A 110,035-nucleotide genomic window follows, 5' to 3' on the forward strand; every position below is an offset into this window, starting at 1 on the left:
TGCAACAAAATAGGGCCGCGCTCACCCGCAGTCAGGGAATTCTGGTTATCCGGGATCGGTGCACCAGCACTTGTCGTCATAATCGGACGGTCTGCCATGGGAATTTCCTTCCTAAAAATCGTTTGTGATCCTACATTCAGCTTGGATTCTGACCTTGGACAGCCCCGCCGCATCATGCCTACTGGATAATGAACCCAGTTTAGACTAATTCTAAGTATAATCTCCAATTGCTTTTTTTGTTATTATTGATAAGTTTTTCCTATCATGTTTACAGTTCGCCAAATGCGCTACTTCGATGCGCTCGCCAATACGCTGCATTTTCGTAAAGCCGCAGAGCTTGCCCATATTTCGCAACCCGCCCTCTCAGCACAGATTGCTGAAATGGAAGCGGTGGCTGGCGCTTCGCTGTTTGAGCGCTCTCATCGCACAATCATTATGACAAAGCTTGGCCGCGAGTTGCTCCCCGGCATTCGGGCCATTCTCAAAGAACTTCACGCGATGGAGGAAATCTCTGCGCAGAGCAAAGGCCTGCTGCAAACCCAGTTGCGACTGGGGATTATCCCAACCGTTGCTCCATATATTATCCCGCATCTCATCCCACTGCTGGCCGAGCGGCACCCGTCTTTCCGTCTGCAATTGCGCGAAAGCATAACGGCAACGCTTCTTGAGGAGCTTCACTCAGGTGAGACCGACGCTGTCATTGCAGCTTTGCCAATCGTGGATGATCGGCTTACGCATCAGAAACTTTTTGATGATCGTTTTCTGATCGCCACGTCAAGCAATGATCAGACGGTATTGTCTTCGACCATGACGCAGGATGATGCGGCGCTTGATCGCCTGCTGCTGTTGGAAGAAGGCCACTGTATGCGTGATCAGGCGCTGGCGATCTGTTCTCGGCCATCCCAGCGGCAACTGGTAAAATATGGCGCAACCAGCATGACGACACTTTTACAAATGGTCGCCCATGGAATGGGCCTGACGCTTATTCCGGAAATTGCTGTTCATGCGGAAACGCGCAGCAACACTATGCGCATCGTTCCGTTTGATGGGGAGCAGCCCAAACGGGAAATCGCACTTTTTTGGCGCAGGCAAAACAGACGCTTCGATGACTTTCGCGCACTTGCAGATTGCATTGTCGAAAGTGCATCCGGCCTTCTCATTGATGACGATAAAATGAAGGCACTCTCAAAATAAAAGGCGACCTCAATGAGGCCGCCCTGATGAAATGCATGTCCGATATGATATTACATACCGCCCGGATAATTCGGGCTTTCACGGGTGATGGATACGCCATGAGAATGGCTTTCACGCAAGCCCGCATTGGAAATGCGAACAAAGGTTGCCTTGTCGCGGAACTCTTCCAGCGTCTTGGCACCGACATAGCCCATGGAGGCACGCAGTCCACCGGCAAGCTGATGCAGAACAGCTGAAATCGGTCCTTTATAAGCGACCTGACCTTCAATGCCTTCTGGTACAAGCTTCAGCTCATCACGCACTTCCGCCTGAAAATAGCGATCTGCCGAACCGCGCGCCATCGCACCAACCGAGCCCATGCCACGATAGGATTTGAACGAGCGGCCCTGATGCAGATAGACCTCGCCTGGGCTTTCTTCCGTACCCGCCAGCAGCGAGCCAGCCATGGCAGCAACCGCACCAGCGGCCAGCGCCTTGGCAAAATCGCCGGAGAACTTGATACCGCCATCAGCGATAACCGGAATGTTATGCTTGTGCGCGGCTTCAACTGCCGACATGATGGCTGAAAGCTGCGGAACACCAACACCGGCGACAATGCGCGTGGTGCAGATGGAACCCGGCCCGATGCCGACCTTGACGGCATCCGCACCGGCATCGATCAGCGCCTGTGTTCCGCCAGCCGTTGCAACATTGCCGGCCAGAATGGCAACATTGGGATAGGCTTTTTTGATTTTCGCAACGGCATCAAGAACGCGTTGTGAGTGACCGTGAGCGGTATCGACAACCAGAAGATCAACACCCGCATCAATCAGACGTTCGGCACGCTCGTAACCGTCTTCGCCAACGCTTGTGGCAGCAGCGGCGCGCAAACGGCCTTGCGCATCCTTGGCGGCATTCGGGTTAAGTTGCGACTTTTCCATGTCTTTGACGGTTATCAGGCCAACGCAGCGGCCCTTGTCGTCAACGACCAGCAGCTTTTCAATACGATGCGCATGTAACAGTCGCTTCGCCTCGTCTTGGCGCACGTTTTCGCGCACCGTAACCAGGTTTTCGCGCGTCATCAGTTCATAAATCTTCTGCGCTGGATCAGAGGCAAAACGCACATCACGATTTGTCAGGATACCGACCAGACGTCCCGGACCCTTGCCAGCGTTTTCTACAACGGGAATGCCCGAAATTCGGTGTGCTTTCATGAGCGCCTGTGCGTCGGCAAGCGTTGCATCCGGCCCAATCGTGACAGGGTTTACGACCATACCGGATTCGAACTTCTTGACCTGGCGGACTTCTTCGGCCTGACGTTCAGGTGTCAAGTTACGATGAATAACGCCGATACCGCCCGACTGCGCCATAGCAATGGCGAGACGTGATTCTGTGACGGTGTCCATGGCAGCTGAAAGCAGCGGCAGATTAAGCTCAATATCTTTGGCAATACGGGTGCGCAGATCAACCTGCCCCGGCATCACCTCTGAATGGCCCGGCTGCAAAAGAACATCGTCGAATGTGAGAGCAAGAGCTCCGGTGGAAGATTCTACGATTTTAGCCATTGCCAATTCCTTTACCGGGTTTACCGAATGAGAAAAGCCGCCTCTCCGGTAAGAAACCGGGAGCAGCGACTGCGCTTCGTTGCGTATTGAATTGGCACCGGCTGGTAACATGCTTATGACTGATTGGAAAGTCTTTTGCGGACAAGTTTCAGTTACTGATAACGATTTTCATGATAAACCCGCCGCCATATTCTTTAAATTTCGCCCAAAGGGGGCAAAATGCGTAAGGCATATCAACGAATCCATCTCATTCGTCGCTCACGCGCAATGTGGATGTCTCCACGATTGTGGAAGCCCCGCCTCGTTTTCTGGTGTGGCGCGATTGCAATTGGTGTTCTCAGTGTGGCCTTCGCGGAAGCCGCCGACATTGCACAGGGTTGGTTCAAGAGTCTGACCGATGGCCAAACCAGCCCATGGCGGGCCTGGTTGCCACTGTTGATCACGCCCTTCGGCTTTATGCTATGCGCGTGGATTTCAATGAAATTTTTTCCCGGCTCCGGCGGCAGCGGCATACCGCAGGCAATTGCAGCGCGGCACCTCAATGACCCAAAAGACCGAACTTTGCTGCTCTCGATGAAAATCGCTTTCGGCAAAATCTTCCTCACAATCGTCGGGTTGTTTTCTGGTGCTTCGATTGGACGCGAAGGTCCGACTGTGCAGATCGGTGCGTCGATCATGCTGTTATCTGCACGTATTGGCAGCTTGGAACACGCGCGTGGACTTATCCTTGCGGGCTCTGCGGCAGGCATTGCTGCGGCTTTCAATACGCCGCTTGCAGGAATCGTCTTCGCCATTGAGGAAATGGGGCGAGCCTATGCAGCACGAACGAACGGGCTTGTTCTGTCCGCCGTCATTCTTGCAGGTCTTGCCTCGCTCGGCCTTGTTGGAAACTATAACTATTTCGGTCTTACGACCGTAACTGTTGTAAGCCGCTTAGACTGGATTCTGGTCATTCTGTGCGGCGTGATCGGGGGTGCATTTGGCGCAACATTCAGCGCTCTTGCGCTCAATCTGACCAACCGTATCAGGCGTCGTGTACAAAAAGCACCGCTGCGCGACACAGTCATTATAGCAGGCATTTGCGGCCTGCTGATTGCCGTGATTGGTATTGCATCGGGAGGATCAACCTTCGGCACCGGCTATGATCAGGCTCGCAGCGCCATTGAAGGGCTTTCCTTGCCACCACTTTATTTCCTTGAGAAATTCATCGCCGGACTTCTCTCAATGGTTTCGGGCATCCCGGGCGGCATATTTGCCCCATCACTGTCGGTCGGCGCAGGCCTTGGCAGCACGATAGGTTTATTGCTTGGCACCAGCATCAGTCTCGCTGCCGTTCTTGGTATGGCAGGATATTTTGCAGGTGTCGTGCAAGCACCAATGACAGCCTTTGTGATTATTCTGGAGATGACCGGCAATCATAACAATGTTATTCCGCTTATGTGTGCATCAATGCTGAGCTACGGCACAGCAAGACTTATATCGCACGAGCCACTTTATCACGCTCTTTCACGTATATTTGTGGCAGATGTCTTACGTCTGCGCCGGGCACAGAAGAAGAGTGTATTAACTGAGTAATCATCAAATGGGGGGAGAACAGCCTATGGACAGGCGCGCGTTTGCAAAAGGACTTGCAGGGTTTGGAACAATGCCTTTCATTGTCGGCTCAGCGGCAGCAGCACAACGAGGGGAACAGAGCATGCTGGAACTCATGGGGGGGAGCATCACTGATGTTCCGGGACTAAAGCTGGGCCATCATACGCTGACAAAGCGCCCGACCGGCTGCACAGTTCTTCTTTGCGAAGAAGGAGCTACGGCAGGCGTCGATGTCCGCGGCTCGGCACCTGGCACCCGTGAGACTGATCTTCTGGACCCCATCAACCTTGTGCAGAAAGTACAAGCCGTTATGCTTTCGGGCGGCAGCGCCTACGGGCTGAATGCTGCAACTGGGGTCATGCGCTATCTCGAAGAAAACAAACTGGGATTTGCAATCAGCAAAGGCGTGGTTCCAATCGTGCCGGCTGCGGTTTTGATGGATTTAGGCGTCGGCGATTTTTCCATACGTCCTGATGAAGAAGCGGGCTATCTCGCCTGCAAGGCAGCAAAAAGCGAACCCTCCGCCGAAGGCAATATTGGCGCCGGTGCAGGCGCATCCGTCGGCAAAATGTTTGGCATGGACTATGCGATGAAGGGCGGTTTAGGCACCGCAAGCTATAAAGTGCCCGGCACCGACGTTGTGGTGGGGGCGATTGTTGCCGTCAACGCGGTCGGTGATGTCTATGCACCCAATTCGCAGCAGATTCTTGCTGGCGCACGCAATGAAGACGGCAAAGGTTTCCGCAATATCATGGATGCGATCATGCAGGGCCGCAATGTCGTCAAATCGGGTGGCGCCAACACGACAATCGGCGCGATTGCCACCAATGCGCCCTTCAACAAGGCTGAACTCAAGAAAATCGCCGGCATGGCGCATGATGGGTTTGCCCGTTCGATCAATCCCATCCACACAATGTGGGATGGCGATACAATCTTTGCGCTCTCGACAGGCAAGGCAGAAGGGGTGGAAGCTGATGTCACGGCCATTGGTGCGATTGCGGCAACTGTGATGGCACATGCAGTCGCCCGCGCAGTTGTGCAGGCAGAAAGCCTGCCCGATCTCAACCTGCCCGCGCATCGCGACTATGTTTAAAGGCATGTCCCCCAAAAGCGGCTCCTCCTTTTGGGAGACATATTTTAAATTGAAAGCTCTCAATAACCACATGAACATCCAGCAATTGAAACAGTCAGCAATATAAGCGATAGAAAAGGCAGCCTCTATAAGGCCATTATATTAGCAGTAGATTGATTTTTATCTGGAAAACAGGCTCGGACAAGGCATGACAGGCAATTCCCTCAAATTCGGCACAAGCGGCCTTAGAGGTCTCGCAACAGAACTAAACGGATTGCCTGCCTATGCTTATTCGCTGGCATTTGTTCAGATGCTGAAATCCAGAGGGGAGCTGACTGCGGGCGAGCGCGTTTTTGTCGGTCAGGATTTACGCCCATCAAGCCCCGATATTGCGGCCCTCGCCCTGGGCGCAATTGAAGACGCTGGCTTCACGCCCGTTGACTGCGGCGTGTTACCGACCCCCGCATTGAGCTATTTCGCAATAGCACAAAATGCACCCTGCATCATGATTACCGGAAGTCATATCCCAGATGACCGCAACGGCTTGAAATTCTATCGCGCCGATGGCGAAATCGACAAAAATGATGAGACAGCAATCAGCGCTGCCTATGCTGCCCTGCCCGCTGACCTTGCCACAAGAAAAGCGATGAACCTGCCTGTAAGCACTCAGGCAATGGATGCCTATGCCGCGCGCTACATCAAGCTGTTTGGCGTAGACAGTCTCGCGGGATTGAAAGTCGGCGTCTATCAGCATTCCTCTGTGGCACGTGATCTTTTGATTAAAATACTGGATGCTCTTGGTGCTGAAACAATTGCGCTTGGTCGATCCGATATTTTTGTGCCGGTCGACACCGAAGCCCTGCGTACAGAAGACATTGAGCTGCTTTCGCAATGGGCAACTCAGACTTGTTTTGACGCGATCGTTTCAACAGATGGCGATGCAGACCGCCCGCTTATTGCCGATGAGCAAGGGCATTTTGTGCGCGGCGATCTCGTCGGTGCGATCACGTCTGCATGGGCAGGCGCAGACACAATCGTAACGCCTGTCACCTCCAATACAGCGCTTGAGGAATGCGGAAAGTTCGCTCACGTTTTGCGCACACGCGTCGGCTCACCCTATGTGATTGCCGGAATGCAGAAAGCTTTAAGCGACAATGCAAAACGCGTTGTCGGTTTTGAAGCCAATGGCGGCGTGCTGCTCGGCAGCACCATTGAGAAAAACGGCCAGCCATTAACAGCCCTCCCAACCCGCGATGCGCTGCTGCCTATCCTTGCATGTCTGAGTACCATCAAACAGTCGCAAAAGCCGCTCTCCGAAATTGCGAAAAGCTACGGCTTCCGCATCGCATTGAGCGACCGTTTGCAAAACGTCGCACAAGAAAAGACTGCTGCCTTTCTCTCGGTCATTACGCAAGAAGAAGCGCGCCTGCGCTTGTTTCCATTAACGGACGCGGTTATTCGCCTTGAAACAATTGACGGTGTGAAACTGTTTTTTGCATCCGGCAACGCAATCCACTATCGCGCCTCCGGCAACGCGCCAGAACTGCGCTGCTATGTGGAAGCCGCGACCGAAGAACAGGCCGCACAACTTTTGACCATGGGACTTGAGATCGCCCGTAAAGCAACGAAGGATGCCAACAGCAAATGAGCTTTATTCCGGTTATCATCAGTGGCGGTTCTGGTTCCAGACTCTGGCCGCTTTCGCGCGACGCCCACCCAAAGCCTTTCATCGAACTGCCCGATGGCGGCACGTTGATTGGAAAGACCTATGCACGCGCATCGCATCTTGATGATGTCGAACAGATCCTTACGGTTACAAACCGCGATTTCCTGTTTCTGACGCTTGATGCCTATGCGGATGCGGGCGCACGCAAAATCGAAAACACATTTCTGCTTGAGCCGCTTGGCCGCGATACAGCTCCTGCTGTTGCCCTCGCAGCTCTTCAAGCCGCTTCAACCTATGGTGCCGACGCAACTTTGCTCGTTATGCCTGCGGATCATCTCATCGAAGATGAAGCTGCATTTGGCCAAGCCGTTCTCAAGGCACGCAAGCTTGCAGATAAGGGCCGCATCGTCACTTTCGGCATCGTTCCCGATCACCCGGAAACAGGCTTTGGCTATATCGAAATCAATGGCGACAATGTTTTGCGCTTTGTTGAAAAACCGGACGCCTCCACCGCGCAAAGCTACGTCGAAAGCGGCCGGTACTATTGGAATTCCGGCATGTTCTGCTTCAAGGCATCAACGATGATCGACGCCATGCAAAGCCATGCGCCCGATGTGCTTGCGGGTGTAAAGGCAGCCCTTGAGCACGCGCGCCATGGCCTGAACGGCGAAACCAAAACGCTCGAAATCGCCCGCGATGCGTTTGCAGCAACGCCTGCAATTTCCATCGACTACGCCGTCATGGAAAAGGCTGACAATATTGCCTGTGTTCCGGTTTCCTGTGGCTGGTCGGATATTGGGTCCTGGGCGGCGATGGCAGACCTGATTACACCAGATGCGAATGGCAACCGCTTACGCGGTGAAACTGTGCTTGAAGACACGACCGATAGTTTTGTCCTGTCAGAAACCCGGCTTGTAAGCCTCGTCGGTGTTCACGATCTCCTCGTCGTCGATACGCCGGATGCGCTTCTGGTCGCCCATCGCGACAAGGCACAGGACGTTCGCAAAGTGTTCAACAAGTTGCGCGCACAGGGCCATGAAGCAGCCAAGCTGCATCGCACAGCCCACCGTCCATGGGGAACCTATACGGTTCTTGAAGAGGGCGACGGCTTTAAAATCAAGCGTATTGAGGTTAAGCCCGGCAGCCGCCTCAGCCTGCAGGCGCATCACCACCGTTCCGAACACTGGATCGTGGTTTCCGGTACAGCCAAGGTCGTCAATGGTGAACGGGAAATCCTGCTGACCACCAACCAGTCCACCTATATCCCATGCGGTTTCAAACACCGTCTGGAAAATCCCGGCATTCTGCCACTGGTTCTGATCGAAGTGCAGAGCGGCGAATATCTCGGTGAAGACGACATTGTTCGCTTCGACGATATTTATGGGCGGACATGATCAGACTGATGGCGAATTAGCGGTTCTTCGCAAAAGCGAATCCGCTATAGTCACATCATGACAATCCGGCACTTAAGCGAAACCATTATCAACCAGATTGCTGCTGGCGAGGTGATTGAACGCCCCGCAAGCGTAATCAAAGAACTTGTCGAAAACGCCATCGATGCAGGGGCAACCCGCATCGAGGTTGTAACAGCTGGCGGCGGCAAGACACTTTTGCGCGTCACCGATAATGGTTCAGGAATCGCCGTCGATGAACTGCCGCTGGCAGTCTCGCGCCATTGCACCTCGAAGCTTTCCGATGATGTGAACGATATTCGTGCACTGGGCTTTCGTGGCGAGGCATTGCCGTCGATTGGCTCTGTTTCAAAACTCTCGCTGAAATCACGTCCACAGGATGCGGAATCAGGCTTTGAAGTTGCCGTTAACGGCGGACGTCTGGAAGGCCCGCGTCCCGCCGCCCTTAATCGTGGCACCATTGCCGAAGTGCGCGATCTTTTTTATGCAACCCCTGCCCGTCTCAAATTTATGAAGACGGACCGTGCAGAAGCCACCGCGATTACCGACATTGTCAAGCGGATTGCCATCGCCTTTCCGCATGTGCGTTTTTCTCTCGCCGGCACCGATCGCACGCCACTGGACTTGCCAGCAACGGGCAGCGGCGCAGACGCAACGTTAGAACGTATCGGGCAGATTCTCGGCAAAGAATTTTCCGAGAATGCGCTTGCAATTGACGCCGAGCGCGATGGCGTTCGACTTGCTGGCTTTGTTGGCATCCCCTCATTTAACCGCGGCAATGCGCTACACCAGTTTGCCTATGTGAATGGCCGCCCGGTGCGCGACAAACAGATTTTTGGCGCATTGCGCGGTGCTTATTCCGACGTGATTGCACGTGACCGGCATCCGGTTGCAGTGCTTTTTCTCACGCTTGATCCGGCGCTGGTGGACGTAAACGTGCACCCCGCTAAAGCCGATGTGCGTTTCCGCGATCCTGGTTTGGTGCGCGGCCTCATCGTTGGCGCAATCAAGCAGGCACTCGCGCAATCAGGCATTCGACCGGCAACCAGTGGTGCGGAAGCCATGTTGCAGGCATTTCGGGCCGAGGGCTTCCAGCAGCGCCCGGCAGAAAACACTTACGCATCGCAGAACTGGCGCACAACGCCTCCTGCCCCCCGCACCGAGTGGTCGCCGCAAACCGCACACCCTGCCCATAAGCCACTTGATTTTGATCATATCCCCGCATTTCGCGAGGATACACAAGCGATTATTGAGACTTTTTCGCAGCCGGCAGCCGATGCGCGCGCAACAATCGCGCAGGCACCTGTAGAACTGATGCAGAAGCCGCTGGGGGCTGCACGCGCGCAAATCCATGAAAATTACATCGTCGCACAAACAGAAGACAGCCTCGTCATTGTTGACCAGCACGCAGCCCACGAACGGCTTGTCTATGAGGCACTGAAAAATGCCCTGCATGCGCGTCCCATACCCGGACAAATGCTGCTCATTCCTGAAATCGTTGATCTCACGGAAGAGGATGCGGAGCGACTCGCAACCCATTCCGAAACGCTTGCACGATTTGGTCTTGGTATCGAACAGTTCGGACCCGGCGCGATAGCGGTGCGCGAAACGCCTGCCATGCTGGGCGAAATGAATGTGCAGCAACTCATCCGCGATCTCGCCGATGAAGTTGCAGAACATGATACATCCGATGGCCTCAAAGCCATGCTCAACCATGTCGCCGCGACAATGGCCTGCCACGGATCGGTGCGTTCGGGGCGGCGCATGAAGCCCGAAGAAATGAATGCGCTGCTGCGCGATATGGAAGCAACACCCGGTTCAGGCACCTGCAATCACGGACGTCCGACCTATATCGAACTAAAGCTCACCGACATTGAACGATTGTTCGGAAGGCGCTAAAGCATATCGCGCAAAAGTGGAAACCGCCTTTGTGGGCAAATCAGTCCACCAGGCTGATTTCCATTCCCGCTACGATCCGAGAACGCCATGCGTAAAAACAATAAGATAGAGCGAGCCTATTGGGTACCATTAAGCGCGGCACGCTCTAGACGATGACGCTGGCACTTGATAGATTTCCGTATCAAGGAATTACACAATGAACAGATTTGAATCACCCCGCTCTTCTCAAGCCGTTCTGCGCTATCTCGATGGCGATTTTGAAATTGTGCAGCACGGTTCTTATGTCGTCTGTGCGGTGTCTAGCGCGCATATCCCGCTCGACGAGCTGAAATACTGGAGCGTGGCGCGGCAGGAGCCCTATGCGACGGGACTTATTTCTTACGAGCGTGAGCTCGAACTCAATCCGGAATTGCGCAGCCGCAAGAAGGCTTGATAATCAGGCGATTGAGCGGGCTTTGAACCGCTCAACAGCCGTATCGAGAATTTGGCGCAGCGCATCCTTGCGCTCAAATTGCAGATCGACATCAAGCACAGCCAACTGACTGATGAATGCGTGCGGCACACTGCTCATGGTGGCAAGGCGAACATGGTCCTTGGCAGTGGTGATCAGTCCAAGGCCAAGCTTTTTCGCGGTTTCAACCAGCGTGCGGATATCATCCGGCTGATACCCGTAATGGTCCGGGAAGCTTCGCGTTTCCTCCACACTACCGCCTGCCTGCTCTACACTTGCAAAGAACTTGGCAGGATTGCCAATGCCTGCAAAGGCCAGCCAGCATTTGCCTGCAACGTCTGATGAAGAGGATGGCAGCAATTGCGCTTCATAGACAGCTCGTCCGGCACGCGATGCCTGTCGCACCACGAAATCTGCCTCGCGCGCCTTGCCAATGCGCAGCAGCGCATCGGTTTTGCGCATCTGGTCCGTCAAAGATGCCCTTAATGGCCCTGCCGGGATCACCCGCCCATTGCCAATACCACGCGTGGAATCGACCACCAGAAGTGAAAAATCGGCATGAAGGCGTGCGCTCTGAAAACCATCATCCATGATGATAAAATCGCAGCCACGCTCAATCAGTTCCAAAGCCGATTTCAGCCGATCCGGGCAAAGTGCAACCGGCGCGTGGCGCGCCAGTAAAAGCGGTTCATCGCCAACATGACGCGCACTGTCATTGGAGGGGTCGACAATATGCAACCCGGTATAATTGCCGCCGTAACCGCGGGAAACAATGCCGGGGTGCAAGCCGCGCTCCTTTGCGGCCTTGGCAAAGGCAATCGCAGTGGGGGTTTTGCCTGCGCCACCCACTGTGAAATTGCCGATGCAAAGCACAGGCGCTGCGATTTTGGGAGGTTCAGCATGGAGAAGCCTGCGGCCCGCAACAGCGCCATAGCCCCAGGATAGCGGAGCAAGTGCGTATGCCCGCCAGTCAGGCTTTCCCCACCAGAAGGGCGGTGCCTCGCTCACCATGATCAGATGCCGCCGTTGATAAAGATCGCATCATTGCGATTTCCCGGCAACTGCGCTTGCAGCACCAGCGGCTGGATAAAAGGCTCCAGTGAATTTAATGTGCGGTTGAGTGCGCCGCGCATGTCTTTCACGGTATCCGAACCGGCATTGATCATCGTCTGCAAATGCTGCGGATTGTTAAACAGGAAATTGATAGCGCCAGCCAGCATATTGCGGTCTTTCACAACACGCGCACCACCATTTTTGATGAGACGCTGGAAAGAATCGCGGAAATTCTGCACATTCTTGCCGGTCAGTACGGCTGTGCCCATCATCGCTGGTTCAAGCGGATTATGACCGCCTTCCTTGGTCAGTGAATTGCCAATGAATGCAATATCCGTCAGTTGCAGATATAGCCCCATTTCGCCAATCGTATCACCAAGCAAAATATCTGTATCGGCTGCAATCATATCGCCACGGCTGCGCGCTGCGACCTTCAAGCCCTTTTCGCCAAGCATTGCCTCAATGGCGGGAGCACGGTTGGGATGACGCGGTACAATGACCGTCACCAGACGCGGATAGCGAACTTTGAGCATCTGATGCACTTCGGCAGCGATTTCTTCCTCGCCGTCATGTGTCGATATAGCTGCCCAGGTGCGGCGCCCACCAATCTGGTGCTGAAGTGCAGCCAATGCCTGCGGATCAGCAGGAGCAGGCGCGGTATCAACCTTGAGATTGCCGGAAACGCTGACAGGCCGTGCGCCCAACGCGCGGAAACGATCTCCGTCAAGCTCGGACTGCGCAATCACATGCGCGAAATTTTCAAACAAGGCTTCGGCCAGTTCGGGGCGCTTCTGCCATGCTGTAAAAGAGCGGTCAGAAAGACGACCATTCACCAGAACCTGTGGGATATGCCGTGAGCTGAGTGAGAGCACGGTCGCAGGCCATATTTCGGATTCACAGCCAATCGCCAGATCCGGCTTCCAGTGATCAAGGAAATTATTGACCGCCGGTTGCAGATCAAGCGGCGCATATTGATGAATCACCTGACTGCCAAGCAGATCCGCAACAAGTTTGGCAGATGTCACAGTGCCAGTCGTCATTACAATATGGATGCCCGCCGCGGCAATACATTCAATCAGCGGAGCAATCGCAACCGTTTCACCCACACTTGCTGCATGCGCCCAGATAACGGGGCCCTGCGGTCTGGGGATAGCGGTCTTGCCGTAGCGCTCTGCACGCCGCAAACGTTCTTCCTTGCCGCGCGAAGCACGATAGGAAATATATGTCCCGATGAATGGGTAAGCGGCAGAGCCGAGCATACGATAGGCCGACAACATGTTTCGTGCCCAACGTTCACTCATTTCATTGCCTCCAATGCGGCATAGGCTTTGATCGTCGCGTCATTAAGCTGGCGCGTCAATTCCATGCGCTTTTCTTCCAGTTGTGCCTCGTCGGCATTTTCATCCACCCAGACCGGCTCTCCGCAAACAATCATCGAGCGGCCAAATGGCAACGGAATAGTGGTCTTATCCCATGTCTTATGCAAAACATGATTCCGCGAAAAAGCATATGCAAAAGGCATTATTGGCCGACCGGAGAGTTTGGCCAGCAAAATAATCCCCTCGCCTGCTTCTCGCGCCTTGCCATGAGCAATATCGGCAATCATCGATGCCGATTGTCCCTTTTTCAGCGCATTTTTCAATGTCAGAAGTGCACGCGCACCACCTTTTTTCGCCGAATTTCCTTCGCCACGACCACCAGAGCCACGCACAGTTATAAAGCCGAATGTCTCGGCAATACGTGCATTAAGCTCCGCATCCGCACTGCGTGAAAACATTGCCACGACTTGAAGATCGTGCGGGCGAACCACAGGCGCCATAATGTGCTGGCCATGCCAGAAGGTTATGATGGAGGGACTGTGTTCACTCAAAAGACCTTTTATATCCGCAGACCCTTTAAGGGCCGGATTGGTCAGGTGCACGAATTTCAGATAGCCGGAAATCAACTGCACCAGCGCAGATTTGACAAATGCAGAGCGCGCCAGCGGGCCGCGAATGCGGCGCCACACGCGCTTGGCAAAGCCATCCGAGCGGCTGCGCGCATCGGCTTGCGATGCGCGCTCTGTTTCGGCCACCTGATCTTTATGCGGAGTGGACAAAAGCGTTTATTCCGCCTTAAGGTCCACGCCTTCCGGGTCCAGCAAGCGGTGCAGATGGACGATGAAATAACGCATATGCGCATTATCCACGGTCTGCTGCGCCTTCGACTTCCATGCAGTCTTTGCAGTTTCATAATCCGGGTAGATTCCGACAATATCGAGATTGTCGAGATCGCGGAACTGAACCGTTCCAAGCTTGGTCAGCTCACCGCCGAACACCAGATGAAGAAGCTGCTTTTTGTCGCCTTCGGCACTCATATGATCATTCCTTGAAACAAACCCGTTCGCCGCATGATTAGCTCAATGGCCAGTCCGCGACAACACTCAACATTTCCTGCAAAAGGTTTCCACTCGACGCCACCAGCGCGCCATGTTGCAGCGTCTGCCCACCATAAATGAGCGGTCGGGCATCATGGTTCAAGAGCGCACCACCCGACTCACTCAAAATGAGGTCTGCCGCAGCCAAGTCCCAATCATGAGAATTGGGCCGAATGAAGGTACCAGCAATATCCCCACGTGCAACCATCGCGATACGATAGGCCAGTGACGGGACATAGGGATGAAGAACCGCCCTGTCGCGCCAGCTTTCAGGCATAACGTCGACCATTCTCCTGGCGGAAGCGATAGAAATTTTTTCATCAACAGGCGGCAGCCGGGTTTGAATAGGCATACCATTCTGCGATGCGCCAAATCCCTTGCCAGCCTCAATCACCTCATTAAGTGCAGGGCATTGCAACACACCGGCAATCGGCTTTCCGTCTTCGACAATGGCAAGACTGACACACCACTGCGCCTGCCCGTTGATGTAACCGCGCGTTCCATCAATCGGATCAATCACAAAGGCACGGCTTCGCACCGCAGCGGCGCGATCATCAGTCGTCTCTTCCGAAATCCAGCCATAATCGGGGCGCGCTTCGAGCAGCACGTCCTTGAGATAGCGATCAACCGCAAAATCTGCTTCGCTGACGGGAGACTGGCCATCTTTCATCCAGACTTCCGGCGACTGGCCGAAATAGCGCATAGCGATGCGGCCAGCCTCCCGCGCTGCGTGACGCAGGAGTTCCAGCTCGTTCTGAATATCTCTTCGTTTCTCAATTTCCGGCAAGGGTCATGCCTTCAATTACAAGAGTTGGGGCGGTCATACCAAAATTCCGATCAATATCGGAGGCGGGAGTCATGTTGAGGAACATGTCCTTCAGATTGGATGCAATCGTCACTTCGCTGACCGGATAGGCGAGAGTGCCATTTTCAATCCAGAAGCCTGACGCGCCACGGCTATATTGACCGGTGATCATATCGACGCCCTGACCAAACACTTCCGTCACATAAAACCCTGTACCGACCGAGCGGATCAACTCTTCCGGCGATTGGATACCCGGCTCAATGGCAAAATTTGTTGAGGCAGGCGAAATATGTGAACCTGAACGCACGCCACGCCCATTGCCCACAAGGCCCAGTTCACGCCCACTCGAACCGGATAACAGCCAATGGTTCAGCACACCGTTTTCAACCATGGTCAGAGCCTGACCCTCAATGCCCTCACCATCGAATGGACGCGATGAGGCCCCGCGAATACGCAGTGGGTCGTCGGTGACGTTGATTCCTGCTTTTAAAATCTGCTTGCCGAGACTATCGCGCAGAAAACTTGTCTTGCGCGCAACCGAAGCGCCATTGATGGCGCTGGCAAGATGCCCCGCGATACCACGTGCCAGACGCGGATCAAAAACAACGGTCACGGGCCCGGTTTTGGCCTGCCTTGCGCCCAGACGGCGAACAGCACGCTCACCAGCACGTTTGCCGATATTTTCAGGCGTATCGAGATCAGCAAAATGAAGGCGCGAACTAAAATCATAGTCACGCTCCATCTTCGTGCCCTCACCTGCAATTGCAGACACAGAACGACCAAAACGCGTTGCCGCATATTCCCCTGAGAAGCCGGATGAAGTGACGAGTACCAGTCCGCCCATGCTGCGCGATGCCCCCGCACCGCCTGAATTGGTAACACCGGCAACAGCGCGTGCAGCCGCTTCGGTTGCCAACGCATCTTCTGTAAGGCGGGCAGTGTTAATCTCAGTCGTGTCAAACAGATCAAGATCACGTGGTGATTTTACCAGCAGTGCCGGATCGGCCAATTGTTCGAATGGGTCCTCCGGGGCAACGCGTGCCATGGCAACCGCCCGCTCCGCCAATTGCATTGGATCACTTCCAGCATTGGCCGAAACACTGGCGATACGACGGCCGACAAATACGCGCAGAGAAAAATCATCGCTCTCCGACGATTCGGTTCCCTCAACCTTGCCAAGTCGGACAGAAACGCTCACCGAGCGCGCGCGGATCACAACTGCGTCAGCATGATCAGCCCCTGCGCGCTTCGCAGCTTCAACAAGACGGGCTGCGCGATCGACGATTTTTTCCGAAGAATTATTTGAAATCATTACATTATCCAAGTCCACAGGGGCCTAACTTAACCAGACTGGCAACCACGATATATAACCAACCGTAACGGGATTTTGCGAAAATATCGTCAAATCGTTCGACATCAGACTGATTAGAGCCATATCTTGCTTCTATATTGCCGAAATCCGGGGGCTTCAAGGCAAGGCCGCCACATTCTTCAAATTCCAAGAGCATAACATGGTCGCAACTGGCGGAAGTCTCTACTTACAGGCCCTGGTAATTCTGGGTGGCGCGATCATCGCAGCGCCTTTGTTCAAGCGACTTGGCTTGGGCACGGTTCTGGGTTATCTCGCCGCCGGTATTGTTATTGGTCCGATAGCGCGTCTCATCGCGGACGGTGAAGATTTTCTGCATTTTTCCGAACTCGGCGTCGTGTTCCTGCTCTTTATTATCGGGCTTGAACTCAAACCGTCCCGGCTATGGGCATTGCGCCATGCCATTTTTGGCCTCGGCGCCGCGCAGGTGATCCTGACTGGCTCGGCATTGGCAGCGCTTGGCGTTTATCTCGCCGATCTGAACACAGAAGCTGCGATCATCATCGGCTTCGGCCTCGCATTGTCTTCAACAGCCTTCGCCATGCAGGTGCTGGAAGACAGAGCGGAGACCAACCAGAAGCACGGCCAGCGCGCTTTTGCGATCCTGTTGTTTCAGGATCTCGCAATCGTGCCGATCCTTGCGATTATCCCGGCACTCTCTCCCAATGAACCTTCACAAGCAAGCGCTGGCTTTCATCTCATAACGGCCATCGCAGCCATTGCAGCGCTGGTGATTGCCGGTCGCTATCTGATCAATCCGATGTTCCGCATCATTGCCAATACGGGCGCGCGCGAAGTCATGATTGCAGCAGCCCTTTTCGTTGTGCTGGGATCGGCAAGTCTGTTGCAGGCCGCAGGGCTGTCCATGGCGATGGGTGCTTTCATTGCTGGCGTTCTGCTGGCCGAATCCTCCTATCGCCACGAGCTGGAAGCCGATATCGAACCCTTTCGCGGAATATTCCTCGGGCTGTTCTTCGTGGCCGTCGGCCTTTCGCTTAACCTCACCGTTATCCTGCAATATTGGCAGACAATCCTGATCGCGGTTCCGATCTTCATGATCGTCAAAGCGGCCATTATCTATATTCTGTGCCGTATCTTCCGCTCAAACCACAACGATGCGATACGCATCGCATTCCTGTTGCCACAGGGCGGCGAATTCGCTTTCGTGCTGTTTTCGGCTGCGGCTGCGGCTGCCGTCATTTCGAACGCGCTCAGTTCTGAACTGGTGGCCGCCGTCACTGTTTCGATGGCACTAACACCGCTTTCTGTCGCCATAGGCACAAAACTGCTGATCAAAGACAAGACAGAAGACGTCATCGAAGAAAACTTTGAAGGTGCGGGCGCAGATGTGCTGATGATCGGCTTTTCGCGTTACGGACAGATCTCAGCGCAGATCCTGCTTGCAGGCGGCATCGATGTGACGGTGATCGACAATTCACCCAACCGCGTGCGTGCTGCTGGAAAATTCGGCTTCCGTATTTATTTTGGCGATGGCACCCGCAAGGACGTGCTGGAAGCGGCAGGCATTCGCAAAGCGAAAATCGTCGCCGTCTGCACGCATAAGAAGGAAATCACCAACCGCATCGTTAATATGATTCAGTCGGAATATCCCGATGTGCGCCTGTTTGTTCGTTCCTATGACCGTGAACACACGCTGCAACTGCGTGGGCAGGGTGTGGAATATGAACTGCGCGAAACCTTCGAGTCTGGTCTGTTGTTCGGTCAACGAACCCTTGAAGGTCTGGGAATAACGGAAACAATCGCCTATCAAATCCGTGAAGATGTACGCCAGCGCGACGAAGACCGCCTCCATGTGCAGGCATCTGAAGGAATCATGGCAGGCCGGTATCTGCTGTTCAACAAGCCGGTTACGCCAGAACCTCTTGTCAAACCTGCACGCGAAGGCCAGCGCATCGACAAGGCGGGCAGCGATATGGATGTTGTTGCACAGATCGATGAGGGCGCGCCTGCGAACTCGCTCGCAGCTGAATAATTTAAGATGCAGACGCCGCCACTGGCTTTCCACTGAGCACCGTATCAAGTGCGCGCTTCAACTCTTCGCGTATATCGGCGCTTTGTGACAATATCTGCTCGAACTTCAGGAAATCGAGCAGACCTATCCGCTCAACATTCGGGCGAAGGAAGATGTGCGGCGGACGATTGCGGAACTTGTTTTCTATAATCGAGCACATGGTGAGTTGGTTGGCACCCATCACCGCTTCAATGGTCGTCGGCATATAATCGTCTGGGCCCACAGGCGCTCCGACAACATCTATGCCAATCACAATATCAGCCTTATCGAAGAGCAAATCGAACGGAACAGGATTGAGCAATCCACCGTCCACCAGAATTCGACCATCGCGCCGCACCGGCCTGAACACCGGCGGAATGGCGCAGGAAGCAGCAATCGCCGAGCGCAAATCACCGCTTTGAATGTTGATTTCGGTGGCCGCATGAAAATCCGATGCTGTAATACTCATCGGAATTTTCAGATCTTCGACATTTTCCGGCAACGCCGCAGGGAGAAAGACGTCGAGTATTTTTTCAATGTTAAACTGGCTGACGCGAAAACCACCCTTGAGCAGCTCGACCCAGCGTTCAGGGCGCGCCTGCCACATACGACGCGCGACCTCCGAACGGCGATTGAAAATCGCTGCCATATAGTCGTGAATTTCCTTGCCGCTCATGCCATTGGCCATACCAGCACCGACAATCGAGCCGATGGACGAACCGGCAATGGCCACAGGCTTGATGCCAAGCTCGTCAAGAACTTCGATAATGTGGATATGGGTAATTCCACGCGCGCCACCGCCGCCAAAGGCGACGGCGATACGCGGTGTTGATGGCACGGTGGTATCCATGCTGTTCTTTCTGCAGTTAGAGCATTTCCAGCAAAAATGCGAGGCAGTTCTGCATGGGAGAATGCGTGAAAACAAACAGATAGAGCATTTCCTGTTTTGATTGAAACATTGGAAATGATCTAGGACTGTACCAACTTAAGACTGTGCCGGCCCATAAACCAAAATTGCAGGTTCTGCTTCCAGAAGCTTTTTGGCAATAGCTTTTACCTGATCAAGCGTAACCGCATCGATCAGTTCGGCGCGTTTATCAATATAATCCCGATCAAGCTCTGCTTCCTGAAGGCCAACGAGCGTGTCAGCAATCGACACAGACGAGTCCAGATTATTCACCGCATATGAGCCTTTAAGATAGCTCTTGGCAGCGGCAAGTTCTGCCTCCGTCGGGCCTTCATTGGCCATTTTCGCCACCTGCTCGCGAATAATCTTGAGTGCTTCCTGAGACTTGTCAGGGCGCGTGGCCGTCGAAATCGTCAAAGCCGAGACGTGATCACGCAGCGCCATGGACGAGGATACTGAATAGGCAAGCCCACGCTTTTCACGCACTTCTGCATAAAGACGCGAGGTAAAACCACCACCCAGAATATGGTTCATCAGGTAAGAGGCAAAAAACTCGTCGTCCTTGCGCGGCACAGCCGGATAGACAAGGCTGATCGATGTCTGCGGCATATCAAAGCTCAAGCTCGTCGTCGTACCAAGCGCGAGCTTCGCATCCGGCACAGGCACAAGCTCTGCATTTGCGGGCAGATCACCAAACACCTTGTCGAGCATTTCGCCCAGATCCTTCGGGGTGATCGAGCCGACAACACCAATTGTCAGGTGATCCCGTGCAAAATTCTTGCGGTGAAAATTGATAAGGTCATCCCGGGTAATCGATTGCAGCGACTTGACCGTACCATCATCAGGGCGACCGTAAGGATGCTTGCCATAGAGGACTTCAGAAAATTTGCGCGAAGCGATCGTTGAAGGATTGCGCTGTGACGCTTCAAGGCCGGCAACAACCTGCTGGCGAATGCGATCAATCGCATCCTGATCAAAGCGCGGCTTATTAACAGCAAGAGCGAGAAGGTCAGCGACAGCATCGCGGTTTTCAGAAAGCATCCGAATGCTGCCTGCAACAGAATCAAGCGACGCCGAAAAGCTCATCTCCGCGCCGAGATTATCGATGCGTTCCTGAAAGCTATCGGCATCAAGATCGCCAGCACCTTCATCGAAGAGGCCCGTCATCAGGTTGGCAAGACCTTCCTTGCCACCCGGATCCTGCGATGTCCCCCCCTTGAATGAAAACCGCATCGAAACAAGCGGCACGGAATTATCTTGCACCAGCCAGGCTTTGATGCCTTTGGGCGAAACGACTTCCTGTATTTCAATTGCATTGGCCGGAAGGCTCAGAGCGGCCAGCAACAACATCGAGGTTACAACGGCGGCAATGGCATTTTTCGTCCGCAGAATGCTCAAAACAACAACATTACTCACTGGATTGCTCCTTCTGCGCCATTCACTCCTGCATTGCCCGCCGCTGCATTGGAATTTTCACTTGCATTTTCCGGCTCCGTATCGGGCGGCAACAGATAGCTCGTCACCGACTGGTCCTTCACAAGATAACGGCTTGCCGCGTCCCTGATCTGCTCAACCGTTACAGATTTGATCAGGTCTGGCCATTTCTGAATATCTTCAATGTTCTGACCAACAGACAATGCTGAACCGTAAATTCGCGCCATACCAGACTGGCTGTCCCGCGCAAAAATCACGGCCTTGAGAAAACGGTTGCGCGCCTGATCGAGTTCTTCTTGCGTCACACCATCTTTGATAATGCGTGCAACCTGCGCATCAACAGCCTTTTCCACTTCCGCCAATGTCTTGCCAGTTTGTGGAGAGCCGTAAACCGAGAACGTGCCGTCATCCAGCGCATCCCCGTCATAGCTCGCGCCGGTATTGGACGCGATGCCCTGCTTGACGATCAGTTCCTGATAAAGGCGCGAGCGCAGCGATCCGCCCAGAATCTCTCCCAAAAGGTCAAGTGCAGGTGCATCGCCCTTCTTTACATTGGGAAAGCGCTTTTCATTGGCGTAAGATGGTACAAGCCAGGAAATGCGGAACGATGGGGTGCTGACGCGTTCATCATGCAAGGTCACAATCCGCGCCGCATGTTTTACCGGCTCCTGCGGACGGTCACGCGGCAGGACCTCAGCTCGCTTCGGGATTTTTGCCCAGGTTTTCATGACAAGATCACGCACGCGCTCAGGCGTCACATCGCCAGCGATCACCAGCGTGGCGTTGTTTGGCGTGTAATATTGCTGATAAAAATCGATCGCGTCTTTGAGGCTGAGCTTTTCCATTTCCTGCCGCCAGCCGATTACCGGCACGCGATAAGGATGATTATAAAAAAGCGTAGCGTCGGTGTTTTCCATCAACATCGCTGCGGGATTGGAATCCACCCGCATACTGCGTTCTTCGAGGATAACATCGCGTTCTGTCTTAACCGCCTCTTCATTAAGCACCAGATTGGCCATCCGGTCCGATTCATACCCCATCACCATCTCAAGCGCGTCGGGCGTCACTCGCTGGAAATACGCCGTGTAATCATAAGAGGTGAAGGCATTTTCCTGACCACCAATGGCCGCGACTTTTGCCGAAAATTCGCCTGCCGGGTAGGTCTTGGTGCCCTTGAACATCAAATGTTCAAGAAAATGCGCAATCCCGGATTTACCCGCAGCTTCATCAGCCGAACCCACATGATACCAGATCATCTGCGTCACGACAGGCGCGCGGTGATCCGGGATAACGACGACTTGCAACCCGTTTTCAAGGGTGAAGCTGCTGATACCTTCGGATTGCTTTATTTCAGGAAGCTTTTGAGGCGACAGCGACGCTGCGGCCTCGGTCGTTGCAGCCGGAGCTGCCGTTTGCGCCTGTACGGAACCAGATGCCAGCGGCAACACCAGTGCAAAACCAAGTGCCGTAGACAACAATAAGCGCCGGAGTGAGGGGTTATGCACCAAGCGACATCTCCAATCAGTTTACATTTCACCCAGATCCTGAGTGAAATGGCTTAATATAAAATCAAATATTACCCCCGGACCCGGTTTTCCGGTTCCGGTAAGTCATTAGCTTTACTTCAGCTGGATGAGGCGAATGATGGTGCCACCATAATTCCGCTCTTCATGCACGACGAATCGTTCATCCAGTTCAAGCGATGCTTCTGCATCCTCTTCAAGCACGAGAAGTGCGTCAGGATTAAGCCAATTGCCTTCAAGTGCAGACAAAAGTGCTTTTTCACCCATCCGACGTCCATAAGGCGGATCGGCAAAAACCAGATCAAAAGGCTCCATTGTTCCTGCCTCGCCGAGCTTGCAGGCATCACGACGCAAAACTTTGGTCTGCCCCTGAAGTCCAAATGTTTCAATGTTCTGGCGAAGAAGACCGCGTCCTTCTGCCGATTCCTCGACGAAAACCGCATAGCGTGCACCGCGCGACAGCGCTTCAAGACCGAGCGCGCCTGTGCCTGCAAAAAGGTCAAGGACACGCCCGCCGTCCACTTTGTCAGGAAAACTATGCGCGAGAATGTTGAACAGGCTTTCACGTGTGCGATCCGTTGTCGGACGGATCGCATTTGTTGCAGGTATTACGAGCGTGCGCCCGCGGAATTTACCGCCGACGATCCGCACCACTACCCCCTGGCTTGCCACCGCGTGGCTTTCCATCGCCGGACCGGCCATTGCCTGGCTTGCCGCCTGAGCCACCACGATCCGGCCCCTTGCCAAAGCCGCCCGGCCCCTTCGACGGGCCGCGGCCTTCACTGGAGCGCGGACCGCTGCCACGTGGCCCGGATGGCTTACCAAAGCTCCGGCCTTCATAGCCGCCCGATGATCTTTCGCCGCCCTCACCCTTTAGTTCAGCGCGCTCACGCTTGCCGGGACGACGCTCTTGCTTGCGATCGTCGCGTCCTTCGGGCCGTGGTGCACGCGGTTCAAAACGGCCCTCGGCGCGCCGAGGACGCTCTTCACGCCCCTCATCACGGCGTTGTTCACCATCACCAAAGCGTCGTGGACGGGACGGGAAATCTCCCTCCGGGCGCGGACCGCGATGCGCAGGACGTCCTTCCGAACGACCTTCAGGGCGAGAGCCCTGCTTGTCAAAGCGCCCTTCAGAACGGCGCGGATCACCATCGGAGCGGCTTGCGCGCGCACCACGGCTCTCGGCACGAGCGGCCTTGATTGCAGCAGCCTTTTCACCCTGTGGGCGCGCGCCTGACGCCATCCAGACATTGGAATTGCCACGACGGCGCGGCTCAACCCTGTCTTCTTTCGTTTCTTTCTGCTTGCGACGTTCCGGCTGGCTCGAAATCCATTCGCGCTCCCGTGGCGCGCGCCGACGCTCTTCTTCCGGCTCACGCTGTTCCATTTCACGCGCGGTTCGTCCCTGAACAACCGTGTTGGAGAACTCGTTGAGAATGGGGGCATCGAAATCAGCCCCCGATTCCTCGACCAGCTTTTCACCAAGCTGGTCACGCAGAATGCGACCGCGAATTTCGCGCACGCCGCCTTCTTCCAGATCGCCCAGCTGGAATGGACCAAATGAGACGCGGATCAGACGACCAACGGTCAGACCAAGTGCACCAAGAATGTTCTTAACTTCGCGGTTCTTGCCCTCGCGCAAACCGATCGAAATCCAGACATTCGAACCCTGTTCGCGCTCAAGCGTCGCTTCAATGCTGCCATAAAAGACGCCATCAACGGCAATACCGTTTTTCAGCTCATCAAGCTGCGCCTGTGTTACCTTGCCATGGGCGCGCACGCGATAACGGCGCAGCCAGCCGGTGGAAGGCAGTTCAAGAACGCGCGACAGCCCACCATCATTGGTAAGCAGCAGCAGACCTTCCGTATTGATGTCCAGACGTCCGACCGAGAGCACACGCGGCATTTCCGCAGGCAGCGCTTCAAACACGGTCGGGCGACCTTCAGGATCGCGATTGGTCGTCACAAGACCTGCTGGTTTATGGTACAGCCAGAGACGAGTGCGCTCGGCCTGCTTAAGCTGTTTGCCGTCAACGGTGATGACATCGCTGCGCTTCACGTTCACAGCCGGGCTGTCTAGCACCTTACCATTCACAGAAATGCGGCCTGCCGCAATCATCGTCTCGGCTTCGCGGCGCGACGCAATGCCCGCACGTGCCAGACGCTTGGCGATACGCTCGCTGGTATCTTCGCCTTCCTGCGGGGCGCGCGATCCAAACGTGCGCGGCGCACCACGATCGTCTTCGCGACGCGGCCTGTCTTCGCGCGGCTTACCTTCGCGAGGCCGGTCGTTACGCGGACGCTCTCCGCGACCTTCGCCGCGTCCGAATGGAGGACGTCGACCGCCCTTATTGTCGTCTTCAGTGCTCATCTGGTATTGGCCTCTCAGCAGCGTTGCCTTGTCCTCTGTCGCCTTTTTAGGGCCATCCAGAACCATACGGTCAAAAACGCTGTATAAATCCGTTTGCAAATCGGTTTTGATTTCGTGACTTATGCAGTAACAAATCGCTCAATGGCTTGCGAGCAAAATTTCCCGCTCTTTGCCACGAAATGAGGTTGGCTTGAAAAAGGTTGCAGATATTTCACCACCCAAACTAGCAACACCGATGGATATTGCGCTTGAGGAAGCGAAATCTGCGGCCCTTCGCGGCGAGGTGCCGATTGGCGCAGTTGTTGTATATGAAGGAAAAATCATCGCGCGCACGGGCAACCGGACACGGGAATTAAATGATGTGACAGCGCATGCAGAGGTCCTTGCAATACGCATTGCGGGCGAGGCGCTCAAATCTGAGAGGCTGATCGATTGCGATCTTTATGTAACGCTTGAGCCTTGCGCAATGTGCGCGGCTGCAATCTCATTTGCCCGTATCCGCCGCCTTTATTATGGCGCAGCCGACCCTAAGGGCGGCGGCGTGGAATCTGGGCCGCGCTTTTACACGCAGCCCACATGCCATCATGTTCCAGAAATTTACACAGGCTTTTCCGAAGAGAAAGCGCAGAAGATACTCAGGGATTTTTTCCGCGAGAAGCGGTAATCATTTGGCCTCTCGGGCCACACGGCGCCCGGTCATAAGCTCCAATGTGTTATCCCGCATTGCAAAATGATGCACAAACACCATCAGCACATGGCCAACAATGGCCGCCAGGAGTAACCAGCCAAGAAGGCCATGAACTGCAATGGCAGGCGCGGTCAGCAGAGTATTCGGCACTCCCGTGCGTTCAAAAATCTGAATCCCAAGAAACGAGAAGCCACGGCCATTACCATAGCTGCGCAGGACTGCAACCGCAGGCACGACAAACATCAGCCCATAAATAACCAGATGACCAAGACCCGCCAGCTTGCCCAAAACACCAGACTTATGCGGGCGCCTTGATAAATTCAGCAATCCCCACACGCCTCTGATCAAAACCAGCAAAAACAACGCAAAGCCAACCTGAAAATGTGTTGGCCATATCAAATTATAAATTGCTGTGTCTTTAGCAAAAAAGCGAAGGATTGTTGTGATGAATTGCCAAACAAACAGTACAACCATCAACCAGTGCAAAGATCGGCTGACCGCCCCATAACCATCGGAGCCGTCTAAAAAAGGATTGTTTTTGTTCACAATAGATACCTTAATTTAAAAAATAATATAATAACGAATAGCCAATAACTTCACTTTGATTGAAATCACACATTGTTCAAAATAACCAAAATTAAAAATATTTAATATTTTGCAGCGCCCATCAAACGGTATTTATATCTGCTTAAGTCAGACCGGCCTCTGAGGTCTTTGCTTTGAAGCATAATCTTAGAGCACTTTCTGTTTTAATCAAATCATCGAGAATGCTCTATCTATTTGTTTTCACACATTATCTCACGCAAATCCGCTTCGCACTTCTGCTCGACATATGCTAAAGTCATGCGCGCCTAAAAAAATCAGCTGAAAGAATAATCTTTCAGCTGATGAACCATTTAAACATGTATCAGATAATCAATTCCAAGGCAGAATATCGCGCCAACTCTTGCCGCCGCCACTGGCGGCTTTTTTGCGTTCACGCTCTTTCTGGGCCTCATCCTGCCCCAACTCACCGGCGGCAGCTGTTGCCGCAGGCTGGCGATAACCCAAAGGCGGTTCACTCAAATATTTACGCGTTGTAGAAGACCCTTGTGACTGCTGCTCACGCGCTTTTTTCAGCTCGGCAATACGTGCCGGATCTGCTGTTGGCGTGCGCGTTTCGTATTCTTCGCGGCGGCTGTTGCCGCGCGGAAGCATTCTCGCATTGTCCGCAACTGCAACATCCTGATCAATTGGAGAAACAAAGTTCGGGCTGTCGCGATTTGCAGTAATCTCATCACGCAAACGCTTGCGGCGCTCTTCCGGCGATTCCGGCCAGGCAGGATCGCTTGCGCTTGCGACACTTTCCTGCGGTGCAGGCAAAATGCCCTTATCGCCCTGTGCAGGACGTACAAGATCAGGGCGCGGCTTATAATTGATACGCTCTTTATTCTTGCCCTGACCGAAGCTTGCCATGTTCGACATATCGTCAAGCAGCTGCGCACCAGCGGTCTTGTCGGTTCCGTAGGTCGGCGACGACACACAACCGGACAGCGCGAGCCCCGCAACTGCCGTCATCAATACCAGAACTCGTCCTTCAATCTTCATTAGCGCCACTTCTTTTACGCCTGTCGATTTTCTGTTGCCAAAGGCTTCTTTAATACCCTTGCCGCAAGAAACCGGCAACTCCAAGGCAGATTGCAAGTTTATCTCAAGGAGAGCCTTGTACATGAGAGCGTCTCTACGGGCAATCGCGATATTAACCGCTATTTCACCATACGCTCAATTTATAAAGCAACCCCTTGGGCGAAAAAAGCCCGGATGCAACCGCAACCGGGCTTTCATTGGTTGTTATACGGAAAGCTTACCCAAAGCCTTCAATTCATGCAGTGCAGCCGCATCGCGTGCCGAGACGTCCGGGAATTCCGGGTCGGAGCCGACATCGGTGGTGTAACGCCATGACCGGGCACATTTCTCGCCTTGCGCACGAACCGGAACAACAGCAACCCCCTTAACGTCATCAAGCACGAAGGCTTCAGCAGGGGCTACAGCATCGCTAACCTCGATACCACTGGTGATGCAAATCTCAGCAAAATCCAGACCTTCAAGCGAATCGGCAAGGCTCTTATCTGCGATATAGACAACAGGGGCTGCTTCCAGCGAAGAACCGATGCGCTTGTCGGCGCGTTCAAGCTCCAGAGCACCCGTTACAACACGGCGGACATTGCGAACCTTGCGCCACTTTTCTGCCAGCACATCGTCGCGCCATTCAGACGGAATTGCGCGGAACTGTTCAAGATGCACTGAAGCCGCCTGCGGATAGCGATCCAGCCATGCTTCTTCGGTCGTGAAAGGCAGCATGGGTGCAAGCCATGTGGTTACACGATCAAAGATCGCGCGCACCGTCTGGAGCGCCGCCTTGCGGCGGGCGCTCGATGGCGCATCGCAATAAAGCGCATCCTTGCGGATATCGAAATAGAAGGCCGAAAGTTCGACATTCATGAAATCGATCAGCGCGCGAGCAATACGCTTGAAATCAAACGCATCATAGCCCGAACGAACGACTTCATCGAGTTCGGCCAGACGATGCAGCATCAAACGTTCCAGCTCCGGCAGTTCAGCATGCGGCAGCGTTTCGCCTTCATCATGGGCAAGGGTGCCGAGCATCCAGCGGATGGTGTTACGCAGCTTGCGATAAGCGTCGATATTGGTCTGGATGATGTTTTTGCCCAGACGCTGATCTTCCCAGTAGTCCGTAGTCATGACCCAGAGACGCAGAATATCCGCGCCCGAATCCTTGATCACGTCCTGTGGTATCACGGTGTTGCCGAGCGACTTCGACATCTTCTTGCCGTTCTCATCCATGGTGAAACCATGAGTGACAACCGCATTGTAAGGCGCACGGCCACGCGTTCCGCAGCTTTCCAGCAGCGACGAGTGGAACCAGCCACGATGCTGATCCGATCCTTCAAGATAAACATCGGCCGGCCACTTCATATCCGGGCGATCTTCCAGCGTGAACGTGTGCGTCGAGCCCGAATCGAACCAGACGTCGAGAATGTCATGAACCTGCGTCCAGCCTTCATGTGCGCGACTACCCAGGAAGCGTTCACGCGCACCTTCGGCAAACCATGCGTCAGCGCCTTCTTCTTCAAAAGCCTCAAGAATGCGCTTATTGACGGCATCATCCTGCAGAATATTGCCTTCTTCATCCGCAAAAACGCAGATCGGCACGCCCCAGGCGCGCTGACGCGAAAGCACCCAATCCGGGCGGCCTTCGATCATGGCACGCAAACGGGTCTGACCGGCAGCAGGCACAAAGCGCGTTTCTTCAATGGCTTTGAGCGAGCGCGAGCGCAGCGTGGTTCCATCACCAAGGTTCTTGTCCATATAGACGAACCATTGCGGCGTGTTGCGGAAGATAACCGGCTTTTTCGAGCGCCATGAATGCGGATAAGAATGCTTCAGACGGCCACGTGCAAACAGCTTGTCACGCGCAATGAGCTGCTTGATGACGGATTCATTTGCGTCACCCTTCTTGCCGTTATCATCGATAACGCGTGCAGCCCCACCTTCACGATCCGGGCCAAAGCCCGGCGCATCCTTGGTGTAATAACCATCATCGCCGACCGGGAACGGGATACTCGGATCAATGCCGCGTGCTTCAAGTTCACGCGCATTGTCCATCCAGGCTTCAAAGTCTTCGCGACCATGGCTTGGTGCCGTGTGAACGAAGCCCGTACCGGCATCGTCGGTGACGTGATCACCGGAAACCAGCGGAACGACGAATTCATATCCGCCACCAAAGCCTTTGAGAGGATGGGAAAGCACGCTCTTTGCAAGCTCGTCAGCCGAGATGTCGCGCAGACGCTTGAACTCGAGCTTGGCTTTTTTGGCGCATTCTTCAGAAAGCTTATCGGCAAAGATGAGCTTTTCTCCCGGCTGAGGGCCAAAATCATTCTCAGCGGCAATGACTTCATACAGACCGTAAGCAACGCGCGAGGAGTAAGCCACCGCACGGTTTCCCGGAATGGTCCAAGGGGTTGTCGTCCAGATAACAACGGAAGTACCTGCCAGTTCGCCATCACCGGCAACCGGGAATTTCACCCAGATCATATCCGACTCGATATCGTGATATTCGACTTCAGCCTCAGCCAATGCTGTGCGTTCGACAACCGACCACATAACCGGCTTGGAACCACGATAAAGCTGGCCGGACGCTGCAAACTTCAAAAGTTCGCCTGCAATCCGTGCTTCTGCATGGAAGTTCATGGTCGTGTATGGGTTTTCAAAATCACCGCAAATTGCAAGGCGCTTAAACTCTTCCGACTGAACCTTGATCCAGTGGCTTGCAAACTCACGGCATTCCTTGCGGAATTCGTTGATCTCAACCTCGTCTTTATTCTTGCCCTGCGCGCGGTATTTTTCTTCGATCTTCCACTCGATCGGCAGGCCATGGCAATCCCAGCCCGGCACATAATTCGAGTTGAAACCGCGCATCTGGAACGAGCGTGTGATCACATCCTTGAGGATCTTGTTGAGTGAGTGGCCGATATGGATGTTGCCGTTCGCGTATGGAGGACCATCATGCAGCACATAAAGCGGCCGGTCTTTTGCGTCTTCACGCAACTTTTTATAAAGGTTCATTTCCTCCCAGCGCTGCACCAGAAGCGGCTCGCGCGCTGGCAGGCCCGCGCGCATCGGAAACGCGGTCTGCGGAAGGTTGAGGGTTTTGGAATAATCGATCTTGTCGGTCATTTTATCGTTTGCCTGTAATCCCGCACGGCAATATGGCGGGTGAAAATGCTTGAAAACTCTGAAAGCTGCGAGGCATAGCCAGTCATTCCCGGACCTTCCTGCCATGCACTGCGCTTTGCGCAACGCCATCAAGGCTTAGAGGAAGGCCGGGCCAATAATTCGTATGGCCACAATAATATGCCGAAAATCCGTCATCATGGGCATGCTTTTAGCAATGACCTTCACAGGAATAAAGAGGCAGGGCGCAATAAACTTGCAACCCTGCCCCTGAAAAACTTTACAGATTGGCGTTGTTTGCTCAGTCGAGCGAGAAATCGAAGCGGTAAGTCGCTGCAATCCCGACCATAAACTGGTTTGCTGAGCCGTGCTGCTTTACGATGCTCGAATCTTTCGCAGGCCCCTGAAGGCGACTATACTCACCAAACAGGCTCGTATCTATCTTGTCAGTTGCACGCCACGTTATGGCACCACCAACGCCAACAGATTCCCAACCGCCACCTGGACGATATTCCTTAACACCTGATGCAACAGCTTCTTCAGCACTTACACCATAATAGGTCTTGAAGTAGTCCTTGGATGCAAAAGTTGCACGCGGACCAGCCGAAACGCGGACAACAGGCGTCACATCGTAGAAAGCATCTGCGGCAACCTCGGCAACAACGCCCTTATGCGCACGGATCCCCTGACGCACTTCACCACGCAAACGCAGCCAGTCGGTCGGGTAAACGTCAACGAAACCACCGACTTCACCGCCAAACTTGGTTTCCTTGATGCCGTCAATATCGGTATCACGCTTGAACAGAAGCTTGCCCACGCCTCCCGCGCGGAAGCGATCCGTGTCGATCAGCGCAAAGGACACATTGTCATTGCGCGAAGAAAAACGCTCGGCCTCACCCTGGCGCCCAAGCGAGACCAGTGGCTGTGCGGAAAAACGATATTTGTTGGAGCCTTCAAACTTCGGCGCAATCAAACCCGCAGCCCCGACCTTAAGATACCAGTCACCGGACCAGAAATACTTGCGAGCTGGCTTTACGTCCTCACTCACATAAACATCGGTCTGCTGCATATCTGCAGCCATGGCCGACAGAGAACCTATGAACAATGCAGCGCCCGTAACAAAGGCAAGGGAAACAATACGCGTCACTTGAAACTCCGATAAACAGTTCCCAAAAAATTAGGGGTATTTGAGACTGTTTGAACGGAATATGTAAAATTTAAATTAAATCTAAAACAGAATATATAGTAGCTATTTCTAATATAGTAACAAGTTTACTGCAAGAATGACAGAAGACGATCAAGTTGAGACAATGGCTGCGCGCCTGCAAGCACGGCCCGTGCTTCTTCTTCATCATGTTTCATCTGCTTGATCAGCGGATCAAGGCCGTCAAATTTCACTTCGCCGCGCAGATAGGCAAAGAAAGACACTTCAGCCACTTCGCCATACAGATCGCCGGAAAAATCAAAGACAAAGGTCTCCAGCAATGGCTTGCCGTCGCTGGCAACGGTCGGGCGACGGCCAAAACTTGCGACACCATCATGCAATGTTCCATCCGCTCTGCGGAAACGAACTGCATAGATGCCGTGTTTGAGGCTGACATGGTCATCAATTGTCATATTGGCGGTTGGAAAGCCAAGTGTGCGCCCGAGTTTTTGACCGTGAATGACTTCGCCGCTGACCCGGTAGCGATAGCCAAGCAAACCAGCAGCCTCCGCGACTTCTCCTGCACAGAGAAGCGAACGAACGCGTGTTGAAGAAACAAGACAGCCGCCTTCGTCGCTGAAGGCATCAACAAGCGACACGCTGAAGCCTGACGATTCTCCCGCCTGTTGCAGAAATTCCGGCGTGCCGCGCCGACCTTTGCCGAAATGGAAGTCATATCCAGTGACAACACAATTGGCGTATAAACGCTCGACAAGGATATTGCGCACGAAATCTTCTGCAGAAAGCGATGCAAAATCTGCGGTAAAGGGGTGCTCGACCACAGCATCAAAACCCATAAGCCGCAAAATTTCCGCCTTTTCCACCGCATCGGTCAGGCGTTCCACAGGCTCATCTGGCTTGAAGAAGCTGCGCGGATGCGGCTCGAATGTGAGCACCAGTGCGGGCAGAGCATTTTGCTTTGCAAGTTCCAGCGCACGCTCAAGCACGGCCTGGTGGCCGCGATGAACACCGTCAAAATTGCCAATCGCCACCACACAATCACGCAGATGGTGCGGCAGGATATCTGTTCCTGAAAGACGCTGAAAAGCAGGGTTTGTCATGGTCGAAGCAGATTCTCGAAACTGATATCAAACAAGAGCGTAAAGTGACGCAATGGGCGCATGACCATGCTTCTTCAGAAAAGCGTCCATCTTGTCGAAGTCGACAATGCCATCCGCAGCATAATCCGCGGCATGTACCCCACCGGAAATATAAAGAACATCAAGGCCGAAATTTGCAGCACCCTTCACATCGGTCAGCACACCATCGCCGATTCCGAGAATGCGCTTCCTGTCGACTGCCTGTCCGCGAATTTCTTCAACCGCCTTCGCAGCCGCTTCATAAATCGGGCGATGTGGCTTGCCTGCAATCAGTGTGCGCCCGCCAAGCTGGCCGTAATCTCTCGCCAAGGCGCCAGCACACCAGATCAGGCGCGATCCGCGCTCGACCATAATATCGGGATTGGCACAGATAAATGGCAGATTACGCGAACGCAGACGCTGTAAAAGCTCGGCATAATTGTCCGGCGTTTCCGTCTCATCATCATATAGACCCGTACAGACAACACCCGATGCTTCAAACTCTTCTACCAGCTCGACATCAAGTCCATCATAAATAACCAGCTCGCGCTCACTGCCGATATGGAAAATCTTGCGTGGTCCCTCGGTAATGAGATCCCGCGTGACATCGCCAGATGTGACCACGCGATCATAGGCATCTTCCGGAACACCGAGCAGCGTCATTTGCGCAATCACACTTGGAAACGGGCGCGGTGCATTGGTCACCAGAATAACGGTCAGTCCCTTTGCACGTGCACGCTGTAAGGCTGCAACCGCCTGAGGGAAAGCGACTTCGCCATTATGCAGCACACCCCAGACATCACAGAAGATCGCGTCATATCCATCCGTCAGATCATCAAGGCGTTCAGGCAGTTTCATCTTTTTCCTCAATCTTCCTATTGTCCGGTAGGCTCAGAAACCAAATGTCGTCAAAAAAATCCACAGTGGGCTCCCTCTACAAGACACAGCCTGATCTGTCACCCGGCTTGAAGCTCTCTGCGTCCAAATGAACTGACAAATAAATCAATTGCGTTAACCAACCGAGCCGTTTGTTGAAGACAACCCCATAAATGGCGTTATTTTTCGACCTACCTTGTCAAACACCTGTATAGTCCCCACCTGTCGTACAAATCGCGTTCATGCTGTCAGCGCGTAAGAAGCAAAAATTTATTTTTTGCATTGTCAAAAAACGGCAACGATCCTTGACAAACAATAGGGGCGCTTCTATCTCAGTAGCACGTTAGCACTCACACAAGTAGAGTGCTAACAAGCGCGGATCAGCTGATCCGTTAACAGGGTTCAACGTCTATAACACCAAGGGTTATACCATGGCTGATATCAAGTTCCGCCCGCTTCATGACCGCGTCGTCGTTCGTCGCGTTGAATCGGAAGCTAAGACCGCTGGCGGGATCATCATCCCGGACACCGCTAAAGAAAAGCCACAGGAAGGCGAAATCGTCGCTGTTGGCGCTGGCGCTCGTGACGAAGCAGGCAAGCTGATCGCTCTCGAAGTTAAGGCTGGCGACAAGGTTCTGTTTGGCAAGTGGTCAGGCACCGAAGTCAAGATCGGTGGCGAAGACCTGCTGATCATGAAAGAATCCGACATTCTCGGTATTGTTGGCTAACGCCTCAGGCTCGATATCGTTGGCTAATTCAGCCCAGAACGGTTTCGTTCTTACCAGAAATCAATTCACCATAATCTGACCGGGACAATTCCCAGGAGAGTAAAATGGCTGCAAAAGACGTAAAATTCGGTCGCACTGCGCGCGAAAAGATGCTGCGCGGCGTCGATATCCTCGCTGACGCTGTTAAGGTTACGCTCGGCCCTAAGGGTCGTAACGTCGTTATCGACAAGTCCTTCGGCGCTCCACGCATCACCAAGGACGGTGTATCGGTTGCCAAGGAAATCGAACTCGAAGACAAGTTCGAAAACATGGGCGCACAGATGCTGCGCGAAGTGGCTTCGAAGACCAACGACACTGCTGGTGACGGTACAACCACGGCGACCGTTCTCGGTCAGGCTATCGTTCAGGAAGGCGCAAAAGCTGTTGCTGCCGGCATGAACCCAATGGACCTGAAGCGCGGCATCGACCTCGCAGTCACTGAAGTTGTTGCAAACCTTCTCGGCAAGGCCAAGAAGATCAACACTTCGGAAGAAGTTGCTCAGGTTGGCACGATCTCCGCAAACGGCGAAGCCGAAATCGGCAAGATGATCGCTGAAGCGATGCAGAAAGTCGGCAACGAAGGCGTGATCACGGTTGAAGAGGCCAAGACCGCTGAAACCGAACTCGAAGTCGTTGAAGGCATGCAGTTCGACCGCGGCTACCTGTCGCCATACTTCGTCACCAACCCAGATAAGATGGTTGCTGACCTCGAAGACGCATATATCCTTCTGCACGAAAAGAAGCTCTCGAACCTGCAGGCTCTTCTGCCAGTTCTCGAAGCTGTTGTTCAGACCTCGAAGCCACTCGTCATCATCGCTGAAGACGTTGAAGGCGAAGCTCTTGCAACGCTCGTTGTCAACAAGCTGCGTGGCGGCCTGAAGATTGCTGCTGTTAAGGCTCCTGGCTTCGGCGATCGCCGCAAGGCAATGCTCGAAGACATCGCGATCCTCACCGGCGGTCAGGTTATCTCCGAAGACCTCGGCATCAAGCTCGAAACCGTTACGCTCGACATGCTCGGCCGTGCGAAGAAAGTTTCGATCTCGAAGGAAAACACCACGATCGTCGACGGTGCAGGCCAGAAGGCTGAAATCGACGCGCGCGTTTCGCAGATCAAGCAGCAGGTTGAAGAAACCACTTCTGACTACGACCGTGAAAAGCTTCAGGAACGTCTTGCTAAGCTTGCTGGCGGCGTTGCAGTTATCCGTGTTGGCGGTGCAACTGAAATCGAAGTTAAGGAAAAGAAGGACCGCGTTGACGACGCCCTGAATGCAACCCGCGCTGCGGTTGAAGAAGGTATCGTTGCTGGTGGTGGTACTGCTCTGCTCCGCGCTTCGACTCAGATTTCTGCCAAGGGTGCAAACCCTGACCAGGAAGCTGGTATCAACATAGTTCGTCGCGCTCTGCAGGCTCCTGCTCGTCAGATCACGACCAATGCTGGTGAAGAAGCTTCCGTGATCGTTGGCAAGATTCTTGAAAACGGCTCCGACACCTATGGCTACAACACTGCCAATGGTGAATTCGGTGACCTGATCAAGGCTGGCGTTGTTGATCCGGTTAAGGTTGTTCGCACCGCTCTGCAAAACGCAGCATCGGTTGCTGGCCTCCTGATCACCACCGAAGCCATGATTGCTGAACTGCCTAAGAAGGATGCAGCTCCTGCTGGCATGCCTGGCGGTATGGGCGGCATGGGCGGCATGGATTTCTAAGAAATCCATAAAGCACGCCCATGAGTAGAAAAGCCTGCACCGCAAAGCGGTGCGGGGAGCGGCATGGGTTTCTAGGAAATCCATAAAGCACGCCCTTGGTTTAAAGCCTGCGCCGCAGAGTGGCGTGGGCAACAGATCAAAAATAGAAAGCCTCCGGTTTCGACCGGAGGTTTTTTATGCGTATTTAAAGCGGCGATTGTGCTTCACGCATAAAATTTGACGAGCACGAAGACGTCGAAATTAGAAGAAAAGTAATATTAATGCGACTTTGCCACATCATGTAAAACTTTGTGATTTATAGAAAAATTAACTATCCCAAGCTTTAATCCCAAAGCGATAGTTATTTTAGTATTTTCTGATTTACATTCCCCGGTTTTCATGATCAATCCCTTCGGATCCGAGATGGACTTCCTGTTTGCCCCCGCACTTTGGAAGTCCTGTCTCAGGCAACAGGAAAGGCAGGCGCAAGCCTGCCTTTCCACTTAAGTTCGCTCCCCACACACATCCAGCATTAACTTGCCCTTCGATATTAGCGCGCTATCCTTATGCATAAAAAGGAGATGTGCATGCGCAAGGAACTGCCGATAGGCACCGCGCCAAAAGATGGCCGCAAAGTCACTGTGGTCTGGATTGATGATGGCGATCAACGCAATGAATCCGTAGGCCAATACCGTTCGCTCGATAGGCTGAAAGCGAGCGGCGGCGACTGGGACGAGACCGACACCGGATGGTGGATCTTCACAGACAGCAAAACCCAGCAAAAGATTGAGCCGACCGCGTGGATTTCGGAAACCGACGACAGCGATGATGACAACGAGAATAACTAAAATCCGTGCAAGAATTTCATTTGATAAAATTTGACTTTTTTATTCATATTTTATCAAATGATTGAGAGCTAGGGCTTTGCCATAAAAGCATTCCGTAGCCAATAATCTCGCAATGCTGTTATTCTCGATTCTACAGGCGGGCATTTTGCCGCCTGAAACAAGCCGGAGACTGAAAATGACTGCCACGCGCACCGAAACAGATACGTTCGGACCGATTGATGTTGCCGCGGACCGTTATTGGGGTGCGCAAACGCAACGCTCCCTACAAAACTTCAAGATCGGCGGAGAACGTATGCCCCTGCAGTTGGTTCATGCACTGGGTGTGGTCAAGCGTGCGGCAGCTGAAACCAATATCGCGCTTGGCAAACTTGATCCGGTTCTGGGACAGGTCATCGCAGTTGCAGCATCTGAAGTGATTGAAGGTAAGCTTGATGATCATTTCCCGCTCGTCGTCTGGCAAACGGGGTCTGGCACGCAGTCCAACATGAATGCCAATGAAGTCATCTCAAACCGCGCGATCGAAATGCTGGGCGGTGAACTTGGCTCGAAAAAGCCTGTTCATCCCAACGATCATGTTAATATGAGCCAGTCGTCAAACGACAGTTTCCCGACCGCTATCCATATCGCGACCGCTGTTGAAGCCGTAAATCGGCTTTACCCGTCACTCGAACATCTCACCAAGGCTCTCAAAGCCAAGGAAGAAGCCTTCAAAGACATCATCAAGATCGGTCGCACGCACACGCAGGACGCTACCCCCGTCACATTGGGGCAGGAGTTTTCGGGCTATCGTGCCGCTCTTGAATATGCCCGCCATCGCATTGAACAGTCGCTTGCCGATGTCTTCCTGCTGGCACAGGGGGGAACCGCCGTCGGTACGGGCCTGAATGCACCGAAGGGTTTCGACACGGGCTTTGCCGATGCAGTGAGCGAAATTACCGGCCTGAGCTTCAAAACGGCGCCGAACAAATTTGAGGCGCTTGCAAGCCACGGTGCTCTTGCAAATTTCCACGGCAGCTTGAACGCATTGGCCGCAGATCTTTTCAAGATTGCAAATGACATCCGCTTCCTCGGCTCTGGTCCGCGCTCTGGTCTCGGCGAGCTGTCGTTGCCAGAAAATGAGCCCGGCTCATCAATCATGCCCGGCAAGGTCAATCCGACACAGGCAGAAGCGCTAACCATGGTCGCAACACAAGTCTTCGGCAATCAGACCACTGTAACTGTTGCTGCCAGCCAGGGACATTTTGAACTTAACGTCTTCAAGCCGGTCATTGCTTATAACGTCTTGCAGTCGATCCGTATCTTAAGCGATGCCATGGTCTCCTTTGCCGACCATTGTGTGGACGGTATTCAAGCCAATAAAGATCGCATCAAAGACCTGCTGGAACGCTCCCTGATGCTGGTGACGGCACTTGCACCGGCGATTGGCTATGACAATGCGGCAAAAATTGCGAAAACCGCACATAAGAATGGCACTACCCTGCGCGAAGAAGCATTGAAAAGCGGCCATGTATCCGAAGAAGATTATCAAAAGCTGGTTCGTGCAGAACGCATGATTGCGCCGGAATAACTGTCTACGAAAAGCGAACAAACTGTCGAGGAATATCTATCTTTCCTTGACAGTCCGTTGTGGTTATTGATTGCCTAGCTTAAATGGAGATCCCCTATGTCCTCAATCACTCCCCAGAGCAATGGCTTGGCCACGCTCATCGCACGCGTCTTTCTTTCGATCCTGTTCATCCTTGCTGGCTTTAGCAAGCTGACTGCAATTTCCGGAACAGCCGGTTATTTTGCAGGTCTCGGCCTTCCGGTTCCAACGGTGACTGCCGTTGTGGTTGGTCTGGTTGAGTTCCTCGGCGGCCTCGCCATTCTCGTTGGCTTTCAGACCCGCATTGCTGCTGCAATCGTGGCTCTGTTCACCATTGGCGCAACGCTTGTAGCGCACATGAACTTCGCTGAAGGCATGAACGCTCTGATGGCACAGAAGAACCTCGCCATTGCTGGCGGCCTGATCCTTCTCGCACTGCACGGTGCCGGTTCGATTTCGATCGATGCCAAGCGCAGCTGATCAGCCATCAACACCCTGATGTAAAAAGCCGTGCCTCACAGCGCGGCTTTTTAGCATTTTCTGCATCAAGACACAGAACTGTTACTTAAAATCCACGCTGATTGCATGGGACAGTCTTGTAAGATATTGCAACCTCGTATTTTGATTTTGGAAAGACATATCGCCCTCCCAAGGCATGTCTCATAACTTAGCTTGTAGAGAAAAAATGGCCGTTTCCCCCACAACGAACAATCAGCCGCGCGCTGGTGCCCATTCGGGCAATAATTACAGCTTCGCACTTGCCAGCCTCACGATGCTTTTCTTCATGTGGGGCTTCATCACTTGTCTCAATGACATTCTGATCCCGCATCTCAAAAGCGTCTTCCAGCTTAACTACTTCCAGTCGATGCTGATTCAGTTTTGCTTTTTTGGCGCTTATTTCATCGTCTCGCTGCCTGCTGGCGCGCTGGTGAAACGCATTTCCTATAAATGGGGCATCGTCACCGGGCTTGTTGTCGCCGCCGTCGGTTGTGCGCTGTTCATTCCGGCAGCATCCTACCAGGTTTATGCTCTGTTTCTCGGAGCGCTGTTTGTGCTGGCATCGGGCGTCACTATCCTTCAAGTGGCAGCCAATCCATATGTCACGATCCTCGGAAAACCTGAAACAGCAGCCAGCCGCCTTACGCTGACACAGGCTTTTAACTCGCTTGGCACAACTGTCGCGCCATCCTTTGGCGCACTCCTGATCCTATCCGCAGCGACGAGCGATGCTGCAAGCTCTGCGCAGGCAGATGCTGTTCAGTTTCCTTACCTTTTGCTCGCATTGGCCTTCGCTGTCCTTGCAATCGTTTTTGCAATCCTGAAACTGCCTGATGTTCAGGAAGAAGAAACAGCGGTCCTCACAAAGGAAGATGGTTCAGCATGGCAGTATCGCCATCTGGTATTGGGCTCTATCGGTCTGTTTGTGTATGTTGGCGCTGAAGTCAGTGTTGGCAGTTTCCTTGTGAACTTCCTCAATGATCCGAATGTGGCTGGTCTCGCAGAAGCCGAAGCTGCGCACTACGTTTCCTATTTCTGGGGCGGTGCCATGATTGGCCGTTTCATCGGTGCGGCAGCAATGCGTTATGTCGATGATGGCAAGGCGCTGGCTTTCAATGCGGCCATGGCGATTGTTCTACTGCTCATCACAGTCGCAACGACTGGCCATGTTGCCATGTGGTCGGTTCTGGCGATTGGCCTCTTCAACTCGATCATGTTCCCGACGATTTTCAGTCTTGCACTGCATGGTCTTGGCAAGCACACCAGCCAGGGGTCCGGCATTCTGTGTCTGGCAATTGTTGGCGGTGCGATTATTCCGCTTATTCAGGGCGCACTGGCCGATACGGTTGGGATTCATTTGGCATTCCTGATGCCAATTATCTGCTACATCTATATCGCCTATTATGGCCTGATTGGCAGCAAGCCTAAAAACTAAAAACTAAAAAGCCGGTCTGAACTTCAGACCGGCTTTTAAAATTCTATATTATCTTTTTATCCAGCCAGACCCTTTCGGATACGCGAAACGACATCCGCGACATGCGGGTTTTCTTCGCTCCGCCGCGCTGAAACAAGACAGGCCTGCGAGCGCAGGATGACCCCATCCTCAAGCACTTTGAGCTTGTTTGCCGTTAGTGTCGAACCTGTTGATGTAATGTCAACAATCATATCGGCAGAGCCTGCGGCTGGCGCACCTTCGGTGGCACCCAGACTTTCAACAATACGATAAACCTGAATACCGTGCTTCTGCGAAAAGAACTGCTGCGTCAGACGCCAGTATTTGGTTGCAATGCGCAGGCGGCGGCCATGACGCTGACGGAAATCGGCCGCCACATCATCAAGATCAGCCATGGTGGTCACATCGCGCCAGACCTCTGGTACGGCAACCACGACATCGGCATGACCAAAGCCAAGCTCTGCTTCAATGGCCACGCGCTCATCGGCATGCGCCAGCGTTTCCCGAACGAGATCCTCGCCCGTCACGCCAAGATCGACGCTTCCATAACCCAGTTCACGCGCAATTTCAGAGGCGGAGAGGAACAGAATATCGAGATTGTTGTCACCTTCGACGCGTGCGCGATAATTGCGGGAATCTTCCGGCAGAATGACCTTGTATCCAGCCTGTTGGAGAACGGCGAGCGTCTGCTCTTTCAACCGTCCCTTGGATGGCAATGCGAGCGTTACACTCATGATTGTTCTCCTGCCAGCATCTCTAACCGGTCAAGCCATATGGAAAAACCAACCCCCGGAATGTTTTCGGATGCGCCAAGCATGGTCAACAGGCGATCATAGCGACCGCCACCCGCCAGAACCATATCCTTATCGCTACCGGCACGGCGAATTTCATAGACAAGGCCCGTGTAATAATCGAGCGGACGGCCAAACGAAGCGTCATAAACAATGTCTTCGGCAGCAATGCCCGCAGCGATGATCGCATCGGTACGCGCTTCAAATTTTTGCAGCACAGCACTTAGATCAAGCGCATTATCGGCTGCAAAGGCGCGCAGTGTGATGCCTGCCGCTTCCAGCGAAACACGGATTGCAAGAAACCGCTTCAACACATCCAGAGCCGAAGCTGGAAACCGCGTTGCAGCCAGATCTTCTTTTTCGATCAGGCGACGGGCGATTTCCACAGGCGTGCGGCCTGAGCCGGGTGAAATGCCGGCTTCGAGCATTTCTACCTCAATCACACGCGCCAATCCTGCCTCGTCACCTTCAGCAACCAAACCGGCCAGCTGTTCAGGCAGTGGATCGGTGCGCTGTTCGCCTGTCAATTCAGCGAAGGCTGCTTCCATCGTCCGTTCGTCGCCAAACGCACGCAGCAGCTTTTTGCGCCAGCCCTGCGGAAGACCCAGAGCTTTCAGCATACCTGCAAAGACGGCCTGATCACCGAGAACAATTTCAAGCTGCACACGCGCTGCTGATTTAACGCAGGCTATCGCATCGGCAATTGAGCGTGCATCCGATAGGGCCTCATCGGTTGCACCAAGATCTTCAATGCCGGCCTGAAGAAACTCCGCTGCACCATCGCGACGCTGCCGAAAAACTTCACCGAGATAAGCATAACGCTTCGGTGTTGCCGCATTGAGTGCAATATGGTTGCGGCAGACCGGAATGGTGAATTCAGGACGCAGGCAAAGACTGTCGCCATTTTCGTTTTCAGTCAGAAAAATACGACGGCGCAGATCCTCACCTGCCATATCCAGAAACGGATCAGCAGGCTGGATCAGCGGAATATCAACCAGTTCCGCTTCGCTTGCGTTAAGTTGATCGCGAAGCGTCGTGAAAATCGGTGAAGTACGTGATCCAGTCATTGCCCTATCACTTTGCCTGCTGTGCGCGATCACGTGCCTGCGCGTCGAGTATCTCGCGAACGGCGTCAACGATGCCGTCTTCCTTAACCGTGACCTGCGCCGGGCGGCTTTCGCGCCAGGTTGCGTTGTCCTCAATCTCGGCGGAAATACGCTTGCCCTCAATCAGATCCTTGATCTGAACTTCGCCCGCTTCACGTTCCTGCGAACCCTGAATGATGACGCATGGCGCATCGCGGCGGTCTGCATATTTCATCTGCGCCTTCATGCCGGAGCCGCCGACATACATTTCAGCGCGGATGCCAGCCTGACGCAGATCAGAAACCATCTTCTGATAGCGGCCAAGGCTTTGCGCATCCTTGTCCATCACCAGCACAACGACCGGGCCGACCACATTGGTGACATCCAGCTTGCCGAGGTTTTTGAGCGCCGTCATCAGGCGCGAAACGCCGATGGAGAAGCCCGTTGCCGGAACTGGCTCGCCGCGGAAGCGCGAAACCAGGCCATCATAACGACCGCCGCCGCCAACCGAACCGAACACAACCTTCTGGCCATCTTCGTTGGTGACATCAAACAGAAGCTCAGCTTCGAACACCGGACCGGTATAATATTCAAGACCACGTACAACCGATGGATCGATCTTCACGCGCCCTTCATAGCCTCCAGCGTCAAACAGAGCTTCCATATCGGCCAGCTCTTTCACGCCTTCTTCGCCCTTCGCATTACCGGCAACAACGGCTTGCAGATTGGCAATCGTTTCAGCACCGGTTGCGCCACCCGCAGCGGTAAAGGCCAAAACCTTTTCCACGGCCGCATCAGACAGTTCAGCCCCCTTGGTGAAGTCGCCGCTTTCGTCGAGACGCCCCTTGCCCAGTAGAAGACGCACGCCGTCAGGGCCGAATTTGTCGAGCTTATCGATGGCGCGCAACACGTTAAGTCGCTTGCCCGCATTCGCATCACCTTCAAGGCCAATGGCTTCGAGCACGCCGTCAAGAACCTTGCGGTTGTTGACGCGGATCACATAATCGCCGCGCGAAATGCCAAGCCGCTCAACCGTATCGGCCATCATCATGCACATTTCAGCATCAGCCGAAACATTCGGCGCGCCAACCGTGTCGGCATCAAACTGCATAAACTGGCGGAAACGACCCGGCCCCGGCTTTTCATTGCGGAAAACCCAGCCATTGCGATAGCTGCGATAAGGCTTTGGCAGGCTTTCATAGTTTTCAGCCACAAAGCGTGCAAGCGGTGCAGTCAGATCATAACGCAGCGACAGCCACTGCTCATCATCATCCTGAAACGAGAAAACGCCTTCATTCGGGCGATCCTGATCAGGCAGAAACTTTCCAAGCGCGTCGGTATATTCAATGAGCGGCGTTTCCACCGGCTCAAAGCCATAAAGGTCATAAACCTCCCGGATGGTTGCGATCATCTTTTCGGTGGCGCGCAGATCATCCGGCACCCGATCGACAAACCCGCGCGGCAACCGCGCCTTCATCTTGTCCGCTTTATCGGCCATTTTTCCGCCTGCTCATTGATTTTGTTCACGTTGTATCGGCAAAAACCGACAATTCATTGCCGGTTTCCTAACGCATCAAAACGGGTGCGGCAAGTGCAGGAGAGTGTTTAAAAACGCAGATTACCGTGTGGCAATCGCAACGGCTGCACCGGCCATCATTCCGGCACTTGTGCGATTTGCAATTCGCATTGCGCGCGGGCTGCGCAAAAACCGACGCGCCTGTGCCGCAAGCACCACCCATGCGCTATCAACGGCGGCCAGCACGGCAAACATAACAAACAACAATTCAGCCCATCCAACCATGGAAACATGGGTAATATCGATGACAGTTGGCAGGATCGCAATATAGAAAACCATGATTTTTGGATTGCCAAGCGTGACTGCCAAAGCACTGAAGAACAGCTTCTTCGCCTCACCATCCTGCGGGATGGCGTTTTCATCTGCTGTTGTCTCGACAGGGGCAATCCACATTTTCCAAGCCAGATAGATCAGATAAGCGACCCCGAGATATTTAAGCACAAGGAATACGGTGTGAAAGCTGTTTGCGAGCGCCGACAAGCCCCACACAGCAAGCGACAGCCAGATGGCATCACCAAGCCACAGACCGAACATGAATGGAAACACGCCCTTATGACCGCGGCTGATAACGCGCGCAACAAGCGCGCCGACATTTGGCCCCGGCGTACCCGCCGCAACAACCAGAATACCAGCGAAAGCCACAAGTGATGTCAGATCCATTTTTATCTCCTGTGATGTCGTTCTGCCAGAAAACCGAACCCGGTGCAATCAGCCCCTCTTGTTATTGAGGCCGTTTCAATTCCTGCCGGAGTCTTTCAATATTCTGGCGGCAATGGCAGCCCTCAATGTGATCATTGACCAGCCCCATGGCTTGCATGAAAGCATAAACGGTTGTTGGCCCGACAAAAGACCAGCCCCGCTTCTTGAGGTCTTTTGAAATACGGGTTGAAACGGCTGTGGTGGGATTGGCAGTCAAGGTCGGATAATCCACCACCAGCGGACGGTCCGCAACACCCGGTTCAAACGACCAGAAATAAGCCGCAAGCGACCCCTTTTCTTTAACAAGCTCGATTGCTCGCTTTGCGTTGTTGATTGTCGAAACAATTTTACCGCGATGGCGCACTATGCCCTTATCATTCACCAATCGCTCAATCTCGGCATCGCCATAAAGAGCAACACGATAAAAATCAAAGCCATCGAAGGCCGCACGGAAACTCTCCCGCTTGCGCAAAATCGTCAGCCATGACAGGCCGGATTGAAATCCCTCAAGGCAGATTTTCTCAAACAGGCGCTTGTCATCCGTGACCGGCACGCCCCATTCGTGATCGTGATAAGCGATATAATCGGGCAGCTCACCGGGCCAGAAACAGCGCATCTTGCCATCCGCATTGACGATCAACCCGGTCTTTTGCTGCACGCTATCACCCATTTCTGCCCCCTCAACCTTCATCAATTCTTTACCATGTCGCGCAACTTCGCGCTAACCACGACTTTAATTTCAAGAAAACGCCCGCTCCAAAAGCGGCAAAATTTACTTTTATGATTCCTTTGCACGGCACAATGAGCCCATGAAATTCGGGGCTGTTCTCCTGACAGCAAATGTCAGGAGCGCGACGGGCAACCGCGTCGGCGAGAATGCAGGACGCAAAACAGACGGATTTGGCTCATGAAACCACGTCATCTGCTTTTGATAGGATCATTTGCGGCTATTGCCGTTTCAATCGTAACCACCGGCATGGCTTTTGCCAGTGATCGTTACAGCACGCAACCACCGGTTCGCGTTGACAATGAAACATCGCAGCGCTGGGTCGCCCAGCTCAACGGACCAGATGTCCGCGTCATGACGCAGCCTGTTGTTGCACAGCCGCAAAAGCGCACAATAATCCGGCAAAAGCAGCCGCCAAAGGCACATTATCAGAACGCGAGCCAGCAGCGCCCGGCGGCCAATCCGGTAAAGGTTGTGCGTAAGAAGTCACAGCTTGACCCGATGTATCTTCCACAAACCGTCTCTTATTCCGGCGGCGAAAAGCCGGGAACCATTGTGATCGATACCGGTAAGCGCTTTCTTTATCTGGTGCAGAGCAACGGTCAGGCGCGGCGCTATGGCATTGGTGTGGGAAAGCAGGGCTTTGGCTGGAAAGGCACGCAACGTGTAAGCCGTAAAGCCGAATGGCCAACCTGGACACCGCCAAAGGAAATGATCGCCCGTGAGCGCAAAAAGGGACGCATTCTGCCCGCACAGATGAAGGGTGGCATCAACAATCCGCTTGGTGCACGCGCACTGTATCTGGGTTCTACACTCTACCGTATTCACGGCACAAACCAGCCATGGACCATTGGAAAAGCCATGTCATCAGGCTGTTTCCGTATGCGTAACGAAGATGTGAGCGACCTTTACGGACGTGTTCCGGTGGGAACCCGCGTGGTCGTACGCTGATCAATTTTCGTTTAAAACGCCGCAATCAGGCCGCTGTTATCCTTATAACAGCGGCCTTCTTTGTCATTTAGTTGAAACCTTTGGCATCTTTAGTAAGGAAACCGCGCTGATCGCCAAGAAACCCGTCGGAAATGGCTTTCACTTTTCAAACGAACACCCATATGCTGAAAACAGCGAAATCAAAATGTATGTACGTAAGAGGGAAGGACCATAACATGACCGTAACGGCGATAAAGCTCAACGACGGCAATCACATTCCACAGCTGGGTTACGGTGTCTGGCAAGTTGGCAATGATGAAGCCATTGCCGCTGTGAGTGAAGCGTTGAAAGTCGGCTATCGCCATATCGACACCGCTGCAATCTACGGCAATGAAGAAGGCACCGGCAAAGCAATCAGAGAGTCGGGTATCGCACGCGGCGACATTTATCTGACAACCAAACTCTGGAACAGCGATCAGGGTTATGAATCGACGCTCAAGGCTTTTGATACCAGCTTGAAAAAGCTTGGCACCGATTATGTTGATCTGTATCTTATCCATTGGCCGATCCCGGCGAAGGATTTGTTCATGGAAACATGGCGCGCTTTCATCAAGTTGAAGGAAGAAGGCCGTGTAAAATCCATTGGTGTTTCGAACTTTCGCACGGCCGATCTTGAGCGCATTCTCAAGGAAAGCGATGTCACGCCAGTTCTCAACCAGATTGAGCTGCATCCGCAGTTTCAGCAGGACGAGTTGCGTCTGTTCCACAGCAAGCACGACATTGCAACGGAAGCCTGGAGCCCGCTTGGACAGGGCAAGATCCTGGAAAACCCTGTCCTCACAGCAATCGCTAAAGCACACGGTAAATCCGTAGCGCAGATCATCCTGCGCTGGCATATTGAGACCGGCAACATCGTTATTCCGAAGTCGGTAACACCTGCGCGGATCAAGGAAAATTTCGATATTTTCGATTTTAGCCTCAACGGTACAGACCATGATGCCATCACCAAGCTGGATAAAACAGATGGCCGTATCGGACCAAACCCGAATACGTTTTCAGCGGGTTAATCGCGACATTGAAAGCCGGGCAGCAAGCCCGGCTTTTTCTTAGCGCAGAAGCTTCAGACTGCCGGTAAGTGAGCGCACCCACTTTGCCGGACCTGCAAGCCCCAGGCCGTCAATGATTTCTGTCGCAAGCTCCTTTTGCGGCAAAGCCGCTTCATATTCAGCATAGATATGCAGCGGACGGGCAAAGGCTGGAAAAGCAACCACAGCCTGCCGTTGTTCATTAGTTGCCGCCTTCAACAAAATGGCTCGAATTGTGTCTGTATCAGCCTGAAGAATCGGAACAGGCCGATCTGAACTGATATCAATAACGATGCCTGTCTTATCAATCAGTTGCCGGGCTGCGATAAACGGTAACCTGGCACCAAGACCAATAGAGACAGCGCCAACCGTATTGGCCAGCAAGCCCAATGGCAGTTCCGGGTTGATAATGATTGCGATGCGTAAATCTTCTTGCATGAGAACCCCCTGTGGCAGATATTTCTCAACGAGAAATACACCGCATCCACAGGGCAATCCTGTCTATCTATGCTCATGAATTAAAGAATATGGTAGATGCTGTCAGAAAAACGTAAAATTCAGGTAGATTATTATGGCCGTGCTCGACCCTTCCGATGTCAGGATTCTGGATGCATTGCAGGAGGATGGACGCCTGACCAATCAGGCTCTGGCCGATAAGATTGGCATGTCCACCTCTCCGAGCTGGCGAAAAGTGCGCAAGCTGGAAGAGGATGGTGTGATTGCTGGTTATCGTGCAACGCTTGACCGCAAGTCCATCGGCCTTGGCGTGATGGCTTTTGTACGCATCAAGATAGACAGCCACAGCGAAGCGGAAGCTGAACAGTTTGCTGCTGAGCTGATGGGGATTAATGAAGTTATCGCCTGTTACAGTATCGCCGGCGACGCCGATTTTCTGCTACAGGTTGTGTCCCATGATCTCGACACCTATGCCGATTTTGCCATGTCAACGCTACGCCGCCTGCCCCGCATCAAGGAAATGCAGACGACCTTCGTTCTGAAAGAAACCAAGGGGTTTAAAGGCTTCCCGCTGCATTATATCAGCTCAGTGAAATCCAGCACCTGAAAGTGCGGCGGGCTTTGGTCCACCATAGGCCCAATCAAGCAACTCTATTGTATGCACAATCGGCAACTGGCTGCCGGTGGCGATCTGCGTCATGCAGCCAATATTTCCTGTGGCAATCAAATCGGCACCAGTGGCCTCGATATTTTTGACCTTGCGGTCGCGAAGCTTTGTCGCAATTTCCGGCTGCATGATATTGTAAGTGCCTGCCGAACCACAGCAAAGATGTCCCTCCAAAGGCTCGCGCACGGTGAACCCTGCCTTTAACAGCAGATCTTTTGGCTGACGCACCACCTTTTGACCGTGCTGCATTGAGCAGGCCGAATGATAGGCAACGTTCAAATTCGCAAGTTTTGACGGTACTGGCATTTCGATTGAAGCCAGATATTCGGTTACGTCTTTTGCCAGTGCAGAAACCTTTGCCGCCCTGTCCTTGTAGGCAGGATCAAGCCGCAGCATATAGCCATAATCCTTGATGGTTGTGCCGCAACCTGATGTGGTGACAATGATGGCATCAAGGCCACCGGCATCAATTTCACGCGTCCAGACATCGACATTGTGCCGTGCCTGATTAAGGGCCTGTTCCTCACGTCCCATATGATGCACAAGCGAACCACAGCATCCTTCACCTTTTGGTGTGATGACTTCAATACCAAGCCGGTTAAGCAAACGCAGGGTCGCCGCATGAATGCCGGGGTTGAGGACTGGCTGCGCGCAGCCATTGAGGATTGCAACCCGGCCCCGCTTTTCCCCCTTTGCAGCACTCATCGTTTCAATTTTGCGCTTTGCAGGCAAACTTCTGGGGGCGAGTTCCAGCATGGCAGCGATGGGCTTTAACGTATCGCTTTTGCCAAACAGCGAGGCAAAGGGACGCCCCAGCCTTGCAAGCAGCAAAGCCGCACGAAAACGCGCCGGATAAGGCAAAATCTGCGCAAGAATGCCACGCAGAAAGCGATTCATAAATGGCCGCTGATAGGTCTTTTCGATATGCGCACGCGCGTGATCAATCAGATGCATATAATTGACGCCTGAGGGACAGGTTGTCATGCAGGACAAGCAGGAAAGGCAGCGGTCAACATGGCGCACGACTTCTTCGTCAGCCGGACGATTATTCTCCAGCATATCCTTGATCAGATAGATGCGTCCGCGCGGACTATCGAGTTCATTGCCTAACGTCACATAAGTCGGACACGTCGCTGTACAGAACCCGCAATGGACGCATTTACGCAGGATTTTTTCTGCCTCATTGACACCGGGATCAAGCAATTGCTCTGGCGTGAATTGGGTCTGCATGGTTCACACTCCCGCCTGCTCTGGGTAAATACGTCCCGGATTAAGAATATTCTCCGGGTCAAACTGATGTTTCAGCCGCTGTGAAAGTGCTGCAAGTGCAGCAGGTTGCGGCTCGAATACATCGATATTGGTTCGCAGACGTTCCGGCGCACGTACCAGCGTTGCATGCCCTCCGCCATGTCTGGCAATCAGCGCCCGCAAAATCTGAGCCTCCGCTTCCGCTTCCATCCGCAACCAGATCAGCCCACCCTGCCAGTCATAATAAGCATCCGCACCCGCATAACGGCGGAACGCATCCACCATTTTCCAGCCTTGCATCGGTGCCATCGACACACGCCAGACTGCGCGTTGATCGCCATCTTTCACAAAAGGCAACACATCGCGTACCTCGCGCCAAAGCTGACGCGACGGACTATCATCCAGCAAATCGATGGTAATGCCACGCCCCAGCAATGCCTGCAATTGGCTGCAACGGTGTTTTACCGATGGTGCAAAGCCTTCAAGGCGCAAGATTGTTGCAGCTTCCCAGCCGAGCTTGCCATCAAGAAACCGATTGGCGACAGTGGGCGGCAAATGGGCCGCAGATGCCACCTCCTCGCGTGATCCCATTGCCAGAGCCATCACACGGGTTGCAGCTTCATCATCCAGCCCGCGCACGGCAAGCGTTGCCACAGTTTCAGGCGCTGGCAGCACTTTGAAGGTGACTTCGGTCGCAACGCCGAGCGTTCCCCACGAATTGGCCATGCCCTTTGACAAATCATAACCGGTGACATTCTTGACCACGCGTCCGCCGGATTTAAACAACTCTCCGCGCCCTGAAACAACCCGCACGCCCAAGATATGATCGCGTGCGGCTCCCGCCTTCAACCGACGTGGCCCCGACAGATTTGCGGCCAACACACCGCCAATGGTGCCCTGCCCCGCTTGGCCACCAAGCAGGGGGCCATAATCCATCGGCTCAAAGTGAAAGCACTGCTTGTTATCGGCCAAAAGCGTCTCAATCTCGGCTATGGACGTTCCGGCTTTGGCGCTAAGCACCAGTTCGTTGGGTTCATAAAGCGTGACACCGGTTAACCCGGAAACATCCAGCACCGCAGCTGTTGCCATTGGCCGACCGATAGCGCGCTTGCTGCCACGACCAATAATTTCAAGCGAACTGGCCCCTGTCAAAGCCCATTGCACGGCTTCAACGACACCTTTTTCATCCTGTGGTTTGAGTATATTCATGTCATTCATCATCAAAACCACAGTTCAGAAACGGGGAACATCAGGGAAAGCCAGCTCGCCGCGATGCACATGCATACGGCCAAGTTCAGCGCAACGGCGCAATTGCGGGAAGACCTTGCCCGGATTGAGCAAGTGCTTAGCATCAAACGCACATTTGACCCGCATCTGCTGATCAAGATCAATCTCATTGAACATAACCGGCATCAGGTCTCGCTTTTCAATGCCCACACCATGCTCGCCGGTCAACACTCCACCAACCTTCACGCAAAGCCGCAAAATATCCGCACCAAAATCTTCAGCAGCCTGCAATTCACCGGGAACATTGGCATCATAAAGGATCAGCGGATGCAGATTACCGTCCCCCGCATGAAAAACATTGGCGACCCGAAGCCCATATTTTTCCGACAGATCGCGCATACCGGACAGCACACGCGGCAATTCCTTGCGCGGGATCGTCCCATCCATGCACAGATAATCCGGCGAGATGCGCCCGACCGCCGGGAACGCTGCCTTGCGCCCGGCCCAGAAAGCCAGCCGTTGCTCCTCTGATTGCGAAAGCGTGCACGTGGTCGAACCATTTTTAAGTGCAATGCTTTCGACTGCGCCAATCAGATGATTAACCTCGACTGGTGGACCATCCAGTTCGACAATCAGCAACGCCTCAACATCCAGCGGATAGCCAACACGGACAAAATCTTCCGCAGCCTGAATGGCAGGACGATCCATCATTTCCATGCCGCCGGGGATGATGCCAGCGCCAATAATATCGGCCACACATTGACCCGCCTGCTCGCTTGAGGGAAAGCCAATCATCACGGCCCGTGCCGTTTCGGGCTTTTTCAGAATGCGAACGCTGATTTCCGTTACAACACCCAGCAGGCCTTCCGACCCCGTCATAAGGCCCAGTAGATCATAGCCCTCACTATCGAGGTGCTTGCCGCCAAGTCGCAAAACTTCGCCTGTGATCAGCACCATTTCAATGCCGAGCAGATTATTGGCCGTAAGCCCATATTTCAGGCAATGCACACCACCCGCATTTTCCGCGACATTGCCGCCGATAGAACAGGCAATCTGCGACGACGGATCAGGCGCATAATAATACCCCTCATGTTCAACGGCCTTTGTAATACCAAGATTGGTCACGCCCGGCTGCACCACGGCCACACGATTGGGATAATCGATTTCCAGAATACGGTTAAAACGCGACATGACCAGAAGAACCGCATCGGCCAGCGGCATCGAACCACCCGACAGCGATGTGCCAGCACCGCGCGGCACGACGCGAATTTCATTCTCATAGCAATAGCGCAGAATCTGCGATACCTGTTCGACCGCCTCAGGCAGAACCACCACAAGCGGCAAGGTACGATGCGCGGTCAGACCATCGGTCTCAAACACCCGCATAGCATTCGTTGCATCGACAACACCCTCGCCCGGCACGATTCTCCGGAGATCGGCAACAATCTGCTCCCGCCGGCCAAGAACTGCAGCGCTCGGCTTTGGCATAATCAATCCGCTCATGTGATACTCCGCCTCCCCAGTCTTTTTATACTATGCCTTGATGAAGTGGTAATAATATTTTACCAATCAGAAAATAGCGAAACAGTTTTTACGCTGCGGCATAATCGCCTTGCGATCTCTCACGCGCCTCGGCTAGATGAGTCACAAGAATATCTGCCGGGAGGAATTGGAAACTATCATGATGAGCAGTCTGGCCGATATGGAGATTTTCGCACGCGTTGTCGCAACCGGAAGCATGTCGGCAGCCGCACGCGATCTCGGGCTGTCACCAGCGGTTGTTTCCAAACGGCTGGGCCGTCTTGAAGAGCGCCTTGGCACGCGCCTTTTACAAAGAACGACCCGCCAGATTGCATTGACTGAAGCAGGGCACGGTTATCATGAGCGTGTGCTGGCCATTCTGTCCAACATTGAAGAAGCGGAAGCTTTTGTGGCGCGGCGCTCGGCCAATGCGCGCGGCACCTTGAAAATCTCGGCCCCCACCACATTCGGACGCATGCATATTGCCCCCTATCTGGTGCCGTTCATGCGTGCCAATGCAGACCTCACCGTCAATATGCAGCTCTCTGATGAAATGGCGGATATTGTCGGCGATGGCTATGATCTTGCGATTCGTATTGGCGAATTGTCAGATTCGACCCTCGTTGCGCGTCGTCTGGCACCCGTGCGGCGTATATTGGTGGCTTCGCCGCACTATATTGCCGAACGTGGCATGCCCGAAAAAATTGAAGATCTACACGCGCATATCTGCCTCGCTCCGCATAATAATGATCCGTGGCGGCTGGAAGGACCAAAAGGACCGATCACCATTCGCCCGCAAGGCCCGTTACAAACCAATTCGAGCGAATTGGTGCGCGAGGCCGTGCTTGCTGGCCTTGGCATCGCACAGCGTTCAACATGGGACATCGGTCCCGACCTTGCCATGGGTAAGCTGGTGCAAGTGCTGCCGGAATATGCCGCATCGCGCAATGTCGCTGTTCATGCTGTGTACCCCTCCAAGCAATTCCTGCCGGCAAAAGTGAGACTTTTCATCGATTATCTGGCTGACCTTTATGGGCCCGTTCCCTATTGGGAAAGCGGCAGTTCTCCACAAGGCCTCTCTAAATAATAGACGGGACAGGCGTGATTGCTTATGAACGCCGTCGGCTTATAGCCGCATCGGCCAAAAAGTTGATGCCATTCGCCTGAAAATATTAAGGAATGAAAATGAAGACAGCTCCCCGCCTTATTCTTGCACTCGTCGTGGCCGTTATCGTCGGTTGTGGCTTCATGTTTTACGACAAGTCCCGCGGCGCAGAATGGGTCGTCTCCCCCCAGCAGATCGAACAGGCGAAGGCCGAAGGTAAAGCCGGTTTCGAAAGCCGTCCGGGTACCGTAACCGTTCTTCCAATCCGCAGCGAAACGGCCGACGTGCTGCCATTCAAATGGGCAATGTATGGCCTCGTTGCCGGTCTTGTTGTTTTTGTCTCTGGCCGTAAGCGCAAGAAGACCTGATAACAATCCAACCGTTTAAAGACCCCGGAGGCATCATTTCCGGGGCTTTTTTTATAAATTCTATAACCCGTTGCCCGCTCGATGGCTTAAGGATAATTTGTAGCCATGACAGAAGCAGAAAATGGCATGGCCGAGACAGTTTTTTCCCGCATTCAGGCAAGCCGCACGGCAGATGATGTTGTGCATCAAATCGAAAGCTTGATTCTTGAAGGCGTACTTCGCGGTGGCGACCGGCTTCCGGGCGAGCGTGAGCTTGCGCGCCAGCTCGACATTTCGCGCCCTATTCTGCGCGATGCGCTCAAGCGCCTTGAAAATGCGGGGCTTCTGACATCACGGCACGGTGGCGGCACATTTGTGGCCGACGTTATCGGGGTGGTGTTCAGCGCCCCCGTTGCGAAACTTTTCGCTGAGCACCGTAAAGCGACAACCGACTATCTCGAATATCGCCGCGAGATCGAAAGCATTGCAGCCGAATATGCAGCCCTGCGCGCAACATCGGCGGACAAGGCCCTTCTCACCGAAATTCTGAGCGCAATGGAAGCCGCAAACACTGCAAAAGATCTCGAACAGAGCGCGCAGCTTGATGTCGAGTTTCACAATGCAATCGGCGAAGCGGCGCACAATATCGTGCTTCTTCACACATTGCGCTCTTGCTATCAGCTTCTGAAAGATGGCGTTTTTTACAATCGCGGTCTGATTTACAGCTATCCTGGCGTGGCCGACATGCTGCTGTCACAGCATCGCGCCATTTACGACGCCGTGATCGCAAGCAACCCGAAAGCCGCGCGCGATGCGGTTCAAAAACATATCCGCTTCGTCGAACAGGCAACCAATGATCGCGAACTCAATGACGAGCGTGAGCGCGTGTCGCGATTGCGCTATCGTCAGCGGGCTGGAAAAGACGCGAAAGAAAGCAGCGATTTATGAGCGGCGTGACACTCCAAGATGCAAAAGGGCCGGAGGGTGTCCGGCTTTATGCAATCGGCGACATACATGGTCGGCTTGATCTTTTGCAGGACATGCATGGCCTTATCCGCGCCGATCTCGACCACCGTCCAACCCATGACTGGCGCATCGTTCATCTGGGCGACTACATCGACAGGGGGCCAGACTCCAAAGGCGTGCTGGATTTTCTCATCCATGCTTCAACGCATGATCCGCGCATTCTCTCTCTGATCGGAAATCATGATGATGGTTTCCTGCATTATCTTGCAACTGGCGACACGAACGGGATTTTTGCGCTTCATGGCGGCAGCGACACCGCTCGATCCTACGGCGTGGACGTCGACTACACGGACTCTGCGTCGGCTGCGGCAGGCTATATGCAGCTTAGGGACAAAGTTCCCCAAGCCCATATCGACTATATCCGCTCAATGCCATCATCGGTGAGTTTTGGTGATTTCTTTTTCTGTCATGCGGGTGTGAACCCGGTGGTTTCGCTCGATGCTCAGGACCGAGACGATCTGATGTGGATCAGAACGGCGTTTCTGAAGTGGACCGATCCACTGGAAAAAGTCATCATCCACGGGCACACGCCGCAGAACGCTATCGACGTTCAGCCCAACCGGGTCAATCTCGATACCTATGCCTGGAAAAATGGAAAGCTTTCGGCCATCGTCATTGACGGCGTGGAAAAGCGTTTTCTGGAAACAACGGGTAATGATTAGAGCGCCGCGCTAATCCAATCAGATCGAAACGCGCTCTAGCGAGCGCTGGAAATGCCGTAACCGTCCGTGGAGGTCATGCTATTACCGGCATCGACGGTAAAAATGCCAACTGCCATGAACACGATCGCAGAAACCATCAGAACGGTCAGAAGGGCGGCATGCTTAGCGGTCATGATCGAAAACTCTTTCGAGGGTTACCGGGGGATCTGGAAACCGAGTTTCGACAGGGCCAAAGCTTGCACCTTGACCGACCATTTGCCACCCGGAACGAGGCACCAGTTACACCTGAAAAAAGTTACCCGCAACTGAACACCGGAACTACAATTGTCTCTTTCCAATGGAAAAGTCCAAATGAATGGCCGCTGTGGCAAAGTCGCAACGCATTGATCACGTATGTCTCACAAAAGCGGAAACCCGTCGTTAAAACAGACGTAAAAGCTAAAGCTAAAGCGGTCGCGGTTTAGATCAAATCGATCCAAGCCTTTGCCAGAGCAGCGCCGGCTTTATCCGCAGCAATGCCGGAGCGCTGTAAATTTGCAGGCAATTGCGCCGGCCACTCGGGCGCGAAGGCAGTTATTGAATCGCCCAGCGATTCACTCCATTCAACGACGAGTTCACTATTCGCTTCAAAATGAAACTGTGTGCCATAGACAGCACGCCCAATCCGATAGGCCTGATGCACTGTCATATCGCTAACCGCCAAATGAATGGCGCCTTCGGGCAGCGAGAATGTATCGCGGTGCCAGTGAAAAATGGGAAAGGATAATCCAGCTTCCGCAAGCACTGGATCGCTTTTGCCATCGTCAGTAAGCCGGACCTCATGCCAACCAAATTCCATAGGGCGATCCAGAATGTTCTCGCCACCATAGGCGCGTGCGACAAGCTGGCTGCCAAGGCAGATACCAAGCACAGCCTTATCTCTATCGCCAAAGGCACGAATGAGATTGAGCAAATCAGGGAAATACGGACATGCGCCGTCAGCAAGTGCGTTCTGCTCGCCGCCGAGCACGATCATCGCCTGATAATCGCTGTCATCGCGTGGCAGGGCCTCCCCCTGATAGGCGTGGCGCAGATCAATCGAGAACCCCGCCTCGATCAATAGAGGCTCAATCTGGCCAAGACCTGAATCAAGATAATTCTGAATGACCAATACGCTCATTGCCAAGCTCCGCTGCCAATCTTATAAGTCAGTTGCTAACATGAAAAAAGCCCGGACAACAGCCGGGCTTTCTTTCTCGCAATAGGCGTTTTCAGTTAATTACCGAAACGCTGACCGTGCGGCCCGCAACCAGATGAACGTTCTGCGGCACATCCTCAATCTTCACCCGCACGGGCACGCGCTGCGCTAGACGAACCCAGTTGAATGTCGGCGAAACATTGGCAAGCAAACTTGTAGAATCGGTACGCTCACGATCTTCGATACCGCCAGCAATGCCTTCAACCCTGCCCTTAAGCTGCACTTGGCTACCCATCACATCGATCACAACCGGGTCCCCAACCTTGATACGCTCAAGCTTGTTTTCTTCAAAATAACCCGACACATAATATGAGTCCGTGTCGACCAGTGCTGTGACGGCGGAACCGGTGGTGACGTAATCACCCGGCTGGAGCGAAAAATTGGTGATCACGCCATTCACCGGTGCCCGGACAGACGACCGTTCCAGATTGAGAGAAGCAAGATCCCGATCAAGCTCGGCCTGACGATAAGCGGCTTCGGCCTGCTGTGTCGCCGTCTCGATCTGCTCCATCTTTTGCTGCGTGACGGTGGTGTCGTTAAGCTTGCTATACCGGGAGAGATCCCGATTGGCCATATCAAGCGCTGCCTTGCTGCTGGCAAGCTTTGCGTCTGCCAATTGCAGCGCCAGCTTGTAGCGAGCCTGATCAATACGGAAAATCACATCACCCTTTTTGACGTTCTGATTGTCATGCACCAGAACTTCGCTCACAAGACCCGCAACATCGGGCGCAATGCGCACAACATCAGCGCGAATTTTACCGTCGCGGGTCCATGGTGCATTCATGTAATAATCCCAAAGATGCCAGCCAAGCAGCCCTGCTACTGTGACCATGACGAGGGTAAGAAAGACCCGACCGGAATGTGCAAAAAGCTGTTTCATAGCGGTATTCCATTCAGAACAACGGCGCTCACGCCGAGAATGCAGAAGTACATGGCGGCATCAAACAGGGGCCTGTGCCACACAAAACGATAGAAGCGGACGCGCGCCAGCAAGCGCTGCATCAGCGAATTGGCAAAATAGGCGCCCAGTGCCAGAACCGCGAGGCTCGGCAGATAGATGCCATAGATGTCGAATTCCGGTCTCATGACTCTAAAATTTCCATTCTCTGAACATGTCTCATGCAGCATCCGGCAGTTCCAGTTGCGGCTGTGGTGGCAACTGGAAAGGCGGTGCCTTGGGAAAGAGGTTGAAGCGCAGGGCGACCAGCGCCAGACGTGGCCGTTTGGCGATTGCAGGCGATCCATGATCGATGATCACGGCGATAGCGTCGTCGATAGCCGCAAGAAGCCGCTCGTCAATATCGAGACGCGTTTCAGCTTTCCTGTTGCGCAGAAGCGCGCGATAGTGAGCACCGACGCCGTCGAGCACCCTGTCGACCGCTTCACGGCAAGCTTCAGGCATCTTCGCCCGATATTGCTGAAGATCGATCGTATTCATGCCGTTACGCAGATCGCGCAGCAGATCGACCTTGGCAATGTCGGCTGACGGGATCAGTGCAAGCCTTGGCGTCATCATGCCGATGCGATCAATCATTCTGAGCAGCAAGCCGTTCATACGCTGACGGCGATGGCGACCCGGCTTACGTTCAGTTGCAAGAACAAGATCATTCCAGCCTGCCTTGACGAGGCGCTGCACTGTCCATTCAGCCCCTACCGAACGAACAATTGAGGTAACGACCGCTGCAATGACAATACCAACGACCGTTGCCAGGTTTGCGTTGGCAAAGCTTACGAAATCATGCGTGAGACGGCCTTGCAGCATCAGCAGCATCGGCAGATTTATGCACAGCACCATGCCGAGCATGAATTGCGACGGTATTGCCAGAAGCAATCCGGCAGGGATCAGAAATAGGCCCAGCACGAGCATAAGCGGCAAGAAACTATCGACCAATGGCAGCAGTGCGAACTCAAAAACAAAGGCCGCAACAATTACGATCATCAACAATTGGCCAAACTTGCGCATAACCGGGACGGGATCATCCATCGCTGCAAAAATACAGCAGAAGATACCCGCCATCATCGCAGCCGCACTGCCCTGCGACCAACCCGTTGCAATCCAAAATGCGGTTGCAACACAGGTCGAGACGAAAGCACCAAAGCCCGAAAGAAAGGCTATCCCATAATCTCTGTGCTGCGGGCGGGTTTTCAGATGTGCATCATAACGACGCCACCGAAGCGCATGTCGGGAACCGGAAAAAATATCCTGACGCAGTGTAATACAGTCGCTCCATATCTGAACCAGATCTCTCACGCGTGCTGCAACATTAAATGGCAAGAGCTCATTCCATGTGCAGGCGTCCTTACCAAAGCGTTCAATTTCATCGATATAGCCCAACAAAACCGCACGGCGCTGCTCGGTTAAATTCTCTCCGCTTTCAATCCAGCTGCAGGTTTCATCGAGCAATTTCTGCACTGCCGGATGCCAAGGCTTTTGTCCTTCACCAGGCTTGAAAAGCAGCACATCGTGCAAGCTCGAAATGATCGGCAGAACGGCGACCATACGCTGCTGCAGCACATGCAGAAGCCTTGCAACATCGCGGATAGACGATGTGTCATAAGCCACATGCGTGGTCAGATTGCGCAGCTCCAAAGCATCTGCCGCCAACCGCTGACGGTCACGCAGAAATTCGGGACTATCGCCATTGCCCCGCAACGCTGCAACGGCAAGCTTTGAACCATCGCGCAGCCAGTTATCAATACGCGCAACAAGAACCGGGCCGCTATGACGTGGAAACACCAGACGATTGACCACCGCAGCGCATATGATGCCGATGGCAATTTCTTCAACACGGCCCACCGCATAATTGAAAGTGGTTTCAGGGGCCGATACGACGGCAAAGCTTGCAATGGCGACGGTATACCCCGCCAGCATAAACAGATAGCTGCGCGGCGTGCCGTCAAGCAGGCTGATTGCCAGACAAAGCCCCATCCAAAGACCGATGGCTAAAGTGAGGAGTTCTGGAGAATTGACCAGATGCGGGACAAACAGGATGGTAACCGCACCACCGATGATCGTGCCGATCAGGCGATAAAAGCCCTTGGATGTCGTTGCACCTGAAAGCGGATGCGCAACAATATAGACAGCAGCCACCGACCAATAAGGATTTGGCAAATCGGCCAGCAGCGCAATCCACAGCGCGAGCATGGCCGCAGCAAAGGTCTTCAGCGAGAAGACAACGTCCCAAAATCGTGGCAATGTTTCAGCGGGCTTGATCATCAGTTTTACAAATGCTTGTTCATTAAGTTTGCTCAGGATGGCTGGCTCTGGAATTTATCGTGAAGCTTGCGCAGCACATCCAACGCAACATCCACGGCATCGGGGTCGAGATCACCAAGAAATGCCGTGCGCAATCTCGTTGCCGCTTTTTCAACCTTTGCAGCAAGTGCTCGGCCTTCATCCGTCAACTCAATGAGCTTGACGCGGCGGTCATTCTCATCGGCAATACGACGGATAAGATTTTCTTTTTCCAACTCATCGACAACACGAACGATTGTGGCGCCTTCAATGCCGACACGCTCGGCAAGCACGCCTTGCGGAACGCAATCGCCATGGCGCAGGAGCGTCATAAGCGGGATGGCTTTTGCATCCGACAGACCGTGCTCTGACATCGCCCCGTCAAAAGCTTTTCGCCATGCGCGCGCATTTGCTGACAGCAACGGTGCGAATTCGACCCAGGCCTGTTTCATAACTTACATTCCATTCAAATCGATAGGTTCATATCTATATGGATGCAATCTTATTCAATTCCAATGGTTTTTTGTTAGGATCAACTCATTGTGTACGCAACTGTTGCCCGTGCTGTGCGGCAACCAAATCGCTTGACCATTGCCCCTGCCCTCTGTCATCGATGCGATCATGCGCGCGAATTATAAAATGCAAAGACTTTATCTCGAAGCCAGCCTTGGCGATGGTGCTCACGTGGAAGCTCCAACGCAGGCCGCCCATTATCTGACTCATGTTTTGCGATTAAAGGACGGCGACGAAATTCTCGCCTTTAACGGGCAGGACGGCGAGTGGAAAATGCGCCTGCGCCCAGAAGGCAAGAAGCGGTTGTTTCTTGAAGCGGTCGAGCAGACTCGCCCACAGCCCGCGCCTTGTGACCTCGTTTATTGTTTCGCACCGCTGAAACAAGGGCGGCTCGACTATATGGTGCAGAAGGCCGTGGAGATGGGAGCAGGCGTTTTGCAGCCTGTGATTACACAGCATACGCAGGTGCCTAAGCTGGGCACGGACCGCATCAGGGCCAATGCCATTGAGGCTGCCGAACAGTGCGGCGTTCTCGCGATACCCGAATGCCGCGATGCGATCCGCTTTGACCGCTTGCTTGAGCAGTGGGATGCATCGCGCCGCCTTATCTTTTGCGATGAAGGCTATGAAACGGACGACCCTCTGACCATTCTAAGCAGTCTTGAGCCAGCCGCCTATGCGGTGCTGATCGGGCCTGAAGGGGGATTTTCGGAAAGTGAACGTCAGCAATTGCGCAGCCTGCCTTTTGTGACAGCGATACCATTGGGACCGCGCATTTTGCGTGCCGATACAGCGGCTGTCGCAGCGCTTACCCTTGTGCAGGCAGTGCTGGGTGACTGGAAAACATGAATATGAATGCAAGAAAATCCAATCATCAATGAAATTGACTTGCGCGATTTGACAAATTTGTCCAATCACGCTGACAAAGAAAAATTCGTCTAGGGATAATATGAATGGCGCGCGACACGACCGATGAAACAGCACTAACCGGTGTTGAAGAACTCGCAGCCTATCTTGCTGAGGGAGCCAAGCCCAAGGATGCATGGCGCATCGGCACCGAGCACGAGAAATTTCCTTTCTACGTCGCGAACAACAGCCCCGTTCCTTATGAAGGGCCAAGTGGCATTAAAGCCATTCTCGAAGGCATGAAAGCCAAGCTTGGCTGGGAGCCGATTATCGACGAAGGCAATATTATCGGTCTCGTTGAGCCAACGGGACAGGGTGCTATTTCGCTCGAACCGGGTGGCCAATTTGAACTGTCTGGCGCGCCGCTTTCCTCTATCCACCAGACGTGCCGTGAAGTGAATGCTCATCTTTCGCAGGTGCGCGAGATTGCGGAACCACTTGGCATTCGATTCCTTGGCCTCGGCGGCAGCCCAAAATGGACATTGGCCGAAACGCCTGTCATGCCAAAGTCACGTTATAACATCATGACCAACTACATGCCGAAGGTCGGCCATGAAGGGCTGGACATGATGTATCGCACGTCGACCATTCAGGTGAATCTCGATTTCAGTTCCGAGTCCGACATGCGTCGCAAGATGCAGGTTTCGATGAAGCTCCAATCGATTGCAACGGCCCTGTTTGCAAGCTCGCCCTTCACGGAAGGCAAGCCAAATGGCCTTCTGTCGTGGCGCTCCAACATCTGGCGCGATACCGACAATCAGCGCTCGGGCGTGTTGCCGTTTGTCTTCTCCCAAAACTTCGGTTTCATCGACTATGTCGAATGGGCGCTCGATATCCCGATGTATTTTATCCTGCGTGATGGCCATTATCACGACTGCACGCACGTCACCTTCCGCCAGTTCATGAATGGTGCATTAAAGGGTGAAGTCAGCGATCCGGTGCCGAATATGGGCGACTGGACCAACCATCTCTCGACCCTGTTCCCGGAAGTGCGTCTGAAACGCTTCCTCGAAATGCGCGGAGCCGATGGTGGCCCATGGCGCCGTATCTGCGCCCTGCCCGCTTATTGGGTTGGTCTGCTTTATGATGAGGAAGCGCTCAGTGCCGCAGAAGATCTGACCAAAGACTGGACCTATGAAGAGGTGCTGGCGCTGCGCAATGATGTACCTGCAAGGGCACTCAATGCTTCGTTCCGCGGCAAGCCTGTTGCGCAGATTGCACGCAAGACGCTGGAAATATCGCGCCTTGGCCTGCTCAACCGCAAGCAGCTTAATGGCGATGGCTTTGATGAGACGCATTTCCTCGCACCACTCGAAGAAATCGTTGCCGCAGGCATCACCGATGCGGAGCGGATGCTCAAAGCCTATAACAGTGTCTGGGCAGGATCGGTCGAGCCGATCTTCCTCGAATACGCTTATTAAACGCTAAAGACGCTCGCGCTTATCTTCGACCGTAGCCAGCGGTGCGCCGGGTCACTTTCCCGGCGCTTATGCCATATCTGCACAAACGGTATCGGTGGCAACGCCACGGGCACAGGCAGGACGGCCAGATTGCTATCCTTCGGAAGATTCTTCAACCCGCCACGCGCAATGGTCAAAATGAGGTCTGTACCGGAAATCAGCTGTGGCGCAACGCCCCAATGCGGAACAACCACTGCGACATGCCGCGTATATCCGGCACTTTTCAAGCTTTCCTCAATTTCCGTCGGCGCATCACCGCGCACCGCAACAAGCGCATGCGGTCGCTCCAAATATGTTTCAACATCCAATACCCGCCCCTCGATGCTTCGGCGGTCAAGCAAACAGACATATTCGTCCTGCATGATGACATCTGCCGCAATCTGAGCCGGCAAATGTGGGAACACACCAAACCCCAGATCAATCTCACCATCCAGAATGCGCGCGACCATGCTTTCACGGCTAAACTGGCTGACCACCAGATCAACCCCCGATGCTGTCCGGCGTAAATCCCTCACCAGTTCAGGCAGCAAAATGCTACCGCCATAATCGGACATGGCTAGATGAAAACGATGCTGCGTGGTTATAGGATCAAAACCCTGCGGACCAAGAACACTGCGTATCCCTGACAGAACCTGCGCAAGCGGCTTCGTTATCTCCATTGCCTTGATGGTCGGAGAAAAACCTGCCCCCTGGCGAATGAGAAGCGGATCATCGAACAGCTCTCGCAAACGGGCCAGCGCATGGCTGACGGCTGGCTGACTCATATTCAACCGTACCGCTGCGCGCGAGACATGGCGCTCTGTCAGAAGTGCATCCAGAACCACAAGCAGGTTCAAATCGACACCGCGCAGATTATTCATCTTGTGCATAATAAACTCTGCAATCTGAATTTCAAATTCAGTTCGTTTATATCTAGATTTGAGCCAGATGAATACAGAAAAGGCTATCTTCATGCAGGCTCAGGGATCACTCACATTTTTAATCGCCGCCCTTATCGCAGGTGCGGTTGTACCGTTTCAGGCAGGTGCCAACGCAGCTTTAGGACGTGCGCTCGGTCATCCGCTTTGGGCAACGATTGTTTCATTGATTGTCAGCATCATCTGTGTGTTGCCCGTCTTACTGGCGATGAAAGTGTCACTCCCCACTTTCAGTGGTCTCGTAGGACAACCGAAGTGGATATGGATCGGCGGCATTGCCGGTGTGCTCTACATTACCGCCGCCATTCTATTTGCCCCAAAACTTGGTGCAGCCGGTTTCATGACTGCAGTTATCGCCGGACAACTCATCGCCTCTGTGCTGATCGATTATTTCGGCATCATGGGATTTGTATCAAGAGAAATCACGCCATCCCGTCTGATCGGCGTCCTACTCGTCGCCATTGGTGTCATCGTCATGCAGGCGCCATCCCTATGGCGCGGAATGCAGGCACTGACCGCATCCGGACAGAACTAAAACCAAAGGAACGCAAAATGAATACTCAATCCACCCAACAATCACTCACTCTTGGCGAAGGGGCTACCCCTGTTCAAGTTCGCTTTGCCCGGCCAACGGATAAATTTAATGAAGTCATCGCTTTCTATCGTGATGGCCTTGGGCTGCCGCAACTTGGTGCCTTTGAAGCCCACGACGGATATAACGGTATCATGCTGGGCCTGCCCGGAAAGAGTGTACATCTTGAATTCACAGAACATGAAGCAGGCAGTCCTTGCCGGGCTCCGTCGGAAGATAATCTGCTGGTGATCTATATAACCGACGAGGCGGCTTATGACCGTTTGAACAAACGGATGCAGGGCGGAGGCTATGCGCCTGTGGAGCCAGAAAATCCTTACTGGCTCAACCGCAGTTTCACCTATGAAGATCCCGATGGCTGGCGTGTGGTCGTCTGCAAGGAAACAGGTATTTAAAGCGCATTCCGAAAACCGCTTCGCACTTTTCGGAATGCGCTAGCCTCACTTCAAATAAGCAAAAGGCGCGGAAGTCCGCGCCTTTTGCTCGTTAAGCCGAAACCTGCGTTCCCTTACTCGGATCAGGAATGACCACAATCGTGCTGCCATCGCGCACATTGTTATAGAGATCGATGACATCCTGATTGAGCAAGCGGATACAGCCAGACGACACTGCCTTACCAATGCTCCATTCTTCAGGCGATCCATGAATACGATAGATCGTGTCACGTCCGTCTTTATGAATATAGAGAGCGCGTGCGCCGAGCGGATTTTTCAAACCGGGCGGCATACCACCATTGGCGATGCTGTAAGGTTCCAGCGCAGGCTGGCGCGCTACCATTTCATCCGGTGGTGTCCAGCGCGGCCACTGCCGCTTATAAGCGATAATCGCACGGCCAGCCCATGAAAACCCATCACGTCCAACGCCTATGCCATAGCGCATGGCGCGGCCATTGCTGCGCACATGATAAAGATATTTGTTGGGCGTATCGACGATAACGGTGCCAACCTTTTCAGTGGTCGGATAATCGACTTCCTGCCGCCAGAATTTCGGATCGACTTTGGCAACATTCACCGCAGGGATTGGAAACTGCTCATAGGGCATCGCTTCATACATGGGCGGCACAGCGCGTATCGGAGCAGGTTCAGGTTTGACCTGGCTTGCCTGCTGCGCGGTCGAAACACAGCCCGATAATGCAACAGCACTCGCACCGATGAGAAACGCGCGGCGGCTCGTCACTATACGGCCATGGGGAAAGTTACGCGACATTCAAAAACTCTTTCGCTTCATCCAATTAAGCCATTTGGCTCGCTAAACGAACGAAAGAGAAAACCAAACTTAAGTCAGCCTTAAGAGTGCTCATTTATCTGCAACCTCAGCGAAATTGCGCTCTATGTGTTGCTAAAAGAGCGTGTCCTGCCCGCCAGAACCAGACGAAGACGTTTTTCGCGCCGCGCCTTTCGGTGATGGTATCTCAGGGCCATGTCCCGCTGTTGCACAGACATCGCCATCACGGAAGCGGATCGACAAAGCATCCCCTTCCGAAATACTTGCCGCTTGTTTGACCGGCTTGCCATCCGCATCAAAAACAACCGCAAAACCGCGATCCAGAACGCTTTCATAAGAGAGTGTCCGCATCAGGCGTTCCAGTTCCTGCCCACGGCGTTTTGTGCGCTCAATCAACAGGCTGATCGCCTGATCTCGACGGCGATCAAGCTGCTCGACAGTGTTTTTTGCAAGCGTTGCGCGGCGCAACAGCGGCGCCGGCGTCAGTCTTTCGGCACGCCGCGCAAAAGCAACACGTCTTTCGCGCAGGAAGACTTCCAACGCACGCGGCAAGCGCTGGGCAAGCAATTTCAAATGACGCTTTTGCTCATCAAACCCGCGTTGCAGCAAACGTGGCGACAACTGACGCGCACGGCCCTCGAACTGAACGCGTTTCTGTTGCGTGTTCACAAAAAGCCCGCGTGTCAGACGTGACGCCGCCTCATCAAACCGCCGCCGCGGCAAGGCCAGCAACTGATCGGCAGATGGCAGCGCGCGACCGGCCGCACGATAGGCCTGACGCTTCAGGTCAATGAAACGCGACATGGCCGACGCCAGCCGCGCAGACTGTGTTGCAACTGTTGCAACCAGATCGGCTTTGACCGGCACTGCCATTTCAGCAGCGCCTGTCGGCGTTGGCGCACGCACATCAGCAGCCAGATCGATCAGCGTCCAGTCCGTTTCATGGCCAACGGCCGAAATTACAGGAATATGCGATGCGGCAACTGCGCGAACGACGATTTCATCATTGAAGCCCCAGAGGTCTTCAAGACTGCCGCCGCCACGCGCCACAATCAGAACATCAGGGCGCACAATCGCGCCATCTTCGGTCAGTGCATTGAAACCTTCCACCGCTGCGGCCACTTCCGCGCCACTGGTTTCACCCTGCACGCGCACAGGCCAGACAATGACATGCAGTGGATAACGATCCGAAATGCGGTGAATAATATCGCGGATAACCGCACCTGTTGGCGATGTGACAACACCAATCACCCGCGGCATGAATGGAAGAAGCTGCTTTGCTGCGGGATCAAACAGGCCTTCCGCAGCCAGCCTGCGCTTGCGTTCTTCAAGCAGCGCCATCAGCGCGCCTGCACCCGCCGGTTCCATCTGCTCAATGACAATCTGATATTTAGAAGAACCAGGATAGGTCGTCAGTTTACCCGTGGCAATGACTTCCATCCCCTCTTCGGGGCGGAAGCGTAAACGCCCCATGGACCCGCGCCAGATCACAGCCTCAAGCCGCGCACGATCATCTTTAAGTGCAAAATATGCGTGTCCTGACGAATGCGGTCCACGATAGCCGGAAATTTCGCCGCGCACACGCACATGCGAAAACGTATCCTCGACCGTGCGCTTCAAAGCGCCGGAAATCTCGGAAACGCTATATTCCGCTAAATTGGAGGCGGTGCCACCCGGTATCGAATCTGAACCCATACTCATTCTGCAATAGGTAACAGCGGACGTGCATTGGTCAACGGGGCAAGACGCCACCCCGTCATCTTATGCACCATCACCAACCCGGCAATAATTCATTGCTGCGCACACGGCGTGTCCGGACAGAAGGAAAGGATGCTATTTCTGCAGACGCCATCGCAACCGGCGCAGGCGATGAAATATTATCAAGGCTTTCAATGATATGCTGCGCCAGCGCATCCACAATCGCATTTTGTTTGGTATGACCACGCATAATGCCAATACCAAATTCGGGCAGCGCGCCAAAACCGTCCGCTTCACCCAGAACACGCATGCCCGGGCGCAGTGCACATTCCGGCAAAACCGAAACCGCCAGGCCTGATAAAACCGCAGCAGCCAGAACTGTTGCAGACCAGCTTGTGATAATAATCCGATAATCGCGCTCTGCCTGCTCCAGAAGACTGATTGCCGCATGACGCCAGATGCATGTTGGGCGCCCCACAGCCAGCGGAAGCATCGCTTCTTCGTGAACGGCATGATTGGCCGACGCTACCCATAAAAGCGGTTCTGTTCGCACAACTTCAGAGCGGCGCTTGTCATCACACTGCGTCACAAGCGCAATATCCAGCGTTCCCCGGCGGATCATCTCATCGAGATTAACGGTCGGCTCACAAACCACCGAAAGCTCGACACGTGGATTTGAACGCGCAAAGCGCGCCATGATTTCGGGCAAAAACCGATCAGCATAATCATCCGGCGTTCCGATACGCACATGGCCTTCGAGTTGCGTATCGTCAAAAGCTGCAATGGTTTCGCCATTGAGCAACAACATCCGGCGCGCATAGATCAGCAATCGCTCGCCATCTTCAGTCAGCCTGTTAATGCGGCCATCCCGCTCAAAAAGCGGTTTTCCAATGCGCTCCTCAAGACGGCGCATCTGCATGGAAACAGCCGATTGCGTTTTGAAGACAGCATCTGCTGCCTTGGTAAAACTGCCTGTGTCGGCAATGGCAATGAAGGTCTGCAATTGGTCCAGATCCAAAGGCGCACTCATCAGAACCATCCATCATAATTATTGAACTGTTACATTAAAAACATTCGTTGGAATAATCAATTGGCTTGTTGGATAAAGCCGACGTCGCAGAGAATGGAGACGCGAAAGCGAATGACCTGACGATACCAATATTTTAAAGACGCGCGCTTAAAGGAGAGCGGCAATGACAGCGATCAGCAAGACCACGATGACACAGTTACCGGCAACGAGTGCAAACGCCTCCGCGCTCAAGCAAATGGTAAAGTCCGTGTTTGTGTCGGTTCTGCGTCGCTGGACGCCTTTCCGAAATCGGCGCCATGTCATGCGCCTCAACGAACTCGATAATTATCTGCTCAAGGATATCGGGCTTCAGAGCGGAGACATTTATACAGTGATTCATACGCGCAGCGCAGAAGATCCGACGCGCGTTCTGTCCAAGCTTGCAGATGCGCGCTTACGCGTGGAGGCAACCCGCCATATCTGCTGAATGAACATCTGGCAGGCGCCACCTTCACAGCCGGGTCCCCTCTCGGCCAGCCTGCCCCTTTGCCCGGCTTGCATCTTTGCTGCCGGGCTTTTTTTATTACCATCCGTTTCAGCTACCGATGCAATACCAAGGCCTCCCCGGAGCAACAAAGAAATAACTGAATTTACCACATTTTTTTAAAAGAAGGGCTTGCACTCATCGTTTGAGTTCGCTAGATGGAGGCCGTCGACAAACAAAGCTTCACGCTTCTGTCGAAAGTGCTGTTCAGATCAGTAAGACTGACAAGCAAACCCTGCTGGGGAATAGGTTAACGGTAGACCCACGGACTCTGACTCCGTTAGTCCTGGTTCGAATCCAGGTTCCCCAGCCATTTGATTTCATTAGATAATTTGCCTTACAAATTCGGAACCGGTTAAAGCGGTTTACACCTCAGTTTACAGACTTGTGTTTATTTTCAAGCTTTCGGATGGCGGATTCAGCAAGTTTAGGATCACGGTTTAGGTAGTGCGCATCGAGGATTGATCGCACATCACGCAGACTGTGACCGGTGATGGTTGCGATTTCTGCTTCTGTGCATTCGGCCAAAGCCAGCCGGGTCACCGCTGTCCCGCGTAGATCGTTGAAGGTTAATCCAGATACACCAGCTTTGATTCTCGCCTTGCGCCATGACGTTCTAAATCCGTCGCTCGTCCATGCTTCACCATCCAGATTTTTCAAAATCGTGCCTGTGCGATTCTCGATTGCATCGAGCATCGCCTTGAGAGGCGCACCAACAGGTATGACCACACGCGCGCCGGTTTTCGACTGCTTCAGTCTAATCTTAGTGCCGTCATAAGCAGTCCACTCCAAGCGCAGCAGATCACCTTGGCGTTGTCCGGTCCATAACGCCAATTGTAGAGCAAGGTGAAGGTGCGTGGGTGCCAATGCCATGAAGGCATCTTCATCATCTCCCGCCCATACATTCTCGGATCGATTGCCGCGATAAACGCGACCACCCTTTTCGCATGGATTGGCAGGAACCTTCCCTAAAGGCAGCGCCCAAGAAAGAATTCGGGCGAGCACTTGCCATGCATAATCTGCCTGCCGACGCGATTTCTTTGCCAACTCGTCTCGCCATTTCATAAAGACGGCTTTGGTACGGATGTCAGCCAGACCGTTTATCGGAAAACTACCAAACTTCTTCTCAATGACTTTAATCTGTTTAATGTAATCTGTCTGAGTGCGCGGGGCGAGATCAGCCCATATTGTCGTGTCCTGAAATTCATTCAGAACAGATTGCAGCATCGTCGAATCTGGCTTCCTCTTCGCCGAAACCAACGAATAATAAGACTCGGTGAATTCATCGCTGCCCGGCTCGCCTTTAATGCGTGGGCCTTTGCGCCATGCATAATAATAATAACCCGTCGTACCGTCAGCGAGCTTCTTCTTAACCCGATGAATTCCCTTCATATTAATTCGCATTTTCTACAAGCCATTTATCAAGCGAGTTTGCAGGCGTCGGCTTTTCTTCGCTAGCCAAGACGATAATCTTGCCAGTCTGATCAACCTCTGCGCGTGTAACTTTCAGTCCGGCTGCTATTGCGCCCTTAATTGCACGCGTCACGTCCGCTTGTTTGAAAGCAACAGGTCTTTTCATAATTCACCTCATACGCGCATTGGCATCAGCACAAAAAGCGGCTTCTCGCCGCTATCGGGCGCATCTGTAGTTGTGATTTTGCAGGGTGAGCCGGGCGCTTCGAGTTCAAAGGTGAGTTCCTTAGAACCAAGTGCCTCAAGAATATCTAGGCAGTAACGACCGTTGAAACCGATTTCGAGATCATGCGGCGCTCCATTGGTGATGTTGATGCTGTCCTGTGCTTGACCATTGTCCGGATTGTTTGTTTCCAGCTGCAGCTCGCCAGCTGTAAAGCTGAACTTCACGGCGCGCCCGCGTTCTGACGAAAGTGTCATGACCAGCCCAAGTGCTGCTGCGAGTGCTTCACGCTCAACGGTGTAGGATTTGTCATTATTAGCTGGAATGACCCTCGGATAATCGGGATAGTTGCCGTCGATCAGCTTAGAAGTGATCACAATGCCTCCGGGCATTTCAAAGCGGATTTTTTGCGTCGACAGACTAATTGCTACGTCGCCCTCTGCGCTTGCAAGGTGCCTGAGCAGGCTGACTGTCGCACGAGGAATGATAACGCCTGGCATGTCTTCGCTGCCTTCAGGCGGGCTAAGTTTAACCAATGCCAGGCGATGGCCGTCAGTCGCAACAAACGCCAGATGATCGTCTGTTCTGTGAAGGTAAATGCCATTCAGATAATAGCGGGTTTCCTCCGTGGAAATTGCGAAGCTGACTTTGGCAATGGCTGTCGTGATATCCGCGCCCGACAGATTGAAGTGGTGCGTAAACTCACCTGCTGACATTTCTGGAAAGTCGGAAGCTGGCAGAACCTGCAGGCGGAATTTGGAACGGCCTGCCGATACATTCACATGCGCGTCGTCGCCATCAAACTTAACAGTTGCTCCATCTGAAAACTTGCTGACAGCATCATGCAATAATGCGGACGGCATTGTGAAAGGCACTAATGAACCGATGTCCGGAGCCTCGACGCTTGCAGTCACCTCCATATCAAGGTTAGTGCCGGTAACAGAAAGACGACCATTCTCAGCGGTGATAAGCACATTGCCAAGAATTGGGATTGTGTTGCGTTTTTCGACGGCTCGATTGACCGCCTTCAAGGCGGGGAGCAATGCTCCCCGCGCGATTGTAAAACTGGTTGCGGACATCAATTGACCTCCGGCTTGCCAGCAAAGGAAGGCAATTCTGTCTGCTTTGTTAGTGTCAGCAAATCAGATTCTACTTGCTGTGTAATCACGAGATCTGGACGATAAATGTTATAGAACCAGACAACTTTCTGGTTACTCATGCGGTATCGCAACCGCACCGGGATGCGCACTTTTTCACCCATAAAGAACGGGGCAATAGACAGAATGAATATTCCCGGAACTTTAACCGGTTGTCCGTCCGCACCAGTGTGTGTTTCTTCCCACTGAATTTGTCCTTCGCCCGACTGAAGTTTGGTCTCTGTCTTGACCTGCGAGGACACATTGACCTGCATTTTGCGAGATAAGTTTACAAGCTGAGAAGGTGCCGCCACAGTCGTGTTAAAGTCGCGCTCAATGGTGGCAATTTCCCCATCAGTTGGCGAGGCAAGGTCAGGAATGCGATCTTCTAAGAAGATTGCAAAATCCTGCTGCCCCATGATTTCAGCATCATTTTTAATCCAGAGTTTCCAATCGTCAGACAAGGGAAACTCATAGTGGATTTTGTGCTGACAATTATCGGCATCTCCGCCAGACGTATTGCGATGGTAGTCTATTACAGACGTGAGGCTTGGCTTAGTCCAATCGAGATTGGCAAATATCGCTGAGTCTTCGGTTTTGTGGCGATTGGTTAGATCAATCAGTGCATCCAAAGTTTGCACATGAGCAGTTCCTCGTTTGCGACTAGGAAACACGCGATATTTTTCGAGAATGTGATCAACGCCTGAAATTGATGGCTCGCTTCCTCGTGTCAATAGAGCTGGTACTTCTTTTGGAAGGCCAATCATTGCCTCCGTAGTTTCGATTTTAACCAGTTCAGCGCCGCTTGCCTTTGCGCCAAGTTCGGCTGCTGCAGTAATATCAATGGCGAGGTTGTGAACTGCATTTGTTGCAATAGGTGTCTCAGACATTTTAAATCCTACTAATGGAGCTTATTAAGCGGTGAATGCTTCGGAGGTGTTTCGTGTGGCCTCGCGTGGACCGCCGAACATGTCGATTTGTTTTGGGTGTTGTGTCGAAAGGCTTCCGTCTTCGAGCATCCAGAAATGCGAAGAACCATGAACGGGCTTAGGGCGCTTTGAAGCAATCTCGGCTTCGATGGTGACTGTGCCGTCCACCACTTCAATATTGAGTTTGAGCGTGACCGACCCTTTGGCTTTCACCTTGGGGCGGTCGCCTGTGTGTTCTTTCAAGGCGAGAAATGTTTCCAGCAATTCCTTTGACAGGCGAGGAACAACCTCGCCATTTTCAAGAATGCTGATGATGGTATTAGAGTCACGTATGCGCTGCATGGCTTCCTCTGCTGCTGTTTTATGAATGTTAGAAGTGCCTTATCCGCGCCATTCAGGTGCGAAAGGAATCTCGTCATCGAGATCACGAGAAAAACCGCCACCGCTCTGATTGGAGTAGTTTCCCGGCGATTGAGTGTTGTTTGACTGGTCGCGTGTTCTTATATCGCCGTAATCGTCTGGGCTTGGGGTGCCACGACCACTTCCATTGCCTTGCGGCAATAGTTGAAGTTCGCCACCAAAGGATTCCAGAACGGTTTCTGTCGAATATCGGGTGTTACCGTTTTGATCTTCCCACTTGCGTGTGCGGATTTTGCCAGAGATGAAAACGATATTGCCTTTTTTCAGATACTGTTCAGCTATCTTGGCAAGGTTCTGATTGAAGATCACCACGGTGTGCCATTCAGACTTTTCTTTCTTCTCGCCGGTGTCTCTGTCGCGCCAGACATCGGACGTAACAATGCGCATGCTGACAATCATGTCGCCGCTGTTGGTTCTGCGCACTTCAGGATCAGCACCAAGACGGCCAATCATCTCATGACGATTGAGGCTCATGCCGCCCTCCAATCGATACCAAGGTAACGGTTGAGGCGATCAAGCCATTGTTCTTCGGCCTTCATCGCACCCCATGGTTTGATGGCGCCGGTAAGCTTCGGCAAAGGCAGAATGCGGCCTGACAAATTGCGATGACCAGACTTGCCAAAAAGCGCGAGCGCCTCGGCCTGCAGCATGCGATCATCCATTTCGCAAACAATCTGCGGCAAGACAGGCGACAAGCCAGCCTTATGAAAAATAGGCCTATCCAGATCGGCCTTCATTCCGCTGACGGCATTGCGCACCCAATGAGGCGGAATGTCATGCATGCGGTAAAGCGCATCTGCCAGAAGCTCAGTCGCAGGCCGTGACTGATCACCAATCCAGGCTTCGTGCGCATCGTGCAACAGGAAGTAACCCGCAAGCACCGCATCACCTGTTTCATTGATCAAGGCATCGGCACCCATCACACTGTGCTGCGCAACAGAATAGGCAAGGCCACTATAAATCCCGTTGAAACGGGCAATCTTTGAAAGAGCATTCCCCAGCACCTGCCAATCGACATCGGCTTCGCTCGGCTCTGCCAGATTCATGAGACTGCCGTCAGGACGAAATGACAGAATAGAACGGCGACGTTGCACGGGCGCGGTGGCGTCATAAGGCGCCTGCTCCTGATCCTTTAAAGACTTGGCATTCATGCTGCTGCCCTCGCATGAGCAACGGCAATCTTTGGCAGCGACTTTTCTGCAGCCTGCGTCAGCCGCGCACGTTCAACCGGCAAAAGCGGCAACAGATTGAGGAATTGCGCCAGATGCACAATGCAGCGCTCACGCTGCGCAGCCCATGGATCAAGCATGAGCGCGGCACGGCCTGCACAATACCGTCCCCATGCTTCAAAAAATGCCGGTGACGTCAGATAATTCTCGGTCATGGGTGGGCGGCTGGGGATTGGCTCGCGCACTTTCATCGCCATGTCTTCGATGTTGTCATAAGCCTTTTTGCGGCTTTCAGCCTTCCACTGTGCTGCAAGGTTCTGCGCCTGAATGCCAAATTCCAGAATTTCGGCAGACGTAAAACCGGCGCGGGTGAGATCAAGAAATGTCGCAGCACCATGCGAGGCTGCCATTTCCTGCATAGTCCGCGCCATTTCGATGGCACGAAGATGTGGCGTATCCTCAAGGGCACGTGGATCATCATTGCGCACCGGAAATGCAGGGCGCTTGAAATGCGTTTTGATTGATTGCGGGAGATGCATCGTAGCCTCCATTTGATTTAATGGAGACATTAGTTGCCAAATAGGCAAATATTAGTCAAGCAATTTTTGACTTATAGGCAAATTATGTTTTTGCTGGGTACACCACGCTTGACGATACGGCAAAGAAAAAGCCCGGGCACAAGCCCCGGGCTTCCTATTTGGCCATCTTTCCAATTTCCATTAGTCCGATTTGGTGCGCTCAAGTAAAAAAGGTATGTCTTCCACCCCCTCCAAGAAAACACGGATCAAGGTATTACCCGTATTAAAGTGAACGATGTAGTTCCGACCTGACGAGGATGAAATCTTTATAAGGTTGGCTGGCATTCCAATAAGTTTGAAGTCAGAATCGTAGCGTTTTGCACCAACGAACTGCAGCCATTTACCATCTACACTATTAAAGACCCACGTTTCGCCTGTTACCAATGATTGCCAAGAGCCATCAAGTAATTCATGCCCTTTTTTTTCGTCATATGACATTGCTGGAGATGGTTGCATTAATGATGCTAGGCTCAGGACCCATTGATTTGAGAATGAAGAGCTGATTCAGTTTCGCTTGAGGAGACTGAACGATGAGCAATCTTTACTGGCTGAGCGAAGGACAGATGTCACGCCTTCGCCCCTTTTTTCCCAAGAGCCATGGACGACCACGCGTTGATGACAGACGTGTCTTGAGTGGAATTATCTTCATTCTTCGCAATGGGTTACGGTGGTGTGATGCCCCTCGGGAGTACGGGCCTTGTAAAACGCTCTATAATCGTTGGAACCGTTGGTGTCACAAGGGGATATTTGCTCAGATATTAGAAGGTCTGTCTTCCAAATCGTCGGTTGGAAAGACTGTCATGATGGATGCGACCTATTTGAAAGCTCACCGCACGGCTTCAAGCCTACGGTTAAAAAAGGGGGCGATGGACGACTGATCGGCCGGACAAAAGGTGGCATGAATACCAAGTTGCATGCCGTCACTGACGCCCAAGGGCGCCCCATCAGGTTACACGTCACGGCGGGACAAATCAGCGACTACACCGGAGCTGCAGCCTTAATCGAGGCGTTACCGAAGGTCGACTGGCTTCTTGCCGATAGAGGCTATGATGCTGACTGGTTCAGAAAATGGTTAAAAGACAAAGAGATAAAGCCGTGCATCCCGGGTCGCAAAAACCGTAAGAAGCCTATCAAGTATGACAAACGTCGATACAAGCGGCGTAATCGTATCGAAATCATGTTTGGCAGACTGAAAGACTGGCGAAGAATTGCTACCCGTTATGATCGCTGCCCGGTCGTGTTCCGTGCAGCAATAGATCTCGCAGCAGCCGTTATATTCTGGCTCGGAAAGCAATGAGTCCTGAGCCTAGGATTGCCACCCCAAATACACGTTTCGTTATACGCAACGCCTGCCCCTATTTACTCTGTGCGGTCATCTTGCGCATCATGTTAACACGCTCTGATGACGGCAATTTTTTCCATTGACCCATTCGTATTACCGACTGGATTGACCCCGCCCATGAGATTTCAACCCCTCGAATAGGTGGTGCGTTATGACTTTCCAAGTCAAACGTTCCAGGCAGCGATCCGCGTAATATTCTCTTCAGGTAGCGACGCCCATCTGATGTTTTCACTGCAGCTTCTGATCCAATAAGATGGTCTGGAGCACTGCTATGACGCCAGCATATTATGATATCGCCGGGATCATAACGAGGATACTGAGAATCACCTTCAATCTCGAAAGCAATGGCATCATCTGGAAGCGGAAAAAACGTTTCAATCTCGTACAGCCCTTCTGGAGGTATCTGCTCTTCGTCTGGTCGAATTTCCGCACCAGCTCCAATGCGCCCCATCACAGCAATCGCCATCTTCGGCTTTTCGTTGGTTGCGACCAGTAAATCTCTCGGCTCAACAGCCAATGCATGAGCGAACAAATTCATATTGCGGACTGAAAGATTCCGCTCACCGCTCTCCAGTCGCGATACATAGGATACGGAAAGACCCGTAGCCTCCGCCATTTGCTCAATCGTCATTTCGCGCTCGAGGCGCAATTCGCGGATACGATTCTCAACTTTTTTGTCCATGCGGCAAATATCCGTCAGAGAATCCACCTGAACCATAGCCAAATAGGCAAAATCACTATTGACTTTATTTTGCCTATTTGGCAATTTCCGCCTCATGAACACGCTCCAAAGCTATCTTAACGAAACAGGTGAACGGATTTCTGCTTTTGCAGAACGCATAGGCAGATCCCCTAGTACACTGACGCGCGCATTGTCCGGGGCCAGAAACCCAAGTGTGGATCTCGCTCTTGATGTGGAGCGCGGGACGAACGGCCGTGTCACAGCCAGTGAATTCATCTCTATTTGTATGCGCAGCAAGAAGGGTATGGCCGCATGATCTCCCTAGCTCGCCGCCTGGATAATGCATGTTGCGCCTTTCTGCACGGGCACTCACGCCGCGACCTGAATAGGGTGCGGCTGCGCCGTATTGCGTTGTTACTTTGCCGTGCGATCGCTCAAGAGCAGCGATTGCTTGACTGTGAGGGGAATGAACTGGCCCGCGACATCTTACAGCCTTCGGTGGACGCGCTTCGCCGCGACCTGGAATGCTTCGTTGAGAGCAAAGGCCGCGTCCCGAATAGCGCCTTTGCGCAATTCCTCCACATCCGTCGCGCCAGCCTGCAGAGCCGCCGTCTCCACGAGCTTACGCGCCGGTATGCGGTCGGCGAGATCACGCAGCTGCCTGAGCAAGATATCGAACGCCTTCGTGTCTCGACGCCCGAAGGATACGGACGCCTCTATGAAGGCCTCTTTGAAGATCGCAGCAAGGATGGTCTCCTTGGCAAGCTGTGTTTCAGCAGATGTGATCGGCATGGTTTTGCCCCCTTATTCAGACGGTTCGCCCGTTGCTTCCGGACCGGAAGAAACTGCGCGCCGCCTTGATGATCTGACCCGGCCAAACTGACACGAAAAATCCATTCCCTTAACGGGAAAAAACAGCGGCTTTTCCCGCCACGGGAAAACTTTGCCTTTTGAGGACTGAAGGATGACGATTGCAAACGAGGCATGGTTTTTGCGGATCAAATCAGCGCAGCGCGACCTGATAAAATATTGCGGCGGGATTGAGCGCGTTTCCGAAATCACCAGTATTTCTAAGAGTCATGTCGGCAGATGGAACAACACCACCGATACAGATCTTATACCGCTCAATGCCGTTTACATGCTTGAGCGTGAATGTGGTGTGCCGGTGGTAACAACCGCCATGGCCGCGCTGAACGGGCGGCGGCTCGCTGATCCCGATGACGATACGCGAGCAACCGGCAACCTTCTCGCGGCGCATTCCAGCGTCATGCGCAACGCCAGTGAATTGATGAGCGTGAGCGCACAAGCTTTTGCGGATGGGAAAGTCACCCATGCAGAAGCCACTCAAATGGACAGGGTCAGTTCAAGTCTTGAACGATCGGTCACGGATTTGCGGACCAGTATTTCGCATCAAATGGCGAACGCCCGACGCGGCGATCCGAGCCTCCGCATTGTGGGGGAAGAATAATGGCGGTCCGTTTCTCCAGCCGATCAGTCGAGTTTACAAGGCTGCTGCTCCTGCTTTCTGCTGTCAGCGCTGGCAGCACTATCGGTGGCATGTATGCATTTTTGCTCTGGTGGGCGGTGTCGCGATGACAGTTTCAGCAAGCGGCTTGTTTCGCGCTATGGGTAAAAAAGCAAAAACTGCGCCCGTTCTACTTGATGGACAGATTGTAAAATCTGACAAGCGAGAACGTGAAAAAAACGAATTTTACCCCACGCCGCCAGAACCGACACGTGCAATAATCCATGCGGAACTGACCCGGCTGCGCGACTTTGACCGCATTTGGGAGCCAGCAGCGGGCAACGGCGCAATGGTGCGGGAACTCCAGACTGTCGGCCTCAATGTCTACGCTTCCGATTTAATCGACAGGGGATGCGGTGCGGAAATCCAGAGCTTTTATGACTACGGGTCTGCTCCGGCCAAAGCGATTTTTACCAATCCACCCTTTATAGATTGCGGCTGGGGCACGCCTGCAATTCATGCCCTGGGGAAAGGCAAAGCGCGCTGGCTTTATCACGCCCTGGATCGACTGAATGTCGATTACATGGCCCTTTTGCTGAACTGGTCATGGCCAGGTGCTGGCGGTTTGGCTGCATTTTGGTCTGATTTTCCGCCTGCGCGCGTCTATCTCATGCGCTGGAAAATTGACTTCACCGGTCAGGGTGCCCCGCCAATGCTCAATGGCTGGTTCATATGGGACCGCCAGCATGTGGGCGAAACAGTTCTTCGCATGCTCGACCGTAAAGACGCACGCCAAGGCGAGCTTTTCATCGATGAGGCAGCAGAATGAGTGCTGTTGCAAAAACGGATTTCACCATTCTCGGCATGTATGTGGACCGCAAGCGCATTTGCTGCCGCATGAGGGAGGGCGAGGTTGCCCGCCGCTGCGCCATTCCGCTTGATGATGTCCGCCGCATAATCAGTGGGCGGCGCATCGGGCCTGAATCCACTCAAGCGCTCTGCAACTGGCTTGAACGCCCCATCAGCTTTTTTGACCGCAAAGAACTCGCCACCCGACGAGAGGTTTATCCATGAAAACGTTCGGCCAGCCCGGCAGCATCACGCCTGCAAGTTTTAATCCCGAACTGCCAACAGCCATGATCATCGAAGGATTGTTGCTATTGCGCGAAATGGGACTGACCCGCCGTCAGATGGTCAAAGCCACCGGCATGTCAGAATACAAAATCCGGTCTTACTTCAACACGACCTGCAGCCAATGGAAGCTGGATGACTATTGGGGCGTGAAAGGTCGCGACCAAGTGGGAGGAGCGCAATGAGTGCGGCCCTGAAGCTTTTTGTCGAAGATGCGCGCGCCGTCACAATCGCAGATGCTGCGCAGCGCCTCGGACTGAAATGCAACCCGCGCGGAAATGAGCACCCGCAACCCTGCCCCGCCTGCGGCGGTCGCGACACATTTGCCTACAACACCCAGAAGAACAAATGGAACTGCCGACAAGGTGGAATAGGCGGCAATGACGCCATCGGCATGGCTGCGCATGTGCGTGGATTGAACCCTAAAACTCGTGAGGGCTTTTATGAAGCGTGCTCTATCCTGTTGGGCTTGCCTGTGCCGGATGGTGGCGAGCGGGAAACCGATGACGACAAAACTGCACGCCTGAAGCGACTGGAAAAACAGCGCCAGCGCAATGCCGCGCTGCAGGCCGAACAGGCGGAAAAACACGCCGACTATCGCGAAATAGAGCGGAACAAGGCACGCGCCATTTATGGCCGTGCCTCCAGTCTGCGCAGTTCTTCTATGCCTGAAGGCCGGTTTTATCTCTCGGCCCGTGGGGCCTGTGTGCCCGGTGGTGATTGGCTTCGCATCAGCGCGGATGCGGCTTACTGGCATGCCGGGAACATGATCCATGAAGGCCCGGCCATGATAGCCCCGATCATTGGCGCCGACTTTGGTGTCATCGGCTGTCACATCACCTGGATTGACCTCAAACACCGCCCAAAATGCAGGCCATCAATCATCGACCCCGCGACAGGCGAAATATTGCCAACCAAGAAAATGCGCGGCTCCAAGAAAGGCGGATTGATACCGCTTGCAGGAAAGCCAGATCTGGCGCGCTGGGTTGGCGGTGAAGGCATCGAAAACACGCTGGCGGTTGCACGTGCAGAAAACCTGCGGCCTGACACCTTCTATTTTGCTGCTGGCGACCTTGGCAACCTCTCCGGCCCCGCCGATCCTGCTTCAAAGTTTGCGCATCCCACGCTCAAAAAAGAAGATGCCAAGGGACGCCCGCGCCCTGTCATGGTGCAGGGCGCAATCCCCCGCCCCGATCAAACCCCGCAGGATGGATTTTGGATCGGTGAGCATGTGCGTGATGTGGTTCTTCTTGGTGACGGGGATTCTGAGCGCATCATGACCGCCGCCGCTATGGCCAGAGCCAAGGCGCGCATAATCAAGCCAGACAGGCGGGTGGCAATTGCGTGGCCACCAGCAGGCATAGATTTTTCTGAAATGATGGCAGGTGCCGCGTGAATAAGCCAACCAAAGACATTCCAGCGGCTGTTCGTGCCATAATGGATGAAGCATCGCGGCAGGCGGAATCGACCATGGGTGCACAATCCGCGCCAGAGGTCTCACGCTCTGGCGATTTGCTGGACGCTCGTCCTTTCCCTTCTGAAGAACTGAGCGCAGAAGATGCTCTTGCGGAATGCGCCGGAGAACCGGAAACCGATATTGGCAATGGCAGGCGTTTTCTCATTCGTCATGGGCGGCGTGTGGTTCATGTGGCTCGCGTTGGCTGGCATGGATACGACAAGCGGCGTTGGAAGGAAGACGAAGACGGTTCCGTTGTGCGCCCGCTTGCTCAACGCACCGCCGAACTGATCGCCGATGAAGCGCGGTTGCTGACGGCAACAGAAGAAGAAGAAAAAGCGATCAACACAGCGCGCGAGGCGCGTGCTGAACGCAAGAAGATGGGAACACCCAAAAAGGATTGGGATGCGGAAAGACTCGCCCGATGGATCGCGTTGGAGGATGCGATAGACGAAGGAGAACAGACCAAGAAAAAGGTCGATGGGCGCAAATCCTCGCGTTACCGCCACGCAAAATCTTCTGCTGGCACTTCCAAGCTCAACAATATGATGACCGAGGCCGCGCCGCATGTTGCCAAGATGGTGGGAGACCTCAATTGCGATCTCTACGCGGTTAACTGCAACAATGGCACCTTGCGCTTCTTCCGCCGTGAGAATGAAGAATCTGACCCGGATTATCCGACATTCCATCCGTGGGAGGTACGGCTCGACCCACATGACCCCGCCGACTACATTTCCAAGCTTGCACCATTCGACTGGTCGCCAAAGGCAAGCGCGCCGGAATTTGAAAAATTCTTCCAGCGCGTGCAGCCGGATCGCGACATACGCGACTTCTTGCAGCGTTTTTGCGGTTACTGCCTGCTCGGACTCACCATCGAACAATGCCTGGTCTTTTTCTACGGCGCGGGCCGAAACGGAAAGTCCACCTTTGTTGATCTGCTCTGCCAGATACTCGGCGATTATGCCGTAACGCTTTCAATCGACAGTTTCGCCGGCGACAGCAAGCGGGGCGGCAGCGAGGCCACGCCCGACCTTGCGCGCTTGCCCGGAGCACGTTTCGTATCGGCTTCCGAACCTGAAATGGGGGTGAAGCTTAAAGATGCACTCATTAAAACCCTGACAGGCGGCGAGAAAATTCCCGTTCGGCGGCTGCATCAGGATTTCATAGAGGTCATGCCGCAATTCAAAATCATTCTGTCAGGCAACCACAAACCCCGCATCGACGACACATCTGACGGCATTTGGCGCCGTGTCAACCTTGTCCCATGGGAGGTTCAAATTCCGAAACAGGAAGTTGACCGGGATTTGCCGCAAAAACTCAGGGCGGAAGCCGCTGGCGTTTTAAACTGGATGGTGCAAGGGGCCATTCATTACCTGAATTCCGGCCTGCAGACGCCCGAAACCGTTTTGAACGCCACCAATGAATATCGCGAGGAAAGTGACCCTATCGGCGCATTTATCCGGGCTGCATGCGTTGTCACCGGAAATGAAGAAGATGTGGCTTCCCCGGCTGATTTATTCATCGGTTACTCGAATTTTGCAGGCAAGGAAGGAGCGCCGGAGTTCAAGCAAGGCACGTTTGCGCGCCGCTTCCCCGACTATACGCGCATGGCTTGGCGTGGTGATGATGATGTGATGCGACGATTTTGGAAAGCCAAAAGCGGAACAACCGTGTACAAGGGGATTCGCGTGAGCGATGAATTCGTGCGGCCGTCTTCGCAGCCCTCTGGCGAAGGTGGTGATCATTGATGCGGCCCTTCTCCCCTTTGTCAGGCCCGCATTTGAGGCAGATAGCCGCCCTTCATGCCCGAAATGGTTCATCATTTGGGATGCAAGGGACGCTACAGCGGCGGCGACAAGCTACCGCCCCTCAAAAAGGGTTTGGGTTTTCAATAAGTTATGCCGATAGGGTCGCAAGGGTCGCTAAACGCCCTTTTCACATGCGCGCGTATATCAAAAGGGATAGGGGCCAATACATATTTTTTTCTCATATATGTACACCCGTTTTTGCGTCCCTAGCGTCCCTTGCTCCCTTCTCCATATCCTTTTCCCTTTATTTTCAGCGAGTTAGTTATTCCTTCATTGGGAAGCAAAACTGAAAAATAGGGACGCAACCAAAAGAAATGGGGCGATAGCCCGGAAAGCAATCAAAAATGCGCACACTGACCATAGAAGAACTCTTGTCCTGGGCCTTCGTTCACGAATTGCCAAAAGGTGGCGGCAGCGGTGGGCTAGATAACTATCATTCAGCATGGCGACAGATTGAGACTTCGTCCTGGGGTAAAGTTCTGGGGTTTGCGGAACTCATGACACTGGTCGACCGTGATCGCCCTGAGCCGGGCATGTGGATTGAACAGGGCGCGCCACATGAGGATGCGCTTGAGATTGGCCGCGCTGTTGCTGACCTTGCCGGATTTGACGTTTCCTTCCCGGAAGGTTGGAACCCGGTAGCCGACTGGCACGAACAAGGCGATCTGACGCGGGATGCTGTTGCACGTGCTGTCGAGCGTTTCAGCCTGCGCCCTGCAGATAAACGAGGCGCAAGTATCGTTGCGCTCGTAATCTCATCGGCAATTCTTGGACGAACCCCCGATTTTGGTGCCTTGGAACCTGATCAGGGCCTAATCGAGCGCAATGGCAAACCAGCATGGTTTATGCGCCGTTTCGCCAAGGATGCATTCGGAAGGGAATATTCGCTTGAAGTTGATGGTTACAACCATCGCACCAAACGCCCACAGCATGGTGCTTATTTGAAATACGAATTCCTGCCCGACCCACTCTCCGATATTCTTGGTCGCATCGATTACCAGATTTGGGTTGCAGCACTTTTGCAGCTGGAATCAGCCCTCGCAAACAAGCTGACAAGCCATCGCCTGACATATTCAACACTTTCAGCGACACCATGGCTTGAAGAAAAAGACATGCTGGGCGTCCAGCTTTTCCGGGCTTTTGAAGGCATAAGCGCTCACCATCTTGAAAAATCTTATTGACGTGCGGCAGTAAGTTGACTTACACGTTGGATGCTAAAAAAGATTAGACGAAACCCCGGCGCACTCGCGACCGGGGTTTTTGTTTGGGGAGTTCATTCTTATGTTGAACGCCCGATGGGTGAACCTGGAAGGCCTGCGCAAATACGCTGATGGCATAGAGCGGCTGAATGCCGAATTCCCGAAAGTCTTGCCGCGCATAGTCAACCAGATAGGTCGAAGGGCGCGCACCCGTGTTGTCCGCAACCTGACGAAACAAACTGGGTTGCAGCGGCGGGTTATCGTCCGCGCCGTCAAAAACGTGGATACGGCAAAACCGGGAAAGTTGTTGTATTCACTCAAATCCCGTGGTGGATTTGTCAGATTGAAATACTTCAATGCTCGTGAGACACGAAAGGGAGTTGCGGCCAAGCCGTTTGGCCAGCGTCAAATATTCGGCGGTACGTTTATCATGGGTGGTCTGTTCCCATACCGCCATGTAAAAAAATGGAATTTGGACGGCCATGTTTATCGGCGGCTCGGCTATGGCGTTCGAAAGAACGGCTCAAAGGGAGAAAAGCTGACACAAGTGCGTTCTGAGGTCCGCATCCCTGATGAGATGATACGGGGCGAGACACGGGATGCATTCGAACGTGAGGCTGCGGTGACGATGCCGCCAAGGGTCGAGGCGGCCATTCGGAAGCTTTTGGCCTGACCCCTCCCCCCCCCTTTTAGGGACCGTATACCCCAAAAACCCACCCCACGGGCGGGCTCGACTGCCGGATTTCACCAGTAGGTCGTTTTGAAAGCGATACACGCATACACGTGCTTGCACGCGTGCATACACACAACATTGAACGGATCATCATGTCAGACGGCGATTGGATTTCGATATCGGAAGCCGCGCAACGGCTGACGGAAATGGGCGATCTTGTCGAACGCTCAACGCTATCCCGCTACATCAAGCAGCATGGCGAAGCGATAGACATCCGCGAAGAAGGCAAGGCGCGTCTGGTCGAATTCAACACTCTGGTTGCTCACCGGGGAGAGAATATTCGTATCCGCGCGACTCCTCCCACAGCGCGGACGCCTGCGGCGCAGGGCACATTCCGCCCTGCGCCGCGATTTAGCGGAAGCCAGTCAGATGGTGCAGCCAGAAAAGCGCAGGCCGATGCTGAATTGCGCGAAATGGATCTTGCCGAACGCCGCAAGACGCTGACCAAAGTGTCCGAGGTTGATCGGGCCGGTCGGGATGCTGTCGCTCTCATGCAGAGTGCTTTCGAACGTGCGCTTGAAACCGAAGCCGCAAATGCGTCTGTAAAATACGGCTTTGATGAACGTTCGGCGCGTATCGTGCTCAAATCATTCATGCGCAAGGGGCTGGACGTATTCAATCAAAATATCCTCGGAAGGATCGATGCCATGCGTCAGCGCGACGAGGCCGATATTGCCGATGAACTGAAAGAGGAAACTGAACTGCCATGAACGCCCTTGAACCACACGCGCAATTTAAAGAATTGCCGCGTGGTGAATTGGTGTTGTTTCGCGGACTGGAAGCTGCAAGCCGCCCGATTGAAAATCTGTCCATCTCAGAACATGCGGATCGCTATCGCAAAGTCTCACCTGAATCGGGTTCGCCCTGGCCGGGGGATTTTCGCACCGACCGTGTGCCCTATCTCCGAGAGCCACAGGATTGCCTGCATCCCGATCATCCGGCACGCCGTTGCACGGCACGGTGGGCGGCACAGCTTGGAAAATCGACGGCCATTGAAAACTGGTTTTGCTTCATTGTTGACCAGGCGCCCGGCTCCATGATGATCGTGTTGCCAACGCTTGAAGAAGCGACCAAGTTCAATCGCATCAAACTGCATCCGACGATTGAGGCAACGCCGCGCATCAAGCACAAGGTGCTGCCGGTCAACAGCCGTGATGAGCAAGGTTCGACCACGGCTTTCAAGCGCTTCGCCGGTGGGTTTTGTCAGATTGTGAATGCAGGTTCATCCAAAGGCTTGCAGATGGTCTCCATCAAGTATCTCGCCATGGATGAAATCACAGGCTATCTGAGCGATGTTGACGGGCGCGGTAGTCCTCGCGATCAGGCGCGCGCGCGTCAGAAAATGCATGGCGACATGGCGAAGGAGTGGCAGGGGTCGACACCCGGCATTGCCGGCAGTTGTGCCATTTCCGAAGACTTTGATGCGGGTGATCAGCGCTATTATTATCTGCCCTGCCCGCATTGCCGGACCTATCAGGCGCTCGACTTCGACAATATGCTGCCAGCTGACACCGACAACGGACTGCCGGTTCATTTCCGCTGCATATCCTGCAACGAAGTTATCATTGATGGCCATAAGCATGAAATGCTGCCGCAAGGAAAATGGATTGCGCGCCGGGTGCGTGAAGGGGCGCCACCTGTACCGCTGGCTATTCCAGAAGAGCAGATTGAAGTCTGGCGCTGCGCTCCTTGCGAGGGCCGTTGTCGTGACTGGCAACCGTCCTGGCATCTGTGGGCGGGTTATGCCCCGCGTGAACGTTGGGCTGATATTTGGACACGGTGGGCGGATGCGCAAGGCAACGTCACCAAGATGCGAACCTTCTTTCAGCAGGATTTGGCCTTGCCATATGACCCTGCTGGCATTGCCGTTGAGCATGAGAAAATCGTTGAAGCCGTTCGCAAGGAGTTGCTGCCGTCACGCGTTATCCCGTCATGGGCTGGGCTTGTTGTTTCTGCCGCTGACGTTCAGGGCTATGGCATCAAATGGATGGTTATCGCGCTGGGGCCAAACGGTCAGTATCAAATCATTGACCGCGAAATATTCGAAGGTGCACCCGATCAGAGTGATGAACCATGGATAGCCCTCGCCAATGCTTTTGAGCGTGAATATCCAACCGCAGGCGGTGGGACAAAAGGCATAGACCTTTCGGGCGTCGACTCTGGCTTTGCGACAGACCGCGTTTATCGTTTCTGCGCACCGCGTCCGAATGTCTATGCACTCGATGGGCGCGCACCGCAGGGCCTGCCTTGGCTTGGCACCCCGGTTAAACGGGACATCAAAGACAAGAACCGGCGCATTATTGCGAAGGTGCTTTTGTATCCGGTGGGCCTTTATGACGTAAAAACCGCTGTCGTCGCATCGCTTGCCAATTTAATCCTTGGAGCGGATGAGCGCGGACAATGGCCGCGTAACACTTTGCACATTGCGAACGATATCTGCGACGAAGACTTCGCTCAGGAATTGACGGCAGAAAGCCTGATCGATCCCGACGAGGAAGCGCTGTCTTCACCCTCACGCGGCAAGAGAAAACTGATCCCGTCAAAGGCGGGACGCATCTGGAAAAAGATCGCGGGGCGCAAAAATGACTGGTTTGACACCACCGTTTACGCCTTCGCACTCGGCTGGCACCTGGAACGCAAACTTCGCCTGACCGCCGAGCGGTGGGCCGACCTGCTGGTCAAGGTTCATGGCGTGCCAGCCGAGGACGATTTGTTCGGCCATGCCGATACAAGCGTTTTCGACAAACCGCAGAAACCCAAAAAACAACGGGACAGAACAGCCCGGCGCGATGAATGGAAAAAACGATGAAACTGGTAGAACGTATCAAGGGGCTGGGTCGTGCCCTGCGCTCTGGCACGGCTCTGTCTGTTTCATCGATGCGTCCGCTTGCTCGTATGTTGCGGGACACAAAGTCCGGTGCACTCGCCTCGCGTCAGGTTTCCATTGTCGATAGCCGCGATGAAATCCGCCGCAACTGGTCGCGTGTCGCGGCTTATGTACTGGATTTCATCCAGAATTCCGGCAAGCTCAAAGGTGCTTGTGATCAGGTCATCGCCGATACGGTTGGCGTTGAACTCATTTTACAACCGCAACCGGATCTTGAAGAGTTCGGTTATTCGCGTGAGGAAACTGCCGAACTCGTTGCCCAGATCAAAAAGCGCTGGAAGAAATGGGCGTGGAACCCTGCCGAATGCGATGCACGCGGAAAGTTCACCGTGCCGCAAATGGTGGATATTGGCCTGCGCTGGAATATGGCGTTTGGCGAAATCACGGGGATGATGACCTATATGAGCCGCGCAGAGCGGCGCAAATATGGGATCAAGTCCGGCCTCAAGGTCTGTATGGTCCCGCCAAACAAGCTTGTGCAGGATACCAATGAAACAGAAAACCTGTTTCAGGGTGTTTATCACGACGAGAATGGCCGACCCGTTGGGTATCTGTTTGAGGAAAAAGAGCGCGGTTTCAGCAAAAAAGTCCGCTACCCGGCGAAAGATGCGGATGGACGCCCGATCGTGTTGCACATCTTTGACCCTGTTGATGCAACAGACGTTCGCGGTATTTCTGTTCTCGCATCTGCGATGCGCAAACATGCACAGAAAGAAACGCTTGATGACGCCACATTGCAGACCGCCATTCTGCAGACGGTGTTTGCTGCTGTTTTAACCAGTGAAGCGCCATCGCGTGAAGCTTTCGAAGCAATTGAGGCGATTGATGACGATGAACTCAAGCAAGATTTGCGCGAGGATTTTGCAGGCTTCTTTCAGGCCAAGATGGATGAGGCGAAAAAGTCTGCCATCAATATAAACGGCACACCAACTGTTTCGCATCTTGGCCCTGACGAAGATTTGCAGTTCCGCACGGCTTCGACGCCGGGCGGCAGCTATCTCCCGTTTGCAGCAAGCCTTGACCGGGAAACGGCGCGCGCCATCGGCGTCACCTATAGCAGCTATGCGATGGACCATTCGAACGCGACATATTCCTCCGTGCGTATGGAAACAGCTACAATCTGGCCGATTGTGCTGCGCAGGCGTGAGCGTCTCGCAGCGCCGCTCAAACAGGCGATTTTTGAAAACTGGCTGGATGAAGAAGTTGGCGAAGGACGCCTCAAGCTTAAGGTCAGCTACGAGGTCTTTGCTGCCAATCGCGACAAGTTCACCTGGGCGCTTTGGTACGGCCCCGCCGCACCAACTGCTGATGATTATAAAAGTGAGCGCGCCGTATCGGAACGCATTTCAAACGGCACGTCCAGCGTTGCCATGGAATGCGGTGTGAAGGGCATTGATCCTGACGAGTTGTTCGAACAGCAGGAACGGGAGCACAAGCGTTATGTTTCAGCCGGAATGCGCTCCCCTTATGAACGCCCCAATCAGCAACCGCTTCCAGATGATGAGCCGGAACCTGAAAAAAGCGGAAAGAAAATTGCATGACCAATGTCAGAATCCGCAAAACAGAAATCGATCTGGATGATCCCTGCACCGCTGCGAAAAAGCTTCGCGGGTTGCGCATTCAGATTGTTGCCGGTGGCCAGACAGAAGTTGTTCGGTTTGGCGATGACGAAGTTCGCTACGGCAAAGCCAACATCGCCGCACTCGACCGGGAAATCGAGCGCCTGACAGCAGAGTGCCAGAGCATCACGGGCGGCACACGCCGCCGATATGCAAAGCGCATACGCTTTTGCTGAGCTAATCGGAGTTTAAATTATGGCTGTTCTTCAGGACGGCGAACTCGTTTTGTACGGGTTCGTCGGTGAAAACTATTGGGGTGAAGGCTTCACGGATGTTGAGGTTCTTTCAGCCCTTGCCGAGGTCGGGCGTGATAGCGACATCACCGTGCGCATCAACTCTGCTGGCGGTTATGCCTATCAAGGTATCTCCATCTACAACGCGCTCATGAACCACAAGGGCAACGTCACAGTAATTGTTGATGCTTTTGCGGGTTCTGCCGCCTCCGTCATCGCAATGGCTGGTAAAAGTCGCATCATGCGCGCCGGATCACTGATGATGATCCACGATCCAGCCTCTGTAACACATGGAAATGCATACGATCATGGGGCTGCACAACAGTACCTCGACAAACTCGGCGATCAGATGGCCGGGATATATGCGGATCGTTCGGGCGGCGATGCATCTGAAATCCGCTCAGATATGCGCAAGGAAATCTGGCTCACGGGTGAGGAAGCTGTAGAGCGGGGCTTCGCTACCGAGACAGATAAAATCAAGGCCGTCGCCTTCTCTGCTTTTGATTACCGAAAATATAGCAATGCGCCAGCTGCCCTCACGGCACTGGCCAAGAAAAATTCATGGTCCCTCGACCATGAAATGCACGCGGCTGCACCCGCCGCCGCGCCAACCAGTCAAAAGGAAGACAATATGACTGACAAGCCGCAGGCGGGCCAGACACCCGCCGATATCGCCACTGCAACCGCCAATGCCGAAAAAGCGACCAAAGAGCGGATCAAGGCGATCATGACCAGCCCGGAAGCCTCCGGGCGCGAGGGTCTGGCCAGCCACTTTGCCTATGACACCACCATGTCGGCAGACGATGCCATCAAGGCTTTGACCGTGGCCCCAAAAGCCGAGGCCAGCAATCAGTCCGAACCGGACCCGGCTCAGGATTATGAACAGCGCCGCATGTTGGCGTCTGGTCAATCCCAGCCGCAACCGCCGCGCAAGCCCGGCACACCAACCGCAAAAATCAACACTGGCGAGATTTACGCCTCCCGCCGTCAAGCGGCCAAGTAGGAGAAAACACCCATGGAAAACAAGGTTATGGGCCTGCGTCCGCTCGAATTCATCCTGCATGAAGGCGACGGCCATATCTCGCGCGATGTTGCGACAATCCCCGCAGGCACCGGCAAGCTTAAACCCGGCACCGTTCTCGGCGAACTGACAGCCGCCAAGGGCAGCTTCATTCCATCACCTGCTGGCGAAATTGCCGGTCAGGAAGGTGCCGAAACCGCCACAGCCATCCTTTGCTATGCGGCTGATGCCACTGACAACGATGCTGAAGCCGTCATCATCAATGTTCATGCCGAGGTGAAAACCTCGCTGCTGGTGTTTGACGCTTCCGTTAACGACGCTGCCAAGCAGGCGGCAAAACTCGAACAATTGCGCGCCGTTCATATCAAGGCGCGCTAAGGAGAAACCCATATGCCAACCCTTGATATTTTTAATGACGACGCATTTTCCGTGCAGTCCCTGACTGCTGCCGTCAACAATCAGCCTTATCGCCCCGGCCAGATCGGCGCTTCAGGCATGTTTGAGGAAGATGGCGTCACGACAACGACGGTCTCCGTCGAAGAACGTGACGGTTCGCTGAGCCTTGTAGAGCCGAGTGAACGTGGTGGACCTGGTGAAACCGCCACAGGCGAAAGCCGTAAACTGATCCCGTTCAATGTCGATCATTACGAGCGAAACGACTCTGTGAAAGCGGACGAAGTTCAGAATGTTCGCGCCTTCGGGACAGAAAACGAAGTTGAACAGGTAACGGACCGTGTCATGAGCAAGGTCGACCGTCACTTGCTCGATCTCGACATGACACTTGAACATCAGCGTGTCGGGGCGATCAAGGGCATCGTAACCTCAAAATCGGGGCGTGTGCTGCACGATCTCTATAATCGTTTCGGCATCGCCGTTCCCGCGCCTGTTTCGCTTAATCTTGCCAATGACGCTGCGAAAGTCGATGAAATCCTTGAAAAAGACGTTGCCTGGTCAATCGAAGATGACCTCGACGGCTTTTATGATCATTTTCACGTCTGGACCGGGCGCAACCTTCACCTGAAGCTCTGGGGGCACAAGCGCATCCGCGAAACCTTCCTTGCAACCAATGGCGCAGGCCAGTTGCGGGAAGCCATCCCTGACAAATTCACCGTCGGGAAGTTTGTGTTCGAGCGTTACAAAACGGGCTCGCGCGCAACGGCAAGTCTCGGTGCCGCCTATATCGATCATGATGAAGGCCGGGTCACGCCAATAGGTGCCCCCGGACTGTTCATCACGCGCTTTGCCCCTGCCGACTACATGGAAACGGTCAATACCAAGGGGCTTCCGCGTTACATGAAGCAGATCCCGATGCGAAACGACAAAGGCGTCGATATCGAAGTTCAATCGAACCCGATTTCGCTCTGCACCAAGCCCGGCGCGCTGCGCAGGATTACCCTCTAACCGACATCATGTTCACCGGCCCGCTTACACTGAGCGGGCCGCAGTGCTCATAAATGAGGAACACCCATGTCGAAGAAATCCACGATCCTTGTCGCGTTTCCTAACGGCGGCATAATCCCTGCAAATGTTCTGGAGATGAAGAACAATGTTAGCGTTCTTCCTCATCAACCAATCGAAGTCCCAAAGGTCTATGGCGACCATTTGATTTCTGACCGTATCGCCTATGATTACGCGGAGGCTGAAAAGCGCAAGAAGGCTATTGCGGCAGCGGCAAAAGATGCTGAAACCACGCGTGCAGATGCGGATGACCCGGAAGCCCTCAAAGAAGAAATCACCCGACTTGAATCCGAACGAGGAAAGCTTGTCGGTGATTTGCAGCTTGCGGACACCAAAATCACCGGGCTGGAAGCCGACAAACTTCGCCTTTCCGGTGAAGTCGGCTCTCTTCAGGCTGACTTGAACGACGCCAACCAGGCACTTGCGGATCAAGCTGACAAGCTTCGCAAGGAACTGGAAGCGGAACGCAAACATGTTGCTGCATTGACCGAACAACTGGCAGAAGCAACCAAGCCGCCTCAGCAGCAGCAAGAAGCCCTGAACATTGATAGTGATGGCGGCAAATCAAAATGACCTCTTCGCGTTTCGATGAACACCGCGTTGCGCTTTATGAAGAGGTCGACGCCGAGTTTGCAGAACCTCTTCGCGTTTTCCCGCTAAAGAACGGCCAGACAATCGCCGATCAGCCGCCTATCGAAATTGAGGCTGTACTGCGAACGGAAGATCGCACGTCCCTGCAGCCGGATGGTGGCAACAACAGCAATTGGAATATCAAACTTGCCGCTGGCAAGGCAGCAATCGCCATTGACCGCGCGCGATATCCGGCGATTGCGCTGCACAAAGGTTGTCGCGTCTGCGCGCTCGCGCGTCCCGGTCTGCCAATGTTTGAAGTGCAATATGTCGATCTGCGTTCGCACCGCCGTCTTTATGCCACCCTTGGCGAAGTTGCTGCCGGGAAAACAGGGAATGCCTGATTATGAGCCTTGCCCGAATAGCCCTCCGTGCCGCCGCCGTCGAAGCTCTGAAAGGCCGGACGCGTGCGCAGAACAATGTTCTGGATAGTGAAATCGGTATCATCGACAATGATGCTACGGGAAAAATCGAGATCGAATCCGACAGCTATTTCATCGCTGTTTATACCGATGCCGGGAAAGCGCAGGTCGGTGACAACGAACTGCGCGCCTTGCTGTTAAATGGGCGTACAGAAGTTCTGTTTGAAACGGGTGTTACGGCCAAAATGCTGGAAGTCAGCCCGAAAGATGGCACGGCTATGATGCCGGAAATCGGCATTCCCGACACAGACGGAAATTTTGAGTTCACCCTTGATCTCATCTCGCGGGAAATAGCACAGGCCCTCACCGACCCCGATAATGTCTGGAGCCAGATTTTTCTAAGCTTCATCTATAAAACGTCTTCTATCGAACGCGGGCGGGTTGGGAATGTCAGCGAAGGCATTCGCCTCGCCGCGCATCAGACGAAAATAACCGTCGATTTGATTGATGATCCAGAGCCGCTACGCGCGCTTGATCCTGACGCGCCGTTTGCCCGGTTTATCGCTATGGCAAAAGCCAGCGATGACGAAAGCTTGCAGAAAAAAGCAGCCTTCATCGAAGCCAAGATAACAGGCGAACGCGAACCGTGGGAACGACTGCAACAGGATCACGGCATGACAGCGCAGGAATTGCTGGCGCTTGGATTGGGGCCATTGCCATCTGATGTCATGCGCGAAACGCCAAGCTGGACCGAAAGCACAATCGACATGGATGGGGTTTCGCAAACGCAAAAGGTGCCATGATGCATCGCAATCTTGTTGGCATGAAAATAGACATCGAAATGCTGAAGACGGCTTTCGGAAAGTCTCTCAAAGTCGGGCCTGTCGCCGCAATCGATGCAGAAAAAGGCTATCGCATCAAGTTTGGTGAGGACGAAAACGGCCAGCCGTTTCTTTCGCCCTGGTATCCGCATCCTGAATCCGGTGGTGCTTCCAGCACATGGATGCCGCTTTCGCTGGGCCAGATAGTCGGCATGATCAACCCCAATGGCGACCCGCGTCAGGGATTGCTTATCAGGGGCGGTTTTTCGGATGCCAACCAGCCGCCAAGCAATGACCTTCTGGCCAGTGTGTTCCGGGCCTTTGGTGTAAACGCCACCGTTAAAGACGGAAAAATAACAATCCAGGGGGATTTCGTCGTTGAAGGCAACGTCGATTTCAAGGGCGGACACGTCAAGCATAATGGTGCCGACATAGGCGACACGCACATCCATAGCGGCGTTGAACGCGGTCGCGACAACACCGATCCTCCCGCAAATTAAAGGGCTGAGAAATGACCGTAAAAACCTATCGCGTCCGTCCGGGCGTTGAATGGGTCAATGGCGCACGCGTGCCTGCGACCCGCAAAGTGAGCCTGAGCGACACTGAGGCCCGTTTCGACCTCGACCACGGACGCCTTGAACGGCCTGAACCCAAACCACGCACGAAAGAAACTGAAGGCAATCAAGATGGTGGGGATTAGCCGTCATACGGGATTGCCGATCTCCAATCTGGAATCCGCCTATCAGGGTGTGGAAGTCATCCTTATGCGCCGCATTGGTTCGCTCATCCTGCGCCGCGAATTTGGTGCCGGTATTGTCGAGCTTCTGGGGCGCAAGATGACACCCAATCTGTTTGCCGCTTTCCAGTCTTTGATTGCAACCGCAATCGACCTCTGGGAGCCAAGGTTTCAGGTGCGGCGCGTGAGCGTTACCGGCAGCACCGATGAAATCAGGCTGGGCCGGGCCGGTTTTGTGATCCTCGCAGATTTTCGTCCGCGTGGTCATCTTGGAGACCAGACTGTCGAACGCGCCATTTCATTTAGTCTTTCAGTGTCGTCGGGGAAAGTGTTGGTGAAGCCGCTATGAGCACAGTTGCATTTGATTTTTCCAGCCTGCCACCGCCCGAAGTCATCAAGACATTCTATGTTGAGACGATCCTTGCAGACCGCATGGAGGATCTGCGCCAGCGTCTTGTAGCGGCTGGAATCGACTATGACGTCGGCCATCTGGAAACGGATTTACTCAAAACGGTTCATCTTGCAGATGCCTATCGTGAAACCGATTTGCGCGCTGCCATTAATGATGCGGTTAAAGCCAATTTGCTGGCTTTTGCCCTTCGCAGCGATCTCGACCATCTTGGCGCATTTTATGATGTTTACAGACTTGTCGGGGAAAAAGACGAGGCTTTCCGGTTTCGTCTTGTCATTGAGATTAAGGGGCGCTCCCCCGGTGGCAGTTCGTTTTGGTATGAAGCCGCTGCCCGGCGCGCTGATGTCAGAATCCGCAGCGTAAAAGTCTATCGCGAAGAATTCTGGCCAATCATCCATATTGCTGTTCTGTCGCAGGAGAATGGCGGCATCCCCGATCAGGCAATGCTTGATGCCGTTGAGGCAGAGGTCATGAGCGAACGGGTGCGCTTGCTCAATGACACATTGATCATAGAGCCTGCTGTTGCGACTGGCACAGATATTGAAGCGGACATCTGGCTGCTGCCTGATGCAGCATTTGGCATTCTCGACGCCTTGCCAGAGCTTCTGCGTCAGGCATGGCTCAATGAATCTGAAATCGGCTTTGATCTTGAACCTTCATGGATAGAGGCTCGCCTTCACGTGTCAGGCGTGAAGCGTGTCGACATTCTCTCACCAACAATTTCGGAAATTGCGCCACCAGGCGTGGCCATTTCGCTCGGCAATATCAAGCTCAATTATAGAGGACGGGATTATTGATGGAACCGCAGCATCTCCTCGGCGACGATGCTGCGCCGACCCCTCTGGAAAGAGTGCTCTCTGAATCTTTGGACAATCTGCCCGTGCTGATGCCCGGCGTTCAGGCACTGCGCGGCTTTAAGTTCAATCCACCGGATTCAGTCGTTCCCTATCTCATTGCAGAATACGGGCTGAATGAAATTGCCGATTTTTTGCCCGACCTTCGAACAGCACTTCGGGAAGGCATTCTCTGGCAGCGCCTGATCGGCACGCCTGCCGCATTGCATCGTGCGTTGCGCTGGATCAACCACGATGGTGACATTGAGGAGTTTCAAGCCACCAAACGCAAATGGTGGTGGTTTCAGGTCCATCTACCGTTTGAGGTTCGAAACACCGATTTCGTCAGGCCGATGACGCAACTGGTGAAGGCATCCAAGCCTCTGCGATCAGAGTTTGCACGCGTCACAAGCGGATGGGATGTCCGGGCCTTTCAGCTGAACAAGCATCGGCTCAATGGGGATGCTTTCCTCAATGACTGGTCCGGCATTCGCCGCTCACCACATGAGCCGGTTCTTTCGCTGCGCGTCAATCGCAGGCAACGGGTCATTGTGCCGACAGGCGGTCGCGTTGTTGTCCATCATACGCAGCACATTCTTATGGTGCGGAGCGTTGCCCTCAACATACCGCGCAATCAGCCTGCCACGCGCTTTGCTGCAACCGCAGCCGTGCGGGTTGATTATCGCAACCGCGCAACCGTGCCCTTCCAAAATGCGCCCTTCGTCAATCAACCGTTTGGCGCTCCGGTGCCACGTATTCAAACAGGATCAGAATAATGGCTGTGTTCACACAGGACGGTCGCACTGTCCTCGCGCAAGCGCTTCTCAATATGACTTTATTTCTCGCTGTGGGCGAAGGCGATCCGGCATGGGACAGCGAACCACTGCCAACCACGCCGGAAGAACAGGAAAGCCGGGACGCAGCCCTTTCGGGTCTTTCTGACCTTGTCAGCAAAGTCGGCATCACCCGCACCCGTGAGAAATTCTTTGTCACACCGGACAATGCAGGCAGCATCTTAATGAGTGACGGCGCTGCTTATTCGCAGAGCGAGACGCCTACGCCTTATGTGTTTGTGCGCTTCCAGCTTGAACTGCCCGATGCAGCCGACAGCACATTGCGCGAAACGGGCATCTTTGTGGGAACGCAGTTGGCAGAAAGCGTGCCAGCCGGTCAGCAATATATCGCAGCCGCTAATGTGGTGAGTTTCGGCAAATTGATTGAGGCGGATCGCTTTGCCCCCATCGTTCGTGACGGCTCCATCGGCCAGACCTTCAGCTTTATTTTGACCCTGTGAGGCGCAATGAACAGCATCATCAAACGCGAAGGCTATGGTAGCCGCTTTGATCGCTCCCAGAAGCGCCATGCCGTGGCCTTTCCCGACAGACCAATCTATCTGCAATCCAAGGATTTGAACGAAGCGCAGGATATTGCGCTCGATCACACCCGCCGTGTGGCCGACTATATCCTTCAGGATGGTCGCATTGTGGATGGCACCGACCCGGTTGTGACCGCTCCCGATGAGCATCATATCCGCGTGCAAATTCCAGCCTGCGCCATTTACTTTGGCGGCATCGTCCATGATGTGGCAGCGGCCGATTTCACATTGCCGAACAAAGGCGAGGTCGTGATTGGCGTTCGCCATTCCGATCGGCTTGTCACCGATATTGAGGACGCCGCGCTGAAAGGTGATATTGAAGGCACGGAAGCCTTTGCCGAAGACGGCCCGGCCCGTGTTGAAATCACGCTCACATGGGGCCATTCACTCGACGGCCATGGGGAAGATGTGCTTTCGGTGTTTCAGGTGCGCGATGGTGTTATCCTCACCACGTCAACCAACACCGACTTTTCCGAGATCTATAAGGCGATGGAAACCGTTACGCGCGAAAGCAACGGCTCATTCGTCAATAGCGGCTTTCTGGTCGCAGCCCTTGGCCCGAACGCCGAAGGCAAGCAGGTGTTTTCGGTATCGGAAGGCACGGCCTATGTGAATGGTCGCCGCGTCATTCGTCGCCAGTCGTTTCGCTTTGCGTATGAGGAAAACCCTGATCTGCGGATGATCGATGCGGAACCGCATCCGTTCACCGCAGTAACAGGCGGCACGCAGGTCTTTACCGTTTCAAAGACTCCGATTGCCGAGGTGCGCCGCATCACCGTCGAAAAGGAAACCACCGACACAATCGTCCATGGTCCTTATGCCGGTGTGACCGATCCACTGCCGCATTCCTCTGTTACCGCGATCCTCGAAATCAAATCGGGCACCACGGTTTACACCACGCCTGCCGACTGGTTGCTGTCGCAAGGGCAGATTGACTGGTCGCCATCGGGCAAGGAACCGGCGCCCGGTGCGTCTTATACGGTCAAGTATCGCTATAATGAGAATATCCAGCCCGATGCCGTGGACCGCGAGACGATCACGGTGACGGGTGCTGCCAATGGCACCAATGTGCTGTTTGACTATCGCTACAAGCTGCCGCGCATCGATGTGATTGCGGTCGAGCCATCGGGCGGCATGGTCTATCTGACGGGCGTCTCGGCGGTTTCGCGCCCGCGCCCGCCAGAAGTGCCCGCTGATCGGCTGGAGCTTGCCCGCGTCTATAATGATTGGGGCCGTCCGCCGCGCATTGAGATCACACAGGTGCGTAACTTCACCTATGACCGCATCACCCGCATGGAGCAGATGCTGATCAATGTTTATGATCTGGTGGCGCAGGAGCGGTTGAAGAATGACATTTCCTCGCGGGAAGTCGCAGCCAAGCGCGGTCTGTTCGTCGATCCATTCATTGATGACGATCTGCGCGATCAGGGTATTGCGCAGAGCGCCGCAATCGTCGGCGGCAAGCTTCGCCTGCCAATCAAGCCAACGCTGCATGAGTTTCCGGCATTCATGGAGATTCAGCATCTTGATTACAGAGAAGTGATTGTCATTCGTCAGAACCGCCGCAGCGGTTCGATGAAGATCAACCCGTATCAGACTTTCACGCCCATGCCGGGCCGCGCCAGTGTGGAGCCGTCAACCGACTTCTGGACAGAAAAACGCACAAGCTGGACGTCACCGGAAACGCAGGCCTTTGAAGCATCTGAAGGGGAATATATCAGCGGCATTTCGCTCGAACAGCAGGTCGAGAAGGTCCGTGAAACGATCATCTCGGCGGAATTCATTCGCACGCGTGATGTGAATTTCCGGCTGGAAGGCTTCATCGAAAATGAAGTGCTTTCAAAAGTCTGGTTTGATGACATTGAGGTCGCCTTCGCCGTTTCGGGTCCGGCAGACAGCGATGGGGTGATGACAGGTGAATTCACCATTCCCGCCAATGTGCCAGCCGGTTCGAAATCTGTCTTCTTCGAAGGCAGCGCCGGAACCGATGCAGGCTGCACCTATGTCGGGCGGGGCGAGATCACGGTTGAGGAATACCGGCTGACCAGTTCCCTGGAAACCTCGACCGAAAGCATGCCGCAGCCGGTTATCAACAATACCGTTGTCAACAACGTGACGAACGTCACCAACGTAACGAATATTGCAGCGAATAACGCCAGTTCTATTTCCAGCAGAGAGCCAAGCGGTGGCAGTCATGACCCGCTGGCTCAGACATTCACGCTTGCACAGTCGTGGTGTCTGGCTGGCATTCGTCTGATGTGCGCGAAAATTGGCTCACCCTCCAATTCCATTCTGGTGCAGATCAGAACGGTTGAAGTGGGACTGCCGACGTCGCAGGTGATTGCGGAAGCTTTTGTGCCAGGCACAGCGCTCAGGCAAGGTGAGACATTCACCGCCATGTTCAAATATCCGGTCTTTATCCCCGGAGGCCGTGAACATTGCTTTGTGGTTCTCACCGACGATGGTGAACATGAATTGTTTGTCGCGTCCATCGGCAAGATCGACCTCGACACCAATTCGATCATCACCGGCCAGCCGTTTACGGTTGGCGTGCTGCTGTCGTCATCCAACGCTTCGACATGGACCGTTCATAATGAATCGGACCTGTGGTTTGAAATGATTGGTTGTGCGTTTGAGCCGATTGAAAAGATCGTGCCGATTGGTTCATTCACGCCGCTCAAAATGTCGGATGTGATCATCCGCGCCGGTGTTGAATATCCTGATGCATCGGTTGATGTCACCATAAGACTGACCCGACCGAATGGCGAAGTGATCACGTCAGCGCCGCGCCAGATCATCAGCTTTGATCATTACATTCAGAACGAGACCATTCAGGTGTCGGCGGTTCTGCGCGGCACGGAACGGGTGACGCCGTTTCTGTTTCCGAATGTGCAGATCATTGATGGCGAGTTGCAGACCACAGCCGATTACGTCACGCGTGCGGTGGATGCGACCGATGCAAACCGGGTGCTTGTGACATTTGACGCGAAGCTTCCCGCCAATTCGTCGGCACAGGTGCAGATTGGCATTCCCGGCAATTACGAAACGGTCAGCGTATCAGGTGCCACTCCGCTGGGTGACGGTCTGGTCGAGCAATCATTCACGCGCACAAACTATCCAGCGGCCAATCTGGATGCACGCACGCGTCTTGTTTTGACAGGAACCCCAGCCGCGCGCCCGGAAATCTCCGGCCTGCGCATGTTGCTTTCAAAGGTGTAATAGATGGCAAAGACAACAAACTATGAGTGGGATTTGCCCTCGCCAAAAGGCCTCCAGCTTGGCGAGATTGCCAAGATTGCCACCACGTTTACCGCAATTGATGTGAAGATAAAGTCGTTCGAAACGGCTTTATCGACTCACAAACATTCCTTTGCTGATCTCACCCACAAGCCGACGACGCTGGGCGGTTTCGGAATAACTGACGGCATGACAGCCGATGAAGTTGCGCAAGCGATCAAAGCGGCTGTCGATAATTTGGTGAATGGATCAGGCGAAGCTCTTGATACGCTCAAAGAACTCGCCGATGCCCTTGGCAATGATCCCAACTTTGCCGCTTCTGTCGGTACTGCATTGGGTGTTCGCGTTCGTGTCGATGCCGCAACAAACTTCAGCCTTGCACAGCGGGCGCAGGGCCGAGCCAATATCGACGCGCTTGGAACAGTGGACAAAGGCGCAGCGGGTGGCGTGGCATCACTGGACGCTGGCGGGAAAGTCCCGTCTGCACAATTGCCTGCACTCACGACAACTGCAACCGTTGGTGCGGCTGTAGCCGGGGCAAACGGCAAGACTACACCCGCTGATGGTGATTTTTTCACTGGTGTCGAAGCTGGCGGCTCGACCATGTTTAAAACGACATGGGCGAACATCAGAGCTACGCTGAAAGCATACTTTGATACCATTTATCAAAAGGCGCTGGGCTTCACACCCGTAAGGCAATTCAACAGCGGAGTAGTAAGCGTCGGATGGGGCAGTAGTGGTCTGGAACTAAACGTTGATGCAACGTGGTTTGGTAATAATTGGCCGATCAGTATCAGCGGCCGAGCAAACGGCGGCGCAAATTGGGCCGATGGCGCTGCATATGCTAACACGCTGGGTAATGGCGGGTGGTCGCTTGACACAATTAAGGATCAGCTCAATTGGCGCCTAGCTGACGCTCGTTCGGCGGGATGGGTTGAATGGGACCTAAACAACAATACCGTCTCAAATGGCGTTTGGCTTGACTCAAACGGGTATTATTTAACGTCTTTTGTGAAGCAAAAAATCACGACTGGTGGGTATACATTTCCCGTTGTGTCCCGCTTTGCCGCACGCCAACCGCAAATTTATATCCCAAATGTTGGATGGAGAGCTTTAGGAGGCTGGTGACAGTATGAAAGAATATGGCGTCTTCTCCCGCGAACTAAGGACAGTCGTACTCGACGACGATAAAACAACCACGGCGTGGTTTTTGGTTGACGAAAAGGGCCGCGACGTAGTGCCATTAATTCAAGCAGACCCCAGCCCGTTCTATATTGCCGTACTTGAAAACGGGAGCATTTTCTCAATGTGGGATGACATTGAGCAACTACAAATCCCCGGCGTTCAGATAATCGGAATAGATAGCGATTTCGGCTACACATGGGGTGAAGGCGGTGATGTTTACTCTAAAATCTGGAATGGTACAGCGATAGTTGAACCACCTATCAACGATCCTGTCCCTGATGAAATAAGCCGCCGCCAGTTCTTCCAGCAATTGGCTACCTTGGAACTGATCACAAAGGATGAAGCCAAAACTGCGTTGCAGGGAGGCGCTATCCCCGCCGCGTTGCAGGCTCTCATGAGCCAATTGCCTGACGACGAACAATTTGATGCTGAAATGCTTATCATCGGAGCTACAACTTTTTCTCGGTTGCATCCACTCTCTGATAAAATTCGCATCTTGTTTGAATGGTCGGAAGAACAACGCGACGATTTTTGGCGAGCAGCCGCAAAGCTATAAAAAGGCCCCCCTGGCCTTTTTTATTTTAGCATGATCCGTAGAAGCGCCTCAAAAGTCGAATGCCTATATCGGATATACAGCCGTGGGATTCCGTATATGTCATCGTCCGGCTTGGCACTCCTACTGACAGTAGTCACCGCACTTTCATAACCAGCATCACGCACCATTTCACGATGAATGGGGTTGTTCCCACCATATGGATAGCAAAAATTCGTTATCGGCTTTCCAAGCATGTCCTCTAATTTGAGCTTGGATTCCGCGATTTGCCGCCGTGCTTCGGGATCGTCCGTTTCAGGTAGCAGAACATGGTCAAGTGTATGAGCCCCGACTTCATGACCTAATGCGTCCCACTCCCGCATTTGCAACATGTTCATGCATGGCGTGTCCGGTATCCCATCCTCTCGATCCCAAATATTGCTGCCACCAATCTGGTTGGCTACAAAATAGTTGGTGGACGTGAACCCGCAATCGGCCAGTACGGGTGCAGCATTTTCGAGCGTATTCAAAAAGCCGTCATCAAATGTGATCACCACGACCTTGCCTTGCTTTTTTCCTCGCAAATACGGCCAAGCATCACGAACGGATAACCCCTTATAACCTAGATATTTGAGACATAGCATTTGCCGACGAAAGCTATCGGGATGAACAAAGAGACCTTGGTAGGGGACCCTTCTTTGAGGTAATGCTGCTATCTGATGATAAAGAAGTACAGGGACGGCCATAAAACCTCAATTGCATCAAAATTCGCTACATGACAATGAACGGCGAAGGTATAACAGGTTAAAACATTATGAAGTGCTATATTGTCAATCTTGATCGCGCACCAGAACGAATGGAGCGCATGACGAAAATTTTACACCAACAATCAATCGACTTTGAACGGCTTGCCGCGATTGACGGCCATTTATTTACCGATGATGAGATTGACAAGTATCGAGCGCAACGTCAGCAAGGCAAGCCCATGACTGTGGGAGAGATTGCTTGCGCAGAGTCGCACCTGGCCATTTTTAGAAAAATTGTCGAAAGTGCGGACGAATATGCAGTCGTGATGGAAGATGACCTGCATTTATCCAGCGATGCGGGCTTTTTCATAAATTCAACTGCGTGGATTCCAACTGGCGCAGATATCATCAAGCTGGAAACAGTGAATGAGCCTACAATCGTTACGACAAAGGCGTTTGACCTAGACAATGATCGGAAGCTGGCCCAACTCGCCTTCAAACACTGGGGCTCAGGTGCTTATGTGATTAGCAAAGCCGCCGCACATAAGGCGCTACAGAACTACGTGGCCGGTTTGACACCTATTGATGATTATCTGTTTGACCCTACAGTTAATGATTTCTCGCTTTGGCAGATACAGCCAGCAATCGCTATACAAGACATAATTCTGATTAATGGCGCTACCCCACAAACTGGGTATTTAGCGAGTGGCATCGAAGATGGACGAAAAGTAGCTTCGATTGCGAAAAGCAAGAAGGTGGGAGCTATGGCGCGCATTAAACGAGAAGCATTGCGCTCTGTACGGAAAACCAGGCGTAGGCTCGCCACCTTATGGGGCATTAGAGTGTCTAGGAATATTGAGCGGACCGTTATAAGTTTCAGGGCATAAAAAAGAAATCGGCATCTAATTCAGTGCTGGTTCAGTCAATGAAAATGAGAAGGAATAGTCGATTGTGGTGCGACCGTTGGCCCACTCATATTCGCCCAGTATATGCCTAAGAATTATTATTCGCGAGAGCATCAGCTTTTGTAAGAATGAATGTCAAGCTTGACGCGGTGAATTTAGCTTGTCGCAAGTCTCTTTTGTGGTAGGCAGCCTGTTTCAACCGATGCATTCGCTTTGTTCGGGGCGCTGCGCGACGATTGTTACCACTCGCAAACTAACAGCTAGCCCGCATAATGCGGCCTAATAATATTCGATAGCCCGGCCATTGCGCCGGGCTTTTTGTTGCCGAAATCAGCCCGTGGCGGGGCATACCCTAAAATTAAAGGAGCGAACCCAATGTCGACACCGACTTTCGGCATGACTTTCACGCGGCCAAATGACGAACCGTTGCCGGTTCTCGGCGCAGACTTTTCTAAAATACTGCTCATCGAAACTTCAAACGATGCATCAGCTTCTGAATATCCAGAGGATACACCTGTTCGCATTTCCACAAGCAATGGCGATGCCGTTGAAGCCCTTGGCACCGGGTATCTCGCCGATGCTGTCAAAGGGATCAACGCACAGCTTACCGGACTGAATGCCGGGGCGGACGTAACCATCTTCCGCGTCAAGGAAGGGGCCGATGTTGCCGTCACATCTGCAGCGATTGCGGAATGTCTCGCGAATGTGTCCGAGATTCCCTCAGCCGTGAATGCCACACCGCACATTATCTGGGCTGGTCGAACAGCATGGCGTCCCGATGCTGACACCGTGAACCCTGTCGTTGCCGCCCTTCCCGTCGCATGCGAGCGCCTGCTTGCAATTGCCCCCGTCGATGTTGATGACACATCAGCAGCGCTCGCGATATCAGCGCGTGAGACGATGAACTCCCAGCGTCTTATGCCGATCGGGGTGGCAGCACGGATTTTTGAGGGCGCCAACATTGTCACGCGGCCAATGGGTCCGCGCATTGCAGGTCTCTTTGCATCCATTGACAATCAGCATGGTGGCAAGCCGTTTGATCCGATTGCCAATCAGCCAATTCAAGGGCTGGCAGGCCTTTCCCGAAACATCAATTTCTCGCTCTTTGATGGTTCGACCGAAGGCCAGCAGATGCTTGAGGGCAATGTGTCGATTGTTGCGCGGGGAGAAACCGGTGTTGATGGTGCCATTGCCGATGGCGGTTTCGTCTTCATCGGCACAGATAACACCGACACCGGTGAACTCTGGAAGCAGATCCATCAGGTGCGCGGTGCCGATTATCTAACGGTTAAGCTGGCTCAGATTACGCGCCAATTCCTTGGCCCGAAAATCACCGCCGACACGGCAGAAGCATGGCTGAACTCTCAGAAGTTCATGTTGCGGGATCACAAGGTTGATAACGACATTCTGGGTTTTGAGGTGAAATTTGTCGCCGACAAAAACAGCCCGGAACAGATCCGCCTTGGCCACCTCACGGTGAATATCGGCATTGAGCCTGCACCCGCCTTCAAGGTCGCCAACCATGAAGTGCGCCGTTACCGCCCCGCGGTTGATGGCCTCGTTGCTGAAATCATCGCGCGTCTTAACGCGACTGCTTAATCATTCATTCCACAGCCACCAAAAGGAACTACTATGCAGCCTCTCTATATGCTCGCAGCGGTAGATGTACGCCGTGCGGAACAAGCCGGCACATCCCGTGCGACAACTATTTCCAAGTTAACAATCCCAGCAATTAAATTTGCCACAGCGTCCCACAATCCTGGGGGTGGCGTTATGGCGGCAGATTTCGCTCTGCCTCGCATCGAAGCGCCCGAACCTGCGATGGAAATCAAAGGCTTCGATACGGATATATTCCGGGGAATGGGGAAAGTTGATCGATGGGTCTTTGCAGCTGCCGTCCGCGATAAAAAGACAGGGGCAACCGTACCAGCACGCGCAATCATTGAAGGCGCAATTGTTGAATGGACCCCCGATGAAGGCAGCCCGGAAGATTTTATGGGCTGCACCCATTCCTTCAAAGAAGTCACGCATTACGAATTTCACCTGAACGGTGAAGAGCTTTGGTACGTGGATTTTTGGGAACGTGTTCTTCGCTCAGGCGGCGTCGATCATTTCGGGGATGTCCGCCGCGCTCTTGGCGCTTAACTCAATACAATCTCAAGGTCACATGTTATGGAAAATGAAGAATTGGTTATCACCCACACACTTTTGGTGCCTGTTGCCGACAGCAACGGCGGACTGATTCAGGAATTGAAATTCACTGAACCCGACGTGGGGCACATGATCGATGTGGAAGAAACTGCAAAAGGTGACATCGAGCGCACCATGCGCATTCTTGCAATGATGTGTGGGCTGCCTTTCGATCTATTCCGCAAAGTCAAAGGTCGCGATATCACGCAAATTATCGTTAAGACCGAAAGTATCCTGGGAAACGTGAGATAGGACACGGTTCCGACTGGCGCGGTCTCGCTGTCCTATTATCCCACTACACCAACACACCCAGAAACATCGTTGACCGTTACACCTGCTCCCACGCAATACGGGAGCGGGACGCGGTTCATCGTGTGATGAAAGCGCTCCGCAATGTCCGTCATTGAAAGCAAACTGATTGTTAGCCTGTTTGACCGTGTGTCTGGCCCGGCACGCGGTCTGTTTGGTACCATGAACCGGTTGCGGGGCGCTGCAGATAATTTTGCAGCTTCCCAGCGTAAGCTTGCCTCACCAATCACGGGCACGCTGGGGCGCATTGCAGCGTTTGGCGCAGCCTATATCAGCCTTGATCGCGGCATTCGTTCGACAGCGGGAGCAGCAATCGAGTTCGAATCTGCCTTTGCAGATGTCAAAAAAGTCGTTGAAGCAACAGATAGCCAGTTCCTTAATATGCGAAAGTCGATCTTACGGCTTTCCACCGCTATACCGATAACGGCTTCCGGTTTTGCAGCAATCTATGCGGCTGCCGGGCAATCGGGCATTGCCAACGAAGAATTGGAATCCTTCGCAGAGGCGACAGCAAAAGTAGCAACGGCCTGGGAAACACCGGTTGGCGAAACTGGCGAGGCTCTTGCAAAGATCAAAACTGCACTCGGCAGAAACGTAACCGACACTGTTTTACTGGCCGATGCCATCAACGAAGTCGGAAATACATCGGCTGCCAACGCTCCTTCTTTGCTGGAGTACACCAACCGCGTCGCAGCATTCGCTGAAACGGCGGGCTTCTCTGCCGAACAGGCTTTGGCCTTCGGTGGCGCCATGATTGGATCTGGTTTTGAACCAGAGGTCGCAGCAACAAGCTTTCGCAATCTGACCAAGGCGCTCACCACAGGAGAAAATGCCACCAAACGCCAGCGAACCGCGTTCAAGCAGCTTGGGCTGGACAGTGTTAAAGTTGCAAAGGGGATGCAAAAAGACGCTGTTAAAACCACGCTCAGCGTTCTTAATCGGATAAAAAAGCTGCCTCAATGGCAGCAAATTTCCGTAATGGAAGCTGTTTTTGGCTCGGAAGCTCGCGCGCTGGCACCATTGCTCAAAAGCACCGAAGAGCTTGAACGACTGCTTGCAATGGTTGCAAACAAAACGAACTATGCTGGCTCATCCTTCAAAGAATATGAAACACGCGCGAAAACCACAGCAAATGCCCTGCAGCTTCTTCGAAACAATCTCGCCGCCATTGGCATTGAGATGGGCGACCGCATGTTGCCAGCAATCAACGACGGTGCAGCAGGTATACTTGATCTTCTGAAATCTCTGGGAGACAGAGCCACGCCTCTGGATCAATTGTGGCAGGCCATCAAGGGTTTCAGTTCCGGTCTTGGTTATGATGGCAATTTGCGCCAGATGATCAACGATCTGGGTGATCTTTTGCTAGGACCGGCCAATGGAGAGGAAGCTGCGGATAAACTCGGCAGAATTTTCGCACGGTTTAAGGAATTTGGCGCTTCTCTTCGCGCATTCAATGATGCCGTCAAGAATAGCCCGCTTGCTCATTTTTTGGGTGAGGTGCTCAAGTATGGCGGTTATCTCATGCTTGCAAGCGTGGGGCTTGGCATACTTGCGGGGACCGTTCGCAAACTTGCATCCGCGCTTTACTTCTTATCAGGGGCACGCGCTGCTGTAGGCATTTTACGATCTGTTGTTTCATTGGGAAGGAGTATTACAGGTGGTAGTGCTGCGGCAGGTGCTGTCGGTACAGCTTCAGGGGCTGCTGCAGCCAACATAGGTCGCGGCGGCGCTGCTGTGGGTGGTGGTTGGCTGACACGTCTTCTTTATGGCGGCGTAGAGGTTGGCGCCGTTAAAACAGGTGCTGCGAGCAGCCAGACAGGCCTGTTTGCAAAGATCGTCGGCAGTGGGCTGGGAAGCTTCCTGTCGCGCGCCAATATCTGGAGCACTGTTGGTTATGCGATCTATAAAGGCCTCGAAGCAAAGGGGCCATCCGATCCCAAATTGATAGATCAAGAGTATTTCATTCAGAAAATGAACGAATACAACTTGAAGCAAGGCAATAGCACCGGACAGCGTGAGGTGGCCCCCGCACCTAAGCAAGCGGCACCCTCAGAAACTGTCCCATTCAGTTTCAGACAACTTTGGAACGACCTGATAGCCCCGTCTCCAACTTACAGCGAACCAGAGAAAGTCACGCTTCTTGGAAGCCCCACGGTTGTGACAGAACCATCTGGCGTGCAGCAGGTGCAAGTTATGAACCCGCCACCCGCGCCAAACGTCAATCTTAGCCTTGTTATCAACGCCAAATCTGCCGCAACACCTGAAGAAATAGCCAATCTCGCCGCTGCAAAGGTTACGCAAAGCGTGCGATCAGCATTTGATGGCATTCATGCCGATCTCGAATATGGAGTGTCATAATGCTGTATATGCTTGGTACGCTGACCGTTGATACGCGTCCTTTCAGTATCGACAGCATGCAAAGAACCGCCTCGGCGGACATTGCGTCCAAAGCCCTTATCGGGGCTTTTCCAGCCAAAGAGTTCACCGGCGAAGGCGATGATGAAATCACCCTCTCCGGGCAGATTTTACCCACCAGGATCGGCGGTCTCGACGGACTCGAAATAGCCCATGGCATGCGCCGCAGCGGGACAAAATTCCCGCTTCAGCGCGGCGATGGCACACGTTTGGGATGGTTCGCCATCACCCGAATAACCGAAAACCACACTGACCTCACCCGTGATGGCGTTGGCTTTGTCGTCAAGCACACAATCGTCATGACCAAAGTGCAACCGGATGCGGGTGCCGGACAGCAGGTTATCACCGGGCTGCTGTCACTCTTCGGCATATTCTAGGAGCCGTGATGCAAACAATCACCGTGAAGGGCGAAGGGATAACCCTCGACCTGCTGCTTTGGCGTGCCTATGGGGTGCGCGGGCGAAGCCTGCTTGAAGAGGCATTGGCAATCAACACCGATCTCGCCGCCCTCGGCGCGATCATCCCTTTAGGCACAGACGTGCTTTTGCCGGACTTGCCAGCGCAAGGACCCGGCCAATCACGCCACGTTGTTTCTCTCTTTGAGTGAATGATCATGACAAATAGCTGGAAAGTGAACTGGAAAGTTCTTGTCGATGGCAGGGACATGACCAGTGCCATGCGCCCCTATCTCATCAGTATCGACATCACAGACAAGGATGGCAGCGCATCCGACACCTGTTCGCTGACATTTGACGACACAGATGGACAGGTGAAACTGCCACAAGACGGCGCTGCCGTTGAAGCAATCCTTGATGGTGTGTCCAAATTCAAAGGCACAGTCGATAGTGTCCGCTCCTCCGGCTCCCGTGGTGGCGGACGGACACTTCAAGTCACAGCCAAGGGTTTCGACAGCAGAGGCAAGGTCAAGCAGCCTCTCTTGTTTCACAAGGATGATGCAACCTTGCAGGAATTCATCGATGACGCCGCCAAGCGCTCCGGCATTTCAACGATCAAGCTTGATGCGGATTTCGCCAATATCCATCGTGATTACTGGTCTGCGGATGGTGAAAGCTTTTTGCACCTTGGTGAAAAACTCGCCCGTGAATTGGGCGGCTCTTTCAAAATCAGAGGTGATCAGGCTGTTCTTGCAAAACGCGGCGAAGGAAAGGCCACCACGGGCGCGAAGATGCCGGTCATTGAAGGCATTGTCGGCGTCAACGTCATTTCGTGGGACATTGCCCCCTACACGGGGCGCAGATCATTCACCAAGGCCAAGGTTCGATATTTCGACCGCAAAGCTGCGGACTTCAAATCCAAAGATATTGAGTTTGATCTTGATCGTGATTTGCCAGAATCCACCAACGTTGTTCGCACCACAGTGAGCGATGAAAGCCAGGCTGAGCATGTCGGTGAAGCCCGAAAACGGGAAGCTGAACGCGAGGGCGGCGAAGGCACGGTTGAAATGGATTTGACCGTTGAAGCACAGGCCGAGGCCACCTTCACGCTTTCAGGCGCACGCGCTGGCGTTGATGGTGAATATCGAATCTCAACGGTCCGCCATAAAGCCGATCGAAGCGGGGGCAGTACCACATCGCTGGAAATCAAACAGCCGGGGAAGAATGCCGGAAAAGACACCCGCAAGAAGGGCACCCAGCCCACTCCTCCTTCGGATACTTCTGACAGTACATTTGCTGGCATGAGTGATGATCCGCTCGATGATTAAGAGCCGAACCGAAAATTAAGTTGAGCGATTTCAGGAGTTTATGATTCTCTGTGGTTTACCAAGACTACGGAGGATCACATGGCCTGGACTGAAACCGC

General features: G+C 53.6%; 112 protein-coding genes and 1 tRNA gene. 64 read left to right on the top strand and 49 right to left on the bottom strand.

Going from position 1 to position 110,035, the window contains the following annotated elements; all coding sequences use genetic code 11:
• Positions 1-264 precede the first annotated feature (264 nt).
• The gene (locus tag VBH83_RS08535) at positions 265-1,194 is read left to right on the top strand and encodes a hydrogen peroxide-inducible genes activator (protein WP_265986140.1); all 930 of its coding nucleotides are present in this window, start codon (positions 265-267) and stop codon (positions 1,192-1,194) included.
• 50 nt (positions 1,195-1,244) lie between these two features.
• Here VBH83_RS08535 and guaB read toward each other — a convergent pair whose 3' ends face one another.
• A complete protein-coding gene (guaB, locus tag VBH83_RS08540) occupies positions 1,245-2,738 on the bottom strand; it encodes an IMP dehydrogenase (RefSeq protein WP_265986139.1) in 1,494 nt (497 codons plus the stop codon).
• Between the two features lie 219 nt (positions 2,739-2,957).
• Here guaB and VBH83_RS08545 point away from each other — a divergent pair, with 219 nt between their 5' ends.
• From VBH83_RS08545 to VBH83_RS08570, 6 genes are all read left to right on the top strand, one after another.
• Complete coding sequence (locus tag VBH83_RS08545) at positions 2,958-4,313, top strand: chloride channel protein (protein WP_396997178.1); 1,356 nt, start codon at positions 2,958-2,960, stop codon at positions 4,311-4,313.
• Between the two features lie 25 nt (positions 4,314-4,338).
• Positions 4,339-5,424, top strand: coding sequence for a P1 family peptidase (locus VBH83_RS08550; RefSeq protein ID WP_396997180.1), 1,086 nt, complete (start codon positions 4,339-4,341; stop codon positions 5,422-5,424).
• A gap of 187 nt (positions 5,425-5,611) precedes the next feature.
• Positions 5,612-7,051: a phosphomannomutase gene (locus VBH83_RS08555; protein WP_265986136.1), complete on the top strand. Its 1,440-nt coding sequence runs from the start codon at positions 5,612-5,614 to the stop codon at positions 7,049-7,051.
• A complete protein-coding gene (locus VBH83_RS08560) occupies positions 7,048-8,463 on the top strand; it encodes a mannose-1-phosphate guanylyltransferase/mannose-6-phosphate isomerase (RefSeq protein ID WP_265986135.1) in 1,416 nt (471 codons plus the stop codon). The genes VBH83_RS08555 and VBH83_RS08560 overlap by 4 nt, the downstream gene beginning before the upstream one ends.
• Before the next feature lie 57 nt (positions 8,464-8,520).
• Positions 8,521-10,380, top strand: coding sequence for a DNA mismatch repair endonuclease MutL (gene mutL, locus VBH83_RS08565; RefSeq protein ID WP_265986134.1), 1,860 nt, complete (start codon positions 8,521-8,523; stop codon positions 10,378-10,380).
• Positions 10,381-10,576: 196 nt separating this feature from the next.
• Positions 10,577-10,813, top strand: coding sequence for a DUF2093 domain-containing protein (locus tag VBH83_RS08570; protein ID WP_265986133.1), 237 nt, complete (start codon positions 10,577-10,579; stop codon positions 10,811-10,813).
• 3 nt (positions 10,814-10,816) lie between these two features.
• Here VBH83_RS08570 and lpxK read toward each other — a convergent pair whose 3' ends face one another.
• From lpxK to VBH83_RS08600, 6 genes are read right to left on the bottom strand one after another with little or no spacing between them, the layout of a single operon-like run.
• Complete coding sequence (lpxK, locus tag VBH83_RS08575; protein WP_265986132.1) at positions 10,817-11,842, bottom strand: tetraacyldisaccharide 4'-kinase; 1,026 nt, start codon at positions 11,840-11,842, stop codon at positions 10,817-10,819.
• Positions 11,843-11,844: 2 nt separating this feature from the next.
• Positions 11,845-13,185: a lipid IV(A) 3-deoxy-D-manno-octulosonic acid transferase gene (waaA, locus tag VBH83_RS08580; protein WP_265986131.1), complete on the bottom strand. Its 1,341-nt coding sequence runs from the start codon at positions 13,183-13,185 to the stop codon at positions 11,845-11,847.
• A complete protein-coding gene (locus tag VBH83_RS08585) occupies positions 13,182-13,958 on the bottom strand; it encodes a lysophospholipid acyltransferase family protein (RefSeq protein ID WP_265986153.1) in 777 nt (258 codons plus the stop codon). The genes waaA and VBH83_RS08585 overlap by 4 nt, the downstream gene beginning before the upstream one ends.
• A gap of 30 nt (positions 13,959-13,988) precedes the next feature.
• Complete coding sequence (locus VBH83_RS08590) at positions 13,989-14,240, bottom strand: DUF4170 domain-containing protein (RefSeq protein ID WP_265986130.1); 252 nt, start codon at positions 14,238-14,240, stop codon at positions 13,989-13,991.
• A 37-nt stretch (positions 14,241-14,277) separates the two neighbouring features.
• Positions 14,278-15,087 (bottom strand): 3'(2'),5'-bisphosphate nucleotidase CysQ, encoded by an 810-nt coding sequence (locus VBH83_RS08595; RefSeq protein WP_396997185.1) that lies wholly within the window; start codon positions 15,085-15,087, stop codon positions 14,278-14,280.
• A complete protein-coding gene (locus VBH83_RS08600) occupies positions 15,074-16,417 on the bottom strand; it encodes a TldD/PmbA family protein (RefSeq protein WP_396997187.1) in 1,344 nt (447 codons plus the stop codon). The genes VBH83_RS08595 and VBH83_RS08600 overlap by 14 nt, the downstream gene beginning before the upstream one ends.
• 199 nt (positions 16,418-16,616) lie before the next feature.
• Here VBH83_RS08600 and VBH83_RS08605 point away from each other — a divergent pair, with 199 nt between their 5' ends.
• Positions 16,617-18,467 carry a monovalent cation:proton antiporter-2 (CPA2) family protein gene (locus tag VBH83_RS08605; RefSeq protein ID WP_265986127.1) on the top strand — a complete coding sequence of 617 codons (1,851 nt, stop codon included), beginning with the start codon at positions 16,617-16,619 and terminating at the stop codon, positions 18,465-18,467.
• Between the two features lies 1 nt (position 18,468).
• Here the strand turns inward: VBH83_RS08605 and VBH83_RS08610 are convergent, their stop codons facing one another.
• The 5 genes from VBH83_RS08610 to VBH83_RS08630 form a co-directional block, all read right to left on the bottom strand.
• A complete protein-coding gene (locus VBH83_RS08610) occupies positions 18,469-19,335 on the bottom strand; it encodes a patatin-like phospholipase family protein (protein ID WP_265986126.1) in 867 nt (288 codons plus the stop codon).
• A gap of 135 nt (positions 19,336-19,470) precedes the next feature.
• Positions 19,471-20,742 (bottom strand): M16 family metallopeptidase, encoded by a 1,272-nt coding sequence (locus VBH83_RS08615; protein ID WP_396997306.1) that lies wholly within the window; start codon positions 20,740-20,742, stop codon positions 19,471-19,473.
• A gap of 62 nt (positions 20,743-20,804) precedes the next feature.
• A complete protein-coding gene (locus VBH83_RS08620; RefSeq protein WP_265986150.1) occupies positions 20,805-22,331 on the bottom strand; it encodes a pitrilysin family protein in 1,527 nt (508 codons plus the stop codon).
• A 114-nt stretch (positions 22,332-22,445) separates the two neighbouring features.
• The gene (rsmD, locus tag VBH83_RS08625) at positions 22,446-23,036 is read right to left on the bottom strand and encodes a 16S rRNA (guanine(966)-N(2))-methyltransferase RsmD (RefSeq protein WP_396997308.1); all 591 of its coding nucleotides are present in this window, start codon (positions 23,034-23,036) and stop codon (positions 22,446-22,448) included.
• Positions 22,981-24,720: a pseudouridine synthase gene (locus VBH83_RS08630; RefSeq protein WP_265986125.1), complete on the bottom strand. Its 1,740-nt coding sequence runs from the start codon at positions 24,718-24,720 to the stop codon at positions 22,981-22,983. Before VBH83_RS08630 ends, rsmD begins: the two co-directional genes overlap by 56 nt.
• Positions 24,721-24,955: 235 nt before the next feature.
• Here VBH83_RS08630 and VBH83_RS08635 point away from each other — a divergent pair, with 235 nt between their 5' ends.
• Entirely contained in the window at positions 24,956-25,384 is a 429-nt protein-coding gene (locus tag VBH83_RS08635; protein ID WP_396997310.1) for a nucleoside deaminase, read from the top strand.
• Here VBH83_RS08635 and VBH83_RS08640 read toward each other — a convergent pair whose 3' ends face one another.
• From VBH83_RS08640 to VBH83_RS08665, 6 genes are all read right to left on the bottom strand, one after another.
• The gene (locus VBH83_RS08640) at positions 25,385-25,954 is read right to left on the bottom strand and encodes a cytochrome b (protein WP_265986123.1); all 570 of its coding nucleotides are present in this window, start codon (positions 25,952-25,954) and stop codon (positions 25,385-25,387) included.
• Positions 25,955-26,323: 369 nt separating this feature from the next.
• Positions 26,324-26,995: a hypothetical protein gene (locus VBH83_RS08645; protein WP_265986148.1), complete on the bottom strand. Its 672-nt coding sequence runs from the start codon at positions 26,993-26,995 to the stop codon at positions 26,324-26,326.
• Between the two features lie 243 nt (positions 26,996-27,238).
• A complete protein-coding gene (ileS, locus tag VBH83_RS08650) occupies positions 27,239-30,145 on the bottom strand; it encodes an isoleucine--tRNA ligase (RefSeq protein WP_265986122.1) in 2,907 nt (968 codons plus the stop codon).
• Between the two features lie 298 nt (positions 30,146-30,443).
• The gene (locus VBH83_RS08655; RefSeq protein WP_396997312.1) at positions 30,444-31,211 is read right to left on the bottom strand and encodes a MipA/OmpV family protein; all 768 of its coding nucleotides are present in this window, start codon (positions 31,209-31,211) and stop codon (positions 30,444-30,446) included.
• Between the two features lie 203 nt (positions 31,212-31,414).
• Positions 31,415-32,407 (bottom strand): bifunctional riboflavin kinase/FAD synthetase, encoded by a 993-nt coding sequence (locus tag VBH83_RS08660; protein WP_265986120.1) that lies wholly within the window; start codon positions 32,405-32,407, stop codon positions 31,415-31,417.
• Between the two features lie 27 nt (positions 32,408-32,434).
• On the bottom strand, positions 32,435-33,283 hold the full coding sequence (locus tag VBH83_RS08665) for a TIGR01459 family HAD-type hydrolase (RefSeq protein ID WP_265986119.1): 849 nt from the start codon (positions 33,281-33,283) through the stop codon (positions 32,435-32,437).
• 449 nt (positions 33,284-33,732) lie between these two features.
• Between VBH83_RS08665 and groES the strand changes: the two genes are divergently transcribed.
• From groES to VBH83_RS08695, 6 genes are all read left to right on the top strand, one after another.
• Positions 33,733-34,029 (top strand): co-chaperone GroES, encoded by a 297-nt coding sequence (groES, locus tag VBH83_RS08670; protein WP_006472506.1) that lies wholly within the window; start codon positions 33,733-33,735, stop codon positions 34,027-34,029.
• Between the two features lie 104 nt (positions 34,030-34,133).
• The gene (groL, locus tag VBH83_RS08675) at positions 34,134-35,774 is read left to right on the top strand and encodes a chaperonin GroEL (RefSeq protein ID WP_265986118.1); all 1,641 of its coding nucleotides are present in this window, start codon (positions 34,134-34,136) and stop codon (positions 35,772-35,774) included.
• Positions 35,775-36,340: 566 nt separating this feature from the next.
• Complete coding sequence (locus VBH83_RS08680) at positions 36,341-36,601, top strand: hypothetical protein (protein ID WP_396997194.1); 261 nt, start codon at positions 36,341-36,343, stop codon at positions 36,599-36,601.
• Between the two features lie 175 nt (positions 36,602-36,776).
• Positions 36,777-38,168, top strand: coding sequence for a class II fumarate hydratase (fumC, locus tag VBH83_RS08685; protein ID WP_396997196.1), 1,392 nt, complete (start codon positions 36,777-36,779; stop codon positions 38,166-38,168).
• Positions 38,169-38,264: 96 nt separating this feature from the next.
• Positions 38,265-38,666 (top strand): DoxX family protein, encoded by a 402-nt coding sequence (locus VBH83_RS08690; protein WP_265986115.1) that lies wholly within the window; start codon positions 38,265-38,267, stop codon positions 38,664-38,666.
• A gap of 205 nt (positions 38,667-38,871) precedes the next feature.
• Complete coding sequence (locus VBH83_RS08695; RefSeq protein WP_265986114.1) at positions 38,872-40,119, top strand: sugar MFS transporter; 1,248 nt, start codon at positions 38,872-38,874, stop codon at positions 40,117-40,119.
• A gap of 56 nt (positions 40,120-40,175) precedes the next feature.
• Here VBH83_RS08695 and hisG read toward each other — a convergent pair whose 3' ends face one another.
• From hisG to VBH83_RS08720, 5 genes are all read right to left on the bottom strand, one after another.
• Positions 40,176-40,871 carry an ATP phosphoribosyltransferase gene (gene hisG, locus VBH83_RS08700; RefSeq protein ID WP_265986113.1) on the bottom strand — a complete coding sequence of 232 codons (696 nt, stop codon included), beginning with the start codon at positions 40,869-40,871 and terminating at the stop codon, positions 40,176-40,178.
• On the bottom strand, positions 40,868-41,995 hold the full coding sequence (locus tag VBH83_RS08705; RefSeq protein ID WP_265986112.1) for an ATP phosphoribosyltransferase regulatory subunit: 1,128 nt from the start codon (positions 41,993-41,995) through the stop codon (positions 40,868-40,870). Before VBH83_RS08705 ends, hisG begins: the two co-directional genes overlap by 4 nt.
• A 7-nt stretch (positions 41,996-42,002) precedes the next feature.
• Entirely contained in the window at positions 42,003-43,511 is a 1,509-nt protein-coding gene (hisS, locus tag VBH83_RS08710) for a histidine--tRNA ligase (protein WP_265986111.1), read from the bottom strand.
• A 120-nt stretch (positions 43,512-43,631) separates the two neighbouring features.
• Entirely contained in the window at positions 43,632-44,249 is a 618-nt protein-coding gene (locus tag VBH83_RS08715; protein WP_265986110.1) for a LysE family translocator, read from the bottom strand.
• A 61-nt stretch (positions 44,250-44,310) separates the two neighbouring features.
• Positions 44,311-44,958, bottom strand: a complete 648-nt coding sequence (locus tag VBH83_RS08720) for a DNA-3-methyladenine glycosylase I (RefSeq protein WP_396997200.1) — start codon at positions 44,956-44,958, stop codon at positions 44,311-44,313.
• A gap of 237 nt (positions 44,959-45,195) precedes the next feature.
• Here VBH83_RS08720 and VBH83_RS08725 point away from each other — a divergent pair, with 237 nt between their 5' ends.
• Both VBH83_RS08725 and VBH83_RS08730 read left to right on the top strand, forming a co-directional pair.
• Positions 45,196-45,966 (top strand): L,D-transpeptidase, encoded by a 771-nt coding sequence (locus tag VBH83_RS08725; protein WP_265986108.1) that lies wholly within the window; start codon positions 45,196-45,198, stop codon positions 45,964-45,966.
• A 215-nt stretch (positions 45,967-46,181) separates the two neighbouring features.
• Positions 46,182-47,012 carry an aldo/keto reductase gene (locus tag VBH83_RS08730; RefSeq protein ID WP_265986107.1) on the top strand — a complete coding sequence of 277 codons (831 nt, stop codon included), beginning with the start codon at positions 46,182-46,184 and terminating at the stop codon, positions 47,010-47,012.
• Positions 47,013-47,051: 39 nt separating this feature from the next.
• Here VBH83_RS08730 and VBH83_RS08735 read toward each other — a convergent pair whose 3' ends face one another.
• Positions 47,052-47,468 (bottom strand): DUF2000 domain-containing protein, encoded by a 417-nt coding sequence (locus VBH83_RS08735; RefSeq protein ID WP_396997202.1) that lies wholly within the window; start codon positions 47,466-47,468, stop codon positions 47,052-47,054.
• Positions 47,469-47,601: 133 nt separating this feature from the next.
• Here VBH83_RS08735 and VBH83_RS08740 point away from each other — a divergent pair, with 133 nt between their 5' ends.
• Positions 47,602-48,093: an Lrp/AsnC family transcriptional regulator gene (locus tag VBH83_RS08740; protein ID WP_265986105.1), complete on the top strand. Its 492-nt coding sequence runs from the start codon at positions 47,602-47,604 to the stop codon at positions 48,091-48,093.
• Here the strand turns inward: VBH83_RS08740 and glcF are convergent.
• From glcF to VBH83_RS08755, 3 genes are read right to left on the bottom strand one after another with little or no spacing between them, the layout of a single operon-like run.
• Positions 48,073-49,383: a glycolate oxidase subunit GlcF gene (gene glcF, locus VBH83_RS08745; RefSeq protein WP_265986103.1), complete on the bottom strand. Its 1,311-nt coding sequence runs from the start codon at positions 49,381-49,383 to the stop codon at positions 48,073-48,075. The two genes, VBH83_RS08740 and glcF, sit on opposite strands and share 21 nt — an antisense overlap.
• Before the next feature lie 3 nt (positions 49,384-49,386).
• A complete protein-coding gene (glcE, locus tag VBH83_RS08750) occupies positions 49,387-50,619 on the bottom strand; it encodes a glycolate oxidase subunit GlcE (protein ID WP_265986147.1) in 1,233 nt (410 codons plus the stop codon).
• Between the two features lie 15 nt (positions 50,620-50,634).
• Positions 50,635-52,131, bottom strand: a complete 1,497-nt coding sequence (locus tag VBH83_RS08755) for an FAD-linked oxidase C-terminal domain-containing protein (RefSeq protein ID WP_396997205.1) — start codon at positions 52,129-52,131, stop codon at positions 50,635-50,637.
• A 178-nt stretch (positions 52,132-52,309) separates the two neighbouring features.
• On the opposite strand from VBH83_RS08755, the gene VBH83_RS08760 reads away from it, so the two are divergent.
• The 4 genes from VBH83_RS08760 (at position 52,310) to VBH83_RS08775 (ending at position 55,289) form a co-directional block, all read left to right on the top strand.
• Entirely contained in the window at positions 52,310-53,236 is a 927-nt protein-coding gene (locus VBH83_RS08760) for a LysR family transcriptional regulator (protein ID WP_265986101.1), read from the top strand.
• Between the two features lie 98 nt (positions 53,237-53,334).
• On the top strand, positions 53,335-53,622 hold the full coding sequence (locus VBH83_RS08765) for a hypothetical protein (protein WP_265986100.1): 288 nt from the start codon (positions 53,335-53,337) through the stop codon (positions 53,620-53,622).
• A 126-nt stretch (positions 53,623-53,748) separates the two neighbouring features.
• Positions 53,749-54,549, top strand: a complete 801-nt coding sequence (locus VBH83_RS08770) for an FCD domain-containing protein (protein ID WP_265986146.1) — start codon at positions 53,749-53,751, stop codon at positions 54,547-54,549.
• Positions 54,546-55,289, top strand: a complete 744-nt coding sequence (locus VBH83_RS08775; protein ID WP_265986099.1) for a metallophosphoesterase — start codon at positions 54,546-54,548, stop codon at positions 55,287-55,289. The genes VBH83_RS08770 and VBH83_RS08775 overlap by 4 nt, the downstream gene beginning before the upstream one ends.
• Positions 55,290-55,324: 35 nt before the next feature.
• Here VBH83_RS08775 and VBH83_RS08780 read toward each other — a convergent pair whose 3' ends face one another.
• The 6 genes from VBH83_RS08780 to VBH83_RS08805 all read right to left on the bottom strand — a co-directional run bounded on the left by VBH83_RS08780 (position 55,325) and on the right by VBH83_RS08805 (position 60,213).
• Positions 55,325-55,462 (bottom strand): hypothetical protein, encoded by a 138-nt coding sequence (locus tag VBH83_RS08780; RefSeq protein WP_250043203.1) that lies wholly within the window; start codon positions 55,460-55,462, stop codon positions 55,325-55,327.
• A 287-nt stretch (positions 55,463-55,749) separates the two neighbouring features.
• The gene (locus tag VBH83_RS08785; RefSeq protein ID WP_265986098.1) at positions 55,750-56,448 is read right to left on the bottom strand and encodes a type 1 glutamine amidotransferase; all 699 of its coding nucleotides are present in this window, start codon (positions 56,446-56,448) and stop codon (positions 55,750-55,752) included.
• Between the two features lie 91 nt (positions 56,449-56,539).
• Positions 56,540-57,406, bottom strand: coding sequence for an HlyD family secretion protein (locus VBH83_RS08790; RefSeq protein ID WP_265986097.1), 867 nt, complete (start codon positions 57,404-57,406; stop codon positions 56,540-56,542).
• Entirely contained in the window at positions 57,403-57,612 is a 210-nt protein-coding gene (locus VBH83_RS08795; RefSeq protein WP_265986096.1) for a DUF1656 domain-containing protein, read from the bottom strand. Before VBH83_RS08795 ends, VBH83_RS08790 begins: the two co-directional genes overlap by 4 nt.
• A 31-nt stretch (positions 57,613-57,643) precedes the next feature.
• Positions 57,644-59,743 carry an FUSC family protein gene (locus VBH83_RS08800; protein ID WP_265986095.1) on the bottom strand — a complete coding sequence of 700 codons (2,100 nt, stop codon included), beginning with the start codon at positions 59,741-59,743 and terminating at the stop codon, positions 57,644-57,646.
• 32 nt (positions 59,744-59,775) lie between these two features.
• On the bottom strand, positions 59,776-60,213 hold the full coding sequence (locus VBH83_RS08805) for a MarR family winged helix-turn-helix transcriptional regulator (protein WP_265986094.1): 438 nt from the start codon (positions 60,211-60,213) through the stop codon (positions 59,776-59,778).
• A gap of 169 nt (positions 60,214-60,382) precedes the next feature.
• On the opposite strand from VBH83_RS08805, the gene VBH83_RS08810 reads away from it, so the two are divergent.
• Complete coding sequence (locus VBH83_RS08810; protein WP_323054563.1) at positions 60,383-61,123, top strand: 16S rRNA (uracil(1498)-N(3))-methyltransferase; 741 nt, start codon at positions 60,383-60,385, stop codon at positions 61,121-61,123.
• A gap of 104 nt (positions 61,124-61,227) precedes the next feature.
• The gene (locus VBH83_RS08815; RefSeq protein WP_265986092.1) at positions 61,228-62,601 is read left to right on the top strand and encodes a glutamate--cysteine ligase; all 1,374 of its coding nucleotides are present in this window, start codon (positions 61,228-61,230) and stop codon (positions 62,599-62,601) included.
• Here the strand turns inward: VBH83_RS08815 and VBH83_RS08820 are convergent.
• Positions 62,598-63,509 carry a LysR family transcriptional regulator gene (locus VBH83_RS08820; RefSeq protein WP_265986091.1) on the bottom strand — a complete coding sequence of 304 codons (912 nt, stop codon included), beginning with the start codon at positions 63,507-63,509 and terminating at the stop codon, positions 62,598-62,600. The two genes, VBH83_RS08815 and VBH83_RS08820, sit on opposite strands and share 4 nt — an antisense overlap.
• 58 nt (positions 63,510-63,567) lie before the next feature.
• Here VBH83_RS08820 and VBH83_RS08825 point away from each other — a divergent pair, with 58 nt between their 5' ends.
• Both VBH83_RS08825 and VBH83_RS08830 read left to right on the top strand, forming a co-directional pair.
• The gene (locus VBH83_RS08825) at positions 63,568-64,092 is read left to right on the top strand and encodes a DMT family transporter (RefSeq protein ID WP_265986090.1); all 525 of its coding nucleotides are present in this window, start codon (positions 63,568-63,570) and stop codon (positions 64,090-64,092) included.
• A 17-nt stretch (positions 64,093-64,109) separates the two neighbouring features.
• On the top strand, positions 64,110-64,544 hold the full coding sequence (locus tag VBH83_RS08830; RefSeq protein WP_265986089.1) for a VOC family protein: 435 nt from the start codon (positions 64,110-64,112) through the stop codon (positions 64,542-64,544).
• Positions 64,545-64,635: 91 nt separating this feature from the next.
• Here the strand turns inward: VBH83_RS08830 and VBH83_RS08835 are convergent, their stop codons facing one another.
• The 3 genes from VBH83_RS08835 to VBH83_RS08845 all read right to left on the bottom strand — a co-directional run bounded on the left by VBH83_RS08835 (position 64,636) and on the right by VBH83_RS08845 (position 68,101).
• Positions 64,636-65,355 carry a L,D-transpeptidase gene (locus VBH83_RS08835; RefSeq protein ID WP_265986088.1) on the bottom strand — a complete coding sequence of 240 codons (720 nt, stop codon included), beginning with the start codon at positions 65,353-65,355 and terminating at the stop codon, positions 64,636-64,638.
• Between the two features lie 132 nt (positions 65,356-65,487).
• Positions 65,488-67,068 carry an exodeoxyribonuclease VII large subunit gene (xseA, locus tag VBH83_RS08840; protein ID WP_396997212.1) on the bottom strand — a complete coding sequence of 527 codons (1,581 nt, stop codon included), beginning with the start codon at positions 67,066-67,068 and terminating at the stop codon, positions 65,488-65,490.
• Between the two features lie 76 nt (positions 67,069-67,144).
• Positions 67,145-68,101 carry a LysR substrate-binding domain-containing protein gene (locus tag VBH83_RS08845; RefSeq protein ID WP_265986086.1) on the bottom strand — a complete coding sequence of 319 codons (957 nt, stop codon included), beginning with the start codon at positions 68,099-68,101 and terminating at the stop codon, positions 67,145-67,147.
• Positions 68,102-68,264: 163 nt separating this feature from the next.
• Between VBH83_RS08845 and VBH83_RS08850 the strand changes: the two genes are divergently transcribed.
• Both VBH83_RS08850 and VBH83_RS08855 read left to right on the top strand, forming a co-directional pair.
• A complete protein-coding gene (locus tag VBH83_RS08850) occupies positions 68,265-68,567 on the top strand; it encodes a DUF1127 domain-containing protein (protein WP_265986085.1) in 303 nt (100 codons plus the stop codon).
• Between the two features lie 296 nt (positions 68,568-68,863).
• Positions 68,864-68,937, top strand: a tRNA-Gln gene (locus tag VBH83_RS08855).
• A 59-nt stretch (positions 68,938-68,996) separates the two neighbouring features.
• On the opposite strand, the gene VBH83_RS08860 is transcribed toward VBH83_RS08855, so the two are convergent.
• From VBH83_RS08860 to VBH83_RS08900, 9 genes are all read right to left on the bottom strand, one after another.
• Positions 68,997-70,016, bottom strand: a complete 1,020-nt coding sequence (locus tag VBH83_RS08860; RefSeq protein ID WP_396997215.1) for a tyrosine-type recombinase/integrase — start codon at positions 70,014-70,016, stop codon at positions 68,997-68,999.
• Between the two features lies 1 nt (position 70,017).
• Positions 70,018-70,203: a hypothetical protein gene (locus tag VBH83_RS08865; RefSeq protein WP_396997217.1), complete on the bottom strand. Its 186-nt coding sequence runs from the start codon at positions 70,201-70,203 to the stop codon at positions 70,018-70,020.
• A gap of 8 nt (positions 70,204-70,211) precedes the next feature.
• Positions 70,212-71,339 carry a DNA polymerase III subunit beta gene (gene dnaN / locus VBH83_RS08870; RefSeq protein WP_396997219.1) on the bottom strand — a complete coding sequence of 376 codons (1,128 nt, stop codon included), beginning with the start codon at positions 71,337-71,339 and terminating at the stop codon, positions 70,212-70,214.
• On the bottom strand, positions 71,339-72,286 hold the full coding sequence (locus tag VBH83_RS08875) for a DUF2303 family protein (RefSeq protein ID WP_396997221.1): 948 nt from the start codon (positions 72,284-72,286) through the stop codon (positions 71,339-71,341). The genes dnaN and VBH83_RS08875 overlap by 1 nt, the downstream gene beginning before the upstream one ends.
• Positions 72,287-72,310: 24 nt before the next feature.
• Entirely contained in the window at positions 72,311-72,667 is a 357-nt protein-coding gene (locus tag VBH83_RS08880) for a hypothetical protein (protein ID WP_396997223.1), read from the bottom strand.
• A 39-nt stretch (positions 72,668-72,706) separates the two neighbouring features.
• Positions 72,707-73,219 carry a single-stranded DNA-binding protein gene (gene ssb / locus VBH83_RS08885; RefSeq protein WP_396997225.1) on the bottom strand — a complete coding sequence of 171 codons (513 nt, stop codon included), beginning with the start codon at positions 73,217-73,219 and terminating at the stop codon, positions 72,707-72,709.
• Entirely contained in the window at positions 73,216-73,896 is a 681-nt protein-coding gene (locus VBH83_RS08890) for a hypothetical protein (protein WP_396997227.1), read from the bottom strand. The genes ssb and VBH83_RS08890 overlap by 4 nt, the downstream gene beginning before the upstream one ends.
• The gene (locus VBH83_RS08895) at positions 73,893-74,453 is read right to left on the bottom strand and encodes a hypothetical protein (protein ID WP_396997317.1); all 561 of its coding nucleotides are present in this window, start codon (positions 74,451-74,453) and stop codon (positions 73,893-73,895) included. The genes VBH83_RS08890 and VBH83_RS08895 overlap by 4 nt, the downstream gene beginning before the upstream one ends.
• Positions 74,454-74,633: 180 nt before the next feature.
• Entirely contained in the window at positions 74,634-74,948 is a 315-nt protein-coding gene (locus tag VBH83_RS08900) for a hypothetical protein (RefSeq protein WP_396997229.1), read from the bottom strand.
• Between the two features lie 74 nt (positions 74,949-75,022).
• Between VBH83_RS08900 and VBH83_RS08905 the strand changes: the two genes are divergently transcribed.
• A protein-coding gene (locus VBH83_RS08905; protein ID WP_396997231.1) for an IS5 family transposase occupies positions 75,023-75,789 on the top strand; the annotation gives its coding sequence in 2 pieces (ribosomal slippage) (positions 75,023-75,343 and positions 75,346-75,789; 765 coding nt in all).
• Positions 75,790-75,847: 58 nt separating this feature from the next.
• On the opposite strand, the gene VBH83_RS08910 is transcribed toward VBH83_RS08905, so the two are convergent.
• On the bottom strand, positions 75,848-76,612 hold the full coding sequence (locus tag VBH83_RS08910) for an XRE family transcriptional regulator (protein WP_396997233.1): 765 nt from the start codon (positions 76,610-76,612) through the stop codon (positions 75,848-75,850).
• A gap of 390 nt (positions 76,613-77,002) precedes the next feature.
• Positions 77,003-77,308: a hypothetical protein gene (locus tag VBH83_RS08915; RefSeq protein ID WP_396997235.1), complete on the bottom strand. Its 306-nt coding sequence runs from the start codon at positions 77,306-77,308 to the stop codon at positions 77,003-77,005.
• A gap of 172 nt (positions 77,309-77,480) precedes the next feature.
• Here VBH83_RS08915 and VBH83_RS08920 point away from each other — a divergent pair, with 172 nt between their 5' ends.
• The 27 genes from VBH83_RS08920 to VBH83_RS09050 all read left to right on the top strand — a co-directional run bounded on the left by VBH83_RS08920 (position 77,481) and on the right by VBH83_RS09050 (position 101,673).
• Positions 77,481-77,984: a hypothetical protein gene (locus tag VBH83_RS08920; RefSeq protein WP_396997237.1), complete on the top strand. Its 504-nt coding sequence runs from the start codon at positions 77,481-77,483 to the stop codon at positions 77,982-77,984.
• Positions 77,985-78,108: 124 nt separating this feature from the next.
• Complete coding sequence (locus VBH83_RS08925) at positions 78,109-78,810, top strand: hypothetical protein (RefSeq protein WP_396997239.1); 702 nt, start codon at positions 78,109-78,111, stop codon at positions 78,808-78,810.
• A complete protein-coding gene (locus VBH83_RS08930) occupies positions 78,807-79,055 on the top strand; it encodes a hypothetical protein (RefSeq protein WP_396997241.1) in 249 nt (82 codons plus the stop codon). Before VBH83_RS08925 ends, VBH83_RS08930 begins: the two co-directional genes overlap by 4 nt.
• Positions 79,052-79,297: a hypothetical protein gene (locus VBH83_RS08935; RefSeq protein WP_396997243.1), complete on the top strand. Its 246-nt coding sequence runs from the start codon at positions 79,052-79,054 to the stop codon at positions 79,295-79,297. The genes VBH83_RS08930 and VBH83_RS08935 overlap by 4 nt, the downstream gene beginning before the upstream one ends.
• A complete protein-coding gene (locus VBH83_RS08940) occupies positions 79,294-80,508 on the top strand; it encodes a P4 alpha zinc-binding domain-containing protein (RefSeq protein ID WP_396997245.1) in 1,215 nt (404 codons plus the stop codon). The genes VBH83_RS08935 and VBH83_RS08940 overlap by 4 nt, the downstream gene beginning before the upstream one ends.
• Positions 80,505-82,316 (top strand): phage/plasmid primase, P4 family, encoded by a 1,812-nt coding sequence (locus VBH83_RS08945; protein WP_396997247.1) that lies wholly within the window; start codon positions 80,505-80,507, stop codon positions 82,314-82,316. Before VBH83_RS08940 ends, VBH83_RS08945 begins: the two co-directional genes overlap by 4 nt.
• A 404-nt stretch (positions 82,317-82,720) precedes the next feature.
• Positions 82,721-83,557, top strand: coding sequence for a hypothetical protein (locus VBH83_RS08950; RefSeq protein ID WP_396997249.1), 837 nt, complete (start codon positions 82,721-82,723; stop codon positions 83,555-83,557).
• Between the two features lie 100 nt (positions 83,558-83,657).
• The gene (locus VBH83_RS08955) at positions 83,658-84,248 is read left to right on the top strand and encodes a hypothetical protein (protein ID WP_396997251.1); all 591 of its coding nucleotides are present in this window, start codon (positions 83,658-83,660) and stop codon (positions 84,246-84,248) included.
• Positions 84,249-84,400: 152 nt separating this feature from the next.
• Complete coding sequence (locus VBH83_RS08960) at positions 84,401-85,018, top strand: hypothetical protein (RefSeq protein WP_396997253.1); 618 nt, start codon at positions 84,401-84,403, stop codon at positions 85,016-85,018.
• A complete protein-coding gene (locus VBH83_RS08965; RefSeq protein ID WP_396997255.1) occupies positions 85,015-87,117 on the top strand; it encodes a terminase gpA endonuclease subunit in 2,103 nt (700 codons plus the stop codon). Before VBH83_RS08960 ends, VBH83_RS08965 begins: the two co-directional genes overlap by 4 nt.
• Positions 87,114-88,736 carry a phage portal protein gene (locus VBH83_RS08970; RefSeq protein WP_396997257.1) on the top strand — a complete coding sequence of 541 codons (1,623 nt, stop codon included), beginning with the start codon at positions 87,114-87,116 and terminating at the stop codon, positions 88,734-88,736. The genes VBH83_RS08965 and VBH83_RS08970 overlap by 4 nt, the downstream gene beginning before the upstream one ends.
• The gene (locus tag VBH83_RS08975; RefSeq protein WP_396997259.1) at positions 88,733-88,990 is read left to right on the top strand and encodes a hypothetical protein; all 258 of its coding nucleotides are present in this window, start codon (positions 88,733-88,735) and stop codon (positions 88,988-88,990) included. Before VBH83_RS08970 ends, VBH83_RS08975 begins: the two co-directional genes overlap by 4 nt.
• A gap of 19 nt (positions 88,991-89,009) precedes the next feature.
• Positions 89,010-90,050, top strand: coding sequence for a head maturation protease, ClpP-related (locus tag VBH83_RS08980; RefSeq protein ID WP_396997261.1), 1,041 nt, complete (start codon positions 89,010-89,012; stop codon positions 90,048-90,050).
• A gap of 12 nt (positions 90,051-90,062) precedes the next feature.
• Positions 90,063-90,446, top strand: a complete 384-nt coding sequence (locus VBH83_RS08985) for a head decoration protein (protein WP_396997263.1) — start codon at positions 90,063-90,065, stop codon at positions 90,444-90,446.
• Between the two features lie 12 nt (positions 90,447-90,458).
• Entirely contained in the window at positions 90,459-91,469 is a 1,011-nt protein-coding gene (locus tag VBH83_RS08990) for a major capsid protein (protein WP_396997265.1), read from the top strand.
• A gap of 66 nt (positions 91,470-91,535) precedes the next feature.
• Complete coding sequence (locus VBH83_RS08995; RefSeq protein WP_396997267.1) at positions 91,536-92,099, top strand: hypothetical protein; 564 nt, start codon at positions 91,536-91,538, stop codon at positions 92,097-92,099.
• Complete coding sequence (locus VBH83_RS09000; protein WP_396997269.1) at positions 92,096-92,500, top strand: hypothetical protein; 405 nt, start codon at positions 92,096-92,098, stop codon at positions 92,498-92,500. The genes VBH83_RS08995 and VBH83_RS09000 overlap by 4 nt, the downstream gene beginning before the upstream one ends.
• A 2-nt stretch (positions 92,501-92,502) precedes the next feature.
• Positions 92,503-93,321 carry a hypothetical protein gene (locus tag VBH83_RS09005; RefSeq protein ID WP_396997271.1) on the top strand — a complete coding sequence of 273 codons (819 nt, stop codon included), beginning with the start codon at positions 92,503-92,505 and terminating at the stop codon, positions 93,319-93,321.
• Positions 93,318-93,839 carry a baseplate assembly protein gene (locus VBH83_RS09010; protein ID WP_396997273.1) on the top strand — a complete coding sequence of 174 codons (522 nt, stop codon included), beginning with the start codon at positions 93,318-93,320 and terminating at the stop codon, positions 93,837-93,839. The genes VBH83_RS09005 and VBH83_RS09010 overlap by 4 nt, the downstream gene beginning before the upstream one ends.
• Positions 93,840-93,850: 11 nt before the next feature.
• Positions 93,851-94,039 carry a hypothetical protein gene (locus tag VBH83_RS09015; RefSeq protein ID WP_396997275.1) on the top strand — a complete coding sequence of 63 codons (189 nt, stop codon included), beginning with the start codon at positions 93,851-93,853 and terminating at the stop codon, positions 94,037-94,039.
• On the top strand, positions 94,026-94,424 hold the full coding sequence (locus VBH83_RS09020) for a GPW/gp25 family protein (RefSeq protein ID WP_396997277.1): 399 nt from the start codon (positions 94,026-94,028) through the stop codon (positions 94,422-94,424). The genes VBH83_RS09015 and VBH83_RS09020 overlap by 14 nt, the downstream gene beginning before the upstream one ends.
• Positions 94,421-95,284 carry a baseplate J/gp47 family protein gene (locus VBH83_RS09025; protein ID WP_396997279.1) on the top strand — a complete coding sequence of 288 codons (864 nt, stop codon included), beginning with the start codon at positions 94,421-94,423 and terminating at the stop codon, positions 95,282-95,284. The genes VBH83_RS09020 and VBH83_RS09025 overlap by 4 nt, the downstream gene beginning before the upstream one ends.
• A complete protein-coding gene (locus tag VBH83_RS09030) occupies positions 95,284-96,096 on the top strand; it encodes a phage tail protein (RefSeq protein WP_396997281.1) in 813 nt (270 codons plus the stop codon). Before VBH83_RS09025 ends, VBH83_RS09030 begins: the two co-directional genes overlap by 1 nt.
• On the top strand, positions 96,096-96,614 hold the full coding sequence (locus VBH83_RS09035) for a hypothetical protein (RefSeq protein ID WP_396997283.1): 519 nt from the start codon (positions 96,096-96,098) through the stop codon (positions 96,612-96,614). The genes VBH83_RS09030 and VBH83_RS09035 overlap by 1 nt, the downstream gene beginning before the upstream one ends.
• 6 nt (positions 96,615-96,620) lie before the next feature.
• Positions 96,621-99,914: a DUF4815 domain-containing protein gene (locus VBH83_RS09040; RefSeq protein ID WP_396997285.1), complete on the top strand. Its 3,294-nt coding sequence runs from the start codon at positions 96,621-96,623 to the stop codon at positions 99,912-99,914.
• A 3-nt stretch (positions 99,915-99,917) separates the two neighbouring features.
• Positions 99,918-101,060 (top strand): hypothetical protein, encoded by a 1,143-nt coding sequence (locus tag VBH83_RS09045; protein ID WP_396997287.1) that lies wholly within the window; start codon positions 99,918-99,920, stop codon positions 101,058-101,060.
• A 4-nt stretch (positions 101,061-101,064) separates the two neighbouring features.
• The gene (locus tag VBH83_RS09050) at positions 101,065-101,673 is read left to right on the top strand and encodes a hypothetical protein (RefSeq protein WP_396997289.1); all 609 of its coding nucleotides are present in this window, start codon (positions 101,065-101,067) and stop codon (positions 101,671-101,673) included.
• A gap of 20 nt (positions 101,674-101,693) precedes the next feature.
• Here the strand turns inward: VBH83_RS09050 and VBH83_RS09055 are convergent, their stop codons facing one another.
• Positions 101,694-102,395: a polysaccharide deacetylase family protein gene (locus VBH83_RS09055; protein WP_396997291.1), complete on the bottom strand. Its 702-nt coding sequence runs from the start codon at positions 102,393-102,395 to the stop codon at positions 101,694-101,696.
• Between the two features lie 68 nt (positions 102,396-102,463).
• Here VBH83_RS09055 and VBH83_RS09060 point away from each other — a divergent pair, with 68 nt between their 5' ends.
• The 8 genes from VBH83_RS09060 (at position 102,464) to VBH83_RS09095 (ending at position 109,937) form a co-directional block, all read left to right on the top strand.
• On the top strand, positions 102,464-103,282 hold the full coding sequence (locus tag VBH83_RS09060; RefSeq protein WP_396997293.1) for a glycosyltransferase family 25 protein: 819 nt from the start codon (positions 102,464-102,466) through the stop codon (positions 103,280-103,282).
• A 393-nt stretch (positions 103,283-103,675) separates the two neighbouring features.
• The gene (locus tag VBH83_RS09065; protein ID WP_396997295.1) at positions 103,676-104,899 is read left to right on the top strand and encodes a phage tail protein; all 1,224 of its coding nucleotides are present in this window, start codon (positions 103,676-103,678) and stop codon (positions 104,897-104,899) included.
• A 48-nt stretch (positions 104,900-104,947) separates the two neighbouring features.
• A complete protein-coding gene (locus tag VBH83_RS09070; RefSeq protein ID WP_396997315.1) occupies positions 104,948-105,445 on the top strand; it encodes a phage major tail tube protein in 498 nt (165 codons plus the stop codon).
• A gap of 27 nt (positions 105,446-105,472) precedes the next feature.
• Complete coding sequence (locus VBH83_RS09075; RefSeq protein WP_396997297.1) at positions 105,473-105,742, top strand: phage tail assembly protein; 270 nt, start codon at positions 105,473-105,475, stop codon at positions 105,740-105,742.
• A 141-nt stretch (positions 105,743-105,883) separates the two neighbouring features.
• The gene (locus tag VBH83_RS09080) at positions 105,884-108,157 is read left to right on the top strand and encodes a phage tail tape measure protein (protein WP_396997299.1); all 2,274 of its coding nucleotides are present in this window, start codon (positions 105,884-105,886) and stop codon (positions 108,155-108,157) included.
• On the top strand, positions 108,157-108,591 hold the full coding sequence (locus VBH83_RS09085) for a phage tail protein (RefSeq protein WP_396997301.1): 435 nt from the start codon (positions 108,157-108,159) through the stop codon (positions 108,589-108,591). Before VBH83_RS09080 ends, VBH83_RS09085 begins: the two co-directional genes overlap by 1 nt.
• Positions 108,592-108,599: 8 nt before the next feature.
• The gene (locus VBH83_RS09090) at positions 108,600-108,821 is read left to right on the top strand and encodes a tail protein X (RefSeq protein ID WP_265986074.1); all 222 of its coding nucleotides are present in this window, start codon (positions 108,600-108,602) and stop codon (positions 108,819-108,821) included.
• A 6-nt stretch (positions 108,822-108,827) separates the two neighbouring features.
• Positions 108,828-109,937: a phage late control D family protein gene (locus VBH83_RS09095; RefSeq protein WP_396997303.1), complete on the top strand. Its 1,110-nt coding sequence runs from the start codon at positions 108,828-108,830 to the stop codon at positions 109,935-109,937.
• The last annotated feature ends 98 nt before the right edge of the window (positions 109,938-110,035 follow it).

Origin of the sequence: Ochrobactrum sp. S1502_03 (assembly GCF_044435015.1) — a bacterium.
GTDB classification, from domain to species: Bacteria; Pseudomonadota; Alphaproteobacteria; order Rhizobiales; family Rhizobiaceae; genus Brucella; species Brucella chromiisoli.

What these genes read in the sequence shown, in the direction of transcription:
- VBH83_RS08695 (WP_265986114.1), top strand. Translation starts at nt 38,872, where the DNA reads ATGGCCGTTTCCCCCACAACGAACAATCAGCCGCGCGCTGGTGCCCAT.
- hisG (WP_265986113.1), bottom strand. Translation starts at nt 40,871, where the DNA reads ATGAGTGTAACGCTCGCATTGCCATCCAAGGGACGGTTGAAAGAGCAG.
- VBH83_RS08805 (WP_265986094.1), bottom strand. Translation starts at nt 60,213, where the DNA reads ATGAAACAGGCCTGGGTCGAATTCGCACCGTTGCTGTCAGCAAATGCG.
- VBH83_RS08985 (WP_396997263.1), top strand. Translation starts at nt 90,063, where the DNA reads ATGGAAAACAAGGTTATGGGCCTGCGTCCGCTCGAATTCATCCTGCAT.
- VBH83_RS08550 (WP_396997180.1), top strand. Translation starts at nt 4,339, where the DNA reads ATGGACAGGCGCGCGTTTGCAAAAGGACTTGCAGGGTTTGGAACAATG.
- VBH83_RS08535 (WP_265986140.1), top strand. Translation starts at nt 265, where the DNA reads ATGTTTACAGTTCGCCAAATGCGCTACTTCGATGCGCTCGCCAATACG.
- fumC (WP_396997196.1), top strand. Translation starts at nt 36,777, where the DNA reads ATGACTGCCACGCGCACCGAAACAGATACGTTCGGACCGATTGATGTT.
- VBH83_RS08850 (WP_265986085.1), top strand. Translation starts at nt 68,265, where the DNA reads ATGACAGCGATCAGCAAGACCACGATGACACAGTTACCGGCAACGAGT.
- VBH83_RS08965 (WP_396997255.1), top strand. Translation starts at nt 85,015, where the DNA reads ATGAACGCCCTTGAACCACACGCGCAATTTAAAGAATTGCCGCGTGGT.
- VBH83_RS09075 (WP_396997297.1), top strand. Translation starts at nt 105,473, where the DNA reads ATGGAAAATGAAGAATTGGTTATCACCCACACACTTTTGGTGCCTGTT.
- VBH83_RS09070 (WP_396997315.1), top strand. Translation starts at nt 104,948, where the DNA reads ATGCTCGCAGCGGTAGATGTACGCCGTGCGGAACAAGCCGGCACATCC.
- VBH83_RS08925 (WP_396997239.1), top strand. Translation starts at nt 78,109, where the DNA reads ATGACAGTTTCAGCAAGCGGCTTGTTTCGCGCTATGGGTAAAAAAGCA.
- VBH83_RS08735 (WP_396997202.1), bottom strand. Translation starts at nt 47,468, where the DNA reads ATGCAAGAAGATTTACGCATCGCAATCATTATCAACCCGGAACTGCCA.
- VBH83_RS08915 (WP_396997235.1), bottom strand. Translation starts at nt 77,308, where the DNA reads ATGCCGATCACATCTGCTGAAACACAGCTTGCCAAGGAGACCATCCTT.
- VBH83_RS09060 (WP_396997293.1), top strand. Translation starts at nt 102,464, where the DNA reads ATGAAGTGCTATATTGTCAATCTTGATCGCGCACCAGAACGAATGGAG.
- VBH83_RS09045 (WP_396997287.1), top strand. Translation starts at nt 99,918, where the DNA reads ATGGCAAAGACAACAAACTATGAGTGGGATTTGCCCTCGCCAAAAGGC.
- VBH83_RS08810 (WP_323054563.1), top strand. Translation starts at nt 60,383, where the DNA reads ATGCGCGCGAATTATAAAATGCAAAGACTTTATCTCGAAGCCAGCCTT.
- VBH83_RS08785 (WP_265986098.1), bottom strand. Translation starts at nt 56,448, where the DNA reads ATGAGCGTATTGGTCATTCAGAATTATCTTGATTCAGGTCTTGGCCAG.
- VBH83_RS09095 (WP_396997303.1), top strand. Translation starts at nt 108,828, where the DNA reads ATGACAAATAGCTGGAAAGTGAACTGGAAAGTTCTTGTCGATGGCAGG.
- VBH83_RS08980 (WP_396997261.1), top strand. Translation starts at nt 89,010, where the DNA reads ATGGCTGTTCTTCAGGACGGCGAACTCGTTTTGTACGGGTTCGTCGGT.
- VBH83_RS08770 (WP_265986146.1), top strand. Translation starts at nt 53,749, where the DNA reads ATGGCCGAGACAGTTTTTTCCCGCATTCAGGCAAGCCGCACGGCAGAT.
- rsmD (WP_396997308.1), bottom strand. Translation starts at nt 23,036, where the DNA reads ATGGAAAGCCACGCGGTGGCAAGCCAGGGGGTAGTGGTGCGGATCGTC.
- VBH83_RS08740 (WP_265986105.1), top strand. Translation starts at nt 47,602, where the DNA reads ATGGCCGTGCTCGACCCTTCCGATGTCAGGATTCTGGATGCATTGCAG.
- VBH83_RS08820 (WP_265986091.1), bottom strand. Translation starts at nt 63,509, where the DNA reads ATGCACAAGATGAATAATCTGCGCGGTGTCGATTTGAACCTGCTTGTG.
- VBH83_RS09025 (WP_396997279.1), top strand. Translation starts at nt 94,421, where the DNA reads ATGAGCACAGTTGCATTTGATTTTTCCAGCCTGCCACCGCCCGAAGTC.
- VBH83_RS08680 (WP_396997194.1), top strand. Translation starts at nt 36,341, where the DNA reads ATGCGCAAGGAACTGCCGATAGGCACCGCGCCAAAAGATGGCCGCAAA.
- VBH83_RS08890 (WP_396997227.1), bottom strand. Translation starts at nt 73,896, where the DNA reads ATGAATGCCAAGTCTTTAAAGGATCAGGAGCAGGCGCCTTATGACGCC.
- VBH83_RS08835 (WP_265986088.1), bottom strand. Translation starts at nt 65,355, where the DNA reads ATGTCGCGTAACTTTCCCCATGGCCGTATAGTGACGAGCCGCCGCGCG.
- VBH83_RS09020 (WP_396997277.1), top strand. Translation starts at nt 94,026, where the DNA reads ATGGTGGGGATTAGCCGTCATACGGGATTGCCGATCTCCAATCTGGAA.
- VBH83_RS08570 (WP_265986133.1), top strand. Translation starts at nt 10,577, where the DNA reads ATGAACAGATTTGAATCACCCCGCTCTTCTCAAGCCGTTCTGCGCTAT.
- VBH83_RS08955 (WP_396997251.1), top strand. Translation starts at nt 83,658, where the DNA reads ATGTTGAACGCCCGATGGGTGAACCTGGAAGGCCTGCGCAAATACGCT.
- VBH83_RS08860 (WP_396997215.1), bottom strand. Translation starts at nt 70,016, where the DNA reads ATGAAGGGAATTCATCGGGTTAAGAAGAAGCTCGCTGACGGTACGACG.
- VBH83_RS08605 (WP_265986127.1), top strand. Translation starts at nt 16,617, where the DNA reads ATGGTCGCAACTGGCGGAAGTCTCTACTTACAGGCCCTGGTAATTCTG.
- VBH83_RS08665 (WP_265986119.1), bottom strand. Translation starts at nt 33,283, where the DNA reads ATGAAACTGCCTGAACGCCTTGATGATCTGACGGATGGATATGACGCG.
- VBH83_RS08930 (WP_396997241.1), top strand. Translation starts at nt 78,807, where the DNA reads ATGAGTGCTGTTGCAAAAACGGATTTCACCATTCTCGGCATGTATGTG.
- VBH83_RS08815 (WP_265986092.1), top strand. Translation starts at nt 61,228, where the DNA reads ATGGCGCGCGACACGACCGATGAAACAGCACTAACCGGTGTTGAAGAA.
- VBH83_RS08920 (WP_396997237.1), top strand. Translation starts at nt 77,481, where the DNA reads ATGACGATTGCAAACGAGGCATGGTTTTTGCGGATCAAATCAGCGCAG.
- VBH83_RS08825 (WP_265986090.1), top strand. Translation starts at nt 63,568, where the DNA reads ATGAATACAGAAAAGGCTATCTTCATGCAGGCTCAGGGATCACTCACA.
- VBH83_RS08910 (WP_396997233.1), bottom strand. Translation starts at nt 76,612, where the DNA reads ATGAGGCGGAAATTGCCAAATAGGCAAAATAAAGTCAATAGTGATTTT.
- VBH83_RS09085 (WP_396997301.1), top strand. Translation starts at nt 108,157, where the DNA reads ATGCTGTATATGCTTGGTACGCTGACCGTTGATACGCGTCCTTTCAGT.
- glcF (WP_265986103.1), bottom strand. Translation starts at nt 49,383, where the DNA reads ATGCAGACCCAATTCACGCCAGAGCAATTGCTTGATCCCGGTGTCAAT.
- VBH83_RS09055 (WP_396997291.1), bottom strand. Translation starts at nt 102,395, where the DNA reads ATGGCCGTCCCTGTACTTCTTTATCATCAGATAGCAGCATTACCTCAA.
- VBH83_RS08900 (WP_396997229.1), bottom strand. Translation starts at nt 74,948, where the DNA reads ATGCAACCATCTCCAGCAATGTCATATGACGAAAAAAAAGGGCATGAA.
- VBH83_RS08760 (WP_265986101.1), top strand. Translation starts at nt 52,310, where the DNA reads ATGATGAGCAGTCTGGCCGATATGGAGATTTTCGCACGCGTTGTCGCA.
- VBH83_RS08845 (WP_265986086.1), bottom strand. Translation starts at nt 68,101, where the DNA reads ATGAGTGCGCCTTTGGATCTGGACCAATTGCAGACCTTCATTGCCATT.
- VBH83_RS08780 (WP_250043203.1), bottom strand. Translation starts at nt 55,462, where the DNA reads ATGACCGCTAAGCATGCCGCCCTTCTGACCGTTCTGATGGTTTCTGCG.
- VBH83_RS08690 (WP_265986115.1), top strand. Translation starts at nt 38,265, where the DNA reads ATGTCCTCAATCACTCCCCAGAGCAATGGCTTGGCCACGCTCATCGCA.
- VBH83_RS08765 (WP_265986100.1), top strand. Translation starts at nt 53,335, where the DNA reads ATGAAGACAGCTCCCCGCCTTATTCTTGCACTCGTCGTGGCCGTTATC.
- VBH83_RS08560 (WP_265986135.1), top strand. Translation starts at nt 7,048, where the DNA reads ATGAGCTTTATTCCGGTTATCATCAGTGGCGGTTCTGGTTCCAGACTC.
- ssb (WP_396997225.1), bottom strand. Translation starts at nt 73,219, where the DNA reads ATGAGCCTCAATCGTCATGAGATGATTGGCCGTCTTGGTGCTGATCCT.
- VBH83_RS09015 (WP_396997275.1), top strand. Translation starts at nt 93,851, where the DNA reads ATGACCGTAAAAACCTATCGCGTCCGTCCGGGCGTTGAATGGGTCAAT.
- VBH83_RS08895 (WP_396997317.1), bottom strand. Translation starts at nt 74,453, where the DNA reads ATGCATCTCCCGCAATCAATCAAAACGCATTTCAAGCGCCCTGCATTT.
- VBH83_RS08880 (WP_396997223.1), bottom strand. Translation starts at nt 72,667, where the DNA reads ATGCAGCGCATACGTGACTCTAATACCATCATCAGCATTCTTGAAAAT.
- groES (WP_006472506.1), top strand. Translation starts at nt 33,733, where the DNA reads ATGGCTGATATCAAGTTCCGCCCGCTTCATGACCGCGTCGTCGTTCGT.
- VBH83_RS09000 (WP_396997269.1), top strand. Translation starts at nt 92,096, where the DNA reads ATGACCTCTTCGCGTTTCGATGAACACCGCGTTGCGCTTTATGAAGAG.
- VBH83_RS08645 (WP_265986148.1), bottom strand. Translation starts at nt 26,995, where the DNA reads ATGAAGATTGAAGGACGAGTTCTGGTATTGATGACGGCAGTTGCGGGG.
- VBH83_RS09005 (WP_396997271.1), top strand. Translation starts at nt 92,503, where the DNA reads ATGAGCCTTGCCCGAATAGCCCTCCGTGCCGCCGCCGTCGAAGCTCTG.
- VBH83_RS09065 (WP_396997295.1), top strand. Translation starts at nt 103,676, where the DNA reads ATGTCGACACCGACTTTCGGCATGACTTTCACGCGGCCAAATGACGAA.
- VBH83_RS08755 (WP_396997205.1), bottom strand. Translation starts at nt 52,131, where the DNA reads ATGAGCGGATTGATTATGCCAAAGCCGAGCGCTGCAGTTCTTGGCCGG.
- VBH83_RS08555 (WP_265986136.1), top strand. Translation starts at nt 5,612, where the DNA reads ATGACAGGCAATTCCCTCAAATTCGGCACAAGCGGCCTTAGAGGTCTC.
- VBH83_RS08660 (WP_265986120.1), bottom strand. Translation starts at nt 32,407, where the DNA reads ATGACAAACCCTGCTTTTCAGCGTCTTTCAGGAACAGATATCCTGCCG.
- hisS (WP_265986111.1), bottom strand. Translation starts at nt 43,511, where the DNA reads ATGGCCGATAAAGCGGACAAGATGAAGGCGCGGTTGCCGCGCGGGTTT.
- VBH83_RS09010 (WP_396997273.1), top strand. Translation starts at nt 93,318, where the DNA reads ATGATGCATCGCAATCTTGTTGGCATGAAAATAGACATCGAAATGCTG.
- VBH83_RS08990 (WP_396997265.1), top strand. Translation starts at nt 90,459, where the DNA reads ATGCCAACCCTTGATATTTTTAATGACGACGCATTTTCCGTGCAGTCC.
- VBH83_RS08615 (WP_396997306.1), bottom strand. Translation starts at nt 20,742, where the DNA reads ATGTTGTTGCTGGCCGCTCTGAGCCTTCCGGCCAATGCAATTGAAATA.
- VBH83_RS08960 (WP_396997253.1), top strand. Translation starts at nt 84,401, where the DNA reads ATGTCAGACGGCGATTGGATTTCGATATCGGAAGCCGCGCAACGGCTG.
- VBH83_RS08725 (WP_265986108.1), top strand. Translation starts at nt 45,196, where the DNA reads ATGAAACCACGTCATCTGCTTTTGATAGGATCATTTGCGGCTATTGCC.
- VBH83_RS08975 (WP_396997259.1), top strand. Translation starts at nt 88,733, where the DNA reads ATGACCAATGTCAGAATCCGCAAAACAGAAATCGATCTGGATGATCCC.
- VBH83_RS08545 (WP_396997178.1), top strand. Translation starts at nt 2,958, where the DNA reads ATGCGTAAGGCATATCAACGAATCCATCTCATTCGTCGCTCACGCGCA.
- VBH83_RS09035 (WP_396997283.1), top strand. Translation starts at nt 96,096, where the DNA reads ATGGCTGTGTTCACACAGGACGGTCGCACTGTCCTCGCGCAAGCGCTT.
- VBH83_RS08940 (WP_396997245.1), top strand. Translation starts at nt 79,294, where the DNA reads ATGAGTGCGGCCCTGAAGCTTTTTGTCGAAGATGCGCGCGCCGTCACA.
- mutL (WP_265986134.1), top strand. Translation starts at nt 8,521, where the DNA reads ATGACAATCCGGCACTTAAGCGAAACCATTATCAACCAGATTGCTGCT.
- VBH83_RS08775 (WP_265986099.1), top strand. Translation starts at nt 54,546, where the DNA reads ATGAGCGGCGTGACACTCCAAGATGCAAAAGGGCCGGAGGGTGTCCGG.
- VBH83_RS09030 (WP_396997281.1), top strand. Translation starts at nt 95,284, where the DNA reads ATGGAACCGCAGCATCTCCTCGGCGACGATGCTGCGCCGACCCCTCTG.
- dnaN (WP_396997219.1), bottom strand. Translation starts at nt 71,339, where the DNA reads ATGTCCGCAACCAGTTTTACAATCGCGCGGGGAGCATTGCTCCCCGCC.
- VBH83_RS08600 (WP_396997187.1), bottom strand. Translation starts at nt 16,417, where the DNA reads ATGATTTCAAATAATTCTTCGGAAAAAATCGTCGATCGCGCAGCCCGT.
- VBH83_RS08590 (WP_265986130.1), bottom strand. Translation starts at nt 14,240, where the DNA reads ATGAGTGCCGAAGGCGACAAAAAGCAGCTTCTTCATCTGGTGTTCGGC.
- VBH83_RS08865 (WP_396997217.1), bottom strand. Translation starts at nt 70,203, where the DNA reads ATGAAAAGACCTGTTGCTTTCAAACAAGCGGACGTGACGCGTGCAATT.
- groL (WP_265986118.1), top strand. Translation starts at nt 34,134, where the DNA reads ATGGCTGCAAAAGACGTAAAATTCGGTCGCACTGCGCGCGAAAAGATG.
- lpxK (WP_265986132.1), bottom strand. Translation starts at nt 11,842, where the DNA reads ATGGTGAGCGAGGCACCGCCCTTCTGGTGGGGAAAGCCTGACTGGCGG.
- ileS (WP_265986122.1), bottom strand. Translation starts at nt 30,145, where the DNA reads ATGACCGACAAGATCGATTATTCCAAAACCCTCAACCTTCCGCAGACC.
- VBH83_RS08795 (WP_265986096.1), bottom strand. Translation starts at nt 57,612, where the DNA reads ATGAGACCGGAATTCGACATCTATGGCATCTATCTGCCGAGCCTCGCG.
- VBH83_RS08715 (WP_265986110.1), bottom strand. Translation starts at nt 44,249, where the DNA reads ATGGATCTGACATCACTTGTGGCTTTCGCTGGTATTCTGGTTGTTGCG.
- VBH83_RS08800 (WP_265986095.1), bottom strand. Translation starts at nt 59,743, where the DNA reads ATGATCAAGCCCGCTGAAACATTGCCACGATTTTGGGACGTTGTCTTC.
- VBH83_RS08935 (WP_396997243.1), top strand. Translation starts at nt 79,052, where the DNA reads ATGAAAACGTTCGGCCAGCCCGGCAGCATCACGCCTGCAAGTTTTAAT.
- VBH83_RS08875 (WP_396997221.1), bottom strand. Translation starts at nt 72,286, where the DNA reads ATGTCTGAGACACCTATTGCAACAAATGCAGTTCACAACCTCGCCATT.
- VBH83_RS09050 (WP_396997289.1), top strand. Translation starts at nt 101,065, where the DNA reads ATGAAAGAATATGGCGTCTTCTCCCGCGAACTAAGGACAGTCGTACTC.
- VBH83_RS08705 (WP_265986112.1), bottom strand. Translation starts at nt 41,995, where the DNA reads ATGACTGGATCACGTACTTCACCGATTTTCACGACGCTTCGCGATCAA.
- VBH83_RS08635 (WP_396997310.1), top strand. Translation starts at nt 24,956, where the DNA reads ATGGATATTGCGCTTGAGGAAGCGAAATCTGCGGCCCTTCGCGGCGAG.
- VBH83_RS08730 (WP_265986107.1), top strand. Translation starts at nt 46,182, where the DNA reads ATGACCGTAACGGCGATAAAGCTCAACGACGGCAATCACATTCCACAG.
- VBH83_RS08950 (WP_396997249.1), top strand. Translation starts at nt 82,721, where the DNA reads ATGCGCACACTGACCATAGAAGAACTCTTGTCCTGGGCCTTCGTTCAC.
- VBH83_RS09080 (WP_396997299.1), top strand. Translation starts at nt 105,884, where the DNA reads ATGTCCGTCATTGAAAGCAAACTGATTGTTAGCCTGTTTGACCGTGTG.
- VBH83_RS08610 (WP_265986126.1), bottom strand. Translation starts at nt 19,335, where the DNA reads ATGGATACCACCGTGCCATCAACACCGCGTATCGCCGTCGCCTTTGGC.
- VBH83_RS08995 (WP_396997267.1), top strand. Translation starts at nt 91,536, where the DNA reads ATGTCGAAGAAATCCACGATCCTTGTCGCGTTTCCTAACGGCGGCATA.
- VBH83_RS08720 (WP_396997200.1), bottom strand. Translation starts at nt 44,958, where the DNA reads ATGGGTGATAGCGTGCAGCAAAAGACCGGGTTGATCGTCAATGCGGAT.
- VBH83_RS09090 (WP_265986074.1), top strand. Translation starts at nt 108,600, where the DNA reads ATGCAAACAATCACCGTGAAGGGCGAAGGGATAACCCTCGACCTGCTG.
- VBH83_RS08970 (WP_396997257.1), top strand. Translation starts at nt 87,114, where the DNA reads ATGAAACTGGTAGAACGTATCAAGGGGCTGGGTCGTGCCCTGCGCTCT.
- guaB (WP_265986139.1), bottom strand. Translation starts at nt 2,738, where the DNA reads ATGGCTAAAATCGTAGAATCTTCCACCGGAGCTCTTGCTCTCACATTC.
- xseA (WP_396997212.1), bottom strand. Translation starts at nt 67,068, where the DNA reads ATGGGTTCAGATTCGATACCGGGTGGCACCGCCTCCAATTTAGCGGAA.
- VBH83_RS09040 (WP_396997285.1), top strand. Translation starts at nt 96,621, where the DNA reads ATGAACAGCATCATCAAACGCGAAGGCTATGGTAGCCGCTTTGATCGC.
- VBH83_RS08655 (WP_396997312.1), bottom strand. Translation starts at nt 31,211, where the DNA reads ATGCAGCAGACCGATGTTTATGTGAGTGAGGACGTAAAGCCAGCTCGC.
- glcE (WP_265986147.1), bottom strand. Translation starts at nt 50,619, where the DNA reads ATGAATGACATGAATATACTCAAACCACAGGATGAAAAAGGTGTCGTT.
- waaA (WP_265986131.1), bottom strand. Translation starts at nt 13,185, where the DNA reads ATGAGTGAACGTTGGGCACGAAACATGTTGTCGGCCTATCGTATGCTC.
- VBH83_RS08630 (WP_265986125.1), bottom strand. Translation starts at nt 24,720, where the DNA reads ATGAGCACTGAAGACGACAATAAGGGCGGTCGACGTCCTCCATTCGGA.
- VBH83_RS08790 (WP_265986097.1), bottom strand. Translation starts at nt 57,406, where the DNA reads ATGAAACAGCTTTTTGCACATTCCGGTCGGGTCTTTCTTACCCTCGTC.
- VBH83_RS08830 (WP_265986089.1), top strand. Translation starts at nt 64,110, where the DNA reads ATGAATACTCAATCCACCCAACAATCACTCACTCTTGGCGAAGGGGCT.